The 114217-nt window shown below is 64.5% G+C and carries 106 protein-coding genes, 4 tRNA genes, 1 other RNA gene, 2 pseudogenes and 1 riboswitch (2 of these 114 cut by a window edge); of the genes and pseudogenes, 43 read left to right on the top strand and 70 right to left on the bottom strand.

From position 1 onward, the window contains the following. The 3 genes in view from OKW35_RS32030 to OKW35_RS32020 are tightly spaced (at most 48 nt apart) and all read right to left on the bottom strand, a layout consistent with a single transcriptional unit that may run on beyond the window. Nucleotides 1-676: the 5' portion of a MetQ/NlpA family ABC transporter substrate-binding protein gene (locus tag OKW35_RS32030; protein ID WP_429554182.1), read on the bottom strand. The gene continues 122 nt to the left of window position 1, outside the view; 676 of the gene's 798 nt are visible here — the first part of the coding sequence; its start codon is at nt 674-676; the stop codon falls past the left edge of the window. A gap of 48 nt (nt 677-724) precedes the next feature. Next, complete coding sequence (locus OKW35_RS32025; protein WP_184061353.1) at nt 725-1378, bottom strand: methionine ABC transporter permease; 654 nt, start codon at nt 1376-1378, stop codon at nt 725-727. After that, entirely contained in the window at nt 1368-2402 is a 1035-nt protein-coding gene (locus OKW35_RS32020; protein WP_090801299.1) for a methionine ABC transporter ATP-binding protein, read from the bottom strand. Before OKW35_RS32020 ends, OKW35_RS32025 begins: the two co-directional genes overlap by 11 nt. A gap of 239 nt (nt 2403-2641) precedes the next feature. Here OKW35_RS32020 and OKW35_RS32015 point away from each other — a divergent pair, with 239 nt between their 5' ends. Then, complete coding sequence (locus OKW35_RS32015; RefSeq protein ID WP_429554181.1) at nt 2642-3547, top strand: lysophospholipase; 906 nt, start codon at nt 2642-2644, stop codon at nt 3545-3547. 27 nt (nt 3548-3574) lie between these two features. Here OKW35_RS32015 and OKW35_RS32010 read toward each other — a convergent pair whose 3' ends face one another. Continuing rightward, nucleotides 3575-4384 (bottom strand): enoyl-CoA hydratase, encoded by an 810-nt coding sequence (locus OKW35_RS32010; protein ID WP_429404847.1) that lies wholly within the window; start codon nt 4382-4384, stop codon nt 3575-3577. A gap of 79 nt (nt 4385-4463) precedes the next feature. Next, nucleotides 4464-5387: a histone deacetylase family protein gene (locus OKW35_RS32005; RefSeq protein WP_090801305.1), complete on the bottom strand. Its 924-nt coding sequence runs from the start codon at nt 5385-5387 to the stop codon at nt 4464-4466. Between the two features lie 334 nt (nt 5388-5721). Here OKW35_RS32005 and mltB point away from each other — a divergent pair, with 334 nt between their 5' ends. After that, nucleotides 5722-6900 carry a lytic murein transglycosylase B gene (gene mltB / locus OKW35_RS32000; RefSeq protein ID WP_429554180.1) on the top strand — a complete coding sequence of 393 codons (1179 nt, stop codon included), beginning with the start codon at nt 5722-5724 and terminating at the stop codon, nt 6898-6900. Between the two features lie 112 nt (nt 6901-7012). Here the strand turns inward: mltB and cysM are convergent, their stop codons facing one another. From cysM to gyrA, 17 genes are all read right to left on the bottom strand, one after another. Then, nucleotides 7013-7915, bottom strand: coding sequence for a cysteine synthase CysM (gene cysM, locus OKW35_RS31995; protein ID WP_429554179.1), 903 nt, complete (start codon nt 7913-7915; stop codon nt 7013-7015). 237 nt (nt 7916-8152) lie between these two features. Further along, on the bottom strand, nt 8153-8527 hold the full coding sequence (locus tag OKW35_RS31990) for a ComEA family DNA-binding protein (protein ID WP_429554178.1): 375 nt from the start codon (nt 8525-8527) through the stop codon (nt 8153-8155). 78 nt (nt 8528-8605) lie between these two features. Then, nucleotides 8606-9598 (bottom strand): ADP-glyceromanno-heptose 6-epimerase, encoded by a 993-nt coding sequence (gene rfaD, locus OKW35_RS31985; RefSeq protein ID WP_429554177.1) that lies wholly within the window; start codon nt 9596-9598, stop codon nt 8606-8608. A gap of 85 nt (nt 9599-9683) precedes the next feature. Further along, on the bottom strand, nt 9684-10691 hold the full coding sequence (gene rfaE1 / locus OKW35_RS31980) for a D-glycero-beta-D-manno-heptose-7-phosphate kinase (RefSeq protein ID WP_311734769.1): 1008 nt from the start codon (nt 10689-10691) through the stop codon (nt 9684-9686). After that, the gene (locus tag OKW35_RS31975) at nt 10657-12060 is read right to left on the bottom strand and encodes a UDP-glucose dehydrogenase family protein (protein WP_429554176.1); all 1404 of its coding nucleotides are present in this window, start codon (nt 12058-12060) and stop codon (nt 10657-10659) included. The genes rfaE1 and OKW35_RS31975 overlap by 35 nt, the downstream gene beginning before the upstream one ends. Before the next feature lie 126 nt (nt 12061-12186). Continuing rightward, nucleotides 12187-13362, bottom strand: coding sequence for a lipopolysaccharide assembly protein LapB (gene lapB, locus OKW35_RS31970; RefSeq protein ID WP_184061347.1), 1176 nt, complete (start codon nt 13360-13362; stop codon nt 12187-12189). A gap of 69 nt (nt 13363-13431) precedes the next feature. After that, nucleotides 13432-13725 carry a LapA family protein gene (locus tag OKW35_RS31965; protein WP_184027701.1) on the bottom strand — a complete coding sequence of 98 codons (294 nt, stop codon included), beginning with the start codon at nt 13723-13725 and terminating at the stop codon, nt 13432-13434. Between the two features lie 298 nt (nt 13726-14023). Then, on the bottom strand, nt 14024-14347 hold the full coding sequence (locus OKW35_RS31960) for an integration host factor subunit beta (protein WP_006050255.1): 324 nt from the start codon (nt 14345-14347) through the stop codon (nt 14024-14026). Nucleotides 14348-14368: 21 nt separating this feature from the next. After that, nucleotides 14369-16102: a 30S ribosomal protein S1 gene (gene rpsA / locus OKW35_RS31955; RefSeq protein WP_008921410.1), complete on the bottom strand. Its 1734-nt coding sequence runs from the start codon at nt 16100-16102 to the stop codon at nt 14369-14371. 164 nt (nt 16103-16266) lie between these two features. After that, nucleotides 16267-16953 carry a (d)CMP kinase gene (cmk, locus tag OKW35_RS31950; protein ID WP_184061346.1) on the bottom strand — a complete coding sequence of 229 codons (687 nt, stop codon included), beginning with the start codon at nt 16951-16953 and terminating at the stop codon, nt 16267-16269. 47 nt (nt 16954-17000) lie between these two features. Next, nucleotides 17001-18305 carry a 3-phosphoshikimate 1-carboxyvinyltransferase gene (aroA, locus tag OKW35_RS31945; protein WP_184061345.1) on the bottom strand — a complete coding sequence of 435 codons (1305 nt, stop codon included), beginning with the start codon at nt 18303-18305 and terminating at the stop codon, nt 17001-17003. Between the two features lie 18 nt (nt 18306-18323). Then, the gene (locus OKW35_RS31940) at nt 18324-19265 is read right to left on the bottom strand and encodes a prephenate dehydrogenase (protein ID WP_184061485.1); all 942 of its coding nucleotides are present in this window, start codon (nt 19263-19265) and stop codon (nt 18324-18326) included. 61 nt (nt 19266-19326) lie between these two features. Beyond that, nucleotides 19327-20448, bottom strand: coding sequence for a histidinol-phosphate transaminase (gene hisC, locus OKW35_RS31935; protein ID WP_429554175.1), 1122 nt, complete (start codon nt 20446-20448; stop codon nt 19327-19329). Between the two features lie 81 nt (nt 20449-20529). Further along, nucleotides 20530-21609: a prephenate dehydratase gene (pheA, locus tag OKW35_RS31930; protein WP_429554174.1), complete on the bottom strand. Its 1080-nt coding sequence runs from the start codon at nt 21607-21609 to the stop codon at nt 20530-20532. Between the two features lie 63 nt (nt 21610-21672). After that, the gene (gene serC, locus OKW35_RS31925; protein ID WP_429554173.1) at nt 21673-22755 is read right to left on the bottom strand and encodes a 3-phosphoserine/phosphohydroxythreonine transaminase; all 1083 of its coding nucleotides are present in this window, start codon (nt 22753-22755) and stop codon (nt 21673-21675) included. Between the two features lie 206 nt (nt 22756-22961). Further along, on the bottom strand, nt 22962-23567 hold the full coding sequence (locus OKW35_RS31920) for a DUF2059 domain-containing protein (RefSeq protein WP_184027684.1): 606 nt from the start codon (nt 23565-23567) through the stop codon (nt 22962-22964). A gap of 125 nt (nt 23568-23692) precedes the next feature. Further along, complete coding sequence (gene gyrA / locus OKW35_RS31915; RefSeq protein WP_429554172.1) at nt 23693-26323, bottom strand: DNA gyrase subunit A; 2631 nt, start codon at nt 26321-26323, stop codon at nt 23693-23695. A 475-nt stretch (nt 26324-26798) separates the two neighbouring features. Here gyrA and ompA point away from each other — a divergent pair, with 475 nt between their 5' ends. The 5 genes from ompA (at nt 26799) to OKW35_RS31890 (ending at nt 30250) form a co-directional block, all read left to right on the top strand. Beyond that, nucleotides 26799-27446 (top strand): outer membrane protein OmpA, encoded by a 648-nt coding sequence (gene ompA / locus OKW35_RS31910; protein ID WP_090801331.1) that lies wholly within the window; start codon nt 26799-26801, stop codon nt 27444-27446. A gap of 235 nt (nt 27447-27681) precedes the next feature. Further along, the gene (ubiG, locus tag OKW35_RS31905; RefSeq protein WP_429404833.1) at nt 27682-28380 is read left to right on the top strand and encodes a bifunctional 2-polyprenyl-6-hydroxyphenol methylase/3-demethylubiquinol 3-O-methyltransferase UbiG; all 699 of its coding nucleotides are present in this window, start codon (nt 27682-27684) and stop codon (nt 28378-28380) included. Nucleotides 28381-28421: 41 nt separating this feature from the next. Further along, nucleotides 28422-29135 carry a phosphoglycolate phosphatase gene (gph, locus tag OKW35_RS31900; protein WP_184061341.1) on the top strand — a complete coding sequence of 238 codons (714 nt, stop codon included), beginning with the start codon at nt 28422-28424 and terminating at the stop codon, nt 29133-29135. Nucleotides 29136-29279: 144 nt separating this feature from the next. After that, nucleotides 29280-29649: a transfer-messenger RNA gene (ssrA, locus tag OKW35_RS31895) on the top strand. 232 nt (nt 29650-29881) lie between these two features. Next, on the top strand, nt 29882-30250 hold the full coding sequence (locus tag OKW35_RS31890; RefSeq protein WP_429554171.1) for a COG4315 family predicted lipoprotein: 369 nt from the start codon (nt 29882-29884) through the stop codon (nt 30248-30250). Nucleotides 30251-30364: 114 nt separating this feature from the next. Here OKW35_RS31890 and OKW35_RS31885 read toward each other — a convergent pair whose 3' ends face one another. Further along, on the bottom strand, nt 30365-30631 hold the full coding sequence (locus OKW35_RS31885) for a hypothetical protein (protein WP_018421395.1): 267 nt from the start codon (nt 30629-30631) through the stop codon (nt 30365-30367). A 130-nt stretch (nt 30632-30761) separates the two neighbouring features. Beyond that, nucleotides 30762-31841 carry a substrate-binding domain-containing protein gene (locus tag OKW35_RS31880; protein ID WP_187614509.1) on the bottom strand — a complete coding sequence of 360 codons (1080 nt, stop codon included), beginning with the start codon at nt 31839-31841 and terminating at the stop codon, nt 30762-30764. Nucleotides 31842-31974: 133 nt separating this feature from the next. Between OKW35_RS31880 and OKW35_RS31875 the strand changes: the two genes are divergently transcribed. Genes OKW35_RS31875 through OKW35_RS31860 form a run of 4 tightly spaced genes read left to right on the top strand, consistent with a single transcriptional unit; the run spans nt 31975 to nt 37312 of the window. Next, nucleotides 31975-32460, top strand: coding sequence for an NAD(P)H-dependent oxidoreductase subunit E (locus OKW35_RS31875; protein ID WP_429554170.1), 486 nt, complete (start codon nt 31975-31977; stop codon nt 32458-32460). Next, complete coding sequence (locus OKW35_RS31870; RefSeq protein WP_429554169.1) at nt 32457-34031, top strand: formate dehydrogenase beta subunit; 1575 nt, start codon at nt 32457-32459, stop codon at nt 34029-34031. Before OKW35_RS31875 ends, OKW35_RS31870 begins: the two co-directional genes overlap by 4 nt. A 15-nt stretch (nt 34032-34046) precedes the next feature. Further along, nucleotides 34047-37043 carry a formate dehydrogenase subunit alpha gene (gene fdhF / locus OKW35_RS31865; protein ID WP_429554168.1) on the top strand — a complete coding sequence of 999 codons (2997 nt, stop codon included), beginning with the start codon at nt 34047-34049 and terminating at the stop codon, nt 37041-37043. 8 nt (nt 37044-37051) lie between these two features. Beyond that, a complete protein-coding gene (locus OKW35_RS31860) occupies nt 37052-37312 on the top strand; it encodes a formate dehydrogenase subunit delta (protein WP_184027626.1) in 261 nt (86 codons plus the stop codon). Nucleotides 37313-37398: 86 nt separating this feature from the next. Here the strand turns inward: OKW35_RS31860 and OKW35_RS31855 are convergent, their stop codons facing one another. Further along, entirely contained in the window at nt 37399-39123 is a 1725-nt protein-coding gene (locus tag OKW35_RS31855) for an FAD-dependent monooxygenase (protein ID WP_429554167.1), read from the bottom strand. Between the two features lie 211 nt (nt 39124-39334). On the opposite strand from OKW35_RS31855, the gene OKW35_RS31850 reads away from it, so the two are divergent. Continuing rightward, nucleotides 39335-41182, top strand: coding sequence for a tetratricopeptide repeat protein (locus OKW35_RS31850; protein ID WP_429554166.1), 1848 nt, complete (start codon nt 39335-39337; stop codon nt 41180-41182). Nucleotides 41183-41256: 74 nt separating this feature from the next. Here the strand turns inward: OKW35_RS31850 and OKW35_RS31845 are convergent, their stop codons facing one another. Continuing rightward, nucleotides 41257-42558: an MFS transporter gene (locus OKW35_RS31845; RefSeq protein WP_184061321.1), complete on the bottom strand. Its 1302-nt coding sequence runs from the start codon at nt 42556-42558 to the stop codon at nt 41257-41259. A gap of 322 nt (nt 42559-42880) precedes the next feature. On the opposite strand from OKW35_RS31845, the gene OKW35_RS31840 reads away from it, so the two are divergent. Continuing rightward, nucleotides 42881-43405 carry a GNAT family N-acetyltransferase gene (locus OKW35_RS31840; RefSeq protein ID WP_018421404.1) on the top strand — a complete coding sequence of 175 codons (525 nt, stop codon included), beginning with the start codon at nt 42881-42883 and terminating at the stop codon, nt 43403-43405. A 200-nt stretch (nt 43406-43605) separates the two neighbouring features. Next, on the top strand, nt 43606-44634 hold the full coding sequence (locus tag OKW35_RS31835) for a hypothetical protein (protein WP_429554165.1): 1029 nt from the start codon (nt 43606-43608) through the stop codon (nt 44632-44634). Between the two features lie 9 nt (nt 44635-44643). Here OKW35_RS31835 and OKW35_RS31830 read toward each other — a convergent pair whose 3' ends face one another. The 3 genes from OKW35_RS31830 to OKW35_RS31820 form a co-directional block, all read right to left on the bottom strand. After that, a complete protein-coding gene (locus OKW35_RS31830; protein ID WP_429404815.1) occupies nt 44644-45357 on the bottom strand; it encodes a DUF2968 domain-containing protein in 714 nt (237 codons plus the stop codon). Between the two features lie 345 nt (nt 45358-45702). Further along, complete coding sequence (locus OKW35_RS31825) at nt 45703-47154, bottom strand: gamma-glutamyl-gamma-aminobutyrate hydrolase family protein (RefSeq protein ID WP_429554164.1); 1452 nt, start codon at nt 47152-47154, stop codon at nt 45703-45705. Nucleotides 47155-47282: 128 nt separating this feature from the next. Continuing rightward, the gene (locus OKW35_RS31820) at nt 47283-49040 is read right to left on the bottom strand and encodes a cation:proton antiporter (RefSeq protein ID WP_429554163.1); all 1758 of its coding nucleotides are present in this window, start codon (nt 49038-49040) and stop codon (nt 47283-47285) included. 214 nt (nt 49041-49254) lie between these two features. Here OKW35_RS31820 and OKW35_RS31815 point away from each other — a divergent pair, with 214 nt between their 5' ends. The 7 genes from OKW35_RS31815 (at nt 49255) to guaD (ending at nt 59316) form a co-directional block, all read left to right on the top strand. Continuing rightward, complete coding sequence (locus OKW35_RS31815; RefSeq protein WP_429355964.1) at nt 49255-50634, top strand: amidase; 1380 nt, start codon at nt 49255-49257, stop codon at nt 50632-50634. 128 nt (nt 50635-50762) lie between these two features. Beyond that, nucleotides 50763-51272 (top strand): disulfide bond formation protein B, encoded by a 510-nt coding sequence (locus tag OKW35_RS31810; protein WP_429554162.1) that lies wholly within the window; start codon nt 50763-50765, stop codon nt 51270-51272. Nucleotides 51273-51658: 386 nt separating this feature from the next. Further along, nucleotides 51659-53200: a xanthine dehydrogenase small subunit gene (gene xdhA / locus OKW35_RS31805; RefSeq protein WP_429554161.1), complete on the top strand. Its 1542-nt coding sequence runs from the start codon at nt 51659-51661 to the stop codon at nt 53198-53200. Continuing rightward, complete coding sequence (xdhB, locus tag OKW35_RS31800) at nt 53200-55689, top strand: xanthine dehydrogenase molybdopterin binding subunit (RefSeq protein WP_429554160.1); 2490 nt, start codon at nt 53200-53202, stop codon at nt 55687-55689. The genes xdhA and xdhB overlap by 1 nt, the downstream gene beginning before the upstream one ends. Beyond that, nucleotides 55670-56686 carry a xanthine dehydrogenase accessory protein XdhC gene (gene xdhC, locus OKW35_RS31795; protein WP_429554159.1) on the top strand — a complete coding sequence of 339 codons (1017 nt, stop codon included), beginning with the start codon at nt 55670-55672 and terminating at the stop codon, nt 56684-56686. Before xdhB ends, xdhC begins: the two co-directional genes overlap by 20 nt. Before the next feature lie 47 nt (nt 56687-56733). Next, the gene (locus tag OKW35_RS31790) at nt 56734-57783 is read left to right on the top strand and encodes an adenosine deaminase (RefSeq protein WP_429554158.1); all 1050 of its coding nucleotides are present in this window, start codon (nt 56734-56736) and stop codon (nt 57781-57783) included. A gap of 165 nt (nt 57784-57948) precedes the next feature. Beyond that, the gene (gene guaD, locus OKW35_RS31785; protein ID WP_429554157.1) at nt 57949-59316 is read left to right on the top strand and encodes a guanine deaminase; all 1368 of its coding nucleotides are present in this window, start codon (nt 57949-57951) and stop codon (nt 59314-59316) included. Nucleotides 59317-59394: 78 nt separating this feature from the next. On the opposite strand, the gene OKW35_RS31780 is transcribed toward guaD, so the two are convergent. From OKW35_RS31780 to OKW35_RS31695, 18 genes are all read right to left on the bottom strand, one after another. Continuing rightward, nucleotides 59395-59769: a hypothetical protein gene (locus tag OKW35_RS31780; protein WP_184061309.1), complete on the bottom strand. Its 375-nt coding sequence runs from the start codon at nt 59767-59769 to the stop codon at nt 59395-59397. A gap of 11 nt (nt 59770-59780) precedes the next feature. Continuing rightward, nucleotides 59781-60425 carry a hypothetical protein gene (locus OKW35_RS31775; RefSeq protein ID WP_429554156.1) on the bottom strand — a complete coding sequence of 215 codons (645 nt, stop codon included), beginning with the start codon at nt 60423-60425 and terminating at the stop codon, nt 59781-59783. A gap of 316 nt (nt 60426-60741) precedes the next feature. Next, nucleotides 60742-61986, bottom strand: a complete 1245-nt coding sequence (locus OKW35_RS31770) for an NAD(P)/FAD-dependent oxidoreductase (RefSeq protein ID WP_429554155.1) — start codon at nt 61984-61986, stop codon at nt 60742-60744. Further along, nucleotides 61983-63263, bottom strand: coding sequence for a beta-ketoacyl-[acyl-carrier-protein] synthase family protein (locus OKW35_RS31765; protein ID WP_429554154.1), 1281 nt, complete (start codon nt 63261-63263; stop codon nt 61983-61985). Before OKW35_RS31765 ends, OKW35_RS31770 begins: the two co-directional genes overlap by 4 nt. After that, nucleotides 63260-64486, bottom strand: coding sequence for a beta-ketoacyl-ACP synthase (locus OKW35_RS31760; RefSeq protein WP_429554153.1), 1227 nt, complete (start codon nt 64484-64486; stop codon nt 63260-63262). Before OKW35_RS31760 ends, OKW35_RS31765 begins: the two co-directional genes overlap by 4 nt. Then, on the bottom strand, nt 64486-65211 hold the full coding sequence (locus OKW35_RS31755) for a 3-ketoacyl-ACP reductase FabG2 (protein ID WP_429554152.1): 726 nt from the start codon (nt 65209-65211) through the stop codon (nt 64486-64488). The genes OKW35_RS31760 and OKW35_RS31755 overlap by 1 nt, the downstream gene beginning before the upstream one ends. Continuing rightward, on the bottom strand, nt 65208-65696 hold the full coding sequence (locus OKW35_RS31750; RefSeq protein WP_187613235.1) for a hotdog family protein: 489 nt from the start codon (nt 65694-65696) through the stop codon (nt 65208-65210). The genes OKW35_RS31755 and OKW35_RS31750 overlap by 4 nt, the downstream gene beginning before the upstream one ends. A gap of 5 nt (nt 65697-65701) precedes the next feature. Next, nucleotides 65702-66886: a beta-ketoacyl-[acyl-carrier-protein] synthase family protein gene (locus OKW35_RS31745; protein ID WP_429554151.1), complete on the bottom strand. Its 1185-nt coding sequence runs from the start codon at nt 66884-66886 to the stop codon at nt 65702-65704. Continuing rightward, on the bottom strand, nt 66883-69342 hold the full coding sequence (locus tag OKW35_RS31740) for an MMPL family transporter (RefSeq protein ID WP_429554150.1): 2460 nt from the start codon (nt 69340-69342) through the stop codon (nt 66883-66885). The genes OKW35_RS31745 and OKW35_RS31740 overlap by 4 nt, the downstream gene beginning before the upstream one ends. Continuing rightward, complete coding sequence (locus OKW35_RS31735) at nt 69342-70052, bottom strand: LolA family protein (RefSeq protein ID WP_429554149.1); 711 nt, start codon at nt 70050-70052, stop codon at nt 69342-69344. The genes OKW35_RS31740 and OKW35_RS31735 overlap by 1 nt, the downstream gene beginning before the upstream one ends. Further along, a complete protein-coding gene (locus OKW35_RS31730; RefSeq protein ID WP_429404785.1) occupies nt 70040-70480 on the bottom strand; it encodes an acyl-CoA thioesterase in 441 nt (146 codons plus the stop codon). Before OKW35_RS31730 ends, OKW35_RS31735 begins: the two co-directional genes overlap by 13 nt. Nucleotides 70481-70570: 90 nt before the next feature. After that, nucleotides 70571-72295 carry a glycosyltransferase family 2 protein gene (locus tag OKW35_RS31725; RefSeq protein WP_429489800.1) on the bottom strand — a complete coding sequence of 575 codons (1725 nt, stop codon included), beginning with the start codon at nt 72293-72295 and terminating at the stop codon, nt 70571-70573. Next, nucleotides 72295-74019, bottom strand: a complete 1725-nt coding sequence (locus tag OKW35_RS31720; protein ID WP_429554148.1) for an AMP-binding protein — start codon at nt 74017-74019, stop codon at nt 72295-72297. Before OKW35_RS31720 ends, OKW35_RS31725 begins: the two co-directional genes overlap by 1 nt. Further along, complete coding sequence (locus tag OKW35_RS31715; RefSeq protein WP_429335153.1) at nt 74019-74687, bottom strand: hypothetical protein; 669 nt, start codon at nt 74685-74687, stop codon at nt 74019-74021. Before OKW35_RS31715 ends, OKW35_RS31720 begins: the two co-directional genes overlap by 1 nt. Beyond that, nucleotides 74687-74938 carry an acyl carrier protein gene (locus tag OKW35_RS31710; protein ID WP_013090186.1) on the bottom strand — a complete coding sequence of 84 codons (252 nt, stop codon included), beginning with the start codon at nt 74936-74938 and terminating at the stop codon, nt 74687-74689. Before OKW35_RS31710 ends, OKW35_RS31715 begins: the two co-directional genes overlap by 1 nt. Nucleotides 74939-74940: 2 nt before the next feature. Next, on the bottom strand, nt 74941-75240 hold the full coding sequence (locus OKW35_RS31705) for a phosphopantetheine-binding protein (RefSeq protein WP_090801395.1): 300 nt from the start codon (nt 75238-75240) through the stop codon (nt 74941-74943). After that, nucleotides 75215-76009 carry a lysophospholipid acyltransferase family protein gene (locus OKW35_RS31700; protein ID WP_429554147.1) on the bottom strand — a complete coding sequence of 265 codons (795 nt, stop codon included), beginning with the start codon at nt 76007-76009 and terminating at the stop codon, nt 75215-75217. Before OKW35_RS31700 ends, OKW35_RS31705 begins: the two co-directional genes overlap by 26 nt. Further along, on the bottom strand, nt 75993-76718 hold the full coding sequence (locus OKW35_RS31695; protein ID WP_429554146.1) for a beta-ketoacyl synthase chain length factor: 726 nt from the start codon (nt 76716-76718) through the stop codon (nt 75993-75995). Before OKW35_RS31695 ends, OKW35_RS31700 begins: the two co-directional genes overlap by 17 nt. 494 nt (nt 76719-77212) lie before the next feature. Next, nucleotides 77213-77426: riboswitch (yybP-ykoY riboswitch) on the top strand. 10 nt (nt 77427-77436) lie between these two features. Between OKW35_RS31695 and OKW35_RS31690 the strand changes: the two genes are divergently transcribed. Then, complete coding sequence (locus OKW35_RS31690) at nt 77437-78009, top strand: TMEM165/GDT1 family protein (protein WP_090805421.1); 573 nt, start codon at nt 77437-77439, stop codon at nt 78007-78009. 1 nt (nt 78010) lies between these two features. Here OKW35_RS31690 and OKW35_RS31685 read toward each other — a convergent pair whose 3' ends face one another. Beyond that, nucleotides 78011-78706, bottom strand: coding sequence for a DUF4136 domain-containing protein (locus tag OKW35_RS31685; protein WP_429554145.1), 696 nt, complete (start codon nt 78704-78706; stop codon nt 78011-78013). A gap of 333 nt (nt 78707-79039) precedes the next feature. On the opposite strand from OKW35_RS31685, the gene pepN reads away from it, so the two are divergent. From pepN to OKW35_RS31660, 5 genes are all read left to right on the top strand, one after another. Further along, complete coding sequence (gene pepN / locus OKW35_RS31680; RefSeq protein WP_429554144.1) at nt 79040-81736, top strand: aminopeptidase N; 2697 nt, start codon at nt 79040-79042, stop codon at nt 81734-81736. A 197-nt stretch (nt 81737-81933) separates the two neighbouring features. After that, a complete protein-coding gene (locus OKW35_RS31675; protein WP_090801404.1) occupies nt 81934-82215 on the top strand; it encodes a type II toxin-antitoxin system RelE/ParE family toxin in 282 nt (93 codons plus the stop codon). A gap of 16 nt (nt 82216-82231) precedes the next feature. Beyond that, nucleotides 82232-82684 (top strand): HigA family addiction module antitoxin, encoded by a 453-nt coding sequence (locus tag OKW35_RS31670; protein ID WP_090801406.1) that lies wholly within the window; start codon nt 82232-82234, stop codon nt 82682-82684. A gap of 85 nt (nt 82685-82769) precedes the next feature. After that, nucleotides 82770-83786: a class 1 fructose-bisphosphatase gene (locus OKW35_RS31665; protein ID WP_090801408.1), complete on the top strand. Its 1017-nt coding sequence runs from the start codon at nt 82770-82772 to the stop codon at nt 83784-83786. 74 nt (nt 83787-83860) lie between these two features. Beyond that, nucleotides 83861-83936 (top strand) — tRNA-Thr (locus OKW35_RS31660). A 362-nt stretch (nt 83937-84298) separates the two neighbouring features. Here the strand turns inward: OKW35_RS31660 and OKW35_RS31655 are convergent. The 5 genes and pseudogenes from OKW35_RS31655 to OKW35_RS31635 all read right to left on the bottom strand — a co-directional run. Beyond that, on the bottom strand, nt 84299-84562 hold the full coding sequence (locus OKW35_RS31655) for a hypothetical protein (RefSeq protein ID WP_429554143.1): 264 nt from the start codon (nt 84560-84562) through the stop codon (nt 84299-84301). 120 nt (nt 84563-84682) lie between these two features. Beyond that, nucleotides 84683-85654, bottom strand: a complete 972-nt coding sequence (locus OKW35_RS31650; RefSeq protein WP_184068772.1) for a Tim44 domain-containing protein — start codon at nt 85652-85654, stop codon at nt 84683-84685. A gap of 126 nt (nt 85655-85780) precedes the next feature. Further along, a complete protein-coding gene (locus tag OKW35_RS31645; protein ID WP_090801418.1) occupies nt 85781-86137 on the bottom strand; it encodes a hypothetical protein in 357 nt (118 codons plus the stop codon). 384 nt (nt 86138-86521) lie between these two features. Next, a complete protein-coding gene (locus OKW35_RS31640) occupies nt 86522-86827 on the bottom strand; it encodes a DUF4148 domain-containing protein (RefSeq protein ID WP_184068778.1) in 306 nt (101 codons plus the stop codon). A 375-nt stretch (nt 86828-87202) separates the two neighbouring features. Continuing rightward, nucleotides 87203-87406: pseudogene (locus tag OKW35_RS31635) on the bottom strand (transposase); the annotation flags it as partial. A 68-nt stretch (nt 87407-87474) separates the two neighbouring features. Here OKW35_RS31635 and OKW35_RS31630 point away from each other — a divergent pair. After that, nucleotides 87475-89042 (top strand): IS3 family transposase gene (locus OKW35_RS31630; protein ID WP_429552435.1). Its coding sequence is split into 2 segments (ribosomal slippage): nt 87475-87913 and nt 87913-89042, totalling 1569 coding nucleotides; the frame shifts between segments, so codons are not numbered across the junction. A 30-nt stretch (nt 89043-89072) separates the two neighbouring features. Here OKW35_RS31630 and OKW35_RS31625 read toward each other — a convergent pair. The 4 genes and pseudogenes from OKW35_RS31625 to OKW35_RS31610 form a co-directional block, all read right to left on the bottom strand. Further along, a pseudogene (locus OKW35_RS31625) lies at nt 89073-89894 on the bottom strand (IS30 family transposase); the annotation flags it as partial. Nucleotides 89895-90076: 182 nt separating this feature from the next. Continuing rightward, on the bottom strand, nt 90077-91336 hold the full coding sequence (locus tag OKW35_RS31620; RefSeq protein WP_429554142.1) for a putative Na+/H+ antiporter: 1260 nt from the start codon (nt 91334-91336) through the stop codon (nt 90077-90079). 82 nt (nt 91337-91418) lie between these two features. Further along, nucleotides 91419-91544: a PliI family lysozyme inhibitor of I-type lysozyme gene (locus tag OKW35_RS31615; protein WP_143037115.1), complete on the bottom strand. Its 126-nt coding sequence runs from the start codon at nt 91542-91544 to the stop codon at nt 91419-91421. A gap of 271 nt (nt 91545-91815) precedes the next feature. Next, complete coding sequence (locus OKW35_RS31610) at nt 91816-92301, bottom strand: SgcJ/EcaC family oxidoreductase (RefSeq protein ID WP_429355986.1); 486 nt, start codon at nt 92299-92301, stop codon at nt 91816-91818. A gap of 853 nt (nt 92302-93154) precedes the next feature. On the opposite strand from OKW35_RS31610, the gene OKW35_RS31605 reads away from it, so the two are divergent. After that, a complete protein-coding gene (locus tag OKW35_RS31605) occupies nt 93155-93838 on the top strand; it encodes an ureidoglycolate lyase (RefSeq protein WP_187628911.1) in 684 nt (227 codons plus the stop codon). Nucleotides 93839-94033: 195 nt separating this feature from the next. Here the strand turns inward: OKW35_RS31605 and OKW35_RS31600 are convergent, their stop codons facing one another. The 3 genes from OKW35_RS31600 to OKW35_RS31590 are packed head-to-tail and all read right to left on the bottom strand — an operon-like array spanning nt 94034 to nt 95783. Beyond that, entirely contained in the window at nt 94034-94183 is a 150-nt protein-coding gene (locus OKW35_RS31600) for a hypothetical protein (RefSeq protein ID WP_260321035.1), read from the bottom strand. Continuing rightward, a complete protein-coding gene (locus OKW35_RS31595; RefSeq protein ID WP_429554141.1) occupies nt 94180-95064 on the bottom strand; it encodes an AI-2E family transporter in 885 nt (294 codons plus the stop codon). Before OKW35_RS31595 ends, OKW35_RS31600 begins: the two co-directional genes overlap by 4 nt. Nucleotides 95065-95111: 47 nt before the next feature. Further along, nucleotides 95112-95783 (bottom strand): VTT domain-containing protein, encoded by a 672-nt coding sequence (locus tag OKW35_RS31590; RefSeq protein ID WP_184058051.1) that lies wholly within the window; start codon nt 95781-95783, stop codon nt 95112-95114. Between OKW35_RS31590 and OKW35_RS31585 the strand changes: the two genes are divergently transcribed. The 3 genes from OKW35_RS31585 (at nt 95784) to OKW35_RS31575 (ending at nt 96941) form a co-directional block, all read left to right on the top strand. Continuing rightward, nucleotides 95784-95993 (top strand): hypothetical protein, encoded by a 210-nt coding sequence (locus tag OKW35_RS31585; RefSeq protein ID WP_429554140.1) that lies wholly within the window; start codon nt 95784-95786, stop codon nt 95991-95993. 3 nt (nt 95994-95996) lie between these two features. Next, the gene (locus OKW35_RS31580; protein WP_429554139.1) at nt 95997-96338 is read left to right on the top strand and encodes a hypothetical protein; all 342 of its coding nucleotides are present in this window, start codon (nt 95997-95999) and stop codon (nt 96336-96338) included. A gap of 144 nt (nt 96339-96482) precedes the next feature. Next, on the top strand, nt 96483-96941 hold the full coding sequence (locus OKW35_RS31575; protein WP_184058055.1) for a hypothetical protein: 459 nt from the start codon (nt 96483-96485) through the stop codon (nt 96939-96941). A gap of 616 nt (nt 96942-97557) precedes the next feature. Here OKW35_RS31575 and OKW35_RS31570 read toward each other — a convergent pair. Together OKW35_RS31570 and OKW35_RS31565 are read right to left on the bottom strand one after the other, a co-directional pair. After that, nucleotides 97558-98073 carry a hypothetical protein gene (locus OKW35_RS31570; RefSeq protein WP_429554138.1) on the bottom strand — a complete coding sequence of 172 codons (516 nt, stop codon included), beginning with the start codon at nt 98071-98073 and terminating at the stop codon, nt 97558-97560. A gap of 341 nt (nt 98074-98414) precedes the next feature. Beyond that, nucleotides 98415-98666, bottom strand: a complete 252-nt coding sequence (locus OKW35_RS31565; protein WP_184053110.1) for a hypothetical protein — start codon at nt 98664-98666, stop codon at nt 98415-98417. 665 nt (nt 98667-99331) lie between these two features. Here OKW35_RS31565 and OKW35_RS31560 point away from each other — a divergent pair. Then, nucleotides 99332-99481, top strand: coding sequence for a hypothetical protein (locus OKW35_RS31560; protein ID WP_018421453.1), 150 nt, complete (start codon nt 99332-99334; stop codon nt 99479-99481). Nucleotides 99482-99758: 277 nt separating this feature from the next. Next, complete coding sequence (locus OKW35_RS31555; protein ID WP_184023301.1) at nt 99759-100355, top strand: chorismate mutase; 597 nt, start codon at nt 99759-99761, stop codon at nt 100353-100355. Between the two features lie 38 nt (nt 100356-100393). Here OKW35_RS31555 and OKW35_RS31550 read toward each other — a convergent pair whose 3' ends face one another. Further along, the gene (locus OKW35_RS31550; RefSeq protein ID WP_429554137.1) at nt 100394-101542 is read right to left on the bottom strand and encodes an exonuclease domain-containing protein; all 1149 of its coding nucleotides are present in this window, start codon (nt 101540-101542) and stop codon (nt 100394-100396) included. A gap of 331 nt (nt 101543-101873) precedes the next feature. Further along, a complete protein-coding gene (locus OKW35_RS31545; RefSeq protein ID WP_184058060.1) occupies nt 101874-102077 on the bottom strand; it encodes a cold-shock protein in 204 nt (67 codons plus the stop codon). 391 nt (nt 102078-102468) lie between these two features. Here OKW35_RS31545 and OKW35_RS31540 point away from each other — a divergent pair, with 391 nt between their 5' ends. Together OKW35_RS31540 and OKW35_RS31535 are read left to right on the top strand one after the other, a co-directional pair. Beyond that, on the top strand, nt 102469-102717 hold the full coding sequence (locus tag OKW35_RS31540; RefSeq protein WP_429554136.1) for a hypothetical protein: 249 nt from the start codon (nt 102469-102471) through the stop codon (nt 102715-102717). 525 nt (nt 102718-103242) lie between these two features. Beyond that, the gene (locus tag OKW35_RS31535) at nt 103243-104412 is read left to right on the top strand and encodes a porin (RefSeq protein ID WP_090801447.1); all 1170 of its coding nucleotides are present in this window, start codon (nt 103243-103245) and stop codon (nt 104410-104412) included. Nucleotides 104413-104546: 134 nt separating this feature from the next. On the opposite strand, the gene greB is transcribed toward OKW35_RS31535, so the two are convergent. Next, nucleotides 104547-105116, bottom strand: a complete 570-nt coding sequence (gene greB / locus OKW35_RS31530; protein WP_429335170.1) for a transcription elongation factor GreB — start codon at nt 105114-105116, stop codon at nt 104547-104549. Between the two features lie 123 nt (nt 105117-105239). Here greB and OKW35_RS31525 point away from each other — a divergent pair. Both OKW35_RS31525 and OKW35_RS31520 read left to right on the top strand, forming a co-directional pair. Further along, nucleotides 105240-105316: transfer RNA gene (locus OKW35_RS31525), tRNA-Arg, on the top strand. Between the two features lie 74 nt (nt 105317-105390). Further along, nucleotides 105391-105467 (top strand) — tRNA-Arg (locus OKW35_RS31520). A gap of 74 nt (nt 105468-105541) precedes the next feature. Here OKW35_RS31520 and OKW35_RS31515 read toward each other — a convergent pair. The 5 genes from OKW35_RS31515 to OKW35_RS31495 form a co-directional block, all read right to left on the bottom strand. After that, entirely contained in the window at nt 105542-106027 is a 486-nt protein-coding gene (locus OKW35_RS31515) for a phage protein NinX family protein (RefSeq protein ID WP_429355997.1), read from the bottom strand. Between the two features lie 123 nt (nt 106028-106150). Then, the gene (locus OKW35_RS31510; RefSeq protein WP_184023294.1) at nt 106151-108511 is read right to left on the bottom strand and encodes a RelA/SpoT family protein; all 2361 of its coding nucleotides are present in this window, start codon (nt 108509-108511) and stop codon (nt 106151-106153) included. A 98-nt stretch (nt 108512-108609) separates the two neighbouring features. Continuing rightward, nucleotides 108610-108813, bottom strand: coding sequence for a DNA-directed RNA polymerase subunit omega (rpoZ, locus tag OKW35_RS31505; RefSeq protein ID WP_008921215.1), 204 nt, complete (start codon nt 108811-108813; stop codon nt 108610-108612). Between the two features lie 60 nt (nt 108814-108873). Continuing rightward, nucleotides 108874-109557, bottom strand: coding sequence for a guanylate kinase (gene gmk, locus OKW35_RS31500; RefSeq protein WP_090801453.1), 684 nt, complete (start codon nt 109555-109557; stop codon nt 108874-108876). 19 nt (nt 109558-109576) lie between these two features. Then, nucleotides 109577-110500 carry a YicC/YloC family endoribonuclease gene (locus tag OKW35_RS31495; protein ID WP_090801455.1) on the bottom strand — a complete coding sequence of 308 codons (924 nt, stop codon included), beginning with the start codon at nt 110498-110500 and terminating at the stop codon, nt 109577-109579. A gap of 200 nt (nt 110501-110700) precedes the next feature. On the opposite strand from OKW35_RS31495, the gene rph reads away from it, so the two are divergent. The 5 genes from rph to OKW35_RS31470 form a co-directional block, all read left to right on the top strand. After that, on the top strand, nt 110701-111438 hold the full coding sequence (rph, locus tag OKW35_RS31490; RefSeq protein ID WP_429554135.1) for a ribonuclease PH: 738 nt from the start codon (nt 110701-110703) through the stop codon (nt 111436-111438). Further along, nucleotides 111435-112097 carry an RdgB/HAM1 family non-canonical purine NTP pyrophosphatase gene (gene rdgB / locus OKW35_RS31485; RefSeq protein ID WP_184058066.1) on the top strand — a complete coding sequence of 221 codons (663 nt, stop codon included), beginning with the start codon at nt 111435-111437 and terminating at the stop codon, nt 112095-112097. Before rph ends, rdgB begins: the two co-directional genes overlap by 4 nt. Continuing rightward, the gene (hemW, locus tag OKW35_RS31480; RefSeq protein ID WP_429554134.1) at nt 112094-113323 is read left to right on the top strand and encodes a radical SAM family heme chaperone HemW; all 1230 of its coding nucleotides are present in this window, start codon (nt 112094-112096) and stop codon (nt 113321-113323) included. The genes rdgB and hemW overlap by 4 nt, the downstream gene beginning before the upstream one ends. Nucleotides 113324-113378: 55 nt before the next feature. Beyond that, a tRNA-Ser gene (locus tag OKW35_RS31475) sits at nt 113379-113468 on the top strand. A 287-nt stretch (nt 113469-113755) separates the two neighbouring features. Next, on the top strand, nt 113756-114217 hold the 5' portion of the coding sequence (locus tag OKW35_RS31470; protein WP_184058069.1) for a hypothetical protein. 315 nt of this gene lie beyond the right edge of the window; 462 of the gene's 777 nt are visible here — the first part of the coding sequence; its start codon is at nt 113756-113758; its stop codon lies beyond the right edge, outside the window.

Below are 114217 nucleotides of genomic sequence, written 5' to 3'. Positions count from 1 at the left end.
CGATCACGTTCACGTAGGGACCTTTCCGGTCCTCGATCGCGATAGCGTCCTGCGTTGGCTTGAGGCCCGCGTCCATCGCGAAGTTGGTGTTGATCGCGGCGGCATCGACATCGCCCAGCGAACGCGGAATCTGCGCCGCGTCAAGCTCGACGATCTTTAGTTTCTTCGGATTGTCGACGATGTCGAGCGGCGTCGCCTTCAGGCCCGCCTCGGCGCGCAGCTTCAGCAAGCCCTGCTTCTGCAGCAACAGCAGCGCGCGGCCGCCGTTGGTCGGGTCGTTCGGCACGGCGATCTTCGCGCCCGGCTGCAGTTCGGCGAGCGACTTCACCTTCTTCGAGTAGATCCCCATCGGGTACGTGACCGTATCGGCGATACGGATCAGCTTGTAGCCGCGATCCTTCACCTGCGCCTGCAAGTACGGGTCGTGCTGGTAGCTGTTCGCGTCCAGATCGCCGCCCGCGAGCGCCGCGTTCGGCTGCACGTAGTCGGAGAATTCGACGATCCTGATGTTCAGGCCGTTCTTCGCGGCGACCGTCTTCACGACGTCCATGATCTGCGCATGCGGGCCGCCGGTGACACCAACCTTGATCGTGTCTTCGGCATGCGCCGCGGTGGTGGCGAAGAGCGTTGCCGCGCCGCATGCGGCGGCCAGCTTGAGAATGAAGCGACGTTGCATGATGGACCTTTTCCGAATCTTTATTAGCGGGCTTCCGAACGCCCTTGTTTATTTGTGGCTCAGACGACGCACGAGCCAATCCCCAAACGACTGCACCAGTTGCACGAACACGATCAGTATCAGCACGACCGCGAGCATCACTTCTGGCAGGAAGCGCTGATAGCCGTAGCGGATGCCGAGGTCGCCAAGACCGCCGCCGCCGATCGCGCCGGCCATCGCCGAATAGCCGACCAGCGACACGAACGTGATCGTCAACCCGGCGACCACTCCCGGCAGCGATTCCGGCAACAGCACCTTGAAGACGATCTGGCTGGTGGTCGCGCCCATCGCCTGGGCCGCCTCGATGAGCCCGCGATCGACCTCGCGCAGCGCCGTTTCGACCAGACGCGCGATGAACGGCGCCGCAGCGATCGTCAGCGGCACGATCGCAGCCGCGGTGCCGATTGACGAACCGACGACCAGTCGCGTAAACGGAATCACCGCGACCAGCAGGATGATGAACGGCGTCGAGCGCACCGCGTTGACGATCACGCCCATCACGCGATTCAACGCGACGTTTTCGAGCACGCCCTGGCGGTTGGTCAAATACAGCAGCACGCCGAGCGGCACGCCGACCACAGCGCCAATCAGTCCGGAGATGCCCACCATGATGAGCGTCTCCCAGAACGACTGGACGAACATATCGAACATTTCACTCAACATGCGAGAGCTCCTCCACAACGACACCCTGCTCGCGCAGAAACGTGATCGCCTGCGCGACCTTGGCCGGATCGCCGCCCGCGAGTACCGCGAGCGAGCCGAACGCCTGCCCCTGGATTTCGTCGATCTGGCCGTGCAGGATGTTGAAGTCGAGCTCGTAGCGGCGAATCGTCTCCGACAGGATCGGCTGATCGACGCCCGAACCGGTGAACGCGAGGCGCAGCAGATGGCCGCTGCCGGTCTTCAACCGCTGCGCGACGCGCGCCTTCATGGCGGGCGGCAGCTCCTGCGCGATCACGTCGCCGATCAGCGCGCGCGTGACTTCGTGGTGCGGCTGCAGGAACACGTCGATCACCTTGCCCTCTTCGACGACGCGGCCCGCGTCGAGCACCGCGACGCGATCGCAGACCTGCTTGATCACGTCCATCTGGTGAGTGATCAGCACGATCGTCAGGTTCAGTTCGCGGTTGATGCGCTTGAGCAGATCGAGGATCGCGCGGGTGGTTTCGGGGTCGAGCGCGGAGGTCGCCTCGTCCGACAGCAGCACCTTCGGCTTGCTCGCGAGCGCACGCGCGATGCCCACGCGCTGCTTCTGCCCGCCGCTGATCTGCGCCGGATAGCGGTCCTTCTGCGCCGACAGACCGACGAGCTCGAGCAGCGGCAGCACGTTCGCCTCGATCTCGTCGCGCTTCAGGCCGGCCAGTTCGAGCGGCAGCGCGACGTTCTCGTACACGGTGCGCGACGACAACAGATTGAAGTGCTGGAAGATCATGCCGATCTCGCGACGCGCGTCGCGCAGTTGCGCGGCGGGCAGCGTCGTCAGATCGCGGCCGTTGACGAGGATGTTGCCCTCGGATGGGCGCGTCAGCAGGTTGATCGTGCGCACGAGCGTGCTCTTGCCCGCGCCGCTGCGGCCGATGATGCCGAACACCTCGCCCGCCGGAATCGTCAGATTGACGTTGTGCAGCGCCTCGACCCACCCCCGGGGCCCGGCAAACCGCTGGGAAACATTGCGTATTTCGATCATGGACAAACGAAAACGGCGGAGGCTGCCGGCGAGCATCGTGCTCCCGACAAGCGGCCGCCGTTTCTTTTATTGGGATTTGAGGTCGTCATTCTACCGCAGCGACGACATGCCCTTTAATAATCAATTTCGATCTTTTCATAACCTGAGGGCATTAGAGCCGCGCCTTATGCACGAAGCTCACGCGCTTCGCGCCGCTACGACTATGATCGGGCCACCCTCCTTCAGCACAAGCCGCCGCCATGCAGACTTCTCCGAGCCACACCGTGCGCGCGAGCGCCGGCAGTCTCAATAAAGATGTGCCGCAGCGCGGGTCGGTGACGACCGGCGATGGCATCGAATTGCCGCTGTATCGCTGGCGGCCGAACGGTCCCATACGCGCGACGGTCGCGCTGCTGCACGGCCTCGCCGAACACGCCGGCCGTTACGCCGCCGTTGCGGGCCGGCTCAACGCGGCGGGCATCGAGCTCGTCGCGATCGATCTGCGCGGCCACGGCCACGCGCCCGGCAAGCGCGCCTATGTGAAACGCTTCGACGACTACCTGCTCGATGCGCAGGCGCTGCTCGACGCCGCCGCGCAAAGCTGTGCGCCGTTATTCCTGATGGGTCACAGCATGGGTGGCGCGGTGGCGGCGCTGTATGCGATAGAGCGCCTCGACGCGAGCGGGCGGCGCCTCGCCGGCCTGATCCTGTCGAGCCCCGCGCTCGCGCCGGGCCGCGACGTGCCGAAGTGGATGCTCGCGCTAAGCCAGGTGATCAGCCGCGTCTACCCAACCTTCCCGGCGATGAAGATCGACCCTGCGCTGCTCTCGCGCCTTCAGGCGGTGGTCAAAGCCAACCTCAACGATCCGCTCGTGCATCACGACGCGATTCCGGCGCGCACGGGCGCCGAGCTGCTGCTCGCGATGGCGCGCATCGAACGCGGACGCGCGAGGCTGCGCATGCCGCTGCTCGTGTTTCATGGCACCGACGACAAACTGACCGAGCCCGACGGCAGCCGCGCATTCGGCGAGTACGCGGGCTCGCCGGACAAGACGCTCACGCTGCACGAGGGTAGCTACCACGAGACGATGAACGACCTCGATCGCGATCGGGTGATCGAGGCGTTGGTCGAGTGGATCGAAAGGCGGGCGGTGGGACCGAGTTGACAAGACGCGGCGCTTGCTGGCCGTCGACTAGCGCTTCCACTCCGGCGCGCGTTTGTCGATGAAAGCCTGCACGCCTTCGAGCGCCGAGTCGTCCATCATGTTGCAGGCCATCGTCTGCCCCGCGAGCTGGTACGCGGCTTCGATACCCATTTCGAGCTGCCGGTAGAACAGGTCCTTGCCCGCGCTGACAGCTTCGACCGGCTTCGCGCAGATGCTCGCGGCGAGCCGCGCGACTTCGTCGTCGAGCGCATCGGCTGGGGCGACGCGGTTCACGAGCCCCTGCTTGCGCGCTTCGGCGGCGTCGATGAAATCGCCGGTCAGCAGCATTTCGAGCGCGGCCTTGCGCGACAGGTTGCGCGACAGCGGCACCGACGGTGTCGCGCAGAACAATCCGAGGTTCACGCCCGATACGGCGAAGCGCGCGGTATCGGCGGCGACCGCGAGATCGCACATTGCGACCAGCTGGCAGCCGGCGGCGGTCGCGATGCCATGCACGCGCGCGATCACCGGCTGCGGCATGCGCTGGATCGTCAGCATCAGCTTCGTGCAGCGCGCGAACAGCTGCTGGTAATAAGCAAGCGATGGCGCCGCGCGCATTTCCTTCAGGTCGTGCCCCGCGCAGAACGCGCGGCCAGCGCCGGCGATCACGACCACGCGGGCATCGGTCTTCGCGATCCCGGTCAGCGTCTGCTGCAGTCCGTCGAGCAACGCTTCGGACAGCGCGTTGAACGCGTCGGGCCGGTTCATCGTCACGCGCACGACGCCCGCTACGCGATACGCGTCGTGTTCGATCGTGACCGGCGACGCGTCGCCGGTGCTGGCGGGACTGGCGTTCATGGCTCGCTCCTCGGTACGTGAATGTCGATTTTCGCTCGCTGGCTTTCGAGCCACTGTCGCCGCGTGCAGTCGGGCAACCTCAGATCTCCGCCAGCGACCGCACGTGCGCGACCACGCTGCGCCCGAGCGCCGACAGGTTGTAGCCGCCCTCGAGACAACTGACGATGCGCCCACGCGCATAACGCCGCGCGATCTCGCGCATCTGGTCAGTGATCCACGCGTAATCGTCTTCGACGAGGCCCATGTTGCCGAGGTCGTCCTCGCGATGCGCGTCGAAGCCGGCCGAGATGAACAGCATCTCCGGCCTGAATTCGTGCAGGCGCGGCAACCACAGCATATCGACCGCTTCGCGCACGGCCATGCCGTTCGAACGCGCCGGCATCGGCACGTTGCACATGTTGGACGCCTGGTTGTCGGCGCCCGTGAACGGATAGAACGGATGCTGGAAGATGCTGCACATCAGCACGCGCGGGTCGCCCGAGAACGCGGCCTCGGTGCCGTTGCCGTGATGCACGTCGAAGTCGATGATGGCGACGCGCGCGAGACCATGCACGTCGAGCGCGTGGCGCGCGGCGATCGCAATGTTGTTGAAAAAGCAGAAGCCCATCGCACGCGCCGGTTCCGCGTGATGGCCCGGCGGCCGCACGCTGCAGAACGCGTTGTCGTAGCGGCCTTCGATCACCGCGTCGGTGGCGGCGACCGCCGCGCCCGCCGCGCGCAGCGCGGCCTGCCACGTGTGCGGATTCATCGTCGTGTCGGGATCGATCTCGGCGACGCCCTCGACGGGCGAGCGACCGCGGATGTAGTCGACATGCGCCTGCGTGTGCACTCGCAGCAGCGCGGCCTCGTCGACGAGCGGCGGCGATTCGCGCTCGATCAGCGCGTCGATGCGGCTTGCGATCAGTTGATCCTCGATCGCCTGCAGGCGCGCGGGACACTCGGGGTGCCACTGCCCCATGTCGTGCAGCAGACAGTCGGGGTGGGAATAGAAGCCTGTTGCCATAGTTCGTGTTGTGCGTCTCTTCTACGGCGCGACGCATGAACTGCGCGCGCGGCGTGTCTCCGTCGAGCGGCGCGCGCCCCCGCGCGCCTCCATTCGTCAAGTTACCACACGACGCCGCTGTCGCCGATTCAGCACGGTTTTGCGGAAGTCGTCGGATATACTTCCCCGACCCGTTATTCGCCGTTTCGTTCCTGCAGCTTTCCGACTGCTTCCAGCCTTTCACGCATCGCGCTCACTGCTCACCATGACCGTCAAGCTTGCTCTGTCCGCAGGATCCCCACGCAACCGTCTTCGCCTCGGCACCCACGCCGCCTCACTGATCGTCGCATCGTGCATGTTCATCGCAGCAAGTCCCGCGAGCGCGCAAAGCGCCACGAGGAAAGCACCGGTGCAACTCGCGCAGAGCCAGCCGCAGCAGCCGGTACCGCAAGGACAGACGTTCGAGGAAGAGATCATTCCGCAGCGCTATGCGCACAACGCGAACGTCGATGCGTTCATCAACGAGATGGTCGCGCGCTACGATTTCGACGAAGCGTCGCTGCACGCGCTGTTCACCGGCGTCAGCTACTCGGCGACCGCGGTGAAGCTGGTCACCCCGTCACCGACGCCGTCGGTCAAGAACTGGCGCTCGTATCAGGCGCGCTTCCTCGACCCGGTGCGCGTCAATGCCGGCGTGCAGTTCTGGCGCGAGAACCGGGCCACGCTGCAGCGCGCGTATCAGGAGTTCGGCGTGCCGCCGGAGATGATCGTCGGCATCATCGGCGTCGAGACGATCTACGGTCGCTACATGGGTAATTTCCGCGTGCTCGATGCGCTGACCACGCTGAGCTTCGATTATCCGAACACCGCGAATCGCGCGGACCGCCAGGCGACCTTCCGCAAGAATCTCGAAGACTACCTGGTGTGGACGCGCGACGCGCAGATCGACCCGAACACGGTGCTCGGCTCGTACACCGGCGCGATCGGCATTCCGCAGTTTCTGCCGAGCAGCATCGTCCAATACGCGGTCGACTACGAAGGCAACAAGCGCATCGATCTGCGCACGAGCGATGCGGATGCGATCGGCAGCGTCGCGAACTATCTGCGCCAGAACGGCTGGGAAAGCGGGCGGCCGGTGGTATGGCGAATCGGCTCGGACGCGGGCAGCCTCGGTGTCGCGCAGGCCGCGGCCAATGGGCAGCCGGAGCCGCACTGGCCGCTCGACCAGTTGCTGCGTGCCGGCCTCGTGCTGAACGAGCCGAACGTCGACATTGCTTCCGAAGCGGGCACCCCGGTCACGGTGGTCGATCTGCCGACACCGGGACGCGGCACCGAGTTCGTGCTCGGCCTGAAGAATTTCTACGTGCTGACGCGCTACAACCGCAGCTTCTTCTATGCGCTCGCGGTGTATCAGTTGGGTCAGAAGGTCAAGGCGCAGATGCAAGCGATCGACGCGGCGAATGCCGCAAAAGCGGCCAACAACGGCAGCGCATCGCAAGCCCAGGCGGATCAGTCGAACTCTGATTCGCAGTGAGTCACGCCGCGAGTCGCCGCGGGCGCCTCGCGTTGAAAGACGCAAAAAAAGCGCCGGCTCGACCGGCGCTTTTTATTAGCTCGTGTGCCCGCGAAGGCGCCCAGCGACCCGCTTACGCGGGAAATACCCCCGTGGACAGGTAACGGTCGCCGCGATCGCAGACGATGAACACGATCGTCGCGTTCTCGACCTGACGCGCGATGCGCAGCGCGACTTCGCACGCGCCACCCGACGAAATGCCCGCGAAGATGCCTTCGACCGACGCCAGGCGGCGCGCCATCGCCTCGGCCGCGGATTGGCTGACGTTCTCCACGCGGTCGACGCGGCTGCGGTCGAAGATTTTCGGCAGATACGCTTCCGGCCATTTGCGAATACCCGGAATACGCGAGCCCTCTTCCGGCTGCGCGCCGATGATTTCGATCTGCTGGTTCTGCGTTTTCAGATACGTCGACACGCCCATGATCGTGCCGGTCGTGCCCATTGACGACACGAAGTGCGTGATGCGCCCTTCCGTGTCGCGCCAGATTTCCGGGCCCGTGCCTTCGATGTGCGAGGCCGGATTGTCCGGGTTCGCGAACTGATCGAGGATGATGCCCTTGCCTTCGCGCTGCATCTGCTCGGCGAGATCGCGCGCGTACTCCATGCCGCCTTTGACAGGCGTCAGAATGATTTCCGCGCCGTAAGCGGCCATGCTCTGGCGGCGCTCGACCGACAGATCTTCCGGCATGATCAGCACCATCTTGTAGCCGCGGACTGCGGCGGCCATCGCGAGCGCGATGCCGGTGTTGCCGCTCGTCGATTCGATCAGCGTGTCGCCCGGCTTGATGCGTCCGCGCGCTTCGGCCTTCTTGATCATGGACAACGCCGGCCGGTCTTTCACCGACCCCGCAGGATTGTTGCCCTCGAGCTTCGCGAGGATCACATTGTTGCGGCTACGGATCTCGTCGTCGGGAAGCCGGACGAGTTGTACGAGCGGCGTATTGCCGATCGTGTCTTCAATCGTTTGGTATGCCATATGGGGTCTAGCGATCGATGCGCGAAAGAGTGTCTTCAATCTATCGATTCTAAACCACGATCTCCGGCCGCTGCCCTGCAGCCCTTCTGCCCGCATGGATGCATGGTGTTGCCACGCAAAAGCCCGCGGCTGCGAGCCGCGGGAACACGTGTGTACCAATCGATGCAATGGAACGTTCGCGAACCCTGCGCGCCGCAAGCCGCTCGTCAGCATGGCACGCGCAAGGCTCGCGACCGCTTACTTCTTCACCGCCACTGCGGCGGCGCCCTTCTGCGTGGCGGCGGACGCGGCCGTAGCGGCCGGCTCCTTGCCCGCCGCAGCTGCCGCAACCTGCGTGCTAGCAGCCGCACCAGCCGGTCCGACAGCGAGACCCTCCGCCTGCAGGCGCTCGATGGTGTGCCCGCCCATGCCCTTGACGCGCTGGCCGAAATCCGCCGCGTCCTTGAACGGGCCGTGCGCATTACGTTCCTCGACAATCGCTTTGGCTTTTGCCGGACCGATGCCCTTGATGCCGCGCAGCGCGTCTTCGTCAGCCGTGTTGACGTCGACCGCCGCATATGCGTGGCCGAAAGCGGCGAGCATCGCCGCGGTAACCAGTACTTTTCGAAACATATTGGAATCTCCCTGTTGCCACTGGCCGGCGACCATCACCAGCCAGGAGATTCCAGTTTAAAGAGGATGACGTACGAATCACACCTGGCCGAACAGCCAACGCACGTAACGATCGACACCTTCCTGCACGCTCAGAAACGGCTCGTCGTAGCCGGCCGTGCGCAGTTTCGACTGATCGGCCTGCGTGAAGCACTGGTACTTGCCGCGCAGCGCGTCGGGGAACGGAATGTATTCGATCAGCCCGCGTTGCACCTGATCCGCGAGCGACAGCGCCGGCTCGTTGTTCAGCGCGCGCAGCGTGTTGACCACGGTGCTCGCGATATCGTTGAACGGCTGCGCGCGGCCGGTGCCGAGATTGAAAATGCCTGACTTCTCCGGATGATCGAAGAAGAACAGGTTGACCTTGACGACGTCTTCGACCGAGATGAAATCGCGCGTCTGCTCGCCGGCCGCATAGCCGTTGTACTCGCCGAACAGCTTGACCTTGCCCTCGGCGCGGAACTGGTTGAAGTTGTGAAACGCGACCGACGCCATGCGCGCCTTTTGCGTTTCGCGCGGACCGTAGACGTTGAAATAACGGAAGCCCACGATCTGGCTCTTCGCGGTGGGCAGCACGCGGCGAATCACCTGATCGAACAGGAACTTCGAATAGCCGTACACGTTCAGCGGCTGCTCGACCTCGCGCTCCTCGACGAAGCGGCTCGAGCCGCCATACGTCGCCGCCGACGACGCGTACAGGAACTGGACGTTCTGCGCGAGGCAGATGTCCAGCACGTCGCGGCTATAGCGGTAGTTGTTGTCCATCATGTAGCGGCCGTCGGTTTCCATCGTGTCCGAGCAGGCGCCTTCGTGGAATATCGCGCGCACCTTGCCGAAGTCGCCGCGCCTGAAGCGCTCGACGAATTCGGTTTTGTCGAGATAGTCGTCGATTTCGCAGTCGACCAGATTCCTGAACTTGTCCGCACGCGTGAGGTTATCGACGGCGATGATGCGCTGTTCGCCGCGCTCGTTGAGCGCCTTCACGAGATTGCTGCCGATAAAACCGGCCGCGCCGGTGACGATGACGGTCATGGTGATCCTGCGGTAGTGAGCTTCGTTCAGTCAACGCCGCGCGGGGTCCGCTGGTCCGTCGGACGACGGCGCCCCGCGGGCTGCATCAGGAAAAGAGTTCGTCGTAGTCGACGGTGGCGGTGCCCAGTTTGCCGACCACGATGCCGGCCGCGCGATTCGCGAGTCCGACCGCGTCGACGAGCGAAAGACCCGCGCCGAGCATCGCGGCGAGTGTCGCGATCACGGTGTCCCCCGCGCCCGAAACATCATACACTTCGCGCGCAACGGCCGACGCGTGCAGGATGCCATCGTCGGAGAACAGCGTCATGCCCTCCTCCGAGCGCGTCAGCAGCAGCGCCTCGAACTGGAGCTCGGCGCGCAGCTTCGTGACGCGCGCGATCAGATCTTCCTCGGACTTCCACTGTCCGACGACCTCGCGCAATTCCGCGCGATTCGGCGTGATCAGCGTCGCGCCGCGATAGCGCTCCCAGTCGTCGCCCTTCGGATCGACGAGCACCGGTTTGCCGGCCGCGTGCGCCTTCGCGATCATTTGCGTGACGTGCGTGAGGCCGCCCTTCGCGTAGTCGGACATCAGGATCACGTCGTACGATGGCAGCAGCTCGTCGAAACGCGCGAGGCCCGCGAGCAGCACCTCGTGTGCCGGCGAGTTTTCGAAATCGACGCGCAGCAACTGTTGCTGACGCGACAGCACGCGCAGCTTGATCGTCGTCAGCAAGGCCGGATCGCGTTCCAGATGCGGCGTGACGCCGCTTTCGCCGAGCAGCTGCACGATGCGCTCGCCGGGCTCGTCATGACCGACCACGCACAAAAGACCCGCCTGCGCGCTGAGCGCGACCGCGTTGCGCGCGACGTTCGCCGCGCCGCCCAGCCGATCTTCCTGGCGCTGCACGTGCACGACCGGCACGGGCGCTTCCGGGGAAATGCGGTTGACGTCGCCGAACCAGTATCGGTCGAGCATCACGTCGCCGACCACCAGCACGCGCGCCGCGTTGAGCTGCGCGCGCGGCACGACCGTGAGCTTCTGCGCCGTCGTGGACGCGGGCGCCGCGGGCATGGCCTCAGGCATCGACCGGAAGTTCAGAGGGTTGGGCATAGGGGCGTCCAATGGCGTGGTAGTCGATACCGAGCTCGGTCATCGCGTCCGGTTCGTACAGGTTGCGGCCGTCGAAAATCAGCGGTGTCTTCAGCACCGATTTCAGATGCACGAAATCAGGACTCTTGAACTCCTTCCATTCGGTCACGATCACGAGCGCGTCGGCGCCGATCAGCGTTTCGTCCTGAGTGCTCGTGAACGTGAGACGCGCCAGCTGCTCCGGCGCAGCGTGCAGATCCATCGCGAATACGCGACGCGCCTCGGTCACGGCGACCGGATCGTACGCACGCACGCTCGCGCCGCGCGCAAGCAACTCGCCGATCACGCGACGGCTCGGCGCCTCGCGCATGTCGTCGGTATTCGGCTTGAACGCGAGACCCCACACCGCGAACGCGCGGCCGCTCAAATCCTCGCCGAGCTTCGCGGTGATCTTGTTCACAAGCACGTCCTTCTGCTGGTAGTTCACTTCCTCGACCGCCTCGAGAATCCGCAGGTTGTGGCCGCTCTCGCTCGCGGTGCGAATCAACGCCTGCACGTCCTTCGGGAAGCACGAGCCGCCATAGCCGCAGCCCGCATACAGGAAGTGATAGCCGATGCGCGGATCGGAACCGATGCCGCGGCGCACCGCTTCGATGTCGGCGCCGACCTTGTCCGCGAGATTCGACATCTCGTTCATGAACGAGATGCGCGTCGCGAGCATCGCGTTGGCCGCGTACTTGGTGAACTCGGCTGAGCGAACGTCCATGTACAGCGTGCGTTCGTGATTGCGGTTGAACGGCGCGTACAGACGCTTCATCATTTCGCGCGCCCGCACGCCCGGTTCGTCTTCGTCGATACCGATCACGATACGGTCGGGGCGCATGAAGTCGTCGACGGCCGCACCTTCCTTCAGGAACTCGGGATTCGACACGACCGAGAAGCGATGCTGCGCGCTGCCGGCGAGCCCGCGTTTCGCGAGCTCTTCATTGATCACCGCGCGCACGCGCTGCGCGGTGCCGACCGGCACCGTCGATTTGTCGACGATCACCTTGAAACCATTCATCGTGCGGCCGATGTTGCGCGCGGCCTCGAGCACATATTGCAGATCGGCGGAGCCGTCTTCGTCGGGCGGCGTGCCGACCGCGATGAACTGCACGTCGCCGTGCGCGACGCTCGCGGCGACATCGGTCGAGAACGCGATGCGGCCAGCCGCGCGCGTGCGGGCGATCATCTCCTGCAAGCCCGGTTCGTGAATCGGCACGCCGCCTTTGTTGAGGATGTCGATCTTGCGCTGATCGACGTCGAGACAGAAGACGTCATTGCCGATTTCGGCGAGACACGCGCCGGTGACAAGGCCCACATAGCCGGTGCCGATAATGGTGATTTTCATACGCTTTCCGGTGGAAGGTTCCGGTAATGAATGCCGCTCATGAGGCCGGCGATAAACTCGTTGCGAAATTCGCGGAGCGGTTGCGTCGCAATGAACGCCGACGCGGCCAAAGCCGCGCGTGCGGCGTCAACTCGGCGCGGTAATCGGCTCGACGCGGCGCGGTGCATAGGTTTCCCAACCGCTGCATCCGGGGCACTGCCAGTAGAAAAGCCGCGCCCGGAAACCACAATTCTGGCACGTATAGCGTGGCAGATTCTTGGTGCGCTGGCGGATCAGTGTGTGCATCAGTTCGAGCTCGCTGCGCCGCGGCTCTTCGGCGACGGCCTGCTGCGCTTCGAGCAGACGCGTCATGCCGGCCAGATTCGGCGACTTCTGCATCTGCGTGCGCGCGAGCGCATGCGCGGCATCGGCGCCGCGCAGCAACGCGACGTGCTGATACGCGACGTCGAGCAGATCGTTGCTCGGATGATGGTCGACCCACGTGGTCAGCAGATCGGCGCCCTCCTGCGCGCGGCCGAGCGCTTCATACGCCTTCATGATTTTCTCGGCGACGAGCGGCAGATACGCGGGGTTCTGCTCCTCGACGCCGCGCCATTGACCGATCGCCGCTTCGGACGCGCCGCCGGCCGCGTCGACGTCGCCGAACAGGATCGTCGCGCGCACGTTGGTCGGGTTCGCCTTCAGCGCGAGACCGAGCTGATGACGCGCTTCGTCCGGTTTCTTCTGCTGCAGCGCTTCCTGAGCAAGTTCGCAATGGAACTGCGCGATTTCCTTGTCGAGCGACGGTGCGCCCATCGTTTCGAGATGTCGCGCGGTATCGATCGACTTGACCCAGTCCTTCTCGATCTCGTAGATCGTCAACAGCGCGCGTTGAGCACCGAGTGCGTAATCGCCCGCCTGCAGCGAGCGGAAGGTTTCCTCGGCACGGTCGAGCAGACCCGCTTTCAGGAAGTCCTGGCCGAGTTCATACAGCGCGTGATCGCGCTCACTGACAGGCAGGTCCGCGCGGCTCAGCAGATTTTGATGCACGCGGATCGCTCGATCCGTTTCGCCGCGCCGGCGGAACAGATTGCCGAGCGCGAAATGCAATTCGACTGTTTCAGGGTCGAGCTTGACGACCTCGATGAATGCGTCGATCGCCTGGTCGGGCTGCTCGTTGAGCAGGAAGTTCAGGCCGCGAAAATAGGACCGCGGCAGGTTCGCGCTTTCGGACAGCAGCGTCTTGAGGTCGTAGCGCGCCGCCATCCAGCCGAACGCGAATGCGACGGGTATGACCAGCAGCCACCAGAAGTCTAGATCCATGCGATTAATGCAAATGTGCGGGAAAGCGAAAACGAAAAGCCGCGCTCAGAGCGCGCGGCGCAACGGAGTTCAGATCAGCGGCGGCATCGGCGGCTGCTCGACGACGGCTGGAGTTTCGCGCGCCACGCGCAACTCGCGCCTGAGCCGGCCATTCTCCATGCGCAGACGTACGACGGCCGGCACCGCCGACACGAGCCCCGCGAGCAAGCCGATCACGAAAAACGCGAGACCGATCAGAATCAGAGGCGCCGACCAGACGTAGCCGGCGAGGAAATTCAGCGTAGCGGGTTGCGTGTTGGAGAGCGCCAGCACCAGCAGCAGCACGAACACCAGCACACGGATCAGCCAGACGATAAATTTCATGAATAGATCTCTTGACGGCAGTTGCGGGGTGACGCCGGCTCGATGACGCGTCGCGCCAAGGTGTTGCCCGCGCCGAAGTGACCCGTATTGTAATGGATGACCTCGGGGCCGGACAGCAAGTGGCGGGATGGCGCACTGACGGGTGATTCGCGAAATGCAAAGGCCGCACCGGGAAGCGCCCTCTTCTCAAACGATGGACGAAAAAAAAGCGCCCGAAGGCGCTTTTCCTGGTCTTTTGCCGACTGGCTTTGGCCGCTGACGCTAGCTATGCCACGCTGCAAGACGCACAGCGGAGTCATTAAAGGTCGTCATCCGGCTCTTCGGCCTTCAGCGGCTCGCCCGCGCGACGATCCACCCGCTCGCGCAATTCCTTGCCTGGCTTGAAGTGCGGTACGTACTTCTCAGGTACCAGCACCTTCTCGCCCGACTTCGGATTGCGTCCAACGCGGGAGGGACGGCGGTTGAGCCCGAAACTGCCGAAGCCTCGAATTTCGATGCGATGACCTTTGGCAAGTGCCTCCGACATCGCATCGAGCATCGTCTTCACCGCGAAATCCGCATCCTTGAGAACAAGTTGCGGAAACCGCGTAGCCAGCTGGGCGACCAATTCCGATTTGGTCATACTGCAGCAGACCTCTCAGGCTTACTGGTTCTGGCCGTCGAGCTTGGCCTTCAGCAGCGCGCCGAGGTTCGTCGTGCCGGTAGCGGCTGCGCTCGAATCCGAAGCAGCGAGACCGCGGATGGCTTCCTGCTGCTCAGCCGAATCCTTCGCCTTGATCGACAGGTTGATGCCACGCGACTTGCGATCGATGTTGATGATCATCGCGTTGACCTTGTCGCCTTCCTTCAGCACGTTGCGAGCGTCTTCCACGCGGTCCTGGGCGATTTCCGAAGCACGCAGGTAGCCTTCGACTTCACCCGACAGCTGGACCACAGCACCCTTCGCGTCCACCGACTTGACAGTACCGTCGACGACCGAACCCTTGTCGTTCATTGCAACGTAGTTGCTGAACGGGTCGCCTTCGAGCTGCTTGATACCCAGCGAAATACGTTCCTTCTCGACGTCGATGCCGAGAACGATCGCTTCCACTTCGTCGCCCTTCTTGTACTTGCGAACGGCTTCCTCGCCGGTTTCGCTCCACGACAGATCCGACAGGTGAACCAGACCGTCGATGCCGCCCGGCAGACCGATGAAAACGCCGAAGTCCGTGATCGACTTGATGGCGCCGCTGATCTTGTCGCCCTTCTTGAAGTTGCGGCTGAAGTCGTCCCACGGGTTCGGCTTGCACTGCTTCATGCCGAGGCTGATACGACGGCGGTCTTCGTCGATTTCGAGAACCATGACTTCGACTTCGTCGCCCAATTGGACAACCTTCGACGGAGCAACGTTCTTGTTGGTCCAGTCCATTTCCGACACGTGGACGAGGCCTTCGATGCCCGATTCCACTTCGACGAATGCGCCGTAGTCGGTGATGTTGGTGACCTTACCGAACAGACGCGTGCCCGACGGGTAACGGCGCGAGATGCCTTCCCACGGATCGTCGCCCAGTTGCTTGATACCGAGCGAAACGCGGTTCTTTTCCTGGTCGAACTTGAGGATCTTCGCGGTGACTTCCTGGCCAACCGACAGAACTTCGCTCGGGTGACGCACACGACGCCACGCGATGTCCGTGATGTGCAGCAGGCCGTCGATACCGCCGAGGTCCACGAACGCGCCGTAGTCGGTGATGTTCTTGACCACGCCTTCGACGATCGCGCCTTCCTTCAGCGTTTCGAGCAGCTTCGCGCGCTCTTCGCCTTGCGTTGCCTCGATGACAGCGCGGCGCGACAGCACGACGTTGTTGCGCTTGCGGTCGAGCTTGATGACGCGGAATTCGAGCGTCTTGCCTTCGTACGGGGTGGTGTCCTTGACCGGACGCGTATCAACCAGCGAACCCGGCAGGAACGCGCGGATGCCGTTGACCATCACGGTCATACCACCCTTGACCTTGCCCGTGATCGTGCCGGTTACGAGTTCGTTGTTGTCCAGCGCCTTTTCCAGCGACAGCCACGAAGCCAGACGCTTCGCCTTGTCACGCGACAGGATGGTGTCGCCATAGCCGTTTTCCAGCGCGTCGATCGCGACGGAAACGAAGTCGCCCGCCTGCACTTCTACCTCGCCCGCGTCGTTCAGGAACTCTTCGAGCGGGATGTAGGCTTCGGACTTCAGACCAGCATTCACGACCACGAAGTTGTGGTCGACACGCACGACTTCCGCGGAGATCACTTCGCCAGCGCGCATGTCCTGCTTGGTCAGCGACTCTTCGAACAGAGCCGCAAAAGATTCGGTATTCGGGGTAGAGGTTTGCAGGTCGGACATAAAAATCAGAGTTTGCATGGTCTTCGCAACGCCTGGCTCACCGGACTGGTCAGCAACTGCGGCAAATACGCGAACGCCACGCGGGGTTAAAGGGTTAAAAAAACAACGCTTCGCGACCATCGCGAAGCACCTACCAACAACAGGACTGCCGCTGTCTGGCCACTACCGCATGACCGTTTCAGTTACGCATGCGGGACCAGCGCTTCATACCATTGCACCACCTGCTCGACCGCCTGGTCGACCGACAATGCGGAGGTATCAAGCAGTTTTGCATCCGCCGCGGGCTTGAGCGGCGCGGCCGCGCGCTGACTGTCACGCTCGTCGCGCTCACGCAAATCCCGGAGCAAGTCATCTATATTAGCAGAAAATCCTTTTTGGATCAATTGCTTATGCCGGCGCGTCGCGCGGGCCTCGACGCTCGCCGTCATGAACACCTTCAGCACGGCATCCTGAAAGATCACGGTGCCCATGTCGCGCCCGTCGGCGACGAGCCCCGGCTCCTTGCGAAACGCCCGCTGACGCGCCACCAGCGCGGTTCGCACCGGCCCGTGAACGGCGATCGCCGAGGCGCGGCTGCCCACTTCCTCCGCACGAATTTCGGTCGATACATCGACGCCGTCGAGCTGCGCGAGCCCCTCGCGAAACGTGATATGGAGGTCGTCGATCAGTTTGACAAGTGCGTCGACGTCGTCCGCCGCGATGCCGTAGCGCAGGCTCGCGAGTGCCGCGAGCCGGTAGAGCGCGCCGCTGTCGAGCAGGTGAAAGCCGAGGTTGGCGGCCACCATCGTGGCCACAGTGCCTTTGCCGGAGGCGCTGGGGCCGTCGATTGTAATGACGGGCGTCTGGTGAAAGGGACGGATCGGTTTCATCTAAAAATGTCGCACATCGGGCGATTCGCACGCGAATCTGGATTGCATCAGGCTTGCGCGAGCGCCGTGAAGCGCTCGAAATAATCCGGGAACGTCTTGCCGACGCACCTCGGGTCGTTGATGCGGATCGGCACACCGCCCAAGCTCACGAGCGAGAAGCACATCGCCATACGGTGGTCGTCGTAGGTGTCGATCGCGGCATTCGGGATGAGCTTTTCGGGCGGCGTGACGACGAGGAAATCCTCGCCCTCCTGCACCTTCGCGCCGACCTTGCGCAGCTCGGTCGCCATCGCGGCGATGCGGTCGGTTTCCTTGACGCGCCAGCTTGCGATGTTGCGCAGCGTGGTCGTGCCGTCCGCGAACAGCGCGGCGACCGCGATCGTCATCGCCGCGTCGGGGATCAGGTTGAAGTCCATGTCGATCGGATCGAGCTTGCCATGGTCGTTGCCGACGCCGCGCACTTCGATCCAGTCCTCGCCCATCTGCAGGTTCGCGCCCATCCTGATCAGCGCATCGGCAAAGCCGACGTCGCCCTGGATGCTCGCGCGGCCCACACCTTCCACTCTCAGCGGGCCGCCGCCGAGCGCTCCCGCGGCGAGGAAATACGACGCCGACGACGCATCCCCTTCCACCATGATCGCGCCTGGCGACTGATAACGCTGCCCGGCCGGCACCACGAACTGGTGCCAGCCGTGACGCTCGACGTCGATGCCGAAGCGCGCCATCAGCTTGATCGTGATCTCGATGTACGGCTTCGAGATCAGCTCGCCGTCGACCTGCACGGTGGTGACGCCGCTCGCGGTGCGCAAGAGCGGCAGCGTCATCAGCAGCGAGGTCAGAAACTGGCTCGACACGTCGCCGCGCACGCGGATCGGCGCGTCGGCCGTGATCTGGGCGGGACGGATGCGTAGCGGCGGATAGCCTTCGTTCTGTTCGTAGTCGATCTTCGCGCCGATCTGGCGCAGGCCGTCGACGAGATCGCCGATCGGCCGCTCGTGCATGCGCGGCACGCCGTGGATCCGGTAGTCGCCGCCGTTCACGGAGAGGGCCGCGGTCAGCGGACGCACCGCCGTACCCGCGTTGCCGAGGAACAGGTCGGCCGTTCGCGCGGTGAACGCGCCGCGCGTGCCGGTCACGACGCAGGTGTCACCGTCGCGCTTCAGACGTACGCCAAGCTTTTCGAGCGCAGCGAGCATCACGCGGGTGTCATCGGAATCGAGCAGGTTCGTGATCGTCGTCTCGCCTTCGGCGAGCGCGGCGAGCAGCAGCACGCGGTTCGAGATGCTCTTCGAGCCGGGCAGACGAATCGTGCCGGACGCACGGGAAAAAGGTCCGAGATCGAGGAATTCCATGATGTGTCCAGTTTCCGGTTATTTGGACGCGTCGCTGGCGGCCACGCCAGCCGCGCGCTGCTCCTGCCACTGACTGCGCGCGACGCGCGAGCGCGCGAACACCGCTTCGAGCGCGGCGCCGTCGCCGGCCTCGATCGCCGTGCGCAGGCGCGCGAGCACCGCGGTATACGCGTCGAGTTCGTCGAGCAGCGCCGCGCGATTAGCGACGCAGACGTCGCGCCACATCTCCGGACTCGACGCGGCGATGCGCGTGAAGTCGCGGAATCCGCCCGCCGCGAACGAAAACTTCAAAGCGGCGTCGGGCGAGCTGAGGATCTGTTCGACGAGCGCGAACGACAGCACGTGCGGTAGATGACTGACCGACGCGAACACGCGGTCGTGCTGCTGCGGCGTCATGTCTCGCACCAAGGCGCCGGTGGCGCGCCACATCGCCGCGACGCGCTCGACCGCTTCCGGCGCGTTCTCCGGCAGCGGGCACAGCACGACGTTGCGGTTCACGTACAGATCGGGCAACGCGGCGTCGACGCCGCTCGACTCGCGGCCGGCGATCGGATGGCCCGGCACGAACTGGCCGATCCGTGCACCGAGCGCCGCGCGCGCGGCGGCGACCACGTCGGACTTGGTGCTGCCCGCATCGGTGACGATCGTGTTGGCGTCGAGATGCAGCGCGATGCGTTCGAGCAGCGGCTGTGTCTGCGCGACCGGCGCCGCGAGCAGCACGAAGTCCGCGCCCGCTAGCGCGTCGCGCAGCGCGGCGTCGTCGATGAGCGCCGCGGTGCCGTCGATCACCCCGAGCGCCAAGGCGCGCTCGCTCGACGCGGACGTCCGTCCCACCCCAACCACCGTGCGTGCCCCGCCGGCCTCGCCGCGTTCACGCAACGCGCGCGCGAGCGATCCGCCGATCAGGCCGACACCGAAAATCACCAGCTTGTTAAAAGAAAACGCGGCCACGTCGCTCACACAATACGGACAATAAGCGCGCCGCTCCTGCCGGCCGACGCGCGGGATCAAGGAGCAATGCTTACGCAGCGGCAGGCTCGGCAAGCGTCTTTTCGAGCGCCGCGAGGAACGCTCCGTTCTCCTCCGGCAGGCCGATCGTGATGCGTAGCCATTGCGGCAAACCGTAGTTGCCGACCGGTCGCACGATCACAGCCTGTTTCAGCAGCGCGAGATTCACCCGGGCGCCGGCTTCGTCGTCACCGCCGACGCGCACGAGCACGAAGTTACCTTCGGATGGCACGTATTCGAGACCGAGCTTGTCGAACGCCTCGGTCAGAAGCTTATAGCCCTGCGCGTTCAGCGCCGCGCTCTTTTCCAGAAATGCGCTGTCGTTCAGTGCCGCAATCGCCGCGGCCTGCGCGAGCGTATTGACGTTAAACGGCTGACGCAGTCGATTCAGCAGATCGGTCAAGCCGGGCTGCGCGATCGCGAAGCCGATACGCAGGCCCGCCAGGCCGAACGCCTTCGAGAAAGTACGCGACACCAGCAGGTTCGGATAGCGGCGCACCCAGTCGATCGAGTTATAGCGCTTGTCCACCGACAGATACTCGGTGTACGCCTCGTCGAGCACGACGACCACATGGCGCGGCACTTTGCCGAGAAACGCCTCGAGCGTCGGACCGTCGACGAACGTACCGGTCGGATTGTTCGGATTGGCGACGAACACGAGACGCGTGTCGTCGTCGATCGCGGCAAGCATCGCGTCGAGGTCGTGACCATAGTGCACGGCCGGCACGACGATCGCGCGCGCGCCGACGCCTTGCGTTGCGAGCGCATAGACCGCGAACGAATACTCCGAGAACACTACCGCCTGGCCCTTCTCGACGAACGCGTGCGCGGCGAGTTCGAGGATGTCATTGCTGCCGTTGCCGAGCGTGATCCACTCGGCCGGCACGCCGTAGCGCGCGGCGAGCGCCGCCTTCAGTTCGAAACCGTTCGAGTCCGGATAGCGGCCGAGGTCGGCGATCGCCTGCGCCATCGCGCGCTGCGCGGATTCCGGCATGCCGAGCGGATTCTCGTTCGATGCCAGCTTCACGATGCTCGCCTCGTCGAGACCAAACTCGCGGGCCACTTCCGAAATCGGCTTGCCGGCGATGTACGGCGCGATCGCACGCACATAGGAAGGGCCGAAAGACGCTGTCATGAAAATCTCCGAACGACGATGGATAGTGAAATATGCGTTCGGGCAGCGCACTTGGCGCCGCCCGGACTGCGCTGCCAGCCCTTACCGGGCGCGCGGATACGAGCCGAGTATTTTCAGGAACGCGGCCTTCTCGCCGAGCCCGGCGAGCGCGGCGGCCACGGCCGGGTCGTCGCGATGGCCTTCGACATCGATATAGAAGTAGTACTCCCACGTGCCGACGCGCGCCGGGCGCGATTCGAAACGCGTCATCGACACGCCGTGGCGCGCCAGCGGCTCGAGCAGCTTGACCATCGCACCCGGTTCGTTCACGACCGACACAATCAGCGAGGTCTGGTCGTAGCCGCTCGGACCGGTCGGCTGCTTGCCGATCATCACGAAGCGTGTGCGGTTGTGCGGATCGTCCTGGATCAGCGCGTTGGTGACCTGCAGGCCGTAGTGGATCGCGGCGCGGTCGCCGGCGATGGCCGCGACGGTCGGATCTTCGGCTGCCATCCGTGCAGCTTCCGCGTTGCTCGACACCGCCTGGCGCTCGAGATGCGGCGCGTTGGTCGACAGCCAGCGCTGGCACTGCGCGAGCGCCTGTGCGTGCGCGCACACGCGCGTGACGCCGGCGAGCCCGTTTTGCGTGAGCAGGTTGTGATGAATCGGCAATGCGAGTTCGCCGCCGATGGTCAGCTGCGTTTGCAGCAGCAGATCCAGCGTGCGCGACACCGCGCCTTCGGTCGAATTCTCGACCGGCACGACGCCGTAGTCGGCAGCGCCCGCCTCGACGGAGCGGAACACTTCATCGATCGACGAGCACGGCAGCCCTTCGATCGACTGACCGAAGTACTCATGCATCGCCTGTTCGCTATAGGTGCCGACGGGTCCGAGGTACGCGGCCTTGATGGTCTTTTCGAGCGCGCGGCTTGCGGCCATGATCTCGCGCCAGATCGCGCTGATGTGTTCGTCCGCAAGCGGCCCCGCGCTCATCTCCTGCAGGCGCGCGATCACCTGCATCTCGCGCTCGGGTCGGAACACCGGTGCGTTGAAATGCTTCTTGACCTCCCCGACTTCGAGCGCGACCGACGCGCGCTGGTTCAGGAGCGCGATCAACTGCGCGTCGAGCGCGTCGATGCGATCGCGCAGAGGTTTGAGTCGTGTATTGAGTTCGTCGTCCATGCGTAAAACGGCTTTGCCGGGTAAATGCTGGAAAAGATGCGCACGCCTGCCGGTCAGTGTGACTCAGGCACTGCGCTGTTCGAATTCCTTCATGTATTCGACAAGCGCTTTGACGCCTTCGAGCGGGACGGCGTTATAAATCGACGCCCGCATGCCGCCGACGGACTTGTGGCCCTTTAGCTGCACCAATCCCCGCGCCTTCGCGCCGGACAGGAAATCTTCGTTGCGCGACTCGTCGGCGAGGAAGAACGGTACGTTCATCCGGGAGCGCGAGCCACGCTCGACCTTGTTCAGATAGAAGCTGCTCGAGTCGATCGTGTCGTACAGCAGCTTCGATTTTTCGAGGTTGCGTGCCTCCATCGCCAGGAGGCCGCCCTGCTTCTTCAACCACTTGAACACGAGCCCGGCGATATAGATCGCGTAGGTGGGCGGAGTGTTGTACATCGAATTGTTCTCGGCGACGGTCTTCCATTCGAACGCCGACGGGCAGATCGGCATCGCGCGATCGAGCATGTCCTCACGCACGATCACGACCGTCACGCCGGCCATGCCGATGTTCTTCTGCGCACCGCCGAATAGCACGCCGAATTTGGCGATGTCCATCGGGCGCGACAGGATATGCGACGACGCGTCCGCGACGAGCGGAGTATCGCCGAGGTCGGGAATCTCGAAGGTTTCGACGCCGTGAATGGTCTCGTTGGTGCACAAGTGCACGTAAGCCGGATCGTCCGACAGTTGCCATTCCGAGCGCGCCGGCGCGCGGGTGAAGCCCTCGGCTGTCTTGCCGGTCGCGGCGAGATGCACGCTGCCGTATTTCTGCGCTTCCTTGAACGATTTCTCCGACCACGAGCCGGTGATGACGAAATCCGCGCGCGGTTTCGAGCCGAGCAGGTTCATCGGCACGATCGCGTTTTCGCCGAGTCCGCCGCCCTGCAGAAACAGGATGCGGTGGCTTGCCGGCACCTGCAGCAACTCGCGCAGATCGGTCAGCGCTTCCTCGTGGATCAACATGAATTCCTTGCCGCGATGGCTCATTTCCATCACGCTCATACCACTGCCTTGCCAATTCAGCATCTCGTCGGCTGCCTGGCGCAGCACTTCTTCGGGCATGGCCGCCGGGCCGGCGGAGAAATTAAAGACGCGCATGTGAGGTCCTGGAAGCGGGCGCGAAATAACGAAGTCGCGCGGGAATCGGCGAAAAGAACTGCGAAATGGCTCGCCGAAAAAGAAAATGGCCGTCTGCGCCAGTGCGCAAACGACCATTATCGCATTGTCGCCGCCAACCCGCCACGCCGGGTGGCCCTGCGGGCGCGACGACAGGCCGGCTGATCAGCGCAGCCTGCGCGCGGAATTTACTTGGCAGCCGGCTTGACCGATGCGACTTCCTTGTCGGCCTGGTCACGCGTTGCCTTGATCGATTCCGGCATGTACTTCTGCATCAGACCGTTCACGACGTCGCGACCAACCTGGTCTTGCACCTGGATGAACTTGCGACCGGTCGGGCTCTTGTAGAACGTGGTCAGATCCTTGATTTCCGACGTGCTGTAGTACTTCGCGTACGCGTCGTACTGAGATTGCATCGCGTCCTGACGGAAAGAGTCGGTCGCGAACACCTGGCCCGCGCTGTCCACCAGCTTCGGTACCGCGTTCTTTTGCAGCGTCGGCACGGCGGCCTGCTTCTGCTTGTCCGTCATCGTCTTGTTCTCGGTCAGCGCGTCCGACAGGATTGCCGGAACGAGCTGCTTGGCCTGCATCTGCGCGCTGTTGCCGATTGCGCCAACCAGCTTCTGCGCATCGATGGCGTCGAGCAGCTCCTTGATGGCAGCTTGCTTGGCCGGATCAACCGGTGCTGCTGCGGCAGCCGGAGCCGCAGGCGCCTGGTTCTGCAGCGCTTGAGCCATGGCGAAGGTCGGCACGATGGCAGCCAGCAACATCAGTTGTTTGAATCGTTTTTGCATCACTACTCCCTAAGAGAAATTAACTTGAACTGCACGCCACACGGGAAAGCGTACCGGCCCGATACGCGGTGACCCGCAGCGTAGCTTCAACGTATTAACTGAGACTGAAAGCCGGCTGGCACGGATCAAGCCGCGCCGCCGCCCTCACCGCCGTTATCACCTTCAGCGGAGCCGTCGGAATCGCTTTCCGACTCGCCCTCGGCCTCCGCTACCTGTTGCAGACCGGACAGCTTGGTCCCTTCGTCAAGGCTGATGAGTGTAACACCTTGCGTTGCGCGTCCCATTTCGCGAATTTCCGACACGCGCGTGCGAATCAGCACGCCCGTCGTGGTAATCAGCATGATCTGCGCTTCCGGGTCCACCAGCGTCGCGGCAACGACCTTGCCGTTACGCTCCGACGTCTGGATTGCGATCATGCCCTTCGTGCCGCGGCCGTGACGCGTGTACTCGGTGATTGGGGTGCGCTTGCCGTAGCCGTTCTCGGTTGCGGTGAGCACCGACTGCTGCTCGTCGTCGGCCACCAGCAACGCGATCACGTTCTGGCCGTCCTCGAGTTGCATGCCGCGCACGCCACGCGCCTCGCGGCCCATCGGACGCACGTCGTTTTCGTCGAAGCGCACTGCCTTGCCCGAATCCGAGAACAGCATCACGTCGTGCTGGCCGTCGGTGATCGCGGCGCCGATCAGGTAATCGCCCTCATCGAGACCGACCGCAATAATACCCTTGCGCAACGGCCGGCTAAATGCTTCCAGCGGCGTCTTTTTTACCGTTCCCAACGCGGTCGCCATGAACACGAACTTGTCGGCCGAGAACTCCTTGACCGGCAGCACGACCGTGATCTTTTCGCCTTCTTGCAGCGGGAACATATTGACGATCGGCCGGCCGCGCGAATTGCGCGAACCCTGCGGCACTTCGTAGACCTTGACCCAGTACACACGGCCGCGGTTCGAGAAGCACAGGATGTGGTCGTGTGTATTGGCAATGAACAGCGTGTCGATCCAGTCGTCTTCCTTCATGGAAGTGGCCTGCTTGCCACGACCACCGCGCTTCTGGGCTCGATATTCGGACAACGGTTGCGATTTCACGTAGCCCGCGTGCGACATCGTCACGACCATTTCCTGCGGCGTGATCAGGTCTTCGGTGTTCAGCTCGGTCGCGTTCAACTCGATCTTCGAGCGACGCGCATCGCCGAATTCGGCCTTGATGGACGCGAGTTCGTCGACGATGATCGCCGAAATGCGTTCCGGGCGAGCCAGAATGTCCAGCAGGTCAGCGATCTGCGCCATCACGTCGCGGTATTCGCCGATGATCTTGTCTTGCTCGAGGCCGGTCAGTCGCTGCAGGCGCATCTGCAGGATTTCCTGCGCCTGCGTATCGGACAGACGGTAAAGGCCGTCGGTCTGCATGCCGAACGACGGGTTCAGTCCCTCCGGACGATAAGCTTCGCGACCGCCCGCCGACGCGTTTTCCGACTCGGCGCGTGACAGCATTTCGCGCACGAGCGACGAATCCCACGCGCGCGACATCAGCTCCTGCTTGGCGATCGGCGGTGTCGGCGCGGCCTTGATGAGCGCGATGAATTCGTCGATGTTCGCGAGCGCAACCGCGAGACCTTCGAGCACGTGACCGCGTTCGCGCGCCTTGCGCAGTTCGTAGACGGTGCGCCGCGTCAGCACTTCCCGGCGATGCGACAGGAAGCACGTCAGCATTTCCTTCAGATTCAGGAGCTTCGGCTGGCCGTCGACGAGCGCGACCATGTTCATACCGAACGTGTCCTGAAGCTGGGTCGCCTTGTACAGATTGTTCAGCACGACCTCGGGCACTTCGCCGCGCTTCAGCTCGATCACGACGCGCATGCCGCTCTTGTCGGATTCGTCGCGGATGTCGGAAATGCCTTCGAGCTTCTTCTCGTTGACGAGCTCGGCGATGCGCTCGAGCAGCGAGCGCTTGTTCACCTGATAGGGCAGCTCGTCGACAATGATCGCCATGCGCTGGCCACGGTCGATTTCCTCGAAGTGCGTCAGCGCGCGCATCACGACGCGGCCGCGGCCGGTGCGATAGCCGTCGCGCACGCCGGCCACGCCGTAGATGATGCCGGCGGTCGGGAAGTCGGGCGCGGGGACGATCTCGATCAGCTCGTCGATCGTCGCTTCCGGGTTCTTCAGCAGATGCTGACACGCGTCGACGACTTCATTGAGGTTGTGCGGCGGGATATTGGTCGCCATGCCGACCGCGATGCCGGACGAGCCATTGATCAGCAGATTAGGGATGCGCGCGGGCAGGATGGCCGGCTCGTTCTCGCTGCCGTCGTAGTTCGGCGCGAAGTCGACCGTTTCCTTGTCGATGTCGGCCAGCAGTTCGTGGCCGATCTTCGCCATGCGGATTTCGGTGTAACGCATCGCCGCGGCGTTGTCGCCGTCGACGGAACCGAAGTTCCCCTGGCCGTCGACGAGCATGTAGCGCAGCGAGAAGTCCTGCGCCATCCGTACGATCGTGTCGTAGACAGCGGTGTCGCCGTGCGGATGGTATTTACCGATGACGTCGCCGACGATACGCGCCGACTTCTTGTAGGCGCGGTTCCAGTCGTTGTTCAGCTCGTGCATCGCGAACAGCACGCGCCGGTGCACCGGCTTCAGGCCATCGCGGACATCGGGAAGCGCTCGCCCTACGATCACGCTCATCGCGTAATCGAGATACGAACGGCGCATTTCCTCCTCAAGGGAGATTGGCAGAGTCTCTTTGGCGAATTGATCCATTATCCGTATCTTTTACGTGCGAAGGCGGGGTTTCGCCGCTTCTTCGCGTAAGCATTGCAGGCGCAACGCATCACGCGATTCTAACATGCCACGAATCCACGCCCGACGAAGGTACGTATACATATTAGAGGGGCACCCGCCAACACCTCGCCGATCGCACAATTTCAGTCCCGTCAGGCTCGATTCCTGCGTGGGACCAATCCGCCGCTCAGCCAGAGCCGGCGGACCGCTCAGACGAAAACATTTGTTGCGCATGCACCACAATTGGAGGGGGATTTGATCGGGGGCGGATTTTTTTTTCGTCGGAAGGGAACGATATGGCAAAATGCCAACGCACAAAGAGTCAGACACTGCTCGAAGTCTACACAAACGGTTTTTGTTCCGCACCAATGTTATACTTCGAGCAATGTATGACTGGTCTTCGTCAACAGGCTCGCAGTAAACCTGCGGTAATCTCAATTTCGAGAGGAGAAATATGAATAAACTTTCAAAGCTCGCGTTCATTGCAGCTACCGCAGTTATGGCTGCATCCGCCATGGCGCAGTCGGTGCCGGCGTCGCGACAAGCTACCAACGACAACTGGGTGAATGGTACTGGCGAATACGTGTGGATGAACGGCACGAACGAGCTTTGCTGGCGCGATGCATTCTGGACGCCCGCAACGGCTAACGCCAAGTGCGACGGCGCTCTGGTTGCTCAGGCTCCGACCCCGCCGGCACCGGTCCCTCCGCCTCCGGCTATCTCCAGCGAAAAGATTACGTATCAAGCTGATGCGCTGTTCGACTTCGACAAGGCAATCCTGAAGCCGGCCGGCAAGGAACGTCTGAGCGAACTGGCATCGAAGATCCAGGGCATCAACCTCGAAGTCGTCGTCGCTACGGGCCACACCGACCGTATCGGTTCCGTCGCCTACAACGACCGTCTGTCGCTGCGTCGTGCTCAAGCTGTGAAGGCCTTCCTGGTCAGCAAGGGCGTCGAAGCCAACCGTATCTACACGGAAGGCAAGGGTCCGCGCAACCCGGTTACCACCGGTTGCAACCAGAAGAACCGCAAGCAACTCATCGCCTGCCTCGCACCGGACCGCCGCGTGGAAGTCGAAGTTGTCGGTACGCCGAAGCAGTAAGCTGGAAAATTACCGCAGTATCGAAAGCCCCGCTTCGGCGGGGCTTTTTTTATGCGCGGGTACCGCGGCCTGGCGTGATGCGCGACGCAGGAGGGTCCCGCTCAGCTACCAGCGGCTCGCAGCTTGCATCAGCGCCCGCTACCCGACGCGCTTTTGCCGCTCTTTCTCTCGCCCTATATACTTAGGGTTTATCCTCGAGCGTCCGCTCACCGCTTTCATCGAGGCAGCCTTCACCATGACCAACGCCGATCCTCACGAACTACAGAAATTCAGCGACCTCGCGCATCGTTGGTGGGACCCGAACGCCGAATTCAAGCCGCTGCACGAACTGAATCCGATTCGTCTAGGCTGGATCGACGCCCACGCCCATCTCGCCGGCAAAAAGGTGCTCGATATCGGCTGCGGCGGCGGCATCCTGTCGGAATCGATGGCAGGTTTGGGCGCTCATGTGAAGGGCATCGATCTGTCGACGCAGGCACTCGGTGTCGCCGATCTTCACAGTCTTGAAAGCGGTGTAACCGTCGATTACGAAGAAATCGCGGCTGAGGCGCTGGCCGCACGCGAACCGGGCACCTATGACGTGATCACCTGCATGGAAATGCTCGAGCACGTGCCCAGGCCGGCCGCGATCGTCGAGGCCTGCAAGAATCTCGTGAAGCCGGGCGGCTGGGTGTTTTTCTCCACGCTGAACCGCAATGTCAAGTCGTATCTGTTCGCGGTGATCGGCGCCGAATATATCGCGCGAATGCTGCCGATGGGCACGCACGACTACGCGCGCTTCATCCGCCCGTCGGAGCTCGCCGGCTTCGTGCGCGCCGCCGAGCTGCGCACGGCGGACATCAAGGGCATCGTGTACAACCCGCTCAGCAAGCTTTTCGCGCTGTCGTCCGACACGAGCGTCAACTATATGCTCGCCTGTCGCCGCGACGCCTGAATTGCCCGAACCGCCCCGATCCGCCGTATCCGAAACGAACAATGAGCGACCCGACTCCCCTGCCGCAACGCGAACACAACGACGACACGCTCGGCTTTTGCCTCGCCGTGCTTTTCGACCTCGACGGCACGCTTGCCGACACGGCGCCCGACCTCGCGGCCGCCGTCAACAAGATGCGCCACGACCGGGGGCTCGAGATGGTGCCGCTCGAGAAGCTGCGCCCGCTGGCTTCAGCCGGAGCGCGCGGACTGATCTGCGGGGCGTTCGGCATCGGGCCCGATCATCACGAATTCGCATCGATGCGCGAGGAGTTTCTCGCGAACTACGAAGCAGATCTGTGCATCGAGACGACGCTCTTTCCGGGTATCGCGGAAGTGCTCGACGAACTCGACGCGCGCGGCGTGCGCTGGGGCATCGTCACGAACAAGGTCGCGCGGCTCACCGAGCCGCTCGTCGCGCAACTCGGGCTCGAGGAGCGCGCCGGCTGCGTGGTGAGCGGCGACACGACCCCGCATTCGAAGCCGCACCCCGCGCCGTTGCTGCACGCGGCGCGTGAGCTGGACATCGCGCCGGAGCGCGTCGTCTATATCGGCGACGATCTGCGCGACGTGCAGGCCGGTTTTGCCGCCGGCATGAAGACCGTCGCCGCGGCGTACGGCTATTGCGGCAACGACATTCCGCCGACACGGTGGCACGCGCAACACGTCGTCGAATCGACGGCCGAGTTGCAAACCCTGCTGCGCGACATCGGCTGACAAAGTCAGACAGATCGGCTGAAGGGCCCGTCCCGCACTCTTGTTAACAATATTGCACCATTCAGCAGGCACCAAAGACGCACGACGCGGCCCTCGATCTATTGTAAAATCTCCTTTGGCTCACATATGTGAGCAACGAACCGCGGGGGCGACCTGGTTTCGACAGGGGTTGCGAAGCGGCTAGGGCATGTCGAGGACCCGTCACCTCGTTAATCAATGGGAAAAACGTAACTGCAAACGACGATACGTTCGCACTGGCAGCCTAAGGGCCGCCGTCCTCTGCCTAGTTCACTGACGGGCTAGTGTCGCAAGACCGGTAGCAATACCGACAGAGGTCATATACGTCAGTTAAGCCTTGGCGGCGTCACGACGTCCGGGTCGAAAATTTAGTGAATCGCCGTAGCGCAGCGTGTTCGTCCGCGTCGCTGCGGTTAAATCAAAAGACAGAACTAAACATGTAGAACTGGTCGTAGAGGACTTCTGGACGCGGGTTCGATTCCCGCCGCCTCCACCAAATACCTGGAACGTTCGCGATGAACGGCCCCAAAAAACCCCGGTAGCGTAACGCTGCCGGGGTTTTTTATTTTCGGCACCGTCCGCGACGCTTTGCGGGCCGGCCACACGTCTCCCCTTCACTCAGCGGGGACGCACAACACGCCCCGGTAAATCCGCGGCCGCTGCCTATACTCGTAGCTCGAAGCGAATCGTCACTCGTCAACCACGTCGCCAAAACAGGAGCCTGCGTCATGCGCAAGACCATCGCTCTGCTGGCCCCGCTCGCACTCGCCGTGCTACACGCCGGCGCCTTCGCCGATCCGCCCAAACTGTCCGACGGCCGCTTCCTCACCACTGACGCCATGACGCTCTACACGTTCGACAAGGACACCACGCCCGGCGTCAGCGCCTGCACCGGCGGCTGCATGAGCAACTGGCCGGCGGCCACGGCGGCGCCGACCGACAAGCCGTCTGGCGACTGGACGCTGATCCCGAGCGCAGACGGTAAGCAACAATGGACGTACAAGGTCCATCCGCTGTATCACTATGCGGCCGACAAGCAGGCGGGCGATGCAAAGGGGGACGGTTTCAAGGAAATCTGGCACATCGCCAGGCCATAAGAAGCCACTCCGGCCGGCAACTGGGCCGCCATCGCCCCGCCACAAAGCACAACGCCGACCCAAGGGCCGGCGTTACGTCAAACCTCGAAGCTCGAGCGAAGCCCGAGCCAATTCTTATTCGTCTTTCGGGCACTGCAGATTGCAGCCATTCGGGTCTCCCATGTCGCCGCGCTTGCGCGCTTGCGAACGTCGGCCGTGCTGATACTTGTCCGACGGGGCGGACGCGGCGAATGGCATCTGCGGATGCTCGTTAATGCGGAATTCGTCGGTCAGGATGCCACCCGGCACGCCAGGCGAATTTTGCGCGTAAGCGACGGAGACGGTGGCACAGAGCACACCAGCCGCGGCAGCCGCGGCACATGCATGGAGAAGAGCTTTCATGTCGGTTCAGCGCGGCTTGGCGCGCGGTAGAGGCGGATACGAAGCCAAGAGAGTAGCCGAAACCGGCGCGCTGCGCAGCCGCGCACGCCGAGCGCCACCGCTTTTCTGGTTATAGGCTCTTACTCCGCCGTTACGCGAGCGCGCCGCCGAGCCCCTCGTCCAGATCGACGAGCCTGCCGCAGTCGCACGGATCGTAGCCGGCGAGCTGCTCGACGCGTTGATGAAACGCGCTGCCGCGCAACAGGTTGATCACCGTCGCGAGCGGCGCGCGAGAGAGGTGCGCGCGATCGCACGCGAAGTAATAGTCCTCGTCGACGATCGGAATGAAGTCGAGCCCGAAATGATGCGCGGCCGGCTCGACGCCGAAGCCTATGTCCGCCATGCCGCTCGCGACGAACGCCGCGATCGCCGAGTGCGTCAGCTCGGTCGACGCATAGCCGTTGACGCGGTCCGGGTCCACACCGACCTGTCGCAGCGCGAGATCGAGCACCATCCGCGTACCCGAGCCCGGCTGGCGGTTGACGAAACGGATGTCGTCGCGCGCCAGATCGCCGAGCCCGCCGATCCGCTTCGGATTGCCCTTGCCGATGAACAGACCCTGCTTGCGTCGGGTCAGATGCACGAGCACATGGCGTTGCGGATCGAGCCAGCGCCGGTAGGTATCGGCGCACACCGCGCGGAACTCGCCGAGCGGCAGATGAAAGCCCGCCAGATCGCACTCGCCGCGCGCGAGCGCACTGACCGCCTCGGCGCTATCGCGGTACTTGATCTCGACCGGCAGATCGTTGGCGACCAGCGCCGTAACAAGCGCGGCCACCGCGTAACCGTGCGACGCGTGGATGCGCACGTCATCGGCGGGGGGCGCAAGCCAGCGGTTCAGATCGCTCGCCACTTCGCTCGCAAGCGCCTGCAAATTGCCGTCGAGCCGCTCGCCGCAGAGCCGCTGCCCGCGCAGCACCGCGTGACCGAGCTCGGACAACACCGAGCCGCGCCCACGCTCTTTCGCGATCAGAGGACCACCAAACCGCTCCTCGATGCTGCGCAGCAAGCCCCATGCGTGCCGATAGGACAAACCCTTAAGCGCCGCGGCCTGCGCAATGCTGCCAGATTCATCGACGAGCGCGAGCAGCGGCACCACGTCAGACAGGCTGGCCTCGCGACCGTCCGCGCCCTTCACCACCAGCTCGACCTGACATTCGATCCTGACCATATATGTTTGACTGTTTCCTATTGCGCGCGCCGGTCGGCCCGCCTATCTTTCGGCTATACCATGTCGAATAAGCGAAGCATACGTGCGCGTATTATGAATAACAAGTGCATATATCGCTTTGGAGGAGCCCCCTTTGGACGATTCTCTCGCCACGGCGCCGGAGCAGCTCGTGCAACGTCACGCGCAGCCGGGCCGCACACTCATCACGATCCTGCACGCGATCCAGGACGAACTCGGCTTTGTGCCACCCGCGGCGGTCGGACCGCTCGCCCGCGCGCTGAACCTGTCGCGAGCGGAAGTGCACGGCGTCATCACTTACTACCATCACTTTCGCACCTCACCCGCCGCGCCCGTCACGGTGCAGCTGTGCCGCGCCGAAGCGTGCCGCAGCATGGGCACCGAGGCGCTTGCCCAGCACATCGAGGCGCACACCGGATGCCGCTTCGACGCCGGTCACCATGACGGCGCAACGGTGGAACTCGAATCGGTGTACTGCCTCGGCCAATGCGCGCTGTCGCCGGCGATGATGCTCAACGGCACGCTGCACGCGCGCATGTCGCCGCAAAAATTCGACGCGCTGTTCGCCGCTGCCCGCAAATGCGTGGAGGTGCCGGCATGACGCGCATCTATGTTCCGCGAGATTCGTCGGCGCTCGCGCTCGGCGCCGATGCGCTGGCCGAAGCCATCGCCAGCGAAGCCGCGCGCCGCGGCATTGCGATCGAACTGATCCGCAACGGTTCGCGCGGGTTGCTGTGGCTCGAACCGCTCGTCGAAGTTGCGACGCCCGAAGGCCGCATCGGCTATGCGAATGTCGACGTGGAAGACGTCACCGCGTTGTTCGACGCGGGCTTCGTCGGCGGCGGCGAGCATGCGCGGCGCGTCGGCGTGGTCGACGAGATTCCGTATCTGAAGAAGCAGCAGCGCCTGACCTTCGCGCGGATCGGCATCACCGACCCGCTGTCCATCGACGATTACGTCGCGCACGGCGGCCTCGAAGGCCTACGCAACGCCCTGCAAACCGACGGCGATGCCGCCTGCGAAGCGCTGATCGAATCCGGTCTGCGCGGCCGCGGCGGCGCGGCCTTCCCGGCCGGCATCAAGTGGCGCACGGTGCGCGGCGCGAAAGCCGCGCAGAAGTACGTCGTCTGCAATGCCGACGAAGGCGATTCCGGCACCTTCTCCGATCGTCTCGTGATGGAAAGCGATCCGTACGTGCTCATCGAAGGCATGATCATCGCCGGCGTCGTGACCGGCGCGACCGTCGGCTACATCTATGTGCGCAGCGAATACCCGCACTCGATCGCGACGCTCGAAGCTGCCATCGCCCGTGCGCGCACAGCCGGCTGGCTCGGCGACAGCGTGCTCTCGAGCGGGCAGCGTTTCGAGCTGTTCGTCGCGAAAGGCGCGGGCTCGTATGTGTGCGGCGAGGAAACCGCGATGCTGGAATCGCTCGAAGGCAAGCGCGGCATCGTCCGCGCAAAGCCGCCGGTGCCCGCACTCGTGGGTCTCTATGGCCAGCCCACCGTGATCAACAACGCGATCACGCTCGCCACCGTGCCGATCATCTTCGCGCGCGGCGCCGCGTTCTATAAAGACTTCGGCATGGGCCGCTCGCGTGGCACGCTGCCGTTCCAACTGGCCGGCAACATCAAGCGAGGCGGCCTCGTGGAACTCGCGTTCGGCGTGACCTTGCGCGAACTGCTCGACGACTTCGGCGGCGGCACCGCGAGCGGCCGGCCGGCGCGCGCGGTGCAGGTCGGCGGTCCGCTCGGCACCTATCTGCCGCCAAGCCAGTGGGACATTCCGATGGACTACGAGGCGTATGCGGCAGTCGGCGCGGTGATCGGCCACGGCGGTCTCGTCGTGCATGACGACACCTCGAATCTTGCCGAGCTCGCGCAATACGCGATGCACTTCTGCGCGCTCGAATCGTGCGGCAAATGCACACCGTGCCGGATCGGCTCGACGCGCGGCGTCGAGGTGATCGCGCGGATTCGCAACGGCGACACGTCGACGCGTCAGGTGCAATTGCTGCGCGATCTGTGCGACACGATGGTAGCCGGCTCGCTGTGCGCGATGGGCGGCATGACGCCGTATCCGGTGCTGTCCGCGCTCGATCATTTCCCTGAAGACTTCGGTCTCGCCGCCGATCCCACTGCCGACCACGCCACCAAAGCGGCCGCGGCCTGACTCCAGGAGTTCACCATGTCCGACCAGTTCAACCCCCCTGCCGGCGCCCCGAAGGAAGCCCCCCTGGGGGGCGGCTGCGGCTCAGGCAACTGCGCGTGCAAGTCGCAAGCCCAGGCACGCGCCGCCAACGCGTTCGCCGACGCGTTCGCCGACGACACCGACTACGGCACCCCCGCCCGCCACTCGGACGTCGACGTGACGCTCGAAATCGACGGCCAGGCGGTGACCGTACCGGCGGGCACGTCGGTGATGCGCGCGGCGGCTGAAGCTGGCGTCAACGTGCCGAAGCTGTGCGCGACCGATTCGCTCGAACCGTTCGGCTCATGCCGCCTGTGTCTCGTCGAAATCGAAGGACGGCGCGGCTGTCCGGCCTCGTGCACGACGCCGGTCGAAGCCGGCATGAAGGTGCGCACGCAGACCGACCGTCTGCAGTCGCTGCGTCGCAACGTGATGGAGCTGTACATCTCCGACCATCCGCTCGATTGCCTGACCTGCCCCGCCAACGGCGACTGCGAACTGCAGGACATGGCGGGCGTGACCGGCCTGCGCGAAGTGCGCTACGGCTTCGACGGCGCGAATCATCTGAAGGACCAGAAGGACGAATCGAATCCGTACTTCACGTACGACCCGGCGAAGTGCATCGTCTGCAATCGCTGCGTGCGCGCGTGCGAGGAAACCCAGGGCACGTACGCGCTGACGATCACCGGACGCGGCTTCGAATCTCGCGTCGCGGCCAGCGAGAACCAGCCGTTCATGGAATCGGAGTGCGTGTCGTGCGGCGCCTGCGTGGCCGCGTGCCCGACCGCGACCTTGCAGGAAAAGTCCGTCGTGATGCTCGGCCAGCCCGAGCACTCGGTCGTCACCACCTGTGCCTATTGCGGCGTCGGCTGCTCGTTCAAGGCAGAGATGAAGGGCAACCAGGTCGTGCGGATGGTGCCGCACAAGAACGGCCAGGCCAACGAAGGCCATGCATGCGTGAAGGGCCGCTTCGCGTGGGGCTACGCGACGCACAAGGACCGCATCAAAAAGCCGATGATCCGCGCGAAGATCACCGACCCGTGGCGCGAAGTCAGCTGGGACGAAGCGATCTCATACGCGGCATCCGAATTCCGTCGCATCCAGGCGAAGCATGGGCGCGATTCGATCGGCGGCATCACGTCGTCGCGCTGTACGAACGAGGAAACCTACCTCGTGCAGAAGCTCGTGCGCGCCGCGTTCGGCAACAACAACGTCGACACCTGCGCGCGCGTGTGCCACTCGCCGACCGGCTATGGTCTGAAGACGACGCTCGGCGAATCGGCTGGCACGCAGACGTTCGCCTCCGTCGACAAAGCCGACGTGATCATGGTAATCGGCGCGAATCCGACCGATGGCCACCCGGTGTTCGCCTCGCGTCTGAAGCGGCGCGTGCGCGAGGGTGCGAAGCTGATCGTCGTCGATCCGCGTCGGATCGACATCGTCGATACGCCGCACGTGAAAGCGTCGCACCATCTGCAATTGCGGCCCGGCACCAACGTCGCGATCGTCAACGCGCTCGCGCACGTGATCGTCACCGAAGGCCTGCTCGACGAAGCGTTCGTCGCCGAGCGCTGTGAAACCCGCGCGTTCGAACAGTGGCGCGATTTCGTCGCGCTGCCGGAGAACTCGCCGGAAGCGACCGAAGCGGCGACCGGCGTGCCCGCGCAACAGGTACGCGAAGCCGCGCGCATCTACGCGAGCGCCGGCAACGCCGCGATCTACTACGGCCTGGGCGTCACCGAACACGCGCAAGGCTCGACGATGGTGATCGGCATCGCGAACCTGGCGATGGCGACCGGCAACATCGGCCGCGAAGGTGTCGGCGTGAATCCGCTGCGCGGCCAGAACAACGTGCAGGGTTCGTGCGACATGGGCTCGTTCCCGCACGAGCTGCCCGGCTATCGTCACATCGGCGATCCGCTCGTGCGCACGCAGTTCGAAAACGCCTGGGCCGTCACACTGCAACCGGAACCTGGCCTGCGCATTCCGAACATGTTCGACGCCGCGCTGCACGGCAGTTTCAAGGGTCTGTACTGCCAGGGCGAGGACATCGTGCAGTCGGACCCGAACACGCATCATGTGGCGGCGGCGCTGTCGTCGATGGAATGCATCGTCGTGCAGGACATCTTCCTGAACGAGACCGCCAAATACGCGCACGTGCTGCTGCCCGGCTCGTCGTTCCTCGAAAAGGACGGCACGTTCACCAATGCCGAGCGCCGCATCTCGCGCGTGCGCAAGGTGATGCCGCCGCTCGGCGGCTACGCGGACTGGGAAGTCACGCTGCTGCTGTCGCGCGCGCTCGGCTACGAGATGGACTACACGCATCCGTCCGAGATCATGGACGAAATCGCGCGGCTCACACCGACCTTCCACGGCGTGTCGTACCAGAAGATCGACGAAATGGGCAGCATCCAGTGGCCATGCAACGAGGACGCGCCCGACGGCACGCCGACGATGCACGTCAACACCTTCGTGCGCGGCAAGGGCAGGTTCGTGATCACGAAGTTCATCGCATCGCCGGAGAAGGTCACGCGCAAATATCCGTTGCTGCTGACGACCGGGCGCATTCTGTCGCAGTACAACGTCGGCGCGCAGACGCGCCGCACCGAGAACTCGCGCTGGCATGACGAAGACCGGCTCGAACTGCATCCGCACGATGCCGAGGAACGCGGCATCAAAACCGGCGACTGGGTCGGCATCGAATCGCGCGCGGGGCAGACCGTGTTGCGCGCGAAGGTGACGGAGCGGATGCAGCCGGGCGTCGTCTATACCACGTTCCACTTCCCCGAATCGGGCGCGAACGTGATCACGACCGACAGCTCCGACTGGGCGACCAACTGCCCCGAATACAAGGTGACCGCGGTGCAGGTGATGCCGGTCGAGCAGCCGTCGCAATGGCAGAAGGACTATTCGCGCTTCAATAGCGAACAGCTCGAACTGCTGAAGCAGCGCGAGCTGGCCAATGCGGCCGCGGCCGTCACCGCGGGCAAGTGAGGCGAGCCATGGACAATCGGAATCTGATCGACATGGCGAACCGGATCGGTGACTTCTTCGAGTCGATGCCCGACCACGAGGAAGCGCTGACCGGCGTCGCCGAACACATCCGCCGCTTCTGGGAGCCGCGCATGCGGCGCGCGCTGCTCGCGACGCTCGACGAAGCGCCGGACACGTATGACATCGCGCTATCGGACTTCACGCGCGAGGCGATCGTCAGGTATCGCGAGAAGTTGACGCCGGCGCCGGCCCAGGCGCCGGCGGCTTAGGCTCGGGCGGTTTCCCCAATCAACCAGGCGCGGCGGCGCGATCCGCTGCCGCGTGCGTGCCCATGCCACGCAACGGGCGGCGCCGATCACAACGTCGCCTGTTCCGATATCTCTCCCCCAACCGTAAACCACGCTTCGCAGTGCCGTACGAGACCGTGCAGGTCCGAGCCGGTACGTCCGCGCGCGCTGATGTAGCCGTCGGGCCGCACCAGATAAAACGACGGCCGCGTGCGCCCATACGATTCGGACAACGCCGGGCCGCCGTCGCCGCTCGTATCGGTGACGCGCCAGATTCGCACCGCGTTCGGCAGCAGCCGCTCGACCTCGGCGGCGAGCTTTTCTACTTCGGGGTCCGGCGGCGGTGCATGTTTCGCGGCGGGATCGAGCGGCGTGCCATCGACGGGCAGCGGCGGCAACAGCAGAAACAGCGAGAAGAACGCCGGATCGTGCAGATCGAAAATGCAGCCGACGCCCGGCGCGCGTCCCAGCGGACCGTCGACGACGTGCACGAGCGCATCGGGTGCGCGCTCGCCCGCGCGCGGGCCGCCGTCGAGCACGCGTTCGAGCGTCAGCGGACTGCGCCGGTACTGGATCGACAGCTCGCTGATCGTCGCGCGTGCGGCATCGCGCAGCGGACCGAACGCGGCCAGCACCGGCATCACGCGCTCGCGCAGCAGCTTCATCGGTCCGTGATCGGCCTCGGCCATCTGCGTGATGAAACCGGTCTGCCGCAGCACCTCGCGCTCGATCGGATGTCGCTCGGCGTGATACGTGTCGAGCAGGCGATCCGGCGCCGCGCCGCCGATCACGCGCGCGAGCTTCCAGCCGAGATTGAGCGCTTCCTGGATGCCGGTGTTCATGCCTTGTGCGGCCGCGGGGCTGTGTACGTGCGCGGCATCGCCGGCGAGGAAGATGCGGCCCACGCGCAGCCGGTCGACCATCCGGCTGTTCACGTGGAAGTACGCCGACCACGCCAGATCCGACACGTCGACGCGCTCGCGCACGCGTCGCGCGATCAGCGCCTTGCATTGTTCGAGCGACGGCGCCGGCGCCCGCTCCAGCGGCGGCTCGCCGAGCACCGCGGGGGCCGGCGGCGCGGCGCTGTCCGACGGCTCGACCGCATGATCGGCGATCAGACGATGGCGGCCGTGGCCCATCGGAAACAGGGCGACGAGACCGTCGCCCGACGCGAAGATATGGAACTCGTCGTCGGGCCAGTCGGTTTCGGCATGCAGGTCGGCGAGCAGAAAGGTCTGGTCGAAGGTCTTGCCCTCGAAGTTCAGGTCGAGGCGATGGCGAATCGAACTGTGCGCGCCATCGGCCGCGATCAGATATGACGGGCGCATGGCTTCCGTGCGGCCGTCCGCGCGGCGCAAGGTCGCCTGAACGCTCGCGGAGCCTTGCATGAACGCCACGAGCTCGACGCCGCGCTCGACCTTCACGCCGAGCGTCGCCAGATGCTCGGTCAGGAGCCGCTCGGTCACCGACTGGTCGAGAAACAGCAGATAGGGATAGCGCGTGTGCAACGGGTCGAAATCGAGCTGCGCAAGCCGCATGCCGTTCGAAAACAGATTCGCCACGCGCGCGCGATGGCCGAGCTCGAGAAACGGTTCGACCAGCCGATGCTGCTCGAGCAGTTCGAGCGTACGTGCCTGAATGCCGATCGCGCGCGAGTAAGGGTTCGGCTGCGGCGCCTTGTCGATCAGGCGCACGGGGACGTGGGCGCGCGCGAGACTCATCGCTGCGGCAAGTCCGGTGGGACCGGCCCCGACGATCAGCACCGGCGACGCGTCGTAGGCGGCAGCGTCCATGCGGAACTCCGGAGGCAACAATGCGTTCTAGTGTACGCCGCCGCTCTTGCGGGCACGGGTGCGCTGCATCAATCGCGCGTCGGCAAGACGGGTCGCGCGGGGGGGCCATCCGTCGTTGCCCATGAACTCACGCTCCGCGCAAATCCGGGCCGCTTGCGCAAGTATGGGAAAATGCGCCCTCAGTCTGATTGATCCAAATGCCCTCCCCGTCATGCAACCTGTATTTGACCGCGCGTTCGCGGCGCATCGTGACGGCCGCCTCGACGACGCCGAACGCGGCTACCGCGCCACGCTCGACCACGACCCCAGCCACGTCGACGCGCTGCATCTGCTCGGCGTGCTGCGCCACCAGCAGGGCCAGCACGCCGAAGCCGCGGCGCTGGTGCGGCGCGCGGTCGATCTGCGCCCCGAAGACGCGGCGCTGCAGCTGAACCTCGGCAATGCGCTGAGGGCGCTCGGCCAGATCGACGCCGCGATCGAGCAGTTCCGCAACGCGCTGACGCTCGCGCCGACCTTCCCGATGGCGCACTACAACCTCGGCAACGCGTACGCGTCGCAAGGCCGTCACGAAGACGCCGCCGATGCGTTCGAACGTTCGCTGCGCCTGCAGCCGAACGACGCGTCGTCGCACAACAATCTCGGCAACGCGCTGCACGCGCTCGGCCGTCACGCGGACGCGATCGCGTCGTTCCGGCGCGCGCTCGAGCTGCGCCCCGGTCACGCGGGCGCGCTGAACAACATGGGCATGTCGCTGAACGCGCTCGATCGACCGAACGAGGCGGTGCCCTGCTTCGAGGCCGCGCTCGCCGCCGAGCCGCGCTTCGTCGCTGCGCACTTCAATCTCGCGAATACGTTCGATGCGACCGGCCGCCATGCGCGGGCAGTCGCGTCATTTGAAGCGGCGCTGCGTCTGCAGCCGAACCTGCCGCCCGCGATCTATGGCATGGGCAACGCGCTCGCGGCGCTCGGCCGTGCCGAACAGGCGCTGCCGTATCTGGAGCGCGCGGTCGGGCTCGATCCGCAATTCGCGCTCGCGTGGCTTGCGCTCGGCACCGCGCACCAGGCGCTCGGCGCGCACGCGGCCGCGGTGCGCGCGCTCGATCAGGCGTTGCGGCTGCGCCCGGATCTCGCGTCCGCGCATATGAACCGTGCGCTCGCGTGGCTCGCGATGCGCGACTTCGAGCGCGGGCTGCCCGAATACGAATGGCGCTTGCAAACCGTCGCGCAACCGGTGATCCAGACGTTGCCGCGCTGGCACGGCGAGTCGATCGAAAAATACACGCTGCTGATCCATGCCGAACAGGGTTTCGGCGACACGCTGCAGTTCGTGCGCTTCGTACCGCTCGCAGCGCAACGCGCCGCGCGCGTCGTGCTCGAAGTGCAGCCGCAGTTGGTGCCGCTCTTCGCGCCCGTCGCGAAGACGTGGCGCGTCTCGCTGATCGCGCAGGGCCAGTCGCGCCCCGCCGCCGATCTGCAGATTCCGCTCTTGAGCCTGCCGCTAGCGCTCGGCACGCGCTACGACACGATTGACGCGCGCACGCCCTATCTGAGCGTGCCGCCGGCCTATGGCCGCAAATGGCGCGGCTCGCTCGGCGGTCAGGCGAAGCGCAAGATCGGGCTCGCATGGTCGGGGCGCATCCAGCGCAACGAAACCCGCACGATGCCGCTCGCCGCGCTGGAGCCGCTGTTTGCACTGGATGGCATCGACTGGATCGTGTTGCAGCCCGATCTGTCCGAGGACGACCGCGCTGCGCTCGACGCGCATCCGCGCGCGGCCGCGATCCATCGCTTCGACCACCGCATCGGCGACTTCGCGGATACCGCGGCGATCGTCGAGCGGCTCGACGCGGTGGTGTCGATCGACACGTCGATCGCGCACCTCGCGGGCGCGCTGCGCAAGCCGCTGTGGCTGATGCTGCCGTGCGCCGCCGACTGGCGCTGGTTCGACGGCGACACGCCCAGCCCGTGGTATCCCGGCGCGACGCTCGTGCGTCAGCCGCGGCCGGGCGCGTGGGATGAAGTCGTCGAGGTGGTCGCTAGCGAATTGCGGCACGGGTAGCCACAGACCACGCGCCGCAAACAAAAGACCCCGCTAGCGCGGGGTCTTTTGTTTTCAGAACACGAAGTGAACCGTCAGGCCGCCCGATACTGATTGCGTGACTCCGGCGTACGATACAGGAACAGCGTCGCGAGCAGACCGCAGATTGCCGCCACGCCGAGGACCAGGCCCGGCGCCGCCTTGTTGCTGGTCACGTGGATCAGCAGCGTGGCGATGGCCGGCGTGAAGCCGCCGATCGTCGTCGCGAGACTGTACGCGAGCGAGAAGCCAGCGGTTCGCACTTCGACCGGCATCACTTCGGTCAGCGCGACGACCATCGCGCCGTTGTAGCAGCCGTACAGGAACGACAACCACAGCTGCACGGCGAGCAGACGCGCGAACGACGGTTCGGCGACGAGCCATTGCAGCGCCGGATACGCGGTGAGGATCGTCAGGATCGTGAACGCGAGCAGCACCGGACGGCGGCCGACGCGGTCCGACAACGCGCCGGACAACGGCAGCCAGATCAGATTCGAGATACCGACGCAGACGGTGACGACGAGCGCGTCGATCGCCGACAGCTTCAGCACTTCCCTGCCGAAGGTCGGCGTGTAAGCGGTGATCATGTAGAACGACACGGTCGTCATGACGACCATGCCCATGCCGCCCAGCACGATCGGGTAGTTCGCGAGCATCGACTTCAGGATCTCGCCCACGCTCGGACGATGCTTGCGCGCCGTGAACTCCTCGGTTTCCTGCAGCGAGCGGCGGATGATGAACAGGAACGGCACGATCAGACAGCCGATCAGGAACGGCACGCGCCAGCCCCACGCGAACATCTGGTCGGCGGGCAGAATCTTGTTGAGCCCCACGCCGATCAGCGCGGCGAATACCACCGCGACCTGCTGGCTGCCCGACTGCCACGAGCAATAGAAGCCCTTGTTGCCCTTCGTCGCGATCTCCGACAGATACACCGACACGCCGCCGAGCTCAGCGCCGGCGGAGAAGCCTTGCAGCAGCCGGCCGAGCAGCACCAGCACGGGCGCCACGAGCCCGATGGTCGCGTAGCCCGGTATCGTCGCGACCGTCAGCGTGCCGAGCGCCATCAGGCTCAGTGTGAGGATCAGGCCTTTGCGACGGCCGTGATGGTCGATGTAGGCGCCGAGCACGATCGCGCCGAGCGGACGCATCAGGAAGCCCGCGCCGAACACGGACAGCGACAGCATCAGCGATGCGAAATCGCTGCCGCCAGGAAAGTAGGTCTTGGCGATCGCGGAAGCGTAGTAGCCATAGACCATGAAGTCGTACATTTCAAGAAAGTTGCCGCTGACAACGCGGAACACTGTCTTGACCTTGGATTCTTGGGTGGTGGAAGCGGCGTGGGTCGCTGTAGACATGACACTCTCGGATAAGCCCGTCGCCCTGTCGGACGGATCGACGCGGACGGTGACGAGCGGGCAGTTGGAACGATCCACTGCGTTTGGCAAGCGGATGCCGCAGGCGGACGCACAGGTATAAGCAAGTGCGCCCGGGGGCGCCGCATTTTGCTGCTCACGGCGCTCATTCGATATGAGGGTAAACGCTGAGCTCGATGCCGGGCTGATGCCACGTAATGTTACTGCTGATAGGGTCGACGCGAAACGCATACAGTTTGCTTACGCGCGACACCCGCGGGCGGCCGCAGACTGTCCGCGCGAGGCCATTCAGTCGATTACTCCGATGCGAACCACCCCTGCTCTTTCCCTGCGCCCCGCCACGCTCGAGGACGCCGCGCTGATTGCGTCGATCCACAGCGCCAGTTGGCAGGCGACCTATCGCGGTCTGTTGCCCGACGCGTTCCTCGACGGCGAAGTCACGCGCGAACGCGCCGCCTATTGGGAAGCACGTCTCGGCGCGCCGGGCGGCGAGCGCCGCATCGTGCTGATCGCCGAGTTGGCCGGCGAGCCGGCCGGCTTCGTGTGTGTCGAGCGCCAGCCCGAGTCCGCGTGGGGCGTGCTGCTCGACAACCTGCATGCGCTGCCCGGTTATCAGGGCATCGGCGTCGGCAAAACACTGATGCACGCAGCCGTAGACTGGACGCGCGCGCAAGGCGAGGCACAGCTGTATCTGTACGTGCTCGAGGGCAATACGGCGGCGATCGGCTTTTACGAGCGACACGGCTGGCAGTTGGTCGGCGCGGAGCCCGATCAGATGGGCGGCGTGGATATCACCGCGTTGCGCTACGTGTACCGGTTGAAGGCTTGAACGCCGCGGTTGAGTGTGTGTGAAGCGCATGGCGTCGCGGGGACGGCGCGCGCCGGCGGTGTTCCTGTTTTCGGAGTCATCTGAACGGTGGACGACGTAGTTTCGAGGCATGATTTTCTGTTGCCGATGGCTTCATCGGCCCCCTACAGATTCCGTCACTGCCGCACCGGTGTGACTGTCCGAGACACCGGAAGAAACCGATGACCAGCACGCCGCTCATCCTGATCGAAGGCGCATTCGCGCTTCCCCCTTTCCGTACGCTCGACCACCTGCCCGAACCGTTCGGCCGCGACTGGGCGTTGCTGTCCTGGCGAACCGGGCTCGATTCGCTGTATGCCGCGCTGCTGCGCACCGTGTGCATCAGAGATCAGCAGTTGCTGTCGTATGGGCAGTGGGTGTCGATCGACGGCGTGCTGACCGGCGTGCTAACTGACATGAAGCGGCCGGCAGAGAAGCCCGTCGCGAACGCCACGCAGCCTGCCGGGGAACCGTCGAATACCGCGACGGCGGCGCATCCCGCTATGCAACGGAAGGTGCCTCAGGGTCCAATGCGAATCCCGCTCAAGGCCCGCTCGCCGCGAATCGCGCAGCGGCGCACTGTGCGGCATCGGCGAACGGTCGCGGCGAGTGCCGTCGTAATCGGCTGCGTCGCGGTGCTGGCGTGGTGGATCGTCGATCAGCCTCCGGCGCCGCGGCATATGGCCTCCGACATGCTGAAATCGGCGCAAGCTCTGATGCCCCGTCGCGATGCGCCGGCGCCGGTAGAAAAGCGTCGTGCGCAGCATCATCTGGTTGCGAGTCCCGAAGCACCGGTGATTGCGGAGGCCGTCACACCGGCTCCTGTGCTTCCGCCATTACCTGTCGACGTGGCCGCCGCCGCACCCGCGCGCATCGTGGCTTTGCCTCAGGGCACCGCCACGCGACATGCGCCCACGCCGCGTGACGCGATTCGCTCATCGCCTCCGCGTCGTGCGCTTCGCGTGCAAACGCATCCGCTTCCGGTAAATCGCCCTGCCGCGAATGACCCATCGCATGAAGCGCGCGTTCGTACCCGGTTCGGCGAAGACGGATACGCTGATGTAACGACGTTCGCCATGATGTCTTTGCGCGACGTCGCGCCGCTGCCGCGCTCCACCATGTCGAACAATCTGCCGGTAAATAGCACCGAGTGGATGAACCACATATCGCAGCGTCGCGTCACCGAAATCCCGGAACAATTCGCGCAATGAGCGCCGCCGTTACTTCGACGCAGGCAAACCCGCTTCCGTCTGCTGCTGCAAGCGCGTGACCGCACTCTGAAGCTGACGCAATTGCGCCTGCGCGTTGTCGCGCTCCGCGCGCAGCGCGAGCGCCTCGTCGCGCGTCTGCCGCTGCCGGTCGTCGACCTTCGCCTGCTGCGTGCGGGCGACGTCGAGATCGGTCTGCAGCCGTTGCGCCTGCTGCTGCGATATCGCGATGCTGCCCTGCAGATACGCATTCTGCGCCTGCAACCGCGTGCGATGAATCTCGACGTCCGCGAGTTGCTGCGTCTGCTGCGCGAAACCGGCGTAGATCGCTTCCGCGCGCTCTGCCGAATCGCTCCTGATCACGCGCCAGAAATGCTTGTTCTGAAACAACGCGACGTAGTACGTCATCCGCGGCGGATGGAAGAACAGGCTCGCACCATAGCTGCCGTTATAGGTCGTGCGCAGTTCGCTGAGGTTCGCGTCCTGGATCAACTGGATCAAATCGGCGACGTCGCCGCGCGCGGCGGCGGGCGTATTCGCGGACACCTCGGGCTCAGCGACGGACTGGGGGCCAGCCTCTCGCGGCGCCAACTCCCCTGGAGCCGGCCGCGTGCCCGCCAGCGGCGCGCTCACGCTGTCCTGCTGAGCCACCGCAACACCCGTATGCCACAACGCATAGACACCGGCGAGCAACATAGCGCGCCGGATAACCAAGGAGTACTTCATATGCCTGCTCCACGCCGATCGAGAATGACGTTGGATTATCGCGCGGATTTATCGCGACGCGAAGCTCGTGGGCACTGTATGGACACGCTCGAAATCGAGATAGACGGTTGGCGCAGCGAACCACTCCATCCAAAATCACAGTCGCAAAATAAAGACGCCACCCAGCTCGCACTCCTGATTATTTCGAGAGAAGAAAACGCACTGCCACATAACGTGACAGTGCGTCAGATGGATGGAATGGCTCCGTCGGGCTGCGGAAAACAGCGAAAGCGCGGGACCGATGCGCAACCACGCCGCGGACTCAACCTCGACCGCGCACGCCGCGCCAACGCAAACCCGCCTTGCTTAAAACCGCGTCTCCCGCGCGACCCGCAGGAACGTATCGAGCAACGGCGTGCAATCGAGCAGCTCCGGGCCGCCCGCGCGATGAAACTCCGGGTGCCACTGCACGCCCATCACGAACGGCGCGCGCCGGTAGCGCACGGCCTCGATGATGCCGTCCGACGCCGACACCGCCTCGATATTGAGATCGCGGCCCAGCGTCTTTACCGCCTGATGGTGAATCGAGTTGACGATCGCGTCGCGCCGTCCGGGGAACATGTTCACCAGCGTCGAGCCATCCGGAAAATGCACGCCGTGCCGGTGCTGATCGTAGTTTTCGTTGACGTGGACGTTCGCGGTGGGCACTTCGGTCGCGATGTCCTGATATAGCGTGCCGCCGAACGCGACATTGATCAGCTGACAGCCGCGGCACACGCCGAGCACCGGCTTGCCCGATTCGACGAACTCGTGCAGCAGTTCGAGCTCGTACATGTCGCGCACGCGGTCACCGGGCCATTCGTGGCTGGTCGCCGATTCCGCATACGTCTGCGGCGACACGTCGGCGCCGCCTTGCAGCAGCAGGCCATCGAGATGCTTCGCATAGTCGCGCAGGCGGATGTTGCTCGGGTGCAGCATGCCCTGATGACCAACGGTCGGGATCATGAACACCAGCACGTCGCGCGACATCACCCAGTGCGCGACCGACTCCTCCAGATACTGCAGCGTCTTGCCGCGCAAGCCCTTCGCGCCCGGTTCCGGATGGAAGATGCGCGCCGACACGCCGATGCGCAGCGTGCGCTGCGTGATCCGCTGCCCCGCGCGATCGAACAGCTGCCGCGCGCGCGCCGCGATGATGCGGCCGAACACGCTCCACGCGGAGTCGCTCTGCTTCAGATAACGCGGTGGCGACGGCGGCAGCGCGTTGGGTGGCGGCGGGTTCGTGGCGCTGAAATCGGGTGCCGCGCCGAAACCGGGCGGCGGCGAGCCGGGCGCGCGCGCCGCGGGTGCGGCGGCTGCCTCGGTGGCGATTTCGTCTTCGGTGGCGAGGTCCGCCGCGCTGCCGCCAGCCGCGCGCGGCTCGCCGGCGGCCACCGTCGGTTTCGCGAGCGGCTCGGGTTTCACCATGGTCGCGCCGCCGGCGTACGCACCAGCGCGCTGCGCTTCGCGCTCGTGCACCTTGGCTTCCTGCCGCGCGGTCGATTCGGCGGCGGCGCTGCGCGCCTCGGCCGCGTCGCGCAGCCGAGCCGTGCGCGGATCTTCGGGCGTGACCGACGATGCGCTGAGCGGATCGTCGGTCGACGACCTCGCGGTCGCCTCCTCGGCCGTCGGGCTCGTGTCTTTGGCGGCCGACTGGGTGGCATCTTCACGCGACGGAGGAAGCGAGGCGGCCGGTTCGGCCGGCGCGCTGCTCGGCGCGGGGGAGGCCGGCTGCGGACTGCCGGTCGTGCCGGCGTTTTCGGGTTTGTTTTCGCTCATGACTGTCGGACGGGCGCCTTACACGCGAACGAATGAATATGCCCTGATTATCCGTCAGTGCTGCAGGCCCCGCAAACCCGCACACAATTGCTCACATTGTTGCGAAGCGTTACACGGACCCCGATGAGTCAAGGATCCGGCCGCTCTTCGAAGGTTTCCCGCAACGCGATCTGCATCGACGCATGAATCTTCACGCACCAGCGCCACACGAGCGCGAGCAGCAGCGCGGCGCACACAAGCACGGCGACGAGCAGGCCAGTCGGCGGCAGGATGCTGCCCGACAGCGCCGCCACCAGCACAAACACGCCGATCATCGACACGATCGGCACGAGATCGGCGATCGCGTGACGCAGCGGGCTCGTGAAGCGTCCCGCGGTGGTCGGCTGCACGCCGACTTCGGCAAGCAGCAGCGCGAGCGACTTGGTCTTGCGATACACGGCCACGAGAAACGGCAGCGAAACAACGAGCGCGACGCTCCACTGCACGACGCGTTGCAGCGGCTCGTCGTCGAGCCAGTGCGCGAGCAGCCGGCCGCTATGCGGCGCGCTATACGACACGGCGAGGAAAATGGCCACGACGAGCGCGAGATTCACCGCGATCTGCAATACGATCCGCCGCGTCATGCTGATGAGCGTCGGCTCGCCGCGCGCCGTGACCAAACTGCGCAGCCATTGCCCGTACATGCCGAACACGTTGGACAACGTGGCGGGCATCGCCTGCCCGATGCGGCGCGTGAGCGGATCGGCGACGCGGATCAGATATGGCGTCGTCAGCGTCGTCAATGCCGACACGGCGACCGCGATCGGATACAGAAACCCGCTCGTCACCTTCAACGTCAGACCGAGCGTCGCGATGATGAACGAGAACTCGCCGATCTGCGACACGGTCATGCCGACGCGCATCGAGGTGCGCGCGTCCTGCCCCGACAGAAACGTGCCGAGCCCGCACGACACGATCTTGCCGACGATCACCGCGAGCGTGATGACGGCGATCGGCCACGCGTAGTCGAGCATCACGGCCGGGTTCAGCATCAGTCCGATCGTCACGAAGAAGATCGCGGAAAACGCGTCGCGCAGCGGCGCGATCAGATGCTCGATCCGATGCAGATGACGCGACTCGGCCATGATCGCGCCGATCAGGAACGCGCCGAGCGCGATGCTGTAATCGAGCTTGACGACCAGCAGACAGAAGCCGAAGCAGAAGCCGAGCACGGACACGAGCATCATCTCGTCGCTGCCCGTGCGCGCGACGTAGTTCAGCGCGCGCGGCACGAGCAGCACGCCGACCAGCAGCGACACCGTCATGAACAGCAGCAGCTTGCCGAGCGTGACGGCCGCGAGCCCGGCCGACAGCTGCCCGGTCTGCGCGATGCCGGTCAGCAGCACGAGCATCGCGATACCGAGAATGTCCTCGACGATCAGAATGCCGAACACGAGCTGCGCGAAGCTTTCGCGTTTGAGTCCGAGATCGGACAGCGCCTTCACGATGATCGTCGTCGACGAGATCGCGAGGATCGCGCCGAGGAACAACGAGTCCATCGGAGTCCAGCCGAACGCGCTGCCGATCTCGTAGCCGATCCACAGCATCAGCACGATTTCGGACAGCGCGGCGACGATCGCCGTCGCGCCGACCTCGAACAGCTTGCGCAGGCTGAATTCGAGGCCCAGCGAAAACATCAGGAACACGACGCCCAGCTCGCCGAGCGTCTGGATCGTCTGTTCGTCGTGGATCAATTGGAACGGCGGCGTGTACGGTCCGATGATCACGCCGGCCGCGATATAGCCGAGCACCACCGGCTGCTTCAGGCGATGGAACAGCACGGTGACGACGCCGGCCAGCGCCATCACGACGGCCAGATCCTGGATGAAGCCGATGCCATGGTGCATGAGCGCTTTCCTTACAAACAGTAATCTCAGAAAGCGCAGTGTAGCAAACGAACCGACCATCTTTTTGGCGAAGTCGCGCGCCGCGCCGCGCCGCCAGTAGCAGGCCGCTCGGCCGCAAAACCTTGCTCTACAATGCGGACGGACCTTTCCCTTTGGCTCCGCACTGCCTCGCTCATGCGCCCGCGCTGCGCTCAACCGGATTTCTACCGACATCATGGCCACTGAATTCGCCCCCTTCCCGCCGCTTGCCCAGCTTGCCGCCGATCTCGCCGCCGGCCGCACGACGAGCCGCGCGCTCGTCGAAACCGCGCTGGACCGGATCGCCGATCCGGCTGGCCAGGGCGCCGCCGTCTTCATGCACGTCGACACCGACGCCGCGCGCGCCGCCGCCGACGCGCACGACCGCCTGCGCGCGGCCGGCACCGTGCTCTCGCCGCTCGCCGGGATTCCCGTGTCGGTCAAGGACCTGTTCGACATCGAAGGCCAGCCGACCCGCGCGGGCTCCGTCGTGCTCGCCGACGCGCCCGCCGCGAAGGCCGACGCGGTCGCGGTCGCGCGTCTGAAGCGGGCCGGCGCCGTGATCGTCGGGCGGACCAACATGAGCGAGTTCGCGTTTTCCGGACTCGGCCTGAATCCGCACTACGGCCATCCGCTGTCGCCGTACCGGCGCGGCGTGAAGGGCGACGAGCGGATTTCGGGCGGCTCGTCGTCGGGCGCGGCCGCATCGGTCGCCGACGGCATGGCCGCGGTCGCGCTCGGCACCGACACCGGCGGCTCGATCCGCATCCCGGCCGCCTTGTGCGGGCTGACCGGCTTCAAGCCGACCGCCGCTCGCATCCCGAAGCAGGGCGGCGTGCCGCTGTCGTCGACGCTCGATTCGTTCGGGCCGATCGGCGTGTCGGTCGCATGCTGCGCGCTGGTCGACCGGATGCTCGCCGGGCTCGAGCCGCGCATCCCGGCCGCGCGGCCGCTCGAAGGCGTGCGCCTCGGCGTGCTGACCAATTTCGTGACCGACGGCGTCGAGCCCGAAGTCGCGCGCGCGATCGATACCGCGCTCAAGCATCTGGAGGCGGCCGGCGCGATCGTCAGCGAGGTGCGCTTCGCGCCGCTCGACCGGCTGCCGGAGATCAACCGCTTCGGCTTTTCGTCGATCGAGGCGTATGCGTGGCATCGTCCGCTGCTCGACAAGCATCGCGAGCAGTACGATCCGCGCGTGCTCGCGCGCATCATGAAGGGGCAGCCAGCCAGCGCGGTCGACTATCTGGACCTCGTCGCCGAGCGCGACGCGATGCTCGACGAAGCCGCGCGCACGCTGTGGCAGCGTTTCGACGCGGTCGTCGCGCCGACCGTGCCGGTCGTGCCGCCGCGCCTCGCCGACCTGCTCAACGACGACGACGCGTTCGGCCGCACCAATGCGCTGATCCTGCGCAATCCGAGCGCGTTCAACTTCCTCGATAGCTGCGCGCTGTCGCTGCCGTGCCATCTGCGCGGCGACGCGCCGGTCGGCCTGATGCTGGCGGGCGCACCGCACGCCGACGACGCGCTGCTCGCGATCGGCCGCGCGGCCGAGGCAGTGCTGAAAGCGATCCGGTAAAGCGCGCCGGGGTTGGCCGCCCGGCGCGGTCGCCGCCGTGCCAATGTTCAGGCAATAAGTGGCGCGGCCGGGGTTCGCGCTAGAATCGCGGGCACCCGCCCTTTCGTCTCCAGACCAATCGATGATCCATGACTAACGACTCCGCAATGCTGCGCCGCGAGCGCACCCTGCTGGTTCTGCTCGGCCTGATCTGCCTCGCCCTCGTGGGCGGTGCGTTGTATCTGCAGTTCGGCCTGCGCGAAGACCCGTGTCCGCTGTGCATCATCCAGCGCTATTTCTTCCTGCTGATCGCGATCTTCGCGTTCCTCGGCGCGAGCTTCAGGCACTGGCGCGGCGTGCGCCTGCTCGAAGTGATGGCGGCGCTGTCGGCGCTCGCCGGCATCGCGACCGCGGCGCGCCATGTGTACATCCAGGCGAATCCTGGCTTCAGCTGCGGCTTCGACGCGCTGCAGCCAGTGGTCGACAGCCTGCCGCCCGCGCAATGGCTGCCGAGCGTGTTCAAGGTCGCGGGCCTGTGCGAAACCGCCTATCCGCCGATTCTCGGGCTGACGCTGCCGATGTGGTCGGGCGTCGCGTTTATCGTCGCGTTCGTCGCACTGGTGCTGAGCCTGGTGCGCAATCGCCATCGGGTGTCCTGACGGGCGGGCAACTTGGCCGAGCGAGCTTCGAACGCCGTCTGAAGCGCCGAACTCGCCGCCAGGGCGCTTACCGATTCGCATCGCCAATGACGCCGGACTTCGTGTTGTCCATGCCGGGCACCGAAGTCCGGCGTTTTTTCTGCGCGACGTTCCGCGATCGCGCGCCGTTCCTGTCGGTCCCCGCTCCACGCACGCAACTTCTCGCCTCGGCGCGAATCGTACCCGGATCATGACCGCCGCCGCATGAGCTTCATGCGACACGGGAAATATTTTCGGGCCGGGGTAGTGCTATCTTCGGGTATGGATGGCGATCTACGTGCGCGAGGCCGGCTTTTTGCGACCCCATGCGTAACGCGCGCCCGGTCCGCACTGTCTTCCGATTCGCCATGACAACGCAAACCATCCGCTTCTACCATCAGGGGTCCGTCCGCGAGGTCGCGGGCGTGCCGGCGACGCGCACCGTGCTGCAGCACCTGCGCGAGGACTTGCGCTGCACCGGCACCAAGGAAGGCTGCGCGGAAGGCGACTGCGGCGCATGCACGGTCGTGATCGGCGAACTCGATGCGCGCGGCGACCTCACGTTGAAGGCGGTCAACGCCTGCATCCAGTTCCTGCCGACACTCGACGGCCGCGCCCTCTTCACCGTCGAAGATCTGCGCGCCAAGAACGGCGCGCTGCATCCGGTGCAGCAGGCGCTGGTCGACTGCCACGGTTCGCAATGCGGCTTCTGCACACCCGGCTTCGTCATGTCTATGTGGGCGCTCTACGAGAACCAGCCCGTCAGCGCCGGGCTGCCGACCCGCCATGAAATCGACGCCGCGCTGTCCGGCAATCTGTGCCGCTGCACGGGCTACCGGCCGATCATCGACGCCGCGCAGAAGATGTTCGACTACGCGCAGCATCCGCGCGTCGCGCTCGACCGCGACGCGATCGCGGCCACGCTGCGCACACTGCAACGCGAAGACACGTTCGAATACAGCGCGCCAGGCACCCGCGGCGGCGCCTTCGGCTCGCCCACCTTCCACGCCCCGCTCACGCTCGACGCGTTCGCGACGCTGCGCGCGCAGCACCCGGACGCGCGTATCGTCGCGGGCAGCACCGACGTCGGCTTGTGGGTCACCAAGCAGTTCCGCGATCTCGGCGATCTGCTGCTGTACACCGGCAACGTCGCGGAACTGAAGACGATCGCGCGCGACGCGCAAACGCTGACTATCGGTGCGGCGGTCACGCTCGAGGACGCGTACGCGGCGCTCACCGCCGACTACCCCGAACTCGCCGAACTATGGACGCGTTTCGCATCGCTGCCGATCCGCAATGCGGGCACGCTCGGCGGCAACGTCGCGAACGGCTCGCCGATCGGCGATTCGATGCCGGCACTGCTCGCGCTCGGCGCCGACGTCGAGTTGCGCCGCGATCGCACGACCCGCACCGTGCCGCTCGACGCGTTCTACCTCGGTTATCAGAAGACCACGCTCGCGGAAGGCGAATTCGTCAGCGCGCTGCGCGTGCCTCGCCCGGCCGGCGCGCTGCGGTTTCGCACCTACAAGGTGGCGAAGCGTTACGACCAGGACATCTCGGCGGTGTGCGCGGCGTTTGCGCTGCACGTCGCGGAAGATGGCACGATCCGCGCGGCGCGGGTCGCGTTCGGCGGCATGGCGGCGACGCCGAAGCGGGCCGCGCATGCCGAAGCCGCGCTCAACGGCGCGGCGTGGAACGAACCGACGGCCCGTCGCGCGATGGACGCGCTCACCGCCGACTATCAGCCGCTCACCGACATGCGCGCGTCGAGCGCGTATCGGCTGAGGGTCGCGCGCAATCTGCTGTGGCGCTTCTACCTCGAAACGCGTGACGACGCGCCGCTCGCGCTCTGCGACGTGAACGCGTTCGCGTTCGAGGCCAACGCAATCGTCGTGAAGGAGTCGCCGTGATGAACCGGACCGATGCCTTTATCGAACCCGCGGGCGCGCGTGCCGATCAACGCGAGGACGCGTCGATCGGCGTACCGCTGCCGCACGAATCCGCCGCGCTGCACGTGAGCGGCGAAGCGACCTACACGGACGACATCGCCGAGCTGCACGGCACGCTGCACGCGGCGCTCGGCCTGTCGCGCCATGCGCATGCGCGCATCGTGTCGATGGATCTCGACGCGGTGAGAAACGCGCCCGGCGTGATCGCGGTGCTGAGTGCCGACGATATCCCCGGCGAAAACAATTGCGGCCCGGTGCTGCACGACGATCCGATCCTCGCCGACGGCGAAGTGCTCTATCTCGGCCAGCCGGTCTTCGCGGTGATCGCCGAGAGCCACGAACTCGCACGTCGCGCCGCCGCGCTCGCGAAAAGCGACGACGTGATCCGCTACGAGCCGCTCGACGCGATCCTCACCGTCGCCGATGCGAAAGCCGCGAAGCAGTTCGTGCTGCCGCCACTGCATCTGCGGCGCGGCGACCCCGACGCGAAGATCGCCGCCGCGCCGCATCGGCTCGCCGGCAGATTCGAGGTCGGCGGTCAGGAGCAGTTCTATCTCGAAGGCCAGATCGCCTATGCGGTGCCGAAGGAAATGGACGGCATGCTCGTCTACAGCTCGACGCAGCATCCGAGCGAGATGCAGCAGGTCGTCGCGCACATGCTCGACTGGCCCGCGCATAACGTCGTCTGCGAATGCCGGCGCATGGGCGGCGGCTTCGGCGGCAAGGAATCGCAATCGGCGCTGTTCGCGTGCGTGGCCGCGCTTGCGGCGCAACGCCTGCGTCGCCCGGTCAAGCTGCGCGCCGATCGCGACGACGACTTTCTGATCACCGGCAAGCGCCACGATGCAGTCTACGAGTACGAAGCGGGCTTCGACGACAGCGGGCGTCTCAGCGGCGTGCGCGTCGAAATCGCATTGCGCGCCGGCTATTCCGCGGATCTGTCCGGCGCGGTCGCGACGCGCGCGGTGTGCCACGTCGACAACGCGTACTACCTGTCCGACGTCGATATCGTCGCGCTGTGCTGCAAGACCAATACGCAGTCGAACACCGCGTTTCGCGGCTTCGGCGGACCGCAAGGCGCGCTCGTGATGGAGGTGCTGCTCGACGGCATCGCGCGCGAGCTGCGGCTCGATCCGCTCGACGTGCGGCTCGCGAATTACTACGGCGTCGGCGAACGCGATACGACGCCGTACGGACAACGCGTCGAAGACAACATCATCGCGCCGCTGACCGACGCGCTGCTAGATTCGAGTGACTACCGCGCGCGTCGCGCGGCACTCGCCGAATTCAATGCGAAGAGTCCCGTGCTCAAACGCGGCCTCGCGTTTTCGCCGGTCAAGTTCGGCATCTCGTTCAACGTGCCGTTCCTGAATCAGGCCGGCGCGCTCGTGCACGTGTACAAGGACGGCTCCGTGCTCGTCAATCACGGCGGCACCGAGATGGGCCAGGGGCTCAACACGAAAGTCGCGCAGGTGGTCGCGAATCAGTTCGGCTTGCCGTTATCGCGCGTCCGGGTGACCGCGACCGATACCTCGAAGATCGCCAACACGTCGGCGACCGCGGCCTCGACTGGCAGCGACCTGAACGGCATGGCCGCCGAAGCCGCCGCGCGGACGATCCGCGCGCGGCTCGCCGAACTCGCGGCGCGCCAGCTCGGTGGCGACGCCAACGACGTGCAATTCGCGCGCGGCAGCGTGTCGGTGAACGGCGGCGCGCTGCCGTTCGAACAGATCGTCAACGCCGCGTATCTCGCGCGCGTGCAGTTGTGGTCGGACGGCTTCTACGCGACGCCGAAAGTGCATTGGGATGCGAAGTCGCTGACCGGTCATCCGTTCTATTACTTCGCGTATGGTGCGGCGGTGTCGGAGGTCGTCGTCGATACGCTGACCGGCGAGTGGAAGCTCCTGCGCGCGGACGTGCTGCACGACGCGGGCCAGTCGATCAATCCGGCGATCGATCTCGGCCAGATCGAAGGCGGCTTCATTCAGGGCATGGGCTGGCTCACCACTGAAGAGCTATGGTGGAGCCGCGACGGCCGCCTGATGACGCACGCGCCGTCGACGTACAAGATTCCCGCGGTCAGCGACACGCCCGCCGCGTTCCACGTTCGGCTCTACGACAACAGCAACGCCGAGCCGACCGTGTTCCGCTCGAAGGCGGTCGGCGAGCCGCCTTTGCTGCTGCCGTTTTCGGTGTTTCTCGCGATTCGCGACGCGATCGCGGCCGCAGTGCCGGGCGCGCGACATGCTCCGCCGTTGCGCGCGCCGGCGACGCCCGAGGCGATACTCGATGCGCTGGACGCTTTGAATGCGATGAACGCGTCGCAGACCGCAGATCCGACCGAAGCCGCCGCGCACCCCGATAGCACCGACACAAACACGCAACCCGCCGCGGAAACGCCCCACGCGGCCCCCCACGGAGAATCGCCGGATGCAAGCCTGGCTCACTGACCTGCAACATCTGCTCGCGCATGGCGACGCCGCCGTGCTGGTGACGGTCGCGCGCGTCGAAGGTTCGGCGCCGCGCGAAGCCGGCACGAAGATGATCGTCACGCGCGAGGCGGCCAGGCATACGATTGGCGGCGGCCACCTCGAATGGAAGGCGATCGAGACCGCGCGCCAGGTGCTGCGCGACGGCATGCGCGCGCCGCACATGCGGCGGCTCGAACGCTTCGCGCTGGGGCCGAGCCTCGGCCAGTGCTGCGGCGGCGCCGTGATCCTCGCGTTCGAGCGGCTCGACGTCGGCGATCTCGGCTGGCTCACGTCGCTCGCCAAGCGCCTCGCGGCGGGGCAATCGACGGTGCGCAGCGTATCATTCGGCCCCGCGCCGGATGCGGTGATGCTGTCCGAACCCGAGCCCGGCATCGACGGCGCCGACTGTCTGCTGTGGGACGGCGCCGGTTTCGACGACAGCAGCGCGCTCCTGACCGAAACCATCGCGCCGGGCGAATTCGCCGTCGTGCTGTTCGGCGCCGGTCACGTCGGCGCGGCGCTCGTGCGCGTGCTGGCGACACTGCCTTGCACGGTGCGCTGGGTCGACGAGCGCGACGCGCAGTTTGCGTCGCTCGATGCGCTGCACGCGCCGAACGTGAGGATCGACGCGAACGACGCACCCGACGAGGCGATCGATCAGGCCGCGCCGAACACGTACTTCGTCGTGATGACGCACAACCACGCGCGCGATCTCGAACTGGCCGAACGCATCCTGCGGCGCGGCGACTTCGCGTTCTTCGGCATGATCGGCTCGCATACCAAGCGCAAGCAGTTCGAGCATCGGCTCGCGGCTCGCGGCATCGATCCGGCGCGGATCGCGCGGATGAAATGTCCGCTCGGCGTCGACGGCATCGTCGACAAGTCGCCCGAGGTCATCGCGATCTCGGCGGCCGCGCAGGTGTTGCAGGCCGTCGAGGCGAACGCGGGTGCGCGCCACCCGACGCAGGCGGTTTGATACGCGGCCTGCGCCGCTCGTTACCCAACACACAATTCCAAACCACGATGAACCCGACAACCGCTACCCCTGCTTCCCCCGTTACGCTCGCCGACAAAACCGCGCGCGCACCGAAGGCCGAGCTGCATATCCACATCGAAGGCTCGCTCGAACCCGAGCTGATTTTCGCGCTCGCGCAACGCAACGGCGTGAAGCTCGCCTACGACTCGGTGGAAGCCTTGCGCGCCGCCTATGCGTTCACCGACCTGCAATCGTTCCTCGACATCTACTACGCGGGCGCGAGCGTGCTGCTGCACGAACAGGACTTCTACGACATGACGATGGCCTACGTCGAGCGCTGTCTCGCCGACAACGTCGTGCATAGCGAAATCTTCTTCGACCCGCAGACCCATACCGAGCGCGGCGTGCGGATCGCGACCGTCGTGGCCGGCATCGAACGCGCGCTCGCCGACGCGGAGAAGCGCGGCATGTCGAGTAAGCTGATCCTGTGTTTCCTGCGCCATCTGTCCGAGGACGATGCGCTCGCCACCTTCGACGAAGCGCTGCCGCTGTTCGAGCAGTACGAGCATCGGCTGATCGGCGTGGGGCTCGATTCGTCGGAACGCGGTCATCCGCCGTCGAAGTTCGAGCGCGTGTTCGCGAAGGCGCGCGCGCTCGGTCTGAAGCTCGTCGCGCATGCGGGCGAGGAAGGCCCGCCGTCCTACATCTACGAGGCGCTCGACGTGCTGAAGGTCGACCGCGTCGATCACGGGGTGCGCAGCATCGAGGACCCGGCGCTCGTCACGCGCCTCGCCGATACGCGCGTCGCGCTGACCGTGTGCCCGCTGTCGAACCTGAAGCTGTGCGTGTTCGACGACCTGACCAGGCACACGCTGAAAGACCTGCTCGATCGCGGCGTCGCGGTGACTGTCAATTCCGACGATCCGGCCTATTTCGGCGGCTACGTGAACGCGAACTATCTGGCGACGATCGACGCGCTGAAGCTCGACGACGCCGAGGTCTACACGATCATCCGCAACGGCTTCGAGGCGTCGTTCGTGACGCCCGAGGAACGCGCCATGCTGATCGGTAAGCTCGACGCGTATTGGCGGCACTGAGTGGCGGCACTGAGCCGCGCGCCGACGGATTTCAACTGACGGGCCTCGACCGACGTCGGCGGCCGGCGGCTTCGCTTCGTTCGGGCAAACGGCAACGACCCGAACCGGGAAGCCGCTGCCGCTGCCTGCGCCGCCCAGCTTTCAACATTCGGAGACAGCTTTTCCATGACTGAATCGGCTCATACCGCGCAAGCGGCGGCGCAAGCGGCATTCCGCGCCCCTCTGCTGACCTTCAACGGCGATCCGGCGCACGCGCCGAACGCCGTGGTGTTTCACGAGGACGGTCTCCTGATCGTGGAAGACGGCCGCGTCGTCGCGGCGGACGCGTATGCGGCGCTCGCGTCGCGGCTCGCGCCCGGCACGCAGGTCGTGGAGCGGCGCGACAAGCTGATCCTGCCGGGCTTCATCGATACCCATATCCACTATCCGCAGACCGACATGATCGCGTCGCCGGCGCCGGGTCTGCTGCCGTGGCTCGACACGTACACGTTCCCAACCGAGCGCCGCTTCGCCGACATCGCGCACGCCCGCGACACGGCGAGCTTTTTTCTCGACGAACTGCTCGCCTGCGGCACGACGACCGCGCTCGTGTACTGCACGGTCCACAAGGAATCCGCCGACGCCCTCTTCGCCGAGAGCGAAGCGCGCAATCTGCGCATGGTCGCGGGCAAGGTGCTGATGGACCGCCACTGCCCCGCGTTCCTGCGCGACACCGCGCAATCGGGCTACGACGACAGCGCCGAGCTGATCGGCCGCTGGCACGATCGCGGCCGCCAGATGTACGCGCTGACGCCGCGCTTCGCGCCGACCTCGACCGAGGCGCAGCTCGAAGCATGCGGCGCGCTCGCGCGGCTGCATCCGGACGTGTTCGTTCAGAGCCACGTGGCCGAGAACACCGACGAGGTGAAATGGGTCGCCGAGCTGTTCCCCGGCCACCGCAGCTATCTCGACATCTACGATCACTATGGGCTCTTGCGCCGTCGCGCGGTGTACGGCCATTGCATCTACCTCGACGACGAGGACCGCAAGCGCATGGCGCAAACCGGCGCGCTCGCCTCGCACTGCCCGACCTCGAACCTGTTCCTCGGCAGCGGCCTGTTCGACTTCGACAAGGCCGACTCGGCCGGCATGCCGATCGCGCTCGCGACCGACGTCGGCGGCGGCACGTCGTTCTCGATGCTGCAGACGATGAACGAAGCGCACAAGGTTGCGCGCCTCGGCGGCCATCATCTGACGGCGACGCGCACGTTCTATCTCGCGACCGCCGGCGCGGCCGAAGCGCTCGATCTCGGCGACAAGATCGGCACGCTGAGGGACGGCTCGGAAGCGGACTTCGTCGTGCTCGATCCGCAGGCGACGCCGCTGCTCGCGCGCCGCACCGCGCGGCGCGAATCGCTCGAGGAGCTGCTGTTCGCGTTCGCGCTGCTCGGTGACGATCGCGCCGTATATGAAACGTATGCGGCCGGCAAGTGCGTGCATCGCCGCGACGACGCGCGCCAGCGCGTGCCGGGACGCGCGAAGATCGCGGCTTGACACCAGCTTCGGTTGAGACGCCCCAGTTGCAGACGAAACGCTAGTGGGCGTCTTGGTCCGCGAGTGCTCACAAATTGGCTATTCAGTGTCAATTTCGAGCGTCTCAAATTCGACGGCAATCTCAGCGCCAACTGTTGAGAAAACGTATGCGATATGGTCGGCACGGCGCTTTCCAAAATGCGCGGATTTCTTGAGTACCTCGATTGCCGCGGCGTATGCCTCATCACCGGGTTTCAACACCTCAATCGAATTGACGATGTTCAACAATCCACCATCAATGATGCTCGCGCGCGTCACTCCAAGAAAGGTAACGGTCGCGCGCCGGCTCTCATCGTACAACCCGAGTGTTAGTACGTTTGGTGTATTGGCGCCACCTTCCTTGCTGGTCGCAATCGCATCCAGGTACCAGTCATGAAAACCGCCGAACTGTTCCAGTGCATCTGTGATGGTCATGGTGGCTTGTCCTATGGAAGTATGGAGACCGGCCAGCCGTGATCGCGGCCCTGGTCGTCCCAGTTGTGGGCGTGCGGATTTGGCTGGCCATGATGGTTGTCGAAGTCAATATCAACGGTCGGGGTGCCTTGTAAACCGTACATCCGCCATTGCTTCTTTTTCCCCGGCGCGTTCTCAACCCACGCGTTGGGCATACCCTCAAACGGGATTCCAGCCAGTTCCGTCGAATCCCCCGACAAGTCGTTAGCGTAGTATGCAAACGGCTGGGCATCGCCGAGCAGCGTTGAGGCGCCCGCATCGTGGGCCAGATCGCCGTCGCTGTTGCTGGCTGCCGTGGCTGCGCGTGGAGCGATCAGCCCGGTTTGCCGGGTGGCTGGATCAGCCCGGCCGGACAGCATGGGTTCCCCGTTCGGGAGACCGACGGCCCTCGCCCCGAGATTGCTCAACGGCGTGCTGTGGGGGGATGGAAACAGGTCGGCCCGAGGGCCTTTAATGGCAAGACGAGCACCTCTGCGCAGATCGTCGAGAAGCGCATTAATGATCCACCAGCCATCGGTGTTGGGGTTCCAGTTTCGCACACCATCAAACGCCAGCAACTGACGATCAATGAGACGCCTGACCAGCGTTAGGTCCTCCTCCCACTTTCGCTGATTCAATCTGACAATACTGAGAAATTCCTGGGTCTCCGCCTTGGCCTTCTGAAGGTCTGCGGCCCTTCCGAGGCACGCCTTGTAGTGCCGCTCATCGCAGATGACATAACAGGCACCAAGGGGCCTTTGACAGCGCAGCTCCACCGGAGTGCATTTCAAATACGGACAAGGACATAGGCGTGTCGACGATCTATTTGAAGTTGCTGCCCGGATTGGCAGCATCCAGATAGATACCGTGCTCGGGGTCGTCCGTATATGGGCGACAGCCCAAAACCTCAACTGCCCTCGATCCCCTGGGACACGCCCAAAGCGGCGCCCCGCCTCAGCCCGCCTTGCACACCTCGTGCAACGCGTTGAGGCGCCGCACCGGATCCGCGACATACGGATTCGACTCGTCCCACGCGTAACCGGCGAGCACCGCGCAGATCATGCGGCGGATCGGCGTCACCTGTTCCGGGTAGTAGATGATGTCCTGCAGCTCGCCCGTGTACCAGCGCTCGACGAATGCGCGGAACGTATCGATGCCCTTGCGCAACGGCACGTCGTAGTCGGCTGACCAGTCGACCGTCGCGCCGTCGAGCTGCCGGTTCAGCGCGCGCGCCGCCAGATGCGCGGAGCGCAGCGCGATCGTCACGCCCGAGGAAAACACCGGATCGAGAAACTCGCCCGCATTGCCGAGCAGCGCATAGCCCGGCCCATGCAGACTCGCGACACTCGCCGCGTAGCCGCCGATCTGCCGCACCGGCATCAGGAACGGCGCCTGCCCGATCAGCCGGTTCAGCGTCGGCTCCTGCCGGATCAGCGCGCGCAGCGTCGCCTCGCGCTGCGTTTCGGGCACCTCGAGAAAACTCGCCTCGGCGACACATCCCACCGAAGAACGGCCGCCCGCGAGCGGAATCATCCAGAACCACACGTCGCGACGCTCGGGATGCGTCGCGATGCAGATCTTGTTGCGATCGATGTCGTCGAGCGCGAGGCCGTCGCGCACGTGCGTGAACAATGCGGCGCGCGTCGGCATGCGCGTCGGCGCCTCCAGCTTCAGCAGGCGCGGCAGCACGCGCCCGAAGCCGCTCGCATCGAGCACGAAACGCGCTTCGACCCGATGCGCGCAGGCACTTTCATCGACGACGTCGAGCACCGGTGCCGCGCCCGTGCGCACCGCACTCACCGTGTGGCCGAACCGCACGTCGGCACCCTGCGCGGCCGCGCAGCGAATCAGCACGTCGTCGAACAGCGCGCGCTCGACCTGATACGTGGTGCCCCAGCCCGGCGAATGCTTGTCGCGAAAGTCGAACGACGAGCTCTGGTCGCGATATACGAAGTGCGCGCCGTTCTTGTACTGGAAGCCCGCCTCGACGACGGCCTGCAGCATGCCGGCCTCTTCGAGGTACGCCATGCTTTGCGGCAACAGGCTCTCGCCGATCGAGAAGCGCGGAAAGTGCTGACGCTCCAGCACCAGCACCGAGCGGCCCGCCTTACGCAGCAGTGCGGCGGCCACCGCGCCGGCGGGACCCGCGCCGATGATCGCGACGTCGACCACGGTCCGCTTTGAAGAATCGCTGTTCAAATCACTCCTCCAACGGTTTGCGTGCGTTGCCGCGCCGTATGCGAGCCTCGCCACGCTTCGAACATCAGGCTCGCGCAGCTCCCGCCGAACCCGAAAGAAACCGACATCGCCGTGTCGATGCGCGCGTCGCGCGTCACGCGCACGAGCGGCATGTCCCGCACTTGCGGCTCCGGCGTATCGACCAGCGCGGTCGCCGCGATGAAGCCCTCACGCATCATCAACAGCGTATAGATCGCTTCGTGCGCGCCGCACGCGCCGAGCGAATGCCCGGTCATGCCCTTGGTCGACGAAAACGCGGGCAACCCTTGCGCCGATGCAGCGAACACGTCGCGCAACGCGTGCAGCTCTTCGAGATCGCCGAGCGGTGTGGACGGCGCATGCGTGTTCACGTAGTCGGGACGCCGGCCCGCCTGCTCGAGCGCGCCGCGCATCGCGCGCGCGATGCCGGCCGCACGCGGCGCGACCATGCCCGCGCGATCGGTGCAATCGCCGAAGCCGCTCAGCTCCGCGTAGATGCGCGCGCCGCGCGCGAGCGCATGGTCGAGCGCTTCGAGCACGAGCACGCCGCCGCCCGACGCGATCACGAAACCGTCGCGCTGCGTGTCGTACGGCCGCGATGCACTGTGGGGCGTGTCGTTGAAGCGGCGCGACAGCGCGCCCATCGCGTCGAACATCAGCGTCGTGTTGTCGTGCAGCGCTTCGCTGCCGCCCGCGAGCACGATCTGCTGGCGGCCGTTCTGGATCAGCTGCATCGCCTGCCCGATCGCGAGCGCCGACGTCGTGCATGCCGATGACGGCGAATAGCTGACGCCTTCGAGCCCGAACATCTGCGCGACGTTCGCCGACGCGGTGCTGCTCATCGTATGCGGCACCGTGAACGGCGGCACCTTGTCGACGCCGCGCGTGTGCGCGATCGCGAGCGCCGCGTCGTAGCTCGCCATCGTGCCGACGCCCGAGCCGATCACGACACCCGCGCGCGGCGACTGCAATGAAGCGAGGTCGAGCCTTGCATCGTCGATCGCGCATCGCGCCGCGTGGCACGCGAAGCGCGCGGTGTCGCCCATGAAGCGTTCGAGCTTGCGCTCGAACGGCGCCTCGTGCGCGACCGACGCCACGCCCGCGACTTGCGATGCAAACCCGCGCTCGCGCCACGCATCAATACGCTCGATTCGCGAGTGCCCCGCACGCAACGCCGCGCAGACTTCGTCGAGCGTATTGCCGAGACACGACACGATGCCCATGCCGGTCACGACCACGCGTTGCAGGCCTGTGCTCATCGAACGCGCCGGAAAATCAGCGACGTGTTGATGCCGCCGAACGCGAAGTTGTTGCTCATCACGTACTCGGCGTCGATCTCGCGCGCGCCGCCGACGATGTAATCCAGCGGCGCGCAAGCCGGATCGAGGTGGTCGAGATTCAGGGTGGGCACGTACCAGTTGCGCTTCATCATCTCGATCGTCCACCACGCCTCGATCGCGCCGCACGCGCCTAGCGTATGGCCCACATAGCTTTTCAGCGAGCTGATCGGCATGCGCGCGCCGAAGGTCTGCGCGGTCGCGTGGCTTTCGGCGATGTCGCCGCGATCGGTCGACGTACCGTGCGCGTTCACGTAGGCAATCGCTTCGGGCGGCAATTGCGCGTCGCGCAGCGCGAGTTGCATCGCGAGCGCCATCGTGTCGGCGGTGGGTTGCGTCATGTGCGCGCCGTCCGAATTGCAGCCGAAGCCGACCACTTCCGCGTGAATCCGCGCGCCGCGCGCCAGCGCATGCTCGTATTCTTCGAGGACGAGCGTCGCCGCGCCCTCGCCGACCACGAGGCCGTCGCGCGCGGCATCGAACGGACGCGGCGTCAGATGCGGCTCGTCGTTGCGCGTGCTGGTCGCGTACAGCGTGTCGAACACGGCGACCGCGGGACCCGACAGCTCTTCCGCGCCGCCCGCGAGCATCAGCGTCTGTTTGCCGGACTGGATCGCCTCGTACGCATAGCCGATCGCCTGGCTGCCCGACGCGCACGCGCACGAGGTCGGGATGATGCGGCCTTTGAGGTCCCAGAACAGGCTCACGTTGACGGCCGTCGTGTGCGGCATCATCTGCACGTAGCTGTTCGACGTGACGTTGCTCATCAAACCGGTTTCGAGCATCGTGCCGAACGCGCGGATCGGCTGCACCGAGCCCGACGACGAACCGTACGCGACGCCCATGCGGCCATCCGCGATGCTCGTGTCGTCGGCGAGACCCGTGTCGGCGAGCGCGAGTTCGCTCGCGCGCACCGAGTACAGCGACACCGGGCCCATCGAACGCACTCTCTTGCGCGGGTAATGCGCGGGGATCGTGAACCCGGGCAGCGGACACGCGAGCCGCGTATGCAGCGACTCGAAGTAATCCCACTCGGACATGCGCCGCACCGCGTTCTCGCCGCGCTTCAGGCGCGCTTGAACCGCGTCCCAGCTATCGCCGAACGCGGTCACGCCGCCCATGCCGGTGATGACGACGCGCTTCATCAGACCATCCCGCCGTTCACGCCGATCACCTGGCGCGTCACATACGACGCGCCATCCGACATCAGAAAGCTCACCACCGACGCGACCTCGGCCGGCTGGCCGACACGGTTCATCGGCACGGTCTTCAGCGCGTGATCGAGCGTCACCTCTTCGAGCATGCCGGTTTCGATCAACCCCGGCGCGACGCAATTGACGGTGATGTTGCGCGACGCGAGTTCGACCGCGAGCGCCTTGGTCGCGCCGATCAGTCCCGCTTTCGCGGCGCTGTAATTGACCTGGCCGCGATTGCCCATCACGCCCGACACCGACGCGATCGTGACGATGCGGCCGCCCTGGCGCGCGCGCACCATCGGCATCGTCAGCGGATGCACGACGTTGTAGAAGGCATCGAGGCCGGTTTCGATCACCACGTCCCAGTCTTCTCCGGTGAGCGCCGGAAACGCCGCGTCGCGCGTGACACCCGCGCTGCACACGATGCCGTAGTAAGGACCGTGCGCGGCGACGTCGGCTTCGAGCGCCTCGCGGCACACCGCGCGCTCGCGCACGTCGAATTGCAGCACGCGCGCCGTGCCGCCCTGCGCGGCGATGCCCGTCGCGACCGCGTCGGCTTCGCTGCGTCCGGTGCGGCAATGCACGGTCACGGCGAAACCGTCGGCGGCCAACTTGTACGCAATCGCGCGGCCGATGCCGCGGCTTGCGCCGGTAACGAGAACTCGCCGGCTCATGAACTGATGCTCCCTTCGATGAATGACTGGAAATCGGGCGGTTGAAACACCTTGATCACCGCTTCGGCACAGCGCGCGTCGCCGTCGTCGATCGTGCATTCGTAGGCACTGTGGCCTGCGTCGCTGCGCAGCAGCTCGCTCACGTGAACGCGCAAACGCGCGCCGCTTTGGAACACCGGCTGCAACGCCTGATAGCTGCGCGAGCCGAGCAGCACGCCGGGACGCGCATGGCCACCGCCGCGCATCGCGACGAGCGCGATGTGCGCGGCGATCGCCTGCGCCATCAGCTCGATGCCGATCCACGCGGGCATCGCGCCGGCGGCGTCGGCATACCATGCGTGCGGGTCGACGTCGGCGAAGGCGCTCAGCGTGGTGTCGGCGAACGTGTCGATCGCATCGAGCAGCAGCATGCTGCCGCGATGCGGGATGATCGCTTCGATCGGCTGACGCACGAGTTGCTCGACAGTGAGTGGCGGAGTCGTCATGCGCTTTACCTGGCGAGAATCAGGCTGACATTGCTGCCGCCGAACGCGAACGAATTGCTCATTGCGTACTGCGTGCCCGTGCCGCGCGGCAGATGGCGCGCGCCCGCGACGAGATCGAGCGCGGGCAGCGCGGGATCGGCCTCGCCGTCCCATAGATGCGGCGGCAGCGGCGCGTTTTCGCGCGCGAGCGTGAGCCACGCGAAGCCGAGTTCGGTCGCGCCGGCCGCGCCGAGCAGGTGGCCGGTCAACGGCTTGGTGCCGCTGGCGGCGACGCCGCCGGGGAACACGCGCGCCATCAGACGCGCTTCCATTTCGTCGTTCTTCTGCGTGGCGGTCGCGTGCAGATTCACATAGCCGACCGCCGAGGCCGCGATGCCCGCGTCCGCGAGCGCTTCGCGAAGCGCGAGTTCGCCCCCGACGCCCTGCGGGTCCGGCGCCGAAATATGATGCGCGTCGCTCGATTCGCCGAGGCCCGCGAGCCGCACCGCCGCTTCGTCGCGGCTCATCAGGAACACGGCCGCGCCCTCGCCGACGTTGATGCCGCGGCGATTGCGGCTCATCGGATTGGTGCGCGCGCTGCTGGTCGATTCGAGCGACGCAAAGCCCTGCACCGTCAATTCGCATAGCGAATCGACACCACCGACGACGACCGCATCGCATAGCTGCAATTGCAGCAGCCGACGCGCCGACGCGAACGCCTTCGCGCTCGACGTACACGCGGTCGAAATCGTAAACGCCGGCCCGTGCACGCCGAGCGCGGCGGCAGCGAACGGCGCGGCGGTGCCGATTTCCATCTGCCGATAGTTGAAATTGGCCGGCAACGCGCCGGCTCGTGCGTGATAGACGAACGCGGTTTCGGCCGCCTCGATGCCCGACGTGCTGGTGCCGAGCACGACGCCGATGCGCTGCGGGCCGTAGCGCTCGCGCGCGGCTTCGAACGCGGGCGCGATCTGCGCGAGCGCCGCGAGCAGCAGCCGGTTGTTGCGGCAGTCGTAGCGCGCGAGGTCGGCGCGCGGCGCGAGATCGAGCGGCGCGAGCACGCTGCCGACGAACGCGTCGCCGATGCCGGTATGCACGTTGCCCATGCCAGGCGAGCGCGCGGCGGCGAGCGCCGGCACGATCTCGTCGACGTCGCCGCCGAGCGCGTTGATCATGCCCAGCGCGTGCAAATAAACTGTTGGCGCTTTCATGCCGCCCTCCGTGGTTCCGATGACCTGCCCGAGCGCGCTGCCGATGGCATGCCGAGAGGCGCGAGCAGCACCGCCACCGCGATGCCGAGCGCGAGCGTGGTGCCGAAGCTTTTGAGCGCGGGCATCGCGCTCACGCCGAGCATGCCGAACGACAACAACGTGGTCGCCGCCGACAGCAGCACGCCGGTCCACACCGCGCCGAGATCCGCCTCTGCGCGCGCGCAGCCTTCGCGCAGGAACACCGCATAGTTTGCGCCGACGCCAAGCACCAGCATCAGCGCGAGCCAGTTGAACAGATTGAGCGGCACGCCCGCGTAGCCGAACACCGCCAGCGCGACGCCGACCGCGAACAGCACGGGCAAGGTCGTGGCGATACCCCCGCGCGCCCCGTAGCGCAGCATCAGCAGCACGCACACGAGCACGAGCGCGCCGCCGAGCCACCAGCCGCTATCCACGCGATACGCGCCGAACAGCCTCGACACGCTCGCGGCCTTATCGACGAACACGACGCCGGGCAGGCCGCGCGCGAGCGCGATCAGCGCGGGCTCGTTGCGCGGCGTCACGCCTTGCGGGATCACGACGGCCACATAGCTTTGGTCATGCGCCCGATTCGCGTCATTCGATCCCACCGCGCCGAGCCACAGATGCCGATACGGCTGCGACCACGGCGCCGCGAGCCAGCGCTCGACGGTGAGCGGCGCGGGCGGCTTGGCGAAGCCGGCGAGCCACGCATCGGCGACTTCGTCCTTGAAGCCCGCTTGCAGCAGCGTCGCACGCAACGCGGCGAAGTCGCCGAACACATGCTGCGCGAGCAGCGCGCGATCCTCGCGCTGACGTTGCGCGGACGGCACGAACTGCGCGACCGACTGGTAGCCGCCGACGCTATCGGCACTGCCGTCCAGCGCATCGAGCTTCGCACCGAGCGCTTCGGCGCGTTGCAGCACCGCTTCCTGGGTCGCGCCGCGCACGACGAAAAACTGCGCGCTGTTATCGACGCCGACCGCCTCGCGCACCGTGTCTTCCTGCGCGGCCAGCGACGCATCACGCTGGATCAGCAGATGGATGTCGTCGTCGCTGCTCAGACGCAGCCAACCGGGCACCGACGCGATCAGCAGCAGCGCAGCGACCAGCCAAGCGCGCTTGCCGCCGAGCGCATGCTGCCAGCGCGCGAGCAGCCGCGCCGCGCCCGCGAACAGGCGCCGAGGGCTGTGCTTCGGCGCGCGCGTGAGCAGCGCGGGCAGCAGCCACAGCACCGACGCGAACGCGGTCGTAATGCCCACCATCGCGAAGCACGCGATCTGCTTCAACGCGGGGAACGGCACCCACATCAGGATCGCGTAGCCGAGCAGGCTCGTCGCCAGCGCAACGCCCAGCGCGGGCCGTACCCTCCGCGCGCCGAGCCGCGCATCCCAGTCGCGGCCCGCGCCGAGATAGACGACGAAATACTGGATCGAGTAATCGACGGCCTCGCCGATCAGGCTCGCGCCGAACACGAGCGTCAACAGATGCAGCTTGCCGAAGATCAGCAGCGTCGCCGCGAGCGCGCAGACGATGCCGAGCGCGGTCGATACGAAGCCGAGCAGCAACAGACGCGGCGAGCGGAACACCCACATCATCAGCAGCGCGATGCCGGCGAGCGACGCGATGCCGATCACGTGCACCTCGCGTTCGGAAGCGCTGCGCGCGGCCTCGGCGTAGAACACGGCGCCCGTGCGTGCAACCGATACGTCGGGGAACGTCTGACGCAACGCGCTTTCCGCATCGGCGAGCGCCGCGTGTACCGCGCGCTGCGTCTTCGTTTCGTAGGCGGAGCCCGGCAGCGTCGCGATGACCAGCACGCTGGTCATGTCGCCATGCGCGTCGTGACGATGCGACACCAGCAGGTTGTCCTCGACTTCGAGATTCGACGTCGCGAGCGGCAGATTGCCGAGCCAGCGTTCGAGCCAGCCGAACGGATCGTCGGCGAGTTGCGTACTGAGGCCGCCTTGCAGCGGGCTGTAGATGCGCTGCGCGAGCATGTCGTGCAGCGTCGTCGCGCTCGCGGTCGCGAGCGCGGTGCGATCGGCCGGCGCGAGCAGGCCGAAGCGGTATGGCAGATACAGCGCCGAGATCTGCGACAGGTCGAACGGCGGCAGTTCGGCCGTCACCGATGCGAATGCGCCGCTCTTTTGCAACGACGCGCCCAGCCGCTTCGCGGCCGCTTTCGCGTGCGCATCGTCGCGGCTCGTGACGAGCAGCACGGTGCGATCGCCGAGCGCGCTCGCGAGCGTGTCGACCGCTTTCTCGGCGACCGGGTCCGCTTCGGTCGCGGGCAGCAGCGCGAGCAGGTTGGTTTCGAGCGGCGACGCTCCGGCGAAGCGCCAGCCGCAATACAGCGCCGCCAGCAGCGCGAGCACGAGCCATGCGGCGCGCACGCCCCACGCATGTTTCGCGGTTCGCTGCTGCGGCATGTCCATCACGGCGCTCCGAACAGGCTGCGCTCGTCCGGCGTCGGCTCGGCAACGGCCGCGCTGTTCGCGAACTCGAGCTTCGTCACATCGCCGTTCGCGAGCGTGATGCGCAGGTTTTGCAGATAATCGCCGCCGCTCATGTCGAGGCCCTTGATCGATTGCGCGAGCTGCGGTTGATTCGGCGTGAGTCGCATGCGCCATTGCGCGGCGCTGCCTTCGGCGCTCACGTCGAACTGCGAGTACAGCGCCGACAGATCGCCGCCGAGCATCGCGCGCATCATCTTCGACACTTGCGCGACGCCGCGGCTGCCCTGCGCGCTTTGCGTGCTCACGCGGCGGCCGCTGGCGTCGAGCTGCGCGACGCCTGCGTCGGTGATCACGTAGGTGGCCTTGTACGGCGTGTCGATCCGCCAGATCACGCCGCGCTCGCGGAAGAACAGCAAGGTGCCGTTGCTGACGAGCGGCTGCTTCATCGCGGCAAGCGTCTGCGTCTGCGTGAATTGCGCGCGCACGCCCTTGGGCTGCGCGAGATGCGCGGCGATCTGCGAGACGAGCGCGGCGTTGGCGTTGCTGGCGGCGTTGGCGGCTGGAGCCGTATTGCTGGCGGTGGCCGCATCGGCCGACGCCGCTGCCAATGCAAGCGCCCCTATTGCGACGATCGCCCCCGCCGGCCGCGACACGAGCGCTCCCAGCCCGCACCGGTTCACCGTCCCCATACGCGTCCCAGCTTTTCGAATACGACCGGCGGCGACACGAACTGCAATTCCTCGGTGGCGGCATCGACGGCGACCTGGATCGTATAGCCCTTCGTGAGCCGCGCGCCCGATGCGCAATCGACGATTTCATAGCCTATTTTCAGGCGGTTTTCGTATTCGAGCAGTTGCGCGCGCACCTCGATCTTCTGTCCGTACACGGCGGCCCGCACGTACTTCAGATGCGCCTCGACGATCGGCCACAGATAGCCGGACGATCGCATCTCGCGATAGTCGTAGTCGAACGCGCGCAACAGGGCCGCGCGGCCCAACTCGAAGTACTTCAGATAATTGCCATGCCAGCACACGTTCATCGCGTCGACGTCGTGAAACGGCACTTCGACGGTCGCGCTCGCGGCGAGCACGTGCTGCGTTTTCGCGGGCTCGCTCATGCGTTGACTCCTTGGCGATCGGCAGCGGCACCGGCATCCACATGCGCCGCGGCACTCGTAACAGCGCGTAGGTGCCGTACATCGTTCAGATCATGGTCGGCCATTTGCGCCTCGCTCGGGGCTGGCCCAGAAATCGAAGAAATTGAACCATTGGTAAGGGGCCTTGCGGCAATAGTGTTCGAGGCGCAGCGCGTAGCGTTGCGCCCACGCTGCCAGATGCTGCGCGCGTTCGCGGCGCGGCAGCTCGATGCGCTCGGCGAACGGCTCGAAATACATGCGGTAACCGTCGCGTTCCTTCAGGCAGAAGAACAGGTAGACCGGACAGCCGAGCGCATGCGCGAGCACGTAGGGTCCTTGCGCGAACGGCGCGCTCGCGCCCAGAAATTGCGCGTCGGTGGTGCGTCCCGCCTCGCGCGCCGGCACCCGATCGCCGACGATCACCAGCAGCTCGCCCGCATCGATGCGCTGCTGCATCAGCACCGCCGTCTCGGGACCGAAGTCGCCGACTTCGAGCAGATGCCGCGCGAAGTCGCGATTCGACGACGCCAGCACCTCATTGAAGCGGCGCGCGTGCCCGGTGTAGACGACCGCCGTGACCTTCGCGTGTTCGCCGCGGATGGCGAGCGCGCGCATCATCTCCAGGTTGCCGAGGTGCGCGCCGATCACGAGCGCGCCCTTGCCGCTCGCGATCAGTGCTTCGAACGCCGCAGGATCGTCGAACGTGACGTCGGTGTCGTCGACGCGGCCGGTCCATGCGGCGAGCTTGTCGAAGCCCGATTGCGCGAACGCGAGCATATGGCGATACGCGGACAGCCAGCCCGGGCGCGGCGTATCCGCCGACGGCGCGACCGCGCTCAGATGCGCGAAGTAGTTGTCCGACGCGGCGCGCGCCGCGCGGCCCGTCAGCAGAAAATACGCGACGACCGGATGCAGCCACAGCGCGGTGAAGCGGCGGCCGAACAGCTTGCAGCTCAGCGCGAGCAGGCTCATGCCGAGGCGACTGCCGCGTTCGGCGATGCGCCACCATGCTTCGGGCCGGGCTTCATCGGCGGCGTCGGCCAGCGCGCCGCGGCGCGGCATCAGCTTGTGCGCGAGCAGCATCGGCAGACGCCACAGCATCCCGAACACGAGCCGCGTATGGCTGCGGCTGATTCGCACGTTGTCCCACAGCACGTCGAAATGCGACACGCCGTCGGCCGCGTAGGTCACGCGCGTCGGGACCGAGCGGAACGCGGCGCGGCGCCAGTAGAGACGCACGAGGATCTCGATGTCGAAGTCCATGCGCGTGGGCAGTCGCACGCTGTCGATCAGCTCGCACGCGAGCGCGAGCGGATACAGACGAAAGCCGCACATCGAATCGCGAATCGTCAGCGACAGCGTCTCGATCCACACCCACACGTGGGTCAGATAGCGGCCGTACAGACGTGCCTTCGGCACGCTGTCGTCGTAGACCGGACGGCCGAGAATCACCGCGCCGGGTTCGGCGCGCGCGGCATCGATGAAGCGCGGCACGTCGGTCGCATCGTGCTGGCCGTCGGCGTCGATCTGCAGCGCGTGCGTGTAGCCCGCGGCGCGCGCCGCGCGCAGGCCCGCCATCACTGCCGCGCCCTTGCCGCCGTTTGCGGGCAGACGCAGCAGCGTCATCTGCTGCGCGTATTGCAGCGCGAGCGCGGCGAGTACCCGCTGGGTCGGCGCGTCGCTGCCGTCGTCGACGACGAAGATCGGCAGGCCGTGCACCGCGAGATGCGCGACGCTCGCTCCGATCGCGTCCTTGTGGTTGTAGATCGGAATGACGATGCAGGGCGCGAACGTCATCACGCGTCCTCCCGATGCACGAGCAAGCCCGACGCGCATTCGCGTCCGTCGAGCCGGTACGCGAACTGCACACGCCGGCGCGCGGCATCATAGGCGAGCGTGAGCTCGAGCACCGCACCGGGCGACACCGGCGCCATGAACTTCAGGCGGTCGACCGACGCCACCTCTCGCACGCGCGGCCAATGCCCCGCCGCGAGCCGCGCTGCCCAGTCGACCTGCACGACACCCGGCAGAATCGGCAGACCCGGAAAGTGGCCGGCGAAATGCTGGAGTGACTGCGGCACGCGCAGCACGTAGTGCAGCGTGTCGCCGACGCGCATGTCGCCGACGCGCATGTCGCCGACGCGCGTTTCGGCGAGCACTTCCATGCCCTCGGCGAGCGGCGCGAACGCGGCCGCAACCGCGCTCGCGGGCAGCTTGCCGCGCGCGTCGAATGGCAGGCTCACGCGAAAACGCCAATGACGCGGGAGCACGACCGCATCGAAGTAATCGGCCAGATGCCGGCGCAGCGTTTTCGCCAGCGCGACGCGGCCTTCGTCGCACAACGCAGCGCCGCCCGCTTCGGTCAGCGCGACCACCGCGCCGACGCGTTCGCGCGACGCGCCTATGAGCGGCACCAGCGCCGCCTGCGCGACATACGGATGCAGCGCGAGACGCGCCTCGAGTTCCGGCAGCGAGACGCGCTTGCCGCCGAGCTTCAGCACGCGGTCGAGGCGCCCTTGCAAGCGGAAGCGCCCGTCGGCATCGAACGCGATGCGATCGCCGGTGCGATGCCAGCCGTCGTGGTCGAGATGCAGCGAGCGCACGCACAGCGCGCCGTCGTCGTCGCGGCGCACTTCGGCGCCGGCGACCGGCTGCCACGCGTCGCCCTGATCCTGACGCCGCCACGCGATCCCGCCGGTTTCCGTGCTGCCGTAGATTTCGAGCGGCGCCGCGCCGTAGCTCGCCGCATAGGCCTGCGCGGCGTCGGCCGCGAGCGGGCCACCCGACGAAAAGAACGCGCGCGGCGCGGGCGTAAGCACGGCGAAGCCCGGCAACGCGGGCCAACGCGACAGCTGCGCGGGCGTCGACACCACCGCCGTCGCGCCGCATTGCGCGATGCGCGCCTGCAGTTGCAGCGGCTCGACGCCGATCGCGCGATCGAAGGCGCGGCCGGCCGCGAGCGGCCACAACACGCGAAACAGCAAACCGTAGATGTGGTGATGCGGCACGCTCGCGAGCATCGTCGCGTCGCCGAGCAATGCGCCCCATTGCCGCTCGAGCGTGTGGACTTCGGCGTTGAATTGCGCGAGCGTCTTGCGGATCGGCTTCGGCATGCCGCTGCTGCCGGATGTGTAGAGCGTCATCGGCGCGTGGGCGTCGATCGGGCGGGCGGTGTGAGCCGCGCGATGCGTCGCTGCGACGAACGGCGGCAGATCCGCATCCGTCAGCAGGAAGTCGTAAGCGTGCGCGAGATCGGCGAGATAGGCCGGCGTTGCATTGGCCGGAATCACCGGCTCCTTGCCGCACGCGAACAGCGCGAACAATGCGCAGGCGAACTCGAACGGATCGTCGATGCAGAGCGCGCAGCGCCGCGCGTCGGGCGTTCGCACGAGCTCGATCAAGCCCTCGACGCGCGCGCGAAACGCCGCGCGATCGAGCAGCACGGCGCCATCGCGGCACACCGGTGCGGCGGACGTCGCAAGCGCGGCATCGGCCGACAACAGATCATGCAGCGCGAGCATCAGGCGGCCTCCGAATCCGCTCGCGCGGCGCGCGGCAGCACGAACAGACGTCGCCATACGTATTCGCCCGCCAGCAGCGCGCCGATCAGTGCATAGGCGATCGCGCCGTTGTACAGCGACCAGGCCGCGCGGCTCCAATAGAGCGCGGTGTAGACGGAAAACGCGCCGTTCAGCACGAAGAAAACGCACCAGACCTGGGTCACGCGCCGCGTATAGCGCACCGCACCCGGCGGCAGATCGGGACTGCCGAGGCGCGCAAATTTTTCGATCATCGACGGCCCGCGCACGAGCGTCGCGCCGAACGCGATCAGCAAACCGAGATTGACGAGCGACGGATAGAAGCGCAGCAGCAGCTCGCTATCGGTGACGACGATCGTCGCCGATGCGCAGCTCAGCATCGCCACCACGGTCCAGTCGAGCGTGGAAAGCTGCCGCAGCGACATCGCAACCGGACCGCCACCGGCCCAGCGCTGCAGCCATAAAGTCACCAGCAGCATGCCGCCGACGAGACGCGGCGCGTCCCAGCGCCATGCGCACAAGATCAGCGCCGGGTAAGCGAGTTTCAGCAGCACCTGCAGGACGGTCCTGCTCCAGTGAGGCCGAGCGCCGGATTCGCTTGCGGCGGGACGTGGCTGCGACATCTGCGTGCGCGGGTGCGCGACCGGCATCAGCCTTGCGCCGCGAGCAGCGATTCGACCGCGCCGATCACGTCGCCGACCGTGCGCACGGATTTGAAGTTCTCCGGCTTGATGCGGCGGCCGGTCATCTCCTGCAGCTTGATCGCGAGATCGACCGCGTCGATGCTGTCGAGATCGAGGTCTTCGAACAGGTGAGCGTCGGGCGTCACACGCTGCGGCTCGATCGCGAAGTTTTCCTGAAAGATCGCGCGGATGCGCTCAAGAATCTCAGTCTCGGTCACGATTAAACTCCCTTCCTTGCGGTTTCGTTCGCAGCGTGCGCCGCTTCGCGCTGACTCTCGACCAACGCGGCAAGCGTGTTGATCGAGCGAAAGTGCTCGCGCGTGCGTTCGTCGTTCGCCACGATGGTCAATTGGTATTGTTTGCGCAGCACGATGCCGATTTCGAGCGCGTCGATCGAATCGAGACCGATGCCGTCGGAACCGAACAACGGGGCGTCGTCGTCGATATCGGCGGGGCTCAGGTCTTCGAGATCGAGGGCTTCGATCAGAAGCTTTTTAATTTCCAGTTTTAAAGAATCCATAGTCGAACAGGTGCTGGGTAATGTGGGCTTCTACGGCATTCGTCACGCTGCGCGCCGCAATGGCCGCGGTGGTGTCGTGCGCGGCCAGCTCGTCGACGCCAAGCGGCGCGAGCACGTTCACGCGCATCCGGAAAGCGCGCGCCGGCACGTCGTACCAGCGCATCTGCCGCGTGAACGCGGGCGGATCGCAATCCATCAATACCGGCACGATCGGCGCGCCGGCCTTCAGCGCCATGTGCGCGAATCCGCGCGAGAACGCGTGCAGCCGGTTCGGCGCCGGGCTGCGCGTGCCTTCCGGAAAAATGATCATCGTATAGCCGGCCGCGAGCTGCTTCGCGCCGGCCTCGACGAGCGCGATCGCGTCCGCGTTGCTCACGTATTCGGCCGCGCGCACGATGCCCCAGAAACACGGGTTGTGCCAGTGCGCGTGCTTCACGACGCAGCACGCGCGCGGCGTCAACGACAGCAGAACCATCACGTCGAGGTAAGTCGGGTGATTCGCGACGACGATCGCCGGCCCGCCCGCGCACAACGCCTCGGCGCCGGACACTTCGAGTTCCATCACGCCGAGACCGCGCATCACCGCGACGAGCGCGCGGAAAAACCGGTGAATCACGACGGTCACCGCGCGCTGCCGCGACGCGCGATGCGGCCACAGCCACGCGAGCGGAAACACGAGCACCGAAAACAGCACGCCGCACACGCCGAACGCGACGAAAGCGAGGCCAGTCGCGCAAAAACGCCACGCGTAATCAAGCCGCGCGCTCATCCCACCTCCAGTGCCACAGCGCGCCCGCGCGCTGCCAGCGCGCGGGCCGGCCGGTTTCGAGGCAGTGCAGCAGCGCCTGGCTCTGGGTCGGAAAGCTCGGGGCGTCGCTCAACGCGGATCGCGGGTCGCCGCGTCGCTCGGCCACCTCCTGGTCAGCGCGGGTCAAAGAGCAAACAACCTGCCCAGCCGACGCATGTTTGTCGAGCAATATCGCGATCGCACCGCCGTGCACTTCGTCTTCGATCGTGCCGTACGCGAGATCGGCCGGTTCGTCGGCATATACGAGCAGCACCGGCGCATCCGGTTGCGTCGCGTATTGCGCGTACGCTTCGAGCAGCGCATAGCCGAGCGTCTGCGCTCCAGCCGATACCGCGCTCGCGGCCGAGCGGTCGCCGCGCGCAATCCCGAACACGCCGGTCATCGCGTTCAACACCGACAGGCTGAAGGCGGTCGGCGATACCGGCTCGCCGGCGCTGATGCTGCGCAGGATGTCGGTGGTACGCCGCAACTCCCCGTGCCGCGAAGCGAACACCACGCGCGCGGGTTCCTGCGCGACGCAGTCGTGCGCGACCTTGAGCGCCAGCTTGGACAGCGTGCTGAGACGCCGCCGCACGATCGGCTCGATGAAGCCGATATCGGGTGCGGCAGACGAGGTAGCCGGCCAGCTAGACCAGCGACCGACCGGAATGGTCCAGTGCAGATCGGGCATATTGGTGTTCGCGCGTGGAAACGGGGAAGGGGCTCAAGCGCCTGACGGAATACACAGCCGTCACGGCGAGCGCCGCCGCGCGGATCGGGAAGTTCCAGCCCGGGACCGACCAGTCTGCCTGTCAGGGAATGCAGCACCGGCGATCGGGCCCGATTTGTCAGGCGCCCCTGACAATCGGTGCAGTGGATAGCGGCTCAGGCTCCTTTTGTGGCCGAATAGTACCGGGTATTTTGAATCAGATCGGCGAGGAAAGACGTATCCATCTGTATCCGCGCCTGTCACGCAACACATTGTTAGACGATTTGACAAAACCGGCCGCGACGACGCACCGGAAGGCGATCTCGTGCGTCGGCGCTGGCGCGACAACGCCGCCGGAACCGACGAAAAACCTTTCATTCGTCTTTCTTCGAATAAGCCGCAGAGCGAAAACACCGACGCCGCGTCGTGCGTGCAAACAACATTCGTGGCAACGATGCGCCCGCGCCTGCTATACTCCGGCCCTCATTGGGGAGTAGCCGCCCCGCGGCACGTCCGCACCGCTTCGCCGGTGCGTCGCACGTGTGGTTCGCGGGGGCGCCTGTCAACAGACTTGGCCTGCACGGCCATGGCAGTCGCAGCCTCTGGCCTGGCGAGACCGATGATCCACACGCGCCGCAACAGGGCCCGGCGTGTCGTGGGTCGTCGCTCGTTCATCTTCGGCCCGAGGAATCCATTCAACGTGAATCAAGCTTTTCTGATTTCGACCGGAGCGGTCGCGCTCGCCGAGATCGGCGACAAGACGCAACTGCTATCGCTCGTGCTGGCCGCGCGCTATCGCAAGCCCGTGCCGATCATTCTCGGCGTGCTCACGGCGACGCTGATCAATCACGCGGGAGCCGGCGCGCTCGGCGCGTGGCTCGGCTCGATGCTGACGCCGACCATCATGCGCTGGGCGCTGGCGGCGTCGTTTATCGGCATGGGGCTGTGGATTCTCGTGCCCGACAAGCTCGACGAAGAGGAAGCCAACACGAACCGCACGCACTTCGGGGTGTTCGGCGCGACGGTCGTCACGTTCTTCCTCGCGGAGATGGGCGACAAGACGCAGATTGCGACGGTCGCCCTCGCCGCGCGCTTTCACGATTTCTTCGGCGTGGTGGGCGGCACGACGCTCGGCATGATGATCGCGAACGTGCCGGCGATCCTGCTCGGCGACCGCTTCGCGCATCGTCTGCCGACCAGGCTCGTGCACGGCATCGCCGCGGTGATGTTCGTCGTGCTGGGCGCGATGGCGTTGTTCGGGGTCGGGGTCTGAGCTACTGCGCGGCCTTCGGCGCCGACGCCGCGCCCGCGGGGGGCATGGCCGCCGGCAGCGACACTTCGTTGGCGTCCGCGCCGCCACCGCCGCCGAGCGGAATCTTCACGGTGCGCACCGCGCCGTTGGCCAGCGGGAAATCAGCCAGCGCGCTACGCGCCAGATATGGCATTGCCCGCACCAGCGACGACTCCTCGCCGACATTGCGCGCCGTGACGTTGTAGACTTCCCGGCCGCTCGCGCGCTCGGTGATCCGGATGCCGAGCAGATGCGTGAACACCGGATAGCTCTGGTTCACGTACGTCGCCGGGAAAGGCCCCCACGGTCCCCACGTATCGAACGGCCGGCCCCAGTAAGGACCGGGCCACGGGTTGTAGTAGACCGGCTGCGCGACGGTCACGATGTCCGAGCGGATGCCATAGGCGAGCTCGACCAGATAGCGCGCGTCGTCGTGCGAGACTTCGCGGAACGCGTGCAAGGCGAGCTCGTTCGCGACGATCCGCTCGTACGCGCTCAGTTCGAGATTGTTCTTCTGATCCTCGTGCCGCGTGAACGCATAGGTGCGCGTCGCGTCGCTTCCGCTCCAGTCCGAGAACGCCGTGACCTGCGTGGTCACGTAGGTCGTGCAGCCGGACAGCAGCGCCGTCAGCGCGACGAACAGCAGCGCGACGCGGCGGGTCCATCGATCGATGTTCATGGTCTGCCTCGTGATGCCTCTGATTGCATCTGATTGCATCTATTCTGCTTCAGTTGAAACTCTGCTTCACTCGAGATTATTCCGTCGCGCGATCCGCTGTCCGGCGGACGATGCCGGCGCTCCGCCACGCGCGGCGCCCGATAATACGCTGACCTCGCCAGCCGGTAAAAGGTTCTTCCCCTGTCCGTCGAAAGCGGCAGCGCTACCCGGCGCCGAGACTCGGCCCCCTTCCCTTCCGCACGATTGCCCGAGGCTTTGTACAATGAGTCGACCAAGCCCGGCTCGCGCGCCGTTTGCGCGCCCGACCGCTCGAGTACACCACCACAGAACGCCATGGCCGATACCGCAACGCCCAATCTGATCCGCCGCGCCGATTACGCGCCGCCCGCCTTCCTGATCGACACCGTCGCGCTGGAGTTCGATCTGGTCCCCGAACGCACGGTCGTCAGGAACACGATGCGTGTTCGCCGCAACCCGGATGCGTCGCGCGCCGCCCATCTCGAACTGATGGGCGAGCAACTGGAGTTCGTCAGCGCCGCGATCGACGGCAAGCCATTCCCGAACGCGCACCCCCACGAGCACGGCCTGCTGCTCGACGACGTGCCGGACAGCTTCGAGCTGACCCTCACCAGCATCTGCAATCCCGCGGAAAACACCACGCTGTCGGGGCTGTACGTGTCGAGCGGCAACTTCTTCACCCAGTGCGAGGCCGAGGGCTTTCGCCGCATCACCTATTTCCTCGACCGCCCCGACGTGATGGCGAGCTTCACGGTCACGCTACGCGCGAGCAAGGCCGACTATCCGGTGCTGCTGTCGAACGGCAATCTTCTCGAACAAGGCGAGTTGCCCGACGGCCGCCATTTCGCGCGCTGGGAAGACCCGTTCAGGAAGCCGAGCTATCTGTTCGCGCTCGTCGCGGGCAAGCTCGTCGCGCTCGAAGAACGCGTGAAGACCGGCTCAGGCAAGGAAAAGCTGCTGCAGGTCTGGGTCGAGCCGCACGATCTCGACAAGACCCGTCACGCGATGGATTCGCTGATCCACTCGATCCGCTGGGACGAACAGCGCTTCGGGCTTGAGCTCGATCTGGACCGCTTCATGATCGTCGCGGTCAGCGACTTCAACATGGGCGCGATGGAGAACAAGGGGCTCAACATCTTCAACACGAAGTACGTGCTCGCGAACCCCGAAACGGCCACCGACACCGACTTCTCGAACATCGAGGCGGTGGTCGGCCACGAGTACTTCCACAACTGGACCGGCAATCGCGTGACCTGCCGCGACTGGTTCCAGCTGAGCCTGAAGGAAGGCCTGACGGTGTTCCGCGACCAGGAGTTCTCGGCCGACATGGCGGGCGGCGCCATCGACGAAGCCGCGCGCGCGACCAAGCGCATCGAGGACGTGCGGGTGCTGCGCCAGATGCAGTTCGCCGAGGACGCGGGCCCGATGGCGCATCCGGTGCGCCCGGAAAGCTACGTCGAGATCAACAACTTCTACACGATGACCGTCTACGAGAAAGGCTCGGAAGTCGTGCGGATGTATCAGACGCTGTTCGGCCGCGACGGCTTTCGCAACGGCATGGACCTGTACTTCAAGCGTCACGACGGCCAGGCCGTGACCTGCGACGACTTCCGTCACGCGCTCGCCGACGCGAACGGCCGCGACCTCGCGCAGTTCGAGCGCTGGTATAGCCAGGCCGGCACGCCGCGCGTGTCGGTGCGCACGCGCTACGACGCCGCGCAGCAGCGCTACAGCGTGACACTGCGCCAGGGCTACGGCGATGCCGTCCCGGCCGCGCGCGAAACGCAGAAGGGGCCGCTGCTGATTCCGTTCGCGATCGGTCTGATCGGCAAGGACGGCCGCGATCTGCCGCTGCAGCTCGACGGCGAGCCGAAGGCGTCGGAGTCGACCACGCGCGTGCTCGAATTCACGCAGACCGAGCAGACCTTCACGTTCGTCAACGTCGGGCAGGAACCGCTGCCGTCGCTGCTACGCAATTTCTCGGCGCCGGTGATCGTCGAATACGACTACACGGGCGAACAGCTCGCGTTCCTGCTCGCGCACGACAGCGATCCGTTCAACCGCTGGGAAGCCGGCCAGCGGCTTGCCACGCGCGAGTTGCTCGCGCTGGCCGCGCGCGCGGCCACGGGCGCGGCGCTGCAGTTCGACGACTCGGTGGTCGCCGCGTTCGCGCGCGTTTTGACCGACGCGACGCTGTCGCCGGCGTTCCGCGAGCTCGCACTGATGCTGCCGTCCGAAGCGTATCTGGCCGAGCAGATGGCCGAATCGAATCCGGCCGCGGTGCACGCGGCACGGCAGTTCGTGCGCAAGCGCCTCGCGAATGCGCTGCGTGACGACTGGCTGAAGGTCTACGAGCAGCATCGCACGCCGGGCGCCTATGAAACGACGCCTGAGGCCGCCGGTCATCGCGCGCTGAAGAATCTGGCGCTGTCGTATCTGACCGAACTCGACGACTCCGCGGACGCCGTGCGTCTCGCGGCCGCGCAATATGAAACCGCGAACAACATGACCGACCGCGCCGCCGCGCTGTCAGCACTGCTCAACGCGGCCGCGCCGCAAGGCGGCAGCCCCGAGGCGCAGCACGCGCTCGACGACTTCTATCGACGCTTCGAGAAGGAGCCGCTCGTCATCGACAAATGGTTCGCGTTGCAGGCCACCCAGCGCGGCGGCGCACGACATCCGGTGATCGATACGGTGCGCAAGCTGATGACGCATCCGGCCTTCAACCTGAAGAATCCGAACCGGGCGCGTTCGCTGATTTTCAGCTTCTGCGCGGCCAACCCCGCGCAGTTCCACGCGGCAGATGGCTCCGGCTACGCATTCTGGGCCGAGCAGGTGATCGCGCTCGACGCGCTCAATCCGCAGGTGGCCGCGCGCCTCGCGCGCTCGCTCGAACTGTGGCGACGCTTCACGCCGGCGCTGCGCGACAGCATGCGCGCGGCGCTCGAGAAAGTGGCCGCACAGGTCAAGTCGCGCGACGTGCGCGAGATCGTCGAGAAGGCGTTGGCGTGATGCATCTCTGAGTTCCCGAGTCACATCGGAAAGCCGGCACGCGTTGCCGGCTTTTTTTTCGCGTTGTTTTCAGCTGCGTTCACGCGCTCGTGTCGCGCCGTTAGCCGTTTGGCCGACTGTTCATCAGACCTCGCCGGGCAGAAAGTATACGTACAGGTTTGATGGTTTACATTTAACGCAGCACGTTATAAGATTCGATGATCACGACATTCGCAGACAAGGCCACCGCAAGAATTTTCCAGGGCAGGTTCGTGCATTCGTTACCACGCTCGATCCAGGCGCTAGCGCATCGCAAGTTGCTGATGATCGACGCCGCGAGCTCCGTCTCGAATTTGCACGCGCCGCCCGGAAACCGGCTCGAAGCCTTGCAAGGTCAGCGCAGCGGGCAATGGAGCATCCGCATCAATGCGCAGTGGCGCATCTGTTTTCACTTCGTCGGCGAGGACGCGCTGAATGTCGAGATCATCGACTATCACTGACTACTGGGAGACCGACATGGTCATCAAACGCTCCGCGCTCAACAGCATCGATTTCTCCGACATCGATACGGGCGCGGCCATTGCCGAGATCCATCCGGGCGAAATTCTGCGCAGCGAGTTCCTCGAGCCGCTCGGCATGTCCGTCAACGCGCTCGCGCTCGCGCTGCGGGTGCCGGCGCCGCGCATCAACGACGTCGTGCGCGGCCGCCGCGCAATCTCCGCCGATACCGCGCTGCGGCTCGAGCGCTACTTCGGCGCCAGCGCGCAGTTCTGGCTCAATCTGCAAATCGCCTACGACCTGCGCGTCGCCACCGCCGCCGCCGGCGAGCAGATCGAACGGGAAATCGAACCGATGCCGCGCGCCGAGCGCCCGAAACTGCCCCGCGTGCCGGCCGGACACGCCCGGGCCGCGGCCCTCGCGGCCAGCGTCAGCGGCACCGTCTCGGCCAAGGCGCGCCGCAAGACCTGAAGCCGGCCGTGCGACCAAAAGCACGGAGCCGACACAAACGAGCGGTTAAAATCCCATCATTCTTCTAGCCTTCCGGAGTACAGCAATGTCTTTGCAACGTCGTACCACTCTCACGAAGTACCTGATCGAGCAGCAGCGCGAAACCAACAACCTGCCCGCCGACCTGCGCCTGCTGATCGAAGTCGTCGCGCGCGCGTGCAAGGCGATCAGCTACCACGTCAGCAAGGGCGCGCTCGGCGATGCGCTCGGCTCGGCGGGCAGCGAAAACGTCCAGGGCGAAGTGCAGAAGAAGCTCGACATCCTCTCGAACGAAATTCTGCTCGAGGCGAACGAATGGGGCGGCAACCTCGCGGGCATGGCCTCCGAGGAGATGGAACAATTCTTCCCGATTCCGGCCAACTATCCGAAGGGCGAATATCTGCTCGTGTTCGATCCGCTCGACGGCTCGTCGAACATCGACGTGAACGTGTCGATCGGTACGATCTTCTCGGTGCTGCGCTGCCCGGACGGCCATCAGGCCACCGAGCAATCGTTCCTGCAGCCGGGCACGCAGCAGGTCGCCGCGGGCTATGCGGTGTACGGCCCGCAAACGGTGCTCGTGCTGACCACCGGTAACGGCGTGAACTGCTTCACGCTCGATCGCGAACTCGGCTCGTGGGTGCTCACGCAAAGCGACATGCGCATTCCCGTCGAAACGCGCGAGTACGCGATCAACGCGTCGAACGAACGCCACTGGTATCCGCCGGTTCAGCAATACATCGGCGAGCTGAAGGCGGGTAAGGACGGCTCGCGTCAGGCCGACTTCAACATGCGCTGGATCGCGTCGATGGTCTCCGACGTGCATCGCATCCTGAGTCGCGGCGGCATCTTCATGTACCCGGCCGACAAGCGCACGCCGGACAAGCCGGGCAAGCTGCGTCTGATGTACGAAGCGAATCCGATGGCGTTCATCGTCGAGCAGGCGGGCGGCGCCGCAACCAACGGCGAGAAGCGCATTCTCGACGTCCAGCCGAAGAGCCTGCACGAGCGCGTCGCGGTGTTCCTCGGCTCGAAGAACGAGGTCGATCGCGTGACCCGCTATCACCTCGAAGCGAAGAAGTGATCTCAAAAGAAAAAAATGCCTCAAGGGGCTTGTCAAGGCACTAAAGTAGTCCCTATAATTTCGTTTCTCCTGATGCCGGAATAGCTCAGACGGTAGAGCAGCGCATTCGTAATGCGAAGGTCGGGGGTTCGATTCCTCTTTCCGGCACCATCAAGTTTCAAGCAAAAAGCCCAGTCCTCGCGACTGGGCTTTTTGTTTTCTGGAGTCTGTGTAGGCGCTGCGTAGGCATTTCACGTCAACTAGATGTGTTTTCGGACGGCCAGGTTCTCGAATATTTCACGAACTGTCGGCCGAGCCTAGCCTGGCGCATCTGGCCGAGTTCGACCCTGCTCTGCCGTTTGCTTGTCCGTCGGCCGAATGGCCGCCTTGAGATGGGGATGTGACACAGCCTCCTGCCGGCATAATCAGGAAATCTGCCAGTGCCGACAAGTGGGGCCAAGCCGATTTCTATCGAGCATGCACGCTGCTCGCCCGAGGCCACCGTTGACGCGTCCGCGCATTGAAGTCATTGATCAATCGGCTGATCCGGTCGTGCAGTAGTGAGCAAACTGTTCTGCGGAGAGCGCGAAACCCCTCTGCCTGGCGAGTTCCCAAGGACGTTCGCATTGGTGCGTGGATTCACACCAGGAATACCCAGCCGAACCAATACAACCATGTGCATCGCGATCTGCACCGACAACGGGTGACGGGCTGCTGGGCGGCGAGGCCGCGCAAGCGCTTAGCAAGCATGTCATCGTGACAGTGGCCAGGCAAAGAGAAAAGTAGTCTCGGCGCATAAAATGAGTCCCGGATTTGTGTGACGTCGGATTTTGGTCTTTTTGCCGTTTGCGAGTCGCGCAATAGCGCTTGTGGGCTAACCGGCAGCGAGCCGCTGCCGGTTCCGACCGCGCTCGATGCTAACGGCCAATCTGCTGTATCCCCGCCAGTCGCCAGGCCGGGTCGCCATGCTCGTGGCCCACGATGTTCCAGACCTCCTCAAACGGTTGCGCCGTCTGCGCGTCCTCGTCTTCCCGCATCTGGCCGTGAAAGCGAAGGCTAACCAGTGTTTCGCTGCCATTGTGTTCCGTGCTCAACAATTCCACGTCCAGCTGCGTGATTTCCGTATGGCTCGGCTGGTTGCCCCGATCTTCCAGGTCCCGCTTGATCACCGCGAACATTTCCGGGGTTGTCAGCTCGAAAAGGTCGCCTTGTTCGTTCTGGTCCCAGGCGCGTTGCAGACGCAGGAACAAGGTCCTGGCCGATGCCAGCAAGACCGCCTGATCGAGCCCGACAGGCAGCCCCGGCACTGTCGTTGTTTGTGCCGCTGCGGCGGGATTCATCACTGTGCGCGGCCAGGCACCGAAATTCGTCTCAGGCGCCGCCTGCCCGCTCTGATTCATGAGCAAGGAGCCGTTCATGCGCTGCCCGTTCGCCGCGTCGTGCCCATAAGCGAGATCCGGACGGCGCCGGTTGGCAATGAAGCGGAACAGCATGATGCCGGCGACAATCACGAGGCCGATCACCACTACGTTCGACAGCATCTGGGCCAGCCCTTCACCCAGCCCCAACGACGACATCAGCGCGGCAATGCCGAGTCCTGCGGCCAGGCCGGCGAGCGGGCCCATCCAGCGGTTGGCTGGCTTCGCGGCAGCGGCCGCCGGCGCGGCCTGCTGCGCCGGTTGAGCTTGCTGGCTCCGTTGGCCTTGCCCGGACGGCGACGCCGTCTGCGACTGGCGGCCGACACTACTACCACCGCCAATACGCTTCGCTTCGGCATGGTTGGATGCGACAGTGCCCGCGACGAGCACTAGCGCCATGGCCAGGACAGCTGCACCACGCGTCACGACACTCGCAAGGCGTCGCAACTGATTGATTGTGTGCGAATACATAAGAATCTCTTTCGTGTAGGACAGAAACTCGCGAAGGTCGCCCGAACGCGTCTTTCCATCGCGGACCGCAAATAGCGAGCAATACCGCTCGTACGATGCCACCGTAGCCGTGCAAGCATGGCTTGCTTAGACGGCATCAGGCTCAGCGCTCCAGGTGCACTCGCGTTGACTCGCGCGGCGCCTCGCGACGCGCGCCTGGCGCCTGCGGACGATCGAAGAAACGGCGCGGGCAAGCGCGAGATCGAGGGCGCCGCGCCAGTCTTTCGCAATCGACGTCACCACGACCGGATTCGCACCGGGCACCTGCACCTGCACCTGGCAACGCTTATCGAGTCCGCGGCGCGGGCCGTTGACGTCGGAGAGATTGACGGTGGCCCGGGAAACCAGCCAGGCCATCCGGCGGAACACAAACTGGGTGCGTTGGCGCGCAAAGCTGCGCAAGCGTGCAGCTTCAATGTCGCAGGACTTGAACAGGACTTGCATGAGACCTCCATCAGAAACAGAAAGAAAAAACGGGTTAGCGAAACAACGACCGCCGGGGCGGAAGCCTGAGTGCTTAGTCGTTGAAGCCAGTTTATCGGTTTAACGCGCCATTACAATCACCTTTCACCCAATAGATACTTGTCGCGTCTGCAACGTCACCCCAGTGGGCGCAAAGCAATTACAAACGACGAAACGCCGGAGCGAATGACGAATTCGCGCCGGCGCAAAAATGCAATGAAACGCTAATACTGGAAGGGGATGGAATGCCGGTATGCGCGGCTGAATGCAGGCCCGGTTGCAGACGATGAAGCGGCGACGATGCCGCTCGCCGGAGGTCACCGGGCCGGGCAGTCGAAAGCGCCCGGCCATCCGGCTGATAGCCCATTAACTTCCTTTGTAGATCGAATGATCCGAGGCCACCTGGGTCGGTGCGCCGGAAGCGGCCGAGCCCGATTTCACGCCACCGTGGCCACTGAGTGCCTGCTGAGCCGCCACGCTTTTCAGCGCGGCCTGGAGGTGCGTGGGGTAGTGCGCGTCACCGTGGTTGCCGTCGTAGCCCGCTTGCCGCAGCTGGGCCAGCTCCGCGCGCACTTGCTCACGGGTGAGGGGGCCGTTGCTGTTAGCGGATGCAATCGTCGGCAGAACGAGGACCGAAACGAGTGCGATAACCGGAATGAATGTTTTAGCCATGGTTAATTCTCCAATTTAATTTCAGAAACAGAAAATACTGGGTTAGCGAAACAACGACCGCTGGGGCGGAAGCCTGTGTGCTTAGTCGTTGAAGCCAGTTTATCGGTTTAACGCATCATTACAATCACCTTTCACCCAACAGATACTTTCCGCATCTGCAACGTCATCGGGTACCTCGCGGCGCAAAGCAATTACAAACGACGAAACGCCGGAGCGAAACGAATTCGCCCCGGCGCAAGAATGCAATGAAACTGTCGCTAATACTGGAAGGGGGATGGAATGCCGGTCTGCGCGGCTAAGTGCAGGCTGCCGTCACGCGCATTCGTCATGCCGCTGGCCGCGACCTGCGCAGTCGTGGTGGGGCAGTCTCAAGAGTCAAGTGCAACGTTTAGCTAATCCAGCCTTCTCTAACTCTTTAGCCATTGCTTCCTCGGGGGAGTCCCAGCCGAGCGTCTGGCGAGGCCGCCCGTTGAGCAATTTGGCGATGTCATTGAGTTGGGTCTGCGAGAGCGTCGAAAGGTCTGTGCCCTTTGGCAGAAACTGACGCAGCAAGCCGTTGGTGTTCTCATTGCTGCCGCGCCCCCCCGCGTCACAATGGTTGTCGCCTGGATAAAATTGGAATCTGGGGGCGATAAAGAGAGAACAAGTTGGCGCGTTACGGAAAGACATTCAAGGACAGGGCAGTGGCGCGGTTGCTGCCGCCGGAGAGCGCATCAGTGGAAGAGGTTGCGCGAGAGATCGGTGTGGGCGCGCAGACGCTGGAGCGCTGGCGCAGTGATGCGCTGTCCAGGCCCGCTCGCGAGCGGGCCTGGACAGCGGCCGCGCGTTTCGAAGCGGTGTTGAGCACGGCAGCGATGGACGAGACGGCCCGCAATGCGTGGTGCCGCGAGCATGGCGTGTATCCGCAGGTTCTGGCGCAGTGGCGGCAAGCGGCCACGCAGGCGCTGGCCGAGCCCGAAGGGGCCCGTGCGAGTCCACAGCAGACGAAGCAGGACCAGCGTCGCATCAAGGAACTGGAACGCGAACTGCGGCGCAAGGAGAAAGCACTGGCCGAGGCAGCCGCATTGCTGGTTCTTTCAAAAAAACTCGGGGCGATCTTCAACACGGACAAGGGCGAGGACGAATGATCGGCCTCGAAGATCGCCAGTTCCTGGCCCGGGAAATCGATTCGGCAAGACTGGCTGGCGCACGGTTGCGCCTGGCCTGCGAGGTGGCCGGAATCGACGTGCGTACCCTGCAGCGCTGGAGGGCCAATCAAGGGCTCGTCACTGGCGACGCCAGGCCCGGCGCGATGCGCCTGCTGCCCGCGCACACCCTGAGCCCGCAGGAGCGGGAAAACGTGCTGCGCGTAGCCAGCGAGCCGCGCTTTGCCGACATGCCACCGGCGCGCATCGTGCCGATGCTGGCTGACGAAGGCGTGTATATCGCCAGCGAATCGACCTTTGCACGCGTGCTGCGCGAGCATGGGCAGATGAGGCGCCGTGGCCGTGCCAGAACTCCTTCGAGCGGCCGGCCGCCGACCACGCACGTTGCAACCGCGCCGCGCCAGGTGTGGTGCTGGGACATGACCTATTTGCCGGCAACGGTCACAGGGCGATGGTTCCACCTGTACCTGATTCTGGACCTGTACAGCCGCAAGATTGTCGGCTGGGAGGTGCACGACAGCGACGCGGCCGAACACGCTGCTCATCTCGTACGTCGTACGGCGCTCTCCGAAGGCATTGCCGCCCTTGAGGCCCGGCCGGTGCTGCACGGCGATAACGGGGCGACGCTGAAGGCCACTACCGTGCTGGCGATGCTGCACTGGCTGGGCATCAAGCCGTCGTACTCGCGCCCCCGGGTCAGCGACGACAACGCCTATGCCGAGGCGCTGTTCCGAACCGCGAAGTACCGGCCGGAGTTTCCGGTCACAGGCTTCGAGGACCTGAACGCTGCTCGCACCTGGGCTGCCGGCTTCGTGCAGTGGTACAACTTCGAGCATCGTCATAGTGGCATCCGCTACGTGACGCCTGCGCAGCGTCACGCCGGTGACGATCGTGCGCTTCTCGCCGCTCGGCATGCACTGTACGAGAGGGCCCGCGAGCGCAATCCGGCCCGCTGGTCGCGCCACACGCGCAACTGGACACCGGTTGGTGCCGTGACGCTTAACCCCGAACGCGACTCAGTCGTCGAGATGGCGTCGATCAGCGCAAATAAACAGCCTCTGGCTGCATGAGTGAGGCGACAACTTGCTTGACGCGCGCCGGCGCTGCCAGGGCGCATGCGGATCAGCAAACCAGATATCGATATTGAGCCGCCTGGAGAGCTCGACATGGCAGGCCATTTCCGTTCCCCGATCGTAGGTCAGGCTCTCGCGAAGAAAGGCCGGCAACTTCTTCATTTGCCGCGAGAAGCCTTCCAGCGCATTCCTGGCCGTACAGCCATCCATGCGGCACAGAATCACGAAGCGCGTCTTGCGTTCGACCAGCGTGCCCACGGCGGAACGATTAAACGCACCCTTGATGAAGTCGCCCTCCCAGTGCCCCGGCAACAGCCGTTGCTCGATCTGCTCGGGGCGATATTGGATGCGCAAATCCTCGGGAACATAGCTGCCGCCAGCAAGCGTCGTGCGCCGATTTCCGCGCGCCGGTTTTTCCTGGCGCAAGGCTGCGATCATGGCTGGTTTCAGCGAGCCACGTGCATAGGTGTAAATGGCAGCATAGACCGTCTCGTGGCTGACGTGCTGACTTGGGTCGTCTGGATACATGGCCCGCAGTTTGGCAGCGATTTGCTGCGGCGACCAGCGCCAGTAGACCAGGTGATCATGCACATGCCGATAAAGCGCGCTGCCTTCGATCAACTTGCGCGGCCGTACGCAGCGCCGACGACGCAGCCGATAGGCCGAGGCCGCCTGCGTCGCACAGTAGCGCGGCGCGTCCACGCTGCAATTACGCGCCAGTTCGCGCGACACCGTCGAAGCGCTGCGCCCCAGCAGCCCCGCAATAGTTCTTATGCTGCCGCCCTTTTGATGTTCGATCATGATCGCCGCGCGTTCTTCCGCACTCAAATGCTTGTAGTTCTTCTTCATCGCAACACCCTACCTCATTCAAGGTGTTGCACTTGGAACTAGAGACTAAGTGGTCTCGTGCAAAATCCAGCCCGGTGTTGGTTATCGCCGCAAGACGTTATTCATCGTGGCCCGGCGTCCTGCGACTGCGCGCCATCGAATCGCACCCAGTTGGGCGCACTGCCGGACAGCGGTGCGGCAGCCTACAGCAAAAGCAGCGTTGCCGAGACGACGCACGTCGGCACGACGGCAGCGAGCAACAGGCCGAGCAGGCTGACTGACTCATCATGGAATCCCTTGTGCACGATGGCGAGTCCTGCGGGATTCGGCGCGTTGGCGATCACTGTGAGTCCGCCTCCAGCGACTGCGCCGGCCAGCAGCATGTACTTCGCCTGGTCCGGAAGGCCCGCGATCAGCGAGCCGAGATAGGTAATCGCCGCGTTGTCCATGATCGCCGTCAGGCCAAGCGCGCCGGCATAAAGTGCGTAAGCATCGAGCGATGCGACGACCGGCTGCAGCCACCATCGCTGCAAACCCCCGAGCACGACCAGGCCTCCGAGAAAGAACGCTACCAGCAGGCTCTCGCGCAACATCAGCGGCGACTGGTACTGCTCGTATGCCTGCGTGAAGCCCAAAAAGAAAAGCAGGAGGCCGATGAAGATAACCGGGTGATGGGCCGACAGCACCACCGCGACGAGAAAGCCGGTGTGTATCAGCGTGACGCCCGTCGGAACGGGAACCGCGGCGGCGGGCGCGTCGTTGCGCTCTGCGTGCTTCGGGAGCTTGCGGTGCATGAATAGCAGCAGGCCTGTTGCGTTGACCAGCACGGCAATGGCCGCCTTCCAGCCAAACTGCGCCGCCATAAACGCGCTGTCCCATCCCCAGGCGGCGGCAACCATCAGCACCGGAGGCGCGGCATAGGCGGTCAGCATGCCGCCGACCGACACGTTGACAAACAGCACCGCGAGCGTGAAATATTTCCAGTGTTCGGCGATCGGCGACCTGAAAAGCCGGTCTCGCAGGATCAGCGCTGCCAGCGTCATTGCGGCCGGCTCCGTGATGAACGAGCCGAGCAACGGAACTAGGGTCAGGGAAAGCCAGATGACGCCTGTTTCCGTCTTGACGGGAAGGACACGCGCGATGTGCGACACGAGCGTCGTGACCGCGTCGAGAATGGGCCGGCTCGCGGCGATCACCATGATCACGAAGACAAACAGGGCTTCGGTGAAGGAGCGCGATTCAGCATAGGCCACGGCCTGCGCAGAACCGGCCAGCGCGACGATAGCCAGACACAGGATCAGGGCCCAGAGGCCGAAGACGACTTCCACTTCGCCGAGAAAGTGAAACAGGCCCGCGTGGTGCGGGTGCCGGTGGGCCAGAACGTCGAAGCGTTTCGCAAGGAGCGTATGGAGCAGGGCCAGTCCGAAGATGACTGTGCCGGCGATTTCAACTGAATGTGGCATGTGTTCGCTTTGAATGGCGATGGAACGGACTCTGGAACGCACGCGGTTGGTGTTGCCGCCGGCCGGATCGCTGGCCTCGCTTTTAGGCAGCTCTCAGCGTAGCCACGACATCGTGCCGCGTATCGGTATCGACGCGGGCAAGCAGCCTGACCGTGTGGAGGCCGATCCTGAGCGCGTCGACTTCGAGAAAGTTTCCGGAGGCCGCCATGAGGTTTGTAGTGCAAATTAATTGTGTCAATCCAGAATTCTGGCGGCAGGGCCGAGCGGCGCCTGGAATTCGTTGAACTTAAATTCTTATCGAGGGGCTAGCCGGACTCAATCGCCAGTTGACAGTTTCATTTGATCTATGAGGGTTGGCGGCCGAAATTCCCCTCGATTCTGCGCGTGAAGCATGCGCGGCAGCAATTGGCGTGAGGCGTCTAACGCGCTCAGCCATTTACATCTGATCGCATGGCACGGACCCGTTGTTCAATGGAGTGTTACTCCGGCATCGCCGACGAATGGTGATTGAGGATCTTCCACTCCCCATCAACCTTCTTGTACACGAATGTATAGCGCGCATGCACCTTCTGATGCTTGCCGTTCTTCACCAGGTCGAACGTATAGACGCCCGTGTCCAGCGCCGAATCGTCGCTCAGCAAGCGGATCTCGCGGAGGTTGATCGTACCGTGCGGTTTCAGCTTCAGGAACTTCACGAAATAGTCCTTGATGCTGGCGGGAGTCGTGCGGACTTCATTGGAAACCGTTGGCTCCAGTACGGCATCGGGTGCGTACAGTCTGGCAACGGAGTCGGCGTCGCCCGTTGCGAGCGCCTCATTCCACCGATCGAACAGCGACGCGATTTCAGCTTCGCGCTGATTCGTCGGCGCCACGGCGATTTCGCGATAGACCTTCGGTACGAGGGCTTCGCCTGCAAACACGCTAGTGCTGAAAACAACTGCGGCGGCGATCAAAATCTTCTTCATTTTTGCGTTCAATCCATTTAAACGAGAGCCAACGAGGAGTCGGGAAACTACAGCCACCAGGCGCCTTAGGCTACAAGGGAACCTTTCAGGTATCGCCGCCTGCCAACGGCCAGCCAGCTATGTCGTCAGTCGACCTGTCTGGGACGTATTGTGATATTACACCCAATATTGATGTATTCGTCAACTATGACGTAATAGGAAAGTTTTAGCCTCGTTGTTCGCAAACGCTTCGCGCGAACAGACGCCTGATGACGTTGCAAGCGTGGAAACTCACGCGTCGACGCGCACGACGCAACGCTACGACCAACATTCGAGCGCGATCCGGTTTGAAGAGGTTGAGCGGATTTCTTTATAGAAGTGATCGCGCTTCTCATTCGGATCGCCGATGCTCTTCGAGAATCGCCTGAATGCGCCGGTGCGGTGGTTGTGGGGTCGTTGCAAAGGACAGCGCAGACCGTCCCTCTGATATCGACCTGGTAGTCTTTTGTCTGGAAGGCGCAGGACATTCGTTACTTCAAACGATAATCAAGCAATTCGCGCCGTCGAAAATTCTTTTCACGTTCGACGGCATGCACGATTTGGACAGAGTGATAGATCGCCTCGCTAGTGCGTTCCAGAACGCATTGTTGACAATCCAGCCCGCTGTGTCGAACGGCCGAAAGGGCCGGGCCCGGACGGTCGACCTGTGTTGCTGCGGTTGCGCCGCAGCATCGCCGCCAACTTCCGTAGCCGACCCACTTCCCACGTCAGGTCCGACGTTGTGCCAGTGGCCGTTTCCACGTGGACAAGCGGCAGTCAAACTCTTTGTTCGATCATCGGCGGTCGGTACGTTCTACTCCTGTAGACTGCCGCAATGACCCAAGAAATCGATTACCTCAATCCCAGCCTTCCTTCTGGTCTTCGGCGCGTGTCAATGCCCGTGGTCGATGCGACCCCCACAACGCTTGATGGATTCGGCAGGCTTGTAGCAGACCCGAGCGAGTGTTCGATCGAGATTGTGCAGTGGCCGGCAGTGGGTGCAAGGCCCGTTGACCCTGGAACCGGTGATGAGGCAGGCACGACCGAAGGCACATTTGTGAGCGAATGGCGCGGGGACATTCTGTACGGTCGAAACGAGGCTGTGGGCGGCAACTACATCCTTGCGTACGCAGTGGAGCCTGAAGCAGCCCGTGACGACAACACCAATGTACCGGAGCGCATGTTGCTTTGGCACGCGAACTACCACCCAGACGGTGGACAACTGTTCTTTCCTCTCGACCATCGCCCGTTCTACGTTCCCTTGGCGCTGCCCGGGGACGACATAGCGCCAGAGAAGTTCGTGTGCTTTCGCTTTGATGGACAGCAGGGCCTCTACATCCATCCAAACATCTGGCATGAAGGTGTGTTCACTCTCGAAGGAACCCAGCGGTTCTTTGACAAGCAGGGCGCCGTCCACGCGCGCGTCTCTGTCGACTTTGCCCGCGAGTTTGGTTGTCTCCTCGAGGCACCGATTGCCCGCGACGCCCAACCCCTTCGAGGCGGCGGCCTACAGCTGTAGCGCGAAGGGAACACCCGCTCCCGACCCGAAGCGGTTGGCCATCGCATAACGGGCGCCAGCGTCCCCATCTAAAGGTCCAGCGGACATACGTCCTCGGTTCGCCAGTATCGCATCCCTTTATGAGAGTGATGAGGCGCGCGCCACGCGCACGAAGTATCCCTGAAATTAACGGACGTCACCGACAGGCCAACAACGTTAGTCATCGTTCGTCAGGAGAACTGCGAAACGACGTGTCGATTCGAACGTGGAAAACGCAATGACCAGGCCGACGGTGATCGGCACTGCGAGGAAGGCGCCCGCGATGCCCCAGATCGACGACCACACCGCCAGACTGATCAGGATCACCGCGGGCTCAGGTTCAGTGAGCCGCCCATCAGCCACGGGTCGAGGAGATGGCCGACCACGAAGTTCGCGAGCGTGAGCGAGATGAACAGCACGATCGCCGCGTTCCACTGGCCGAACTGCAGCGCAGCGAGCAGCGTCGGCACCGCGACCGAGATCCACGAGCCCACATACGGGATGAAGTTCAGTAGGCCGGCCAGCACCGCCCAAAGCTCCGCGAATTCGAGTCCGACGAGCCGCATGCAGGCCCAGCTGGCGATGCCAAGGATCGCGCCGAGCAGGGTCTTCATCGCGAGATAGACGCCGATCTTCGAGTTGATCTCGTCGATTACCGACACGATCCGCGTCGAGTCGCCCGCGAAGTTCATGAGCTTGCGGCGGTATTTCGCGTGCTCGATGAGAAAGAACGTCTCATAAAGCAGCACGACGATGATCGCCGCGAGCAGCGACGACACCGACGACAGCGTGGCGGTTATGATCGCCTGCACGTTGACGCTCGCTAACAGGTCGCGGCGGATCGCAGCCCAGTTGGCCTCCGTTTCGATGTGCAGCAGCGCGGCGAACTTCGTAAACAGTACGAGCAGCGTCGCCTCGTACTTCGGCGCGACGGCCATCAGCCGGTCCCTGTCGGACAGCAGCAGGTCGACCGACAGGTAGACCGTGAAGAGCATCAGCGTCGCAGCGATCGCGTGGCGCAGGCCGTCCCGCAGGCGTGCACCGAGGTAGGGAATGCGGCGCAGCAGGTTGGCAAGACCGAAGACCACGTACGTCGCGATGATGCCGAACGCAATTGGCACCAGCACGGGGCGGCCGACATACAGTCCCCACCCGAGCAGTGTGGCGAGCACGGCCGCACATGTGCATTTCAGCAGGCCCGGGTCCATGCGTTTCCTCGCGAGCAGCGCTGCCTGGCGGGTTGTGGGCCGCCGCGTCAGTCGCAGGGGGACTTTTCGTCGGGTAGCGTCGGGTCGGCGGTGCGGCGCTTGCGCCGTCCTCGCCACAGCAGGCTGACGACGAGCGCGACGACACCCGCGCCGATCACGATCGCCATCGCAGCCGGCAGGTGCGAGCGGACCCACGGCACGTTGCCGAAAAAATACCCGGGACCCGCAAGTGAGCATATCCAGATCACCGCGCCGCCGGTCGCGAAGCGCACAAAGCGGCGAAACGGCATCTTCGTCGCGCCGGCGAGCGCGGGCGCGACCGCCCGGACGATTGCGATGAACGGAGAGTACAGCAGCAGCGCGGCGCCGTGACGTACGTAGAGCGCGCGCGTTCGCGCAGTCACCTTGTCGATCCAGCCGCTGCGCTTCGGGTTCCATACCGACGCGACGGCACGTGCCAGCGCATAGTTGAACACTTTTCCTGCAACCGCGGCCGCGACCAGCAACGGCGCCAGCCACACAGGCTGCAGCACGCCGACGGCAGCGAGCGCGCCGGACAGGAACAGGAGCATGTCCGCGGGCAGAATGACGAGCGGCAGTACGCCGACACTGCAGAAGACGATCGCCCCGAGGATTGCGTAGGCCAACGGCCCATGCTGGACCAGCAGCGCTTCGAGGTCCTGGTCCAGTTGCAAGACGAATTGCACGAACGTGGCCATGTGTGCCGGCTACGTGTCCGTTGGTGGAGGGGGAAGTATAGCGGCAAGCGCGCAGCAGTCCCGCGCTTCGGCGAAGCGCTCTACAACTCGCTGGCCGAACCGAGACAACTGATGGTGGTGAAGGCGGCTGAACATAACGACTGGATGGGCCGCGTCGACGAAACCTCGTGGCGGGAGGCGATCGGCTTCCTGCTCACGCCTTCGCATTGAAATATGAAAGCACGCTCCGTCCCGTCGAGCTGGAAACGCTTCTATGTCCTCGATGCGAAGAGCAGGCCTGTCGAGGTGTTCGACCGCGGCGAGTGGTCGCGCTGGATGACTGAAAACGAACTGATCTTCCGCCGCACACTGCTGGACGAATCCGGCGTGATGGTCACGACCCGCTTCCGCGGTGTGTCCGAACCGAAAACCGGGGAGGTTTCGCTGTTCGTGACGCGCATCGCCGGAATGGAAGCGCGAGACAACACGAGCTACGGAGCAAGTACGCTCGATGAGGCGCTGGAGCAGCAAGAGCGCATCGTGCAGAAAATCCTCCGGATGCTGACCGCGCGGTGATCGCCACAGCGCGACGATTCTCCGCGAGACGCAAATGCCACAGAAGGCGCAAGGGAGTGTAGATTAGGATCTTGTTGCGACCCGCCACTGTGTCTTCGAATCGGTCGCCATCCGAACCAGTCCTGAAGTTGCACAGGAGCCGGCATGAACACGAAGCACAGCAAGAAAGGTCATCTCGAAGCCGCGGCGTCACACCACGAGCAGGCCGCGCGACATCACCGCGAGGCGTCGCGGCATTTCGATGACGGTCAAGACTTTGCCCACGCCGCACATCAGGCGATGATGGCCCATGGCCACACGTTGCATGCGATCGATCAGGCACACGACGCTGGCGCGCACAGCGCCAATACGCCATCAATAACGCCTCCATCGACCGGCTCAGCCGCAAGTGCCGCGGACGTGGCAAAACATCATGCGGCGGCCGTGGAGCTTCACATGCAGGCGGCGCAGCATATGCGCCACGCCGTCAAGCTCTTCGATCAGGATCGTAGCGCGGCCTCCCACGACGCACAGCTAGCGCTCTCCCTTGCACTGCGCGCTTTGTCCCATGGCAACGAAGCAGCCAGACTATTTGTCAAGCTCGCTGCCAGTGGTGCATCGTGAGTTAAGGCCGGTTGAATTCAAGCCAGTCACAACTTATTTGGTGGAGTATTCGGAGTGGTGCGATATCCGCTTATACGAATTCTTGAGCGCACCGAAAGCTGAATCGCTTTCTGCACGGCATGCACGCGGTACAGCACCAGGTTGTCGCGCGGATCTACGGTCGTGGGCCTGCCGCAAAGATCCGCGCATTGATAGGCATGGCGCAATCCAGCGCGCCACTCGCGACCAGGCCTTTCGCTCCACTCAGGTGAAGCCGGTAAGGAAAGGTGCTCAACCGGCGTAGCGCTGAAACTGGCTCGTTCAACTACACTTCGTCGCCTGAGCGGACGGGCAAGGAGGAACGCGCTGGTCATCTGGGAACGAGCTGTAGATGCGGTGCTGTACGCGCTTAAACCGCGACCGCTAAAAGAGCCGCTGATGGATGCCGGATTCGCTCGTTGACAATGAGATCAGGACTCAACTCTTGTTTGTTGAACGACCCAAACTGGGCCGAAACCAGAAGTTCCTCTGCGTGCTCGCGCGAGGCCACGCAAGTACTAGTGCATGGTATGCGTGACGTGGAAATAGATTTCAGGCGCCTCATCGCGCCCCGTCCTGCGCTTCGCTGTCCGACGCATCAATGCACGCATATGCGACCCACGTACGAGATTTGCCGAAACCGCCGCATTGGCATCGCGGAGCGCAGTGGCCAGTTCGTGCGCAAATACGCGTTGAAACACCGCCAGCGCTCGTTCATTTCCTCTACCACCCGTTGCGAATAGCCAGCGAGCGAGTCACGACAACCATTTGCGGTATCGCGCTCGAACAACTCATCCGCTATCCGCTGCGCCGCCGTTTGCCGGTTATCCCGATTCGCCGGTTCACCAGCCTCGGTGGGTAGTTTCGCATCGCACTCTGGGAGCGCCATTTCGTCGGGCAAAGTCATCCCAGATGTCCCGCGCCATGCCTGCAACACGATCCGTAGCATACCGAACGTGGTCAGCCCGACATCGCCGTCGTTATAGAGGAAGCAGTACACGCACGAGTTGCACAATGCCCGGTGGCAGCCCCCTTCGTTGTCGGCAAAGTGATGAACGACGGCGAGCAACGCCGCGAATGCACGCAGCCCAGTCAGGCCGTAGATCTTTCGCATTGAATTGCCCGGCGATCACGCAAGTGAGCACGACGCAGCGCCAGGTAAAAGAGGTGCGGCCACGCGATGCGCGGCTCCCAGCGGCAAATAGTGTTGACGCAACGATGTTGCGAGACAGGCCTACCCTCCTCGCGCAGCCGGCCTTCGGTATCGGCTGTTTGCAGACTGATGCGGGTGTGGTTGCCGGTTCACCCGACAACGGGTGAGAGGCCGACGGCAGCACGGCAATTGCATCGTATAAGTTCGCCGCAACGCGGTGTGTGCGCTAACACCCCACCTGATCGGTAAGGTCTCGAGGGTGCGCCGACGAGTCGCTTCGGGCCTGATACAGCCGTTTGCGGTCAGCGTTGCGCCGCGTCCGGCGCGACGTCGTGGCGCAACGCATGGCCAGCCTGGTCGGGAACGTGGAGCGGGTCGTACGACCGTGGCATCGCGAGGTTGCGCGCAACGACGGTATCGGCCTGTGCGCTCGGCTGCTGGCGTGGCGCGCCGTATGCCGCTATCGCTTGCGCGGGTGCCGACGCGAACCACAAGATCCTGCCGGCGCATTCGATGCCAACCTGACGTCCGTTCCAGTAGACAGCGTTTTCCATCGCGACCTCTCCCCGAACATGAACAACGTCATCATCCGCGCCGCGCCTCGCGTGTCCGTCTGCCAGCGCACGTCGAGCCATCAGTAGTCGCTTCAATCATAGGTGGCCCGGTGCGCTGCGCATGACTTGTCACCAAATGAGGTCCTTTTGTCACAGCAATGCGGGAATCTGTTTGCCAACCCCTGTCAGTCAGTTGATTAACGACCAAATCTTTAAATGGTGTTTTGCGCGGTCAACGCGATGGGGAATGGGTCGTTTACAAAGAATTAGACTGCAAGTTATGCAATCGGCAAATTGCGTACGTTCAGTTCAGGAAAAGCGCAAAACCTGTCGATGCGGCAATGCACAAGTTTGTCACGTTTTAGTCATGCGACAACGTTAGATGCAGCGCGGCGAAAATATCGATCGGTCGTGCTAAAGCCTACGCCGGGCAAGGCTCAGAGGAACTGGCAGAAGGAGCGGGAAGGAGATGATTTCGCGCTGGCAATTAAGCGGATCAAGCAGACCGCGAAACGCAGGCAATAGTCAGAGGATAAATTTTATTCAATCCCTCCGCTGGTGTGTCGGCTTGTGCCGTTAAAGCAACAGAGTGTGTATGACTCGCATCGGACACTGGTGCGATGCAGGGAACGAGGCTGATAATCGATTCGCAAAGGAGAAAGATCATGGATGCCAAACCACCGAAGATTCCGACCCCGGACAAAGTTCTTTACCCGGATCCGGAACCTGTGGCCGTCGAGTTTTTGGGAGCCGAGCTGCCCGAGCATGTTCGCGCTTTCTTTGACGAACAACGCAAGTCGTGCGATCCGAAGTAACGGTTCCTTGGCGCGGCGCAGCATTCGCGCTCGTTGATTTCACGCGCAGCGAATACTCGCGTCCTCATTACGCGTCCGACATCTCCGTCATGACGTTGGATCAGCTCGCCTGAGCACAGCAGTTGCACTGGGCCACGCGGCTCGACCGTGTACGCGCGTCCTTCTCTCGCCCACTTCGCCCCGACGATCCGTGTGAATCGACCCGGTGCTCGCAGGTTGCGGCGCATCATTTATTCTTCTGGTTTTCCGTCAACGGCCGCCCGGCCACGTCCACCTCATGAATCATTTGCATCGCTTCGGCGCGTCATGCGCGCTCGTCATCGCCGCCGCCTTCGCCTTCTCGCCCGCCCCCGCCCTCGCCGACGGTGACGACACCGCGCTCACGAGCCTGATCGCGCTGGTTTCGCAGCGCCTTGCACTCGCGGAACCGGTCGCACGCTGGAAGTGGGCGAACCACCAGCCGATCACCGATACGCCGCGTGAAAACGCGCTGCTCGCCGAGGTGGAAAAGCGCGCCGCGGCGGCAAACGTCGACCCGGCGTTCGCCCGCGCGTTCTTCCAGGATCAGATCGATGCGAGCAAAGACGTGCAGAACGCGCTCTTCGCGAACTGGCGTCGCACCCAGCCACCGCAAGGTCCCGCACCCGATCTCGCAACCAGCACCCGACCGCAGCTCGACAAGCTGACACAGTCGTTGATGGCGAGTCTGGCGCGCGTGCAGCCGCTGCGCGCGGCGGACGATTGTCCGTCGCGGGTCGCGCAATCGCTGGCTAACTGGAAGGCGCTGACGCGCTATGACTCTGCGCATTCGAGCGCGTTGACGCACGCACTAGGTCACGTGTGCGAGACGGGCGGAGTCGGCGCCACCGGCTGATTCCGGTAACGCCACGGCGCGCGCACGTCGCATAAGCGTCACGCGACGACGCTCGACTCAGGGCTGTCACGCGACACGCTCAACGGCATCACGCGCAGGCCTCGCGCCAGATGGCTTTGCAGGATACGGTACGTCGAGAGTTCGAACGACCCAGCCAGCGTCGACGCATGCAGCTGCGCCGCCGCGACGAGCGAGGGCGCGTGTCCGAGGTAGCGCCAGCGATCGACCACGTGGAAGATACCCTGCGCGTCCTCACGCTCCTCGAACACGATGGGCCCCTCGAACGGCCACGGCGCGTTCGCGGGATCGCTCTTCGTCACGCGCGGCAAGCGGTTGTGGCCCGGCCGCAGCGTTGCGATCCACTGCGCCTCCGCGAGCATCGCGCCGAGTTCGCCGCCAGTCGCGTGCCATTCGACGCGTCGCACGAGCTGCGCTAGCCGTATATCCTTCGACGAACGCCGCTCGCCAGTCAGATGCGAGCGCAGCCGCTGACGCACGCGCACGCTGCGACCGACATACAGCGGCGCATCGTCTTCGCCATAAAACGCATACACGCCACAGCCAGCCGGCGCGGTGTCGAGCAAATCTTCGGTGATGTCGCCGGCGAGCCGGTAGCGACGCGTCGTGCGCTCGATCTGCGCGCGCAGCGCTTCCAGCGGCACGAGCGTCGGCAGACGCTGCCAGAACTGCCAGATCAGATCGGCGTCGGCGAGCGCGCGGTGGCGGTCGGACGGCACCAGCGCATGGCGTTCGACCAGCGCATCGAGACCGTGGCGCTTTTCGCCGGGAAACAGCGCGCGCGACAGCCGCACCGTGCACAGCACGTCCGGATCGAACGCGATTCCCGCGCGACGAAATTCGCTGCGTAAAAATCCGCGATCGAAACTCGCGTTGTGCGCGACGAACAGCTTGCCGTTCAAACGCTCGAACAACGCGGGCGCGATCGACTCGAACGTCGGTGCGCCGCGCACCATGTCGTTCGTGATGCCGGTCAGCTGTTGGATGAACGACGGAATCGGCTGCTGCGGGTCGATCAGGCTGCTCCAGCGCGAGACGCCGGCCAGCCCGACTTCGACGACGCCAACCTCAGTAATGCGGTGCTCGCTCGTGGAGCCGCCGGTCGTTTCGAGATCTACGAAAACGATGGGTGAGTCGAGTGCCGGTTCCGGCGAAAGCAGTTCAGACATGGGACAAGGGATTCGGGCGCATGAATTTGCGGCAAGTATGCACCAGTTGGACGTTGCGCATCCAGACAGCGGCGCGTGCGCAGCTGGAAACTGCGTCGGCATGGGCCGTCGATTTTGCGCTGAAATCCCGCAGACGCTTAAACCAGACCATTAAGCCAGACGTAGTCAATTCGTTTCGACGGATTATCTTCCGACAATAATGCGTATTGTTGAACCACGCAGTTACCGAAGATCCGAGCTGGGGAGACATCTAGATAAAAATAAAAACCCTCGCGCGACGGCAAGGGTTTTTCGCTCCCGACTGCGCGGGCGGCGCGCCAGCGCAGCGCATTTACAGCGGCTGAATGTTGGCCGCCTGCTTGCCCTTCGGGCTGGTCTTGATTTCAAAAGACACGCGCTGATTTTCCTTCAACGACTTGAAGCCCTCGCTGCGGATCTCCGAAAAGTGCGCGAACAGATCCTCGCCACCCACATCCGACGTGATGAAGCCAAAACCCTTAGCATCGTTGAACCATTTGACGACACCAGTTTCCATTTCCTGTTTTCCCTCGGTGATTTATCCAAAGCGGGCGTTGCCCTTGAATCGATCCAACCCCGATTCAATTGCCTATATCTGATCAAGACAGAAACAGCCAATCAAATTCGGCTTTGCCGTTATACGGGGAACAGAGAATGACCGTCAAGTAAACTTTTCATATGCGTTTAGCGTATAAAAAGATAAGACTTCAAACTACACGGATATAGGTCGGCGCGTCAAATTTACCTGAACGAAAATAATCCGAGTCCGCAAACGGGAAAATTTGCGAAAATATGCAATACGAATGTAACAAAGTCTATCTTTGCGTAAGTGTTTGTCCGACTTGTTGCGGCGCCGCCTCACTCGCATGATGCAAGTCAGTTGTAGCGATGCGCTTCAGGAGGTTGCCATGCTGTCCAAGGAAATTCACCGTCTCTTCATCTGGCTCACTCATTCGCACGCAAAGGTCATATCAGACCAGCCCGCACAGATCGGGGATTCACGCACCGTTTTCGACTTCGATCCGATGTGGCACGGAGACCACTGGCAGAACCTGCTCTCCTCGCCAATGGATGCGCGCCGTTATGTGATGGAAGACTGGAGCGTGCCCGCGCAGGCGGACTGGGACGACGTGGAAGGTACTGCGCCCGCTCATTAGAGACATTCGCGAAACTCGTCCGCCATAAAAAAAGCGCGACTGGAAGGTCGCGCTGACAAAGGTTTGGAGATCTTTTTCGTCAACGAAAAAGTCTGCTTCGGAAAGCAGAGATAACAGTATAGCGGTCATATGCAAGTTCGATTATTCACACAATTAACAATCGTCTATTGCCGCAACAACAACAATCGTTTTCCCGCATTTCTTCCCGTTGTTTTTCCGCATCGTTCGGTGTCGCGAATCAGCAACGCGCTTTAGGAAAATTCAGACGCCGAATCCGCCCAGTCGGCGCAAAGCCTTTATCTATAAGGCTCGAATGGCGATTAACGATCGTTTCTCCTGGCGTAATACTTTATTGCGCGAATCGGAACGCCAACTCCAGGAAGTGTCTCTCTACACTCTGCCTAATCGGAAACCGGCGCGGATCTGGTCAACGCGCTTCTCACGCGGATTCCGCTTCTCGCAGCGCTCGCGTGAAGGTCTCCTAAGCCAGGGTTTTATACCTCTCTCGCTCTCGGAGTTATATCAATGAAGAAGACACTCATGGTCGCTGCCCTGTCGGGCGTTTTCGTAACGGCAGCGCACGCGCAAAGTAGCGTCACCCTGTATGGCCTGATCGACGCCGGTATCACTTATACGAACAACCAGCATCCGAATCCGAGTAGTAACCAGCACGGCGCCAACGTGGCGATGACGAGCGGCTCGGTGAACGGCAGCCGTTTCGGCCTGCGTGGCGCTGAAGATCTGGGCGGCGGTCTGAAGGCCATCTTCACGTTGGAGAACGGCTTCGGCATCAATGACGGCACGCTCAAGCAGAACAGCCGTCTGTTCGGCCGTCAGGCCTTCGTCGGTCTGTCGAGCGACCAGTTCGGTGCCGTGACCCTCGGCCGTCAATACGACAGCATGGTCGACTACGTCGGCCCGCTGGCACTGACCGGCACGCAGTACGGCGGCACGCAGTTCGCGCACCCGTTCGACAACGACAACTTGAACAACTCGTTCCGTATCAACAATTCGGCCAAATTCCAGAGCGCGAACTACGGCGGCTTCAAGTTTGGCGGCTTGTACGGCTTCTCGAACCAGGCTGCGGGCTTCGCCAACAACCGCGCTTACAGTGCGGGCGCGTCGTATAACTGGGGCGGCCTGAACGTTGCCGCTGCGTACATGCAACTGAACAGCAATGGCGCGAACAGCGCAGCCGCTGCGTTCAACTCGGGTGGCGCGGTGTCGGGCGACAACACGTTCTTCGCTCAGCGTCAGCAAACGTGGGGCGCAGGCGCCAACTACGCGTTCGGCCCGGCAACGGTCGGCCTCGTGTACTCGCAGACGAACCTGCATGGCTTGGCAGGTATCAGCGCGGCCGCATCGGGCATAACGAGCGGCATCGGCTTCCCGACCAACAGCGCTCAGTTCCAGAACTTTGAAGCCAACGCCCGTTACGCGCTGACGCCGGCAATCAGCATCGCTGGCGCGTACACGTACACCCGCGCCAACCTGTCGAGCTCGCACGTGCACTGGAACCAGGTCAACCTGCAAACCGCGTACGCATTGTCCAAGCGTACCGACGTGTATCTGCAAGGCGTGTATCAGGCAGCAAACGAAGACTCGATCGTTAACGCCTACATCAATGGCGTGGGCGGTGCTTCGGGCAACAACAAGCAAGTCGCTGTGACCGCAGGTCTGCGTCACCGCTTCTAAGCACTGCGCAAGGACTGGCAGTAGAGAAGGCGCCGTTCGCGGCGCCTTTTTTTATGTCCGTGCCGACGTGGGTTTTTGCCGCCTTGTGCGCAGGCCTGCGTGCGTGCACGTGAGCCCAGGTCCTCGCCAGAGGCCTAGCGGCCGCTATCAGGCAGCGGATACTTGACGTCGAGAATGTCGATCGACTGCGGACCGGCCGGCGTGAACAGCGTGACCGTATCGCCCACTTTAGCCTTTAGCAGCGCACGCGCAATGGGCGAAATCCAGCTTACGTGCCCGATGTCCAGGTCGACCTCGTCGACACCGACGATCGTCACCTGATGCTCTTCGCCGTCCTCGGTCGCATAGTCGACCCTCGCGCCGAAAAACACCTGGTCGACGTTTTCCTGCCGGCTGCTATCGACGACCTCGGCTAGATCGAGCCGCTTGGTCAGAAAACGGATGCGCCGGTCGATTTCCCGCAGACGGCGTTTGCCGTAGATGTAGTCGCCATTCTCCGAGCGGTCGCCGTTCGACGCCGCCCACGACACGAGCTTGACAACCTCGGGCCGCTCGACATCGATCAGATGCAGCAATTCATCACGCATACGCCGATGACCGGCGGGAGTCATGTAGTTTTTGGTGCCTGCGGGCACGTCGGGCTGGGCGATGTCGAGATCGTCATCGTTGTCTTCGCTCGACTCTTTGACAAAGGCCTTGTTCATAATCATCCATTAACAGCAACTAGCAACAATCTCATAAAAGGTTACACGATCGGGCCGGCGACACAATCCGCCGTGATGGGCTTCCGTTTTTCAAATCTGTTGGCTATAATCTCGTTTCTGTGTGCGGCTGTAGCTCAGTTGGATAGAGTACTTGGCTACGAACCAAGGGGTCGTGGGTTCGAATCCTGCCAGCCGCACCACCTTATTCGAGAGCGCCCTTACAGGGAGCTCTCAGGTTTCGTCAGTTTTTATAGTAAGCATCACCGTTTTGCGTGCGGCTGTAGCTCAGTTGGATAGAGTACTTGGCTACGAACCAAGGGGTCGTGGGTTCGAATCCTGCCAGCCGCACCACCTGTGAAGGGCCTTCCAACCGGAAGGCCCTTTGTTTTTTCTGGCGCACCATGCCGTGCCCGTGCGCCAGCAACTCATCGCGGCGGCGACTGGATATCCCCAATTTGCCCATCCGGGTGCGGCAAGTCCTCGACGACCCCGCCCACCGTTTGCTCGCTGATCGTGTCGGTCCGCATGCCGGTCAGTGCCTGGCGCTCGCGCAGCACGTCGTCGACGGTATCGCCGAAACGGCTCACGACAAACGCCCGCAGCAAAGCAATGCGCAGCGAGTCGCCCATTCCCTCCGAGGCTCGCTGCCCGCCCTTGAACTCAGCGACGCATACCGCGCCTTTATCGCTCTGCTCGCGCACGTCGATCCGCATCGCGCGCTCGAGCACAACGGCAGCCGCCTCCCATGATGCGGAAGGCGTGAAACGCCCGTCCCACGGACGACCACGATCGTTGCCGCGGATCGCAACAGTCTCGCCACTATCGGTAAAGTAGATTTCGCGCACGAAGTCGTGCAGGCTGCGCGCCACCCAGTAATCGAGCGCCACGCCAGCAAGGTCGGACACGTTCATCTGCGTTCCCCCTGGAGTTCAGGTGAGACCTGCCTTGAGTTGTATCCTGAGCCGCCGCACGAAAGATGCCTGACTGGCGTGAAGCGCCAGTCCAAGCCGCGCCGACGCCCAGCCGGAAGCCGTTCAGTAGTCCGCGCGCTCGCGGTCGATGCGCATGCCGCCGTCGTGGCGGTGATGCCCCTCTTCGCTCGGCCGCTCACGCGTGATGCGCATCACATCGGGATTCGTGCGCACGCGCCGCATCACATTGGCCAGATGCACCCGGTCGCTGACCTGGATCACGAAGCGCAGAATCGTGGATTCCTGCGACAGATCTTCGTCCATCGCGATATGGACGATGTTCGCGTCCGCCGATGTGATGTCGGCCGCTACGCGGGCGAACACGCCCTTGGTGTTCTTGACCAGTACCTTGACCGCGACATCGAACAGCCGCCCTGGCTGCGGCGCCCACGCGACGTCGATCCAGCGGCCCGGATCGCGCCGGTGGATACGCTGCGCGACGCGGCAGTCGGTGGTATGAATCGCCATGCCGAGACCGATGCCGATATAGCCCATGATGTCGTCGCCCGGAATCGGACGGCAACACGCGGACAGCTGCACCGACATGCCCTCGGTACCGGTGATGACGACCGGCGGCGCGTGCGGCGTCGAACCGGACTCGGAGCGCGAGCCGTCGTCGTCGGCGTCGCGCCCGCTCATCAGCACTTCGATGCGCTTGGCCATCACCGCGGCGACCCGCCGGCCGAGACCGATGTCCGCGAAAATTTCCTGACGGTTCTTGTTGCCCGTCCACTGCACGAGCTTTTCCCACGCCTCCGGCGTCACATCCGATAGCGCAAGGCCATAGCCCTTCAACGCCTGATCGACGAGACGCTCGCCGAGCTGCACCGACTCGTTCAGACGCATCGTCTTCAGATAATGACGGATCGCCGAGCGCGCCTTGCCGCTGCGCACGAAGCCGAGCCATGCGGGGTTCGGCTTCGAATACGGCGCCGTGATGACTTCGACGATGTCGCCGCTCTTCAGCTCGGTACGCAACGGCAACAGCTCGTTGTTGATCTTCACCGCGACGCACTGGTTGCCGAGGTCGCTGTGGATCGAGTACGCGAAGTCGAGCGCGGTGGCGCCGCGCGGCAGCGCCATGATCTTCGACTTCGGCGTGAACACGTAGACCGCATCCGGGAACAGGTCGATCTTCACGTGCTCGAGGAATTCGCTCGAATCGCCCGCTTCGCTCTGAATGTCGAGCAGCGACTTCAGCCACTGGTGCGCACGCATCTGCACGTCGTTCAGATCCGCGCTGCCGTTCTTGTACAGCCAGTGCGCGGCGACGCCCGCCTCGGCGATCTCGTGCATCTTGCGCGTGCGCACCTGAAACTCGATCGGTGCGCCGAACGGGCCGACGAGCGTGGTGTGCAGCGACTGATAGCCGTTCACCTTCGGGATCGCGATGTAATCCTTGAACTTGCCCGGAACAGGCTTGAAGAGCGCATGCAACGCGCCGATGCAGGTATAACACTCGAGCGCGCTCTCGACGACCACGCGAAAACCATACACGTCGAGCACCTGCGAAAACGACAGCTGCTTGTCGCGCATCTTCTTGTAAATGCTGAAGATGGTTTTCTCGCGACCGGTGACTTCGGCGTCGAGCTTCGCGTCCGCAATCGCGCGCTGCACCGATTCGAGAATCTTGCCGACCACCTCGCGACGATTGCCGCGCGCCGCCTTCACGGCTTTTTCGAGTGTCGCGTAACGGTGCGGGTTGAAGTTCGCGAAACTCAGGTCCTGCAGCTCGCGATAGGTATTATTCAGGCCGAGCCTGTGAGCGATCGGCGCGTAAATGTCTAGCGTTTCGCGCGCGACACGGCGACGTTTCTCCGACGGCACCGCGCCGAGCGTGCGCATGTTGTGCAGCCGGTCGGCGAGCTTCACGAGGATCACGCGCACGTCGCGCGCCATCGCGAGCAGCATCTTGCGGAAGTTCTCCGCTTGCGCTTCCTCGCGATTGCGAAACTCCATCTTGTCCAGCTTGGACAACCCGTCGACCAGCTCCGCGACCTTCGCGCCGAAGCGCTCGGCGAGCTCCGCCTTGGTCACGCCCTGGTCTTCCATCACGTCGTGCAGCAGCGCCGCCATGATCGCCTGGGCGTCGAGATTCCAGCCCGCGCAGATTTCCGCGACGGCGACCGGATGCGTGATGTAGGGCTCGCCGCTCTGGCGATACTGGCCGAGGTGGGCTTCGTCGCTGAAGTGGAACGCCGCCTTGATGTCCTTGATCTCTTCCGGCTGCAGATAGCCGGACAGCGCAGACGTCAGATTGGCGATGGAGACGACGTCATGCCGGCGCGGCTGCTCCGGCGTGGCGGTCGGCCCGAACAGATGGCGAAACGACTGCTCGAGGACCGCGTCGATGTACTTGCGTGCAGAGGACGGCGAGTCGGTGTCGTGCTCCGCTTCCGTGGCGGTGGGCGGGGTAGCACTCATGGTCGCCTCCGGTAGCGGTCAGGGTTGGACGCAGTTCTGCACGTTGAGCAATCCGGTGTGGCGAATACCGGCAAGTCGAAAACGAAAATCCGTGCGCCTTAGACCGGCACCTTCTTCAGCATTTCGACGCCGACCTGACCCGATGCGATTTCACGCAGCGCGAGGACGGTGGGCTTGTCGCGGCTTTCGATTTTCGGCGTGTGGCCTTGAGCGAGCTGACGCGCGCGATAGGTTGCGGCAAGCGCGAGTTCGAAACGGTTCGGGATCTGTTTGAGGCAGTCTTCGACGGTAATGCGGGCCATGTTGGGTTCCTTCTCAGTATGTTGCTTATTCTACCTTATGTGCTTGACACCACGCCGCGCTCACGCGTGCGGCAGGTGGATGCCGAGCTGCATGAAAAGCTGCGTGTGACGCGCGTACTGCGAAGCGAAGCGCGAGCGCGTCGCGCCGACGAGGCACTGCAACTCCGCCAGCGCGCGATCGAAATTCTCGTTGATCACGACGTACTCCGCTTCGGCCGCGTGCGCGATCTCGCCGCCCGCCGCGAGCAAGCGTCGCGTGATTACGTTCGGCTCGTCCTGGCCGCGCTTTTTCAGACGCTCTTCGAGCGCTTCGAGCGACGGCGGAAGAATGAAAATCTCCACCGCGTTGTTGAATTGCTTCTTCACCTGCTGAGCACCCTGCCAGTCGATTTCGAGCAGCACGTCATGGCCGTTTTTCATCTGCTCCTCGATCCACACGCGCGACGTGCCGTAATAGTTGCCGTGCACTTCCGCGCTTTCGAGAAACTCGCCCGCGTCGTGACGCTGCATGAAATCTTCGACGCTCGTGAAGTGATAGTGCTCGCCGTCCTGCTCCTTCGGACGCGGCGGGCGCGTCGTGTAGGAGATCGACAGACGGATCGCGTCGTCGCTCGCGAGCAACGCGTTCACGAGCGTCGACTTGCCCGCGCCCGACGGCGCGACGACCATGAACAGGTTGCCGGGATAAGCGCCGGCGTACGAATGGCGCGCCGCGCCGGTTTCGCGTGGATGGTGGTCGGTCATGATGTGTGGTGCTCCAGCCTTATTCGAGATTCTGTACCTGCTCGCGCATCTGTTCGATCAAGAGCTTCAGCGTCATCGACGAATCCGCGAGTTCCTTCGCCGCCGCCTTCGAACCGAGCGTGTTCGCTTCGCGGTTCAGCTCCTGCATCATGAAGTCGAGCCGCTTGCCGACCTTGCCGCCCTTCTCGATCACGTGACGCGTTTCGTTCAGGTGCGCGGTGAGGCGCGACAGCTCTTCGGCGATGTCGATGCGAATGCCGTACATCGTCACTTCCTGGCGAATCCGCTCGTTGATCTCTTCGCGCGACACGATCGTCACGGCCGCATCCGGCGCGGCGATGCCGAGCGCTTCCTGCAGACGCTCGACGATTTTCTGCTGATGTCGCGCAATCAGCTCGGGCACGAGCGGGGTGATCTTCACGACGATCGTCTCCATTTCGGTGACGTTGGCGAGCAGCATCGTCGCGAGTTGCGCGCCTTCGCGCGCGCGCACGTCGATCAGGTCCGCGATCGCCTGCTTGCCGCATCCGAGCACTGCTTCGCGCAGCGTCTCGGGCGCGATGCCGCTTTCGGCGAGCACGCCCGGCCAGCGCAGAATTTCGCCAGTGCGCAGACGGCCGGCTTCAGGAAACGTGCCGAGCACCGTGCGTTCCAGCTGCGCGAGTTGCGCGAGCGCGTCGCGGTTGATCGCGCCCGCGTTCGCCGACTGCTCGCTGCGCTGCAGATTCACGCGAATGTCGACCTTGCCGCGCGACAGCTTGTTCATCAGCATCTCGCGCAGCGTCGGTTCGACGACGCGCACGTCTTCCGGCATGCGGAAGTTCAGATCGAGAAAGCGCGAGTTCACCGTGCGCAATTCGACCGACACGCTGACGCCACCCGTGCCCGAGGCTGCCACGAGTTCGCGCGTGGCGCTCGCATAGCCAGTCATGCTGTAGATCATCGTATTTCTCGCGATTGCGGCCATGCGGTAGACGATGGCCTGAGAAGCGGATCGCCCGGCGTGTACGAGACGCGGGGCGGGGAATCGGCATTATCCCATTTTTGTTGCAGCCATCCGTATGGGCAACCGCCCTATCCGATCGGCGGTAAAATTAGCGTTTTTCCTCCGCCCTCCTCCAGCCCATCCCGACCCATTCCGACATGAGCAACGACACCCAACGCCCCAGCGGCCGCCAGCCCCACCAGTTGCGCGACGTGCGCATCACGCGTCACTACACGAAGCATGCGGAGGGCTCGGTGCTGGTCGAATTCGGCGACACCAAGGTGATCTGCACCGCGAGCGTCAGCGAGAGCGTACCGCCGTTTCTGCGCGATCGCGGCCAGGGCTGGCTCACCGCCGAATACGGCATGCTGCCGCGCGCCACCCATACCCGCAGCGACCGTGAAGCCGCGCGCGGCAAACAAACCGGCCGCACGCAGGAAATCCAGCGGCTGATCGGCCGCGCGCTGCGCTCGGTGTTCGATCTCGAGAAACTCGGCGCGCGCACGCTCAATCTCGACTGCGACGTGATCCAGGCCGATGGCGGCACACGCACCGCGAGCATTACCGGCGCGTTCGTCGCCGCGCATGATGCGGTCGCCAGATTGCTTGCCACGGGCCGCATCGCAAGCTCGCCGATCCTGGATTACGTCGCCGCGATTTCGGTCGGCGTGTACGACGGCGTGCCGGTGCTCGACCTCGACTACGACGAAGACTCGCAGTGCGACACCGACATGAACGTCGTAATGACGGGGGCGGGCGGCTTCGTCGAAATTCAGGGCACCGCGGAAGGCGTGCCGTTCTCGCGCGAAGAAATGAATGCGCTGCTCGATCTCGCGAGCGACGGCATCAGCACGCTGATCGCGAAGCAGAAAGAGGCGCTGGGAGTGCAGCAGTGAATGAGGTTCGTCAGGACAGTGGCGGGAACAATGCTCACGGCGTAACGTCGGCAATGCCGCTGAAAAAGGTCGTGCTCGCGTCGAACAACGCGGGCAAGCTGCGCGAATTTGCGGCGCTGCTCGGCGCGGCCGGCATCGAGTTGATCGCGCAAGGCGAGCTCAACGTGCCGGAAGCGGAAGAACCGCATCCCACCTTCGTCGAAAACGCGCTGACGAAGGCCCGTCACGCTGCGCGGCTCACCGGCCTGCCCGCGCTCGCCGACGACTCGGGCCTTTGCGTGCGCGCGCTGCGCGGCGCGCCGGGCGTCTACTCGGCCCGCTTCGCGCAACTCGCCGGCGGCGAGAAAAGCGACGCGGCGAACAACGCGCGCCTCGTCGACGAACTGCGGGACGTGAGCGACCGCCGCGGCTATTACTACTGCGTGCTCGCACTCGTGCGTCACGCGGACGATCCCGAACCGCTGATCGCCGAAGGCCGCTGGCATGGCGAAATCCTGGACGCGCCGCGCGGCGAGCATGGCTTCGGTTACGACCCGTACTTCTATCTGCCGTCGCTGAACGCGAGCGCCGCCGAACTCGAGCCGGCGGTCAAGAACGCGAGCAGCCATCGCGCGATCGCGCTGCGGCAACTGCTCGCGCGTCTGTCGGAGGAAGCGTGATTCCGATCCGATCGACGCCGGCGGACATCGGCAAGGGTGTCGTCAGTGCGTTCACGTCGCCGGGCAGCATCCGTTTGACGTCGCTGCCGCCACTTGCGCTGTACGTGCATTTCCCGTGGTGCGTGCGCAAGTGCCCCTACTGCGACTTCAATTCGCACGAGTGGAAAGGCGAGACGTTCCCGGAGAACGACTACCTCGACGCGTTGCGCGCCGACCTGGAAATGGCCTTGCCACTGATCTGGGGCCGCCAGGTGCATACGGTGTTCATCGGCGGCGGCACGCCTAGTTTGCTGTCGGCGGCGGGGCTCGATCGCATGCTGTCGGATATTCGCGCGCTGCTGCCGCTCGACGCCGACGCGGAAATCACGCTCGAAGCTAACCCCGGCACGTTCGAAGCCGACAAGTTCGCGCAGTTTCGCGCGAGCGGCGTGAACCGGCTGTCGGTGGGCATCCAGAGTTTCAACGAAACGCATCTGAAGGCGCTCGGCCGCATTCACGACGCGGCGCAGGCACGCCACGCGGTCGAAGTCGCCGCGACCACGTTCGACAACTTCAACCTCGACCTGATGTTCGCGCTGCCCAGGCAAACGCTCGCCGAATGTCAGGCCGACGTGGAAACGGCGTTGTCGTTTGCCCCGCCGCATCTGTCGCTGTATCACCTGACGCTCGAACCGAACACGCTATTCGCCAAGTTTCCGCCCGCGTTGCCCGACGATGACGCGTCCGCAGACATGCAGGACTGGATTCATCAACGCACCGCCGAGGCCGGCTACGAGCGCTACGAGGTGTCCGCGTATGCGCAGCCGCATCGGCAGAGCAAACACAATCTGAACTACTGGCGCTTCGGCGACTATCTCGGCATCGGCGCGGGCGCGCATACGAAGCTGTCGTTTCCTAATCGCATCGTGCGCCAGGCGCGCTACAAACATCCGACCACGTTCATCGAGCAGGCCAGGGCTGGTGCAAGCGTGCAGGAAGAGCATGAGGTCGGGCCGCGCGATCTGCCGTTCGAGTTCATGCTGAACGCGCTGCGCCTGGTAGAAGGATTTCCGGTGCATCGGTTCATCGAGCGCACGGGCCTGTCGATCACGACGATCGAGCCGGCGTTGCAGGAAGCGGAACAGCGCAAACTGATCACACGCGACCACGAACGGATCGCGCCGACGCCGCTCGGCCAGGCGTTCCTGAACGACTTGCAGGCGCTGTTCCTGAAAGATCCGCAGTGATGGCGGGTCACCTAGACTCGGCAGCGAAGTCTTTTCAGGTTACAATTTGCGGCTTGGAGGTGTGGCCGAGTGGTTTAAGGCACCGGTCTTGAAAACCGGCGAAGGAGCAATCCTTCCGTGAGTTCGAATCTCACCGCCTCCGCCAGGCTTTCAAGAAAAACCCCGTAAGTTCAGTGACTTACGGGCTTTTTGTTTTTCTGGCCCGAGGTGGAGCAGTTCTCCGCTCTGATAGACCAGCAGTACGGTCGCTGCCCGCGAACATCCGCGCTACGGGCGCGAAAAGCCGCAATGTTCGTGCGGGCGCTTTTTTCCGTTTCGTCGAGAGCCGTCGAGATTTTGGGCGGTCGCCCATGTACGGACTGCCTGTCGCACAGTAATTATCTGACTGCTGTCAACTCCGGCAGCGACTTCAGATAGACCATCGACACACCCATGTCCCTGTCCGTATTTGAAATGCACTCCGTGGAGCTGTTCTGCCAGCGGCCACCGGGTGCCTGTTATGTCATCTGCGACGAATGGCACTATAAGGCGTGCCTCGGCAAGGCCGCAGACCTTCAGAGGGCCAGGGCGGAGACCCGGGAATTTCTTGCTATCGCCGCACTGAATCGCAGGAAGTGGGAGGAGGACCGGAAACTGATTAGGAATCTCATTGGCAGTCACTGGCTGTTTTTTCATGATGTACGGGACCGCAACCCTGATACCGATGGCTGGTGGGTGATCGTTGCTCTTCTCGAAGAGATTCGCCGGGGCAAACTGCTTGCCGTTAAAGGTCCGCGTAATGGCCTGTTTCCGTCACCGTACAGCAGCACGCCGTTAATGAATCCCGTAGCGAGGACAGGCAGTCACCCGGACGGCGAACCCATTTTGTCCGTCCAGTATGATCCGGCCACCTGG

The sequence above is a fragment of the Paraburkholderia sp. MM5477-R1 genome (genome assembly GCF_050436385.1).
In the GTDB taxonomy this organism is placed as follows: Bacteria; Pseudomonadota; Gammaproteobacteria; order Burkholderiales; family Burkholderiaceae; genus Paraburkholderia; species Paraburkholderia tuberum.
Note: the sequence above shows the minus strand (reverse complement) of the source record. Positions and strands in the feature narration are given on the sequence as shown.

Coding starts and splice junctions, on each gene's coding strand:
- OKW35_RS32025 (WP_184061353.1), bottom strand. CDS start 1,378: ATGTTGAGTGAAATGTTCGATATGTTCGTCCAGTCGTTCTGGGAGACG.
- OKW35_RS32020 (WP_090801299.1), bottom strand. CDS start 2,402: ATGATCGAAATACGCAATGTTTCCCAGCGGTTTGCCGGGCCCCGGGGG.
- OKW35_RS32015 (WP_429554181.1), top strand. CDS start 2,642: ATGCAGACTTCTCCGAGCCACACCGTGCGCGCGAGCGCCGGCAGTCTC.
- OKW35_RS32010 (WP_429404847.1), bottom strand. CDS start 4,384: ATGAACGCCAGTCCCGCCAGCACCGGCGACGCGTCGCCGGTCACGATC.
- OKW35_RS32005 (WP_090801305.1), bottom strand. CDS start 5,387: ATGGCAACAGGCTTCTATTCCCACCCCGACTGTCTGCTGCACGACATG.
- mltB (WP_429554180.1), top strand. CDS start 5,722: ATGTTCATCGCAGCAAGTCCCGCGAGCGCGCAAAGCGCCACGAGGAAA.
- cysM (WP_429554179.1), bottom strand. CDS start 7,915: ATGGCATACCAAACGATTGAAGACACGATCGGCAATACGCCGCTCGTA.
- OKW35_RS31990 (WP_429554178.1), bottom strand. CDS start 8,527: ATGTTTCGAAAAGTACTGGTTACCGCGGCGATGCTCGCCGCTTTCGGC.
- rfaD (WP_429554177.1), bottom strand. CDS start 9,598: ATGACCGTCATCGTCACCGGCGCGGCCGGTTTTATCGGCAGCAATCTC.
- rfaE1 (WP_311734769.1), bottom strand. CDS start 10,691: ATGCCCAACCCTCTGAACTTCCGGTCGATGCCTGAGGCCATGCCCGCG.
- OKW35_RS31975 (WP_429554176.1), bottom strand. CDS start 12,060: ATGAAAATCACCATTATCGGCACCGGCTATGTGGGCCTTGTCACCGGC.
- lapB (WP_184061347.1), bottom strand. CDS start 13,362: ATGGATCTAGACTTCTGGTGGCTGCTGGTCATACCCGTCGCATTCGCG.
- OKW35_RS31965 (WP_184027701.1), bottom strand. CDS start 13,725: ATGAAATTTATCGTCTGGCTGATCCGTGTGCTGGTGTTCGTGCTGCTG.
- OKW35_RS31960 (WP_006050255.1), bottom strand. CDS start 14,347: ATGACCAAATCGGAATTGGTCGCCCAGCTGGCTACGCGGTTTCCGCAA.
- rpsA (WP_008921410.1), bottom strand. CDS start 16,102: ATGCAAACTCTGATTTTTATGTCCGACCTGCAAACCTCTACCCCGAAT.
- cmk (WP_184061346.1), bottom strand. CDS start 16,953: ATGAAACCGATCCGTCCCTTTCACCAGACGCCCGTCATTACAATCGAC.
- aroA (WP_184061345.1), bottom strand. CDS start 18,305: ATGGAATTCCTCGATCTCGGACCTTTTTCCCGTGCGTCCGGCACGATT.
- hisC (WP_429554175.1), bottom strand. CDS start 20,448: ATGACAGCGTCTTTCGGCCCTTCCTATGTGCGTGCGATCGCGCCGTAC.
- pheA (WP_429554174.1), bottom strand. CDS start 21,609: ATGGACGACGAACTCAATACACGACTCAAACCTCTGCGCGATCGCATC.
- serC (WP_429554173.1), bottom strand. CDS start 22,755: ATGCGCGTCTTTAATTTCTCCGCCGGCCCGGCGGCCATGCCCGAAGAA.
- OKW35_RS31920 (WP_184027684.1), bottom strand. CDS start 23,567: ATGCAAAAACGATTCAAACAACTGATGTTGCTGGCTGCCATCGTGCCG.
- gyrA (WP_429554172.1), bottom strand. CDS start 26,323: ATGGATCAATTCGCCAAAGAGACTCTGCCAATCTCCCTTGAGGAGGAA.
- ompA (WP_090801331.1), top strand. CDS start 26,799: ATGAATAAACTTTCAAAGCTCGCGTTCATTGCAGCTACCGCAGTTATG.
- ubiG (WP_429404833.1), top strand. CDS start 27,682: ATGACCAACGCCGATCCTCACGAACTACAGAAATTCAGCGACCTCGCG.
- gph (WP_184061341.1), top strand. CDS start 28,422: ATGAGCGACCCGACTCCCCTGCCGCAACGCGAACACAACGACGACACG.
- OKW35_RS31890 (WP_429554171.1), top strand. CDS start 29,882: ATGCGCAAGACCATCGCTCTGCTGGCCCCGCTCGCACTCGCCGTGCTA.
- OKW35_RS31885 (WP_018421395.1), bottom strand. CDS start 30,631: ATGAAAGCTCTTCTCCATGCATGTGCCGCGGCTGCCGCGGCTGGTGTG.
- OKW35_RS31880 (WP_187614509.1), bottom strand. CDS start 31,841: ATGGTCAGGATCGAATGTCAGGTCGAGCTGGTGGTGAAGGGCGCGGAC.
- OKW35_RS31870 (WP_429554169.1), top strand. CDS start 32,457: ATGACGCGCATCTATGTTCCGCGAGATTCGTCGGCGCTCGCGCTCGGC.
- fdhF (WP_429554168.1), top strand. CDS start 34,047: ATGTCCGACCAGTTCAACCCCCCTGCCGGCGCCCCGAAGGAAGCCCCC.
- OKW35_RS31860 (WP_184027626.1), top strand. CDS start 37,052: ATGGACAATCGGAATCTGATCGACATGGCGAACCGGATCGGTGACTTC.
- OKW35_RS31855 (WP_429554167.1), bottom strand. CDS start 39,123: ATGGACGCTGCCGCCTACGACGCGTCGCCGGTGCTGATCGTCGGGGCC.
- OKW35_RS31850 (WP_429554166.1), top strand. CDS start 39,335: ATGCAACCTGTATTTGACCGCGCGTTCGCGGCGCATCGTGACGGCCGC.
- OKW35_RS31845 (WP_184061321.1), bottom strand. CDS start 42,558: ATGTCTACAGCGACCCACGCCGCTTCCACCACCCAAGAATCCAAGGTC.
- OKW35_RS31840 (WP_018421404.1), top strand. CDS start 42,881: ATGCGAACCACCCCTGCTCTTTCCCTGCGCCCCGCCACGCTCGAGGAC.
- OKW35_RS31835 (WP_429554165.1), top strand. CDS start 43,606: ATGACCAGCACGCCGCTCATCCTGATCGAAGGCGCATTCGCGCTTCCC.
- OKW35_RS31830 (WP_429404815.1), bottom strand. CDS start 45,357: ATGAAGTACTCCTTGGTTATCCGGCGCGCTATGTTGCTCGCCGGTGTC.
- OKW35_RS31825 (WP_429554164.1), bottom strand. CDS start 47,154: ATGAGCGAAAACAAACCCGAAAACGCCGGCACGACCGGCAGTCCGCAG.
- OKW35_RS31820 (WP_429554163.1), bottom strand. CDS start 49,040: ATGCACCATGGCATCGGCTTCATCCAGGATCTGGCCGTCGTGATGGCG.
- OKW35_RS31815 (WP_429355964.1), top strand. CDS start 49,255: ATGGCCACTGAATTCGCCCCCTTCCCGCCGCTTGCCCAGCTTGCCGCC.
- OKW35_RS31810 (WP_429554162.1), top strand. CDS start 50,763: ATGACTAACGACTCCGCAATGCTGCGCCGCGAGCGCACCCTGCTGGTT.
- xdhA (WP_429554161.1), top strand. CDS start 51,659: ATGACAACGCAAACCATCCGCTTCTACCATCAGGGGTCCGTCCGCGAG.
- xdhB (WP_429554160.1), top strand. CDS start 53,200: ATGAACCGGACCGATGCCTTTATCGAACCCGCGGGCGCGCGTGCCGAT.
- xdhC (WP_429554159.1), top strand. CDS start 55,670: ATGCAAGCCTGGCTCACTGACCTGCAACATCTGCTCGCGCATGGCGAC.
- OKW35_RS31790 (WP_429554158.1), top strand. CDS start 56,734: ATGAACCCGACAACCGCTACCCCTGCTTCCCCCGTTACGCTCGCCGAC.
- guaD (WP_429554157.1), top strand. CDS start 57,949: ATGACTGAATCGGCTCATACCGCGCAAGCGGCGGCGCAAGCGGCATTC.
- OKW35_RS31780 (WP_184061309.1), bottom strand. CDS start 59,769: ATGACCATCACAGATGCACTGGAACAGTTCGGCGGTTTTCATGACTGG.
- OKW35_RS31765 (WP_429554154.1), bottom strand. CDS start 63,263: ATGAGCACAGGCCTGCAACGCGTGGTCGTGACCGGCATGGGCATCGTG.
- OKW35_RS31760 (WP_429554153.1), bottom strand. CDS start 64,486: ATGAAGCGCGTCGTCATCACCGGCATGGGCGGCGTGACCGCGTTCGGC.
- OKW35_RS31755 (WP_429554152.1), bottom strand. CDS start 65,211: ATGAGCCGGCGAGTTCTCGTTACCGGCGCAAGCCGCGGCATCGGCCGC.
- OKW35_RS31750 (WP_187613235.1), bottom strand. CDS start 65,696: ATGACGACTCCGCCACTCACTGTCGAGCAACTCGTGCGTCAGCCGATC.
- OKW35_RS31745 (WP_429554151.1), bottom strand. CDS start 66,886: ATGAAAGCGCCAACAGTTTATTTGCACGCGCTGGGCATGATCAACGCG.
- OKW35_RS31740 (WP_429554150.1), bottom strand. CDS start 69,342: ATGGACATGCCGCAGCAGCGAACCGCGAAACATGCGTGGGGCGTGCGC.
- OKW35_RS31735 (WP_429554149.1), bottom strand. CDS start 70,052: ATGGGGACGGTGAACCGGTGCGGGCTGGGAGCGCTCGTGTCGCGGCCG.
- OKW35_RS31730 (WP_429404785.1), bottom strand. CDS start 70,480: ATGAGCGAGCCCGCGAAAACGCAGCACGTGCTCGCCGCGAGCGCGACC.
- OKW35_RS31725 (WP_429489800.1), bottom strand. CDS start 72,295: ATGACGTTCGCGCCCTGCATCGTCATTCCGATCTACAACCACAAGGAC.
- OKW35_RS31720 (WP_429554148.1), bottom strand. CDS start 74,019: ATGCTCGCGCTGCATGATCTGTTGTCGGCCGATGCCGCGCTTGCGACG.
- OKW35_RS31715 (WP_429335153.1), bottom strand. CDS start 74,687: ATGCCGGTCGCGCACCCGCGCACGCAGATGTCGCAGCCACGTCCCGCC.
- OKW35_RS31705 (WP_090801395.1), bottom strand. CDS start 75,240: ATGGATTCTTTAAAACTGGAAATTAAAAAGCTTCTGATCGAAGCCCTC.
- OKW35_RS31700 (WP_429554147.1), bottom strand. CDS start 76,009: ATGAGCGCGCGGCTTGATTACGCGTGGCGTTTTTGCGCGACTGGCCTC.
- OKW35_RS31695 (WP_429554146.1), bottom strand. CDS start 76,718: ATGCCCGATCTGCACTGGACCATTCCGGTCGGTCGCTGGTCTAGCTGG.
- OKW35_RS31685 (WP_429554145.1), bottom strand. CDS start 78,706: ATGAACATCGATCGATGGACCCGCCGCGTCGCGCTGCTGTTCGTCGCG.
- pepN (WP_429554144.1), top strand. CDS start 79,040: ATGGCCGATACCGCAACGCCCAATCTGATCCGCCGCGCCGATTACGCG.
- OKW35_RS31675 (WP_090801404.1), top strand. CDS start 81,934: ATGATCACGACATTCGCAGACAAGGCCACCGCAAGAATTTTCCAGGGC.
- OKW35_RS31670 (WP_090801406.1), top strand. CDS start 82,232: ATGGTCATCAAACGCTCCGCGCTCAACAGCATCGATTTCTCCGACATC.
- OKW35_RS31665 (WP_090801408.1), top strand. CDS start 82,770: ATGTCTTTGCAACGTCGTACCACTCTCACGAAGTACCTGATCGAGCAG.
- OKW35_RS31655 (WP_429554143.1), bottom strand. CDS start 84,562: ATGCGCCGAGACTACTTTTCTCTTTGCCTGGCCACTGTCACGATGACA.
- OKW35_RS31650 (WP_184068772.1), bottom strand. CDS start 85,654: ATGTATTCGCACACAATCAATCAGTTGCGACGCCTTGCGAGTGTCGTG.
- OKW35_RS31645 (WP_090801418.1), bottom strand. CDS start 86,137: ATGCAAGTCCTGTTCAAGTCCTGCGACATTGAAGCTGCACGCTTGCGC.
- OKW35_RS31640 (WP_184068778.1), bottom strand. CDS start 86,827: ATGGCTAAAACATTCATTCCGGTTATCGCACTCGTTTCGGTCCTCGTT.
- OKW35_RS31620 (WP_429554142.1), bottom strand. CDS start 91,336: ATGCCACATTCAGTTGAAATCGCCGGCACAGTCATCTTCGGACTGGCC.
- OKW35_RS31615 (WP_143037115.1), bottom strand. CDS start 91,544: ATGGCGGCCTCCGGAAACTTTCTCGAAGTCGACGCGCTCAGGATCGGC.
- OKW35_RS31610 (WP_429355986.1), bottom strand. CDS start 92,301: ATGAAGAAGATTTTGATCGCCGCCGCAGTTGTTTTCAGCACTAGCGTG.
- OKW35_RS31605 (WP_187628911.1), top strand. CDS start 93,155: ATGACCCAAGAAATCGATTACCTCAATCCCAGCCTTCCTTCTGGTCTT.
- OKW35_RS31595 (WP_429554141.1), bottom strand. CDS start 95,064: ATGGACCCGGGCCTGCTGAAATGCACATGTGCGGCCGTGCTCGCCACA.
- OKW35_RS31590 (WP_184058051.1), bottom strand. CDS start 95,783: ATGGCCACGTTCGTGCAATTCGTCTTGCAACTGGACCAGGACCTCGAA.
- OKW35_RS31580 (WP_429554139.1), top strand. CDS start 95,997: ATGAAAGCACGCTCCGTCCCGTCGAGCTGGAAACGCTTCTATGTCCTC.
- OKW35_RS31575 (WP_184058055.1), top strand. CDS start 96,483: ATGAACACGAAGCACAGCAAGAAAGGTCATCTCGAAGCCGCGGCGTCA.
- OKW35_RS31570 (WP_429554138.1), bottom strand. CDS start 98,073: ATGCGAAAGATCTACGGCCTGACTGGGCTGCGTGCATTCGCGGCGTTG.
- OKW35_RS31565 (WP_184053110.1), bottom strand. CDS start 98,666: ATGGAAAACGCTGTCTACTGGAACGGACGTCAGGTTGGCATCGAATGC.
- OKW35_RS31560 (WP_018421453.1), top strand. CDS start 99,332: ATGGATGCCAAACCACCGAAGATTCCGACCCCGGACAAAGTTCTTTAC.
- OKW35_RS31555 (WP_184023301.1), top strand. CDS start 99,759: ATGAATCATTTGCATCGCTTCGGCGCGTCATGCGCGCTCGTCATCGCC.
- OKW35_RS31550 (WP_429554137.1), bottom strand. CDS start 101,542: ATGTCTGAACTGCTTTCGCCGGAACCGGCACTCGACTCACCCATCGTT.
- OKW35_RS31545 (WP_184058060.1), bottom strand. CDS start 102,077: ATGGAAACTGGTGTCGTCAAATGGTTCAACGATGCTAAGGGTTTTGGC.
- OKW35_RS31540 (WP_429554136.1), top strand. CDS start 102,469: ATGCTGTCCAAGGAAATTCACCGTCTCTTCATCTGGCTCACTCATTCG.
- OKW35_RS31535 (WP_090801447.1), top strand. CDS start 103,243: ATGAAGAAGACACTCATGGTCGCTGCCCTGTCGGGCGTTTTCGTAACG.
- greB (WP_429335170.1), bottom strand. CDS start 105,116: ATGAACAAGGCCTTTGTCAAAGAGTCGAGCGAAGACAACGATGACGAT.
- OKW35_RS31515 (WP_429355997.1), bottom strand. CDS start 106,027: ATGAACGTGTCCGACCTTGCTGGCGTGGCGCTCGATTACTGGGTGGCG.
- OKW35_RS31510 (WP_184023294.1), bottom strand. CDS start 108,511: ATGAGTGCTACCCCGCCCACCGCCACGGAAGCGGAGCACGACACCGAC.
- rpoZ (WP_008921215.1), bottom strand. CDS start 108,813: ATGGCCCGCATTACCGTCGAAGACTGCCTCAAACAGATCCCGAACCGT.
- gmk (WP_090801453.1), bottom strand. CDS start 109,557: ATGACCGACCACCATCCACGCGAAACCGGCGCGGCGCGCCATTCGTAC.
- OKW35_RS31495 (WP_090801455.1), bottom strand. CDS start 110,500: ATGATCTACAGCATGACTGGCTATGCGAGCGCCACGCGCGAACTCGTG.
- rph (WP_429554135.1), top strand. CDS start 110,701: ATGAGCAACGACACCCAACGCCCCAGCGGCCGCCAGCCCCACCAGTTG.